The organism is Tsukamurella pseudospumae (assembly GCF_001575205.1).
GTDB lineage: Bacteria > Actinomycetota > Actinomycetes > Mycobacteriales > Mycobacteriaceae > Tsukamurella > Tsukamurella pseudospumae.
In genome coordinates this window covers 1-97,873 of sequence record NZ_LSRE01000016.1, presented here as the reverse complement: position 1 = coordinate 97,873, position 97,873 = coordinate 1, and the positions used below count along the sequence as shown (strand labels likewise).

At 70.3% G+C, this 97,873-nt stretch carries 87 protein-coding genes, 1 tRNA gene and 1 pseudogene; 48 read left to right on the top strand and 41 right to left on the bottom strand.

The window, feature by feature from the left end; translation table 11 throughout:
• The 8 genes from AXK61_RS13550 to AXK61_RS13515 all read left to right on the top strand — a co-directional run.
• On the top strand, positions 1 to 468 hold a 468-nt coding region (locus AXK61_RS13550; RefSeq protein WP_156485665.1), incomplete at its 5' end, for an IS30 family transposase.
• A gap of 25 nt (positions 469 to 493) precedes the next feature.
• The gene (locus AXK61_RS13545) at positions 494 to 2,704 is read left to right on the top strand and encodes a penicillin-binding transpeptidase domain-containing protein (RefSeq protein ID WP_156485664.1); all 2,211 of its coding nucleotides are present in this window, start codon (positions 494 to 496) and stop codon (positions 2,702 to 2,704) included.
• A gap of 41 nt (positions 2,705 to 2,745) precedes the next feature.
• Entirely contained in the window at positions 2,746 to 4,050 is a 1,305-nt protein-coding gene (locus AXK61_RS13540) for a protein kinase domain-containing protein (protein WP_068745786.1), read from the top strand.
• 20 nt (positions 4,051 to 4,070) lie between these two features.
• Positions 4,071 to 4,949: a protein phosphatase 2C domain-containing protein gene (locus AXK61_RS13535; protein ID WP_231855541.1), complete on the top strand. Its 879-nt coding sequence runs from the start codon at positions 4,071 to 4,073 to the stop codon at positions 4,947 to 4,949.
• Positions 4,946 to 7,450, top strand: a complete 2,505-nt coding sequence (locus AXK61_RS13530) for a serine/threonine-protein kinase (protein ID WP_068745782.1) — start codon at positions 4,946 to 4,948, stop codon at positions 7,448 to 7,450. The genes AXK61_RS13535 and AXK61_RS13530 overlap by 4 nt, the downstream gene beginning before the upstream one ends.
• An 89-nt stretch (positions 7,451 to 7,539) precedes the next feature.
• Complete coding sequence (locus AXK61_RS13525; protein ID WP_068745780.1) at positions 7,540 to 8,562, top strand: serine/threonine-protein kinase; 1,023 nt, start codon at positions 7,540 to 7,542, stop codon at positions 8,560 to 8,562.
• A 59-nt stretch (positions 8,563 to 8,621) separates the two neighbouring features.
• Complete coding sequence (locus tag AXK61_RS13520; RefSeq protein WP_068745777.1) at positions 8,622 to 10,052, top strand: acyl-CoA synthetase; 1,431 nt, start codon at positions 8,622 to 8,624, stop codon at positions 10,050 to 10,052.
• A 33-nt stretch (positions 10,053 to 10,085) separates the two neighbouring features.
• A complete protein-coding gene (locus AXK61_RS13515) occupies positions 10,086 to 10,598 on the top strand; it encodes a lipoprotein LpqH (protein WP_082789341.1) in 513 nt (170 codons plus the stop codon).
• 6 nt (positions 10,599 to 10,604) lie between these two features.
• On the opposite strand, the gene AXK61_RS24980 is transcribed toward AXK61_RS13515, so the two are convergent.
• On the bottom strand, positions 10,605 to 11,480 hold the full coding sequence (locus AXK61_RS24980) for a LysR substrate-binding domain-containing protein (RefSeq protein WP_068745773.1): 876 nt from the start codon (positions 11,478 to 11,480) through the stop codon (positions 10,605 to 10,607).
• Positions 11,481 to 11,588: 108 nt separating this feature from the next.
• Between AXK61_RS24980 and AXK61_RS13505 the strand changes: the two genes are divergently transcribed.
• The gene (locus AXK61_RS13505; RefSeq protein ID WP_082789345.1) at positions 11,589 to 13,037 is read left to right on the top strand and encodes a malate:quinone oxidoreductase; all 1,449 of its coding nucleotides are present in this window, start codon (positions 11,589 to 11,591) and stop codon (positions 13,035 to 13,037) included.
• Here AXK61_RS13505 and AXK61_RS13500 read toward each other — a convergent pair.
• The gene (locus AXK61_RS13500; protein ID WP_068745769.1) at positions 12,938 to 13,567 is read right to left on the bottom strand and encodes a pyridoxamine 5'-phosphate oxidase family protein; all 630 of its coding nucleotides are present in this window, start codon (positions 13,565 to 13,567) and stop codon (positions 12,938 to 12,940) included. The genes AXK61_RS13505 and AXK61_RS13500 overlap by 100 nt on opposite strands.
• Positions 13,568 to 13,644: 77 nt before the next feature.
• Here AXK61_RS13500 and AXK61_RS13495 point away from each other — a divergent pair, with 77 nt between their 5' ends.
• Positions 13,645 to 15,111, top strand: coding sequence for an aminotransferase-like domain-containing protein (locus AXK61_RS13495; RefSeq protein ID WP_068745767.1), 1,467 nt, complete (start codon positions 13,645 to 13,647; stop codon positions 15,109 to 15,111).
• A gap of 23 nt (positions 15,112 to 15,134) precedes the next feature.
• Here AXK61_RS13495 and AXK61_RS13490 read toward each other — a convergent pair whose 3' ends face one another.
• The gene (locus tag AXK61_RS13490; RefSeq protein ID WP_068745765.1) at positions 15,135 to 17,111 is read right to left on the bottom strand and encodes an HNH endonuclease signature motif containing protein; all 1,977 of its coding nucleotides are present in this window, start codon (positions 17,109 to 17,111) and stop codon (positions 15,135 to 15,137) included.
• Between the two features lie 204 nt (positions 17,112 to 17,315).
• Between AXK61_RS13490 and AXK61_RS13485 the strand changes: the two genes are divergently transcribed.
• A complete protein-coding gene (locus tag AXK61_RS13485) occupies positions 17,316 to 17,765 on the top strand; it encodes a lipoprotein LpqH (protein WP_068745763.1) in 450 nt (149 codons plus the stop codon).
• On the opposite strand, the gene AXK61_RS13480 is transcribed toward AXK61_RS13485, so the two are convergent.
• The 6 genes from AXK61_RS13480 to AXK61_RS13455 form a co-directional block, all read right to left on the bottom strand.
• Complete coding sequence (locus AXK61_RS13480) at positions 17,752 to 18,492, bottom strand: MBL fold metallo-hydrolase (protein ID WP_068745762.1); 741 nt, start codon at positions 18,490 to 18,492, stop codon at positions 17,752 to 17,754. The two genes, AXK61_RS13485 and AXK61_RS13480, sit on opposite strands and share 14 nt — an antisense overlap.
• Positions 18,492 to 20,711 carry a 1,4-alpha-glucan branching protein GlgB gene (glgB, locus tag AXK61_RS13475; protein ID WP_068745760.1) on the bottom strand — a complete coding sequence of 740 codons (2,220 nt, stop codon included), beginning with the start codon at positions 20,709 to 20,711 and terminating at the stop codon, positions 18,492 to 18,494. Before glgB ends, AXK61_RS13480 begins: the two co-directional genes overlap by 1 nt.
• Entirely contained in the window at positions 20,711 to 22,711 is a 2,001-nt protein-coding gene (locus tag AXK61_RS13470) for an alpha-1,4-glucan--maltose-1-phosphate maltosyltransferase (protein ID WP_068745758.1), read from the bottom strand. The genes glgB and AXK61_RS13470 overlap by 1 nt, the downstream gene beginning before the upstream one ends.
• 119 nt (positions 22,712 to 22,830) lie before the next feature.
• Positions 22,831 to 24,873: an ATP-dependent DNA helicase gene (locus AXK61_RS13465; protein ID WP_068745756.1), complete on the bottom strand. Its 2,043-nt coding sequence runs from the start codon at positions 24,871 to 24,873 to the stop codon at positions 22,831 to 22,833.
• Positions 24,874 to 24,882: 9 nt separating this feature from the next.
• Positions 24,883 to 25,287 carry a type II toxin-antitoxin system VapC family toxin gene (locus AXK61_RS13460; RefSeq protein ID WP_068745754.1) on the bottom strand — a complete coding sequence of 135 codons (405 nt, stop codon included), beginning with the start codon at positions 25,285 to 25,287 and terminating at the stop codon, positions 24,883 to 24,885.
• A complete protein-coding gene (locus tag AXK61_RS13455) occupies positions 25,284 to 25,517 on the bottom strand; it encodes a FitA-like ribbon-helix-helix domain-containing protein (protein ID WP_068745751.1) in 234 nt (77 codons plus the stop codon). Before AXK61_RS13455 ends, AXK61_RS13460 begins: the two co-directional genes overlap by 4 nt.
• Before the next feature lie 148 nt (positions 25,518 to 25,665).
• Here AXK61_RS13455 and AXK61_RS13450 point away from each other — a divergent pair, with 148 nt between their 5' ends.
• Positions 25,666 to 26,841, top strand: a complete 1,176-nt coding sequence (locus AXK61_RS13450; RefSeq protein WP_231855540.1) for an MFS transporter — start codon at positions 25,666 to 25,668, stop codon at positions 26,839 to 26,841.
• Between the two features lie 13 nt (positions 26,842 to 26,854).
• Here AXK61_RS13450 and AXK61_RS13445 read toward each other — a convergent pair whose 3' ends face one another.
• The 3 genes from AXK61_RS13445 to AXK61_RS13440 form a co-directional block, all read right to left on the bottom strand.
• On the bottom strand, positions 26,855 to 27,427 hold the full coding sequence (locus AXK61_RS13445; protein ID WP_068570874.1) for a TetR family transcriptional regulator: 573 nt from the start codon (positions 27,425 to 27,427) through the stop codon (positions 26,855 to 26,857).
• 15 nt (positions 27,428 to 27,442) lie between these two features.
• The gene (locus AXK61_RS24975) at positions 27,443 to 28,348 is read right to left on the bottom strand and encodes an esterase/lipase family protein (RefSeq protein WP_156485661.1); all 906 of its coding nucleotides are present in this window, start codon (positions 28,346 to 28,348) and stop codon (positions 27,443 to 27,445) included.
• A gap of 286 nt (positions 28,349 to 28,634) precedes the next feature.
• Positions 28,635 to 29,507, bottom strand: coding sequence for a LysR family transcriptional regulator (locus tag AXK61_RS13440; protein WP_068570876.1), 873 nt, complete (start codon positions 29,505 to 29,507; stop codon positions 28,635 to 28,637).
• Positions 29,508 to 29,577: 70 nt separating this feature from the next.
• On the opposite strand from AXK61_RS13440, the gene AXK61_RS13435 reads away from it, so the two are divergent.
• Positions 29,578 to 29,937 (top strand): nuclear transport factor 2 family protein, encoded by a 360-nt coding sequence (locus AXK61_RS13435; RefSeq protein ID WP_068570877.1) that lies wholly within the window; start codon positions 29,578 to 29,580, stop codon positions 29,935 to 29,937.
• Positions 29,938 to 29,955: 18 nt separating this feature from the next.
• Here the strand turns inward: AXK61_RS13435 and AXK61_RS13430 are convergent, their stop codons facing one another.
• Positions 29,956 to 30,564 carry a TetR/AcrR family transcriptional regulator gene (locus AXK61_RS13430; RefSeq protein ID WP_068570878.1) on the bottom strand — a complete coding sequence of 203 codons (609 nt, stop codon included), beginning with the start codon at positions 30,562 to 30,564 and terminating at the stop codon, positions 29,956 to 29,958.
• 73 nt (positions 30,565 to 30,637) lie between these two features.
• Here AXK61_RS13430 and AXK61_RS24385 point away from each other — a divergent pair.
• The 4 genes and pseudogenes from AXK61_RS24385 to AXK61_RS13415 form a co-directional block, all read left to right on the top strand.
• Positions 30,638 to 30,880 (top strand): annotated as a pseudogene (locus AXK61_RS24385) (alpha/beta hydrolase); the annotation flags it as partial.
• Between the two features lie 8 nt (positions 30,881 to 30,888).
• Complete coding sequence (locus AXK61_RS13425) at positions 30,889 to 31,470, top strand: SDR family NAD(P)-dependent oxidoreductase (RefSeq protein WP_082789338.1); 582 nt, start codon at positions 30,889 to 30,891, stop codon at positions 31,468 to 31,470.
• Positions 31,467 to 32,120 (top strand): TetR/AcrR family transcriptional regulator, encoded by a 654-nt coding sequence (locus AXK61_RS13420; RefSeq protein ID WP_068570880.1) that lies wholly within the window; start codon positions 31,467 to 31,469, stop codon positions 32,118 to 32,120. The genes AXK61_RS13425 and AXK61_RS13420 overlap by 4 nt, the downstream gene beginning before the upstream one ends.
• A gap of 67 nt (positions 32,121 to 32,187) precedes the next feature.
• Positions 32,188 to 33,366, top strand: a complete 1,179-nt coding sequence (locus tag AXK61_RS13415) for an oxygenase MpaB family protein (RefSeq protein ID WP_068570881.1) — start codon at positions 32,188 to 32,190, stop codon at positions 33,364 to 33,366.
• Positions 33,367 to 33,373: 7 nt separating this feature from the next.
• Here the strand turns inward: AXK61_RS13415 and AXK61_RS13410 are convergent, their stop codons facing one another.
• The 8 genes from AXK61_RS13410 to uraD all read right to left on the bottom strand — a co-directional run bounded on the left by AXK61_RS13410 (position 33,374) and on the right by uraD (position 41,527).
• Positions 33,374 to 34,492, bottom strand: coding sequence for a glycerate kinase (locus AXK61_RS13410; RefSeq protein ID WP_068570882.1), 1,119 nt, complete (start codon positions 34,490 to 34,492; stop codon positions 33,374 to 33,376).
• Between the two features lie 9 nt (positions 34,493 to 34,501).
• A complete protein-coding gene (gene gcl / locus AXK61_RS13405) occupies positions 34,502 to 36,310 on the bottom strand; it encodes a glyoxylate carboligase (protein ID WP_068570883.1) in 1,809 nt (602 codons plus the stop codon).
• Between the two features lie 42 nt (positions 36,311 to 36,352).
• Entirely contained in the window at positions 36,353 to 37,234 is an 882-nt protein-coding gene (locus tag AXK61_RS13400) for a 2-hydroxy-3-oxopropionate reductase (RefSeq protein ID WP_068745748.1), read from the bottom strand.
• 27 nt (positions 37,235 to 37,261) lie between these two features.
• A complete protein-coding gene (locus AXK61_RS13395; RefSeq protein ID WP_068745746.1) occupies positions 37,262 to 38,095 on the bottom strand; it encodes a hydroxypyruvate isomerase family protein in 834 nt (277 codons plus the stop codon).
• 258 nt (positions 38,096 to 38,353) lie between these two features.
• Positions 38,354 to 39,736 carry a nucleobase:cation symporter-2 family protein gene (locus AXK61_RS13390; protein WP_068745745.1) on the bottom strand — a complete coding sequence of 461 codons (1,383 nt, stop codon included), beginning with the start codon at positions 39,734 to 39,736 and terminating at the stop codon, positions 38,354 to 38,356.
• Between the two features lie 14 nt (positions 39,737 to 39,750).
• Entirely contained in the window at positions 39,751 to 40,656 is a 906-nt protein-coding gene (pucL, locus tag AXK61_RS13385; RefSeq protein WP_068570887.1) for a factor-independent urate hydroxylase, read from the bottom strand.
• A 5-nt stretch (positions 40,657 to 40,661) separates the two neighbouring features.
• Positions 40,662 to 41,009 (bottom strand): hydroxyisourate hydrolase, encoded by a 348-nt coding sequence (gene uraH / locus AXK61_RS13380; protein WP_068570888.1) that lies wholly within the window; start codon positions 41,007 to 41,009, stop codon positions 40,662 to 40,664.
• Entirely contained in the window at positions 41,006 to 41,527 is a 522-nt protein-coding gene (gene uraD / locus AXK61_RS13375; protein WP_068570889.1) for a 2-oxo-4-hydroxy-4-carboxy-5-ureidoimidazoline decarboxylase, read from the bottom strand. The genes uraH and uraD overlap by 4 nt, the downstream gene beginning before the upstream one ends.
• 114 nt (positions 41,528 to 41,641) lie before the next feature.
• Between uraD and AXK61_RS13370 the strand changes: the two genes are divergently transcribed.
• Complete coding sequence (locus AXK61_RS13370; RefSeq protein ID WP_068570932.1) at positions 41,642 to 41,881, top strand: thiamine-binding protein; 240 nt, start codon at positions 41,642 to 41,644, stop codon at positions 41,879 to 41,881.
• On the top strand, positions 41,878 to 42,249 hold the full coding sequence (locus AXK61_RS13365; protein ID WP_197466802.1) for a helix-turn-helix domain-containing protein: 372 nt from the start codon (positions 41,878 to 41,880) through the stop codon (positions 42,247 to 42,249). Before AXK61_RS13370 ends, AXK61_RS13365 begins: the two co-directional genes overlap by 4 nt.
• Here AXK61_RS13365 and AXK61_RS13360 read toward each other — a convergent pair.
• Positions 42,230 to 42,775: a TetR/AcrR family transcriptional regulator gene (locus AXK61_RS13360; protein WP_068570890.1), complete on the bottom strand. Its 546-nt coding sequence runs from the start codon at positions 42,773 to 42,775 to the stop codon at positions 42,230 to 42,232. The two genes, AXK61_RS13365 and AXK61_RS13360, sit on opposite strands and share 20 nt — an antisense overlap.
• A 71-nt stretch (positions 42,776 to 42,846) precedes the next feature.
• Between AXK61_RS13360 and AXK61_RS13355 the strand changes: the two genes are divergently transcribed.
• Genes AXK61_RS13355 through AXK61_RS13345 form a run of 3 tightly spaced genes read left to right on the top strand, consistent with a single transcriptional unit; the run spans position 42,847 to position 44,588 of the window.
• Positions 42,847 to 43,818: an alpha/beta fold hydrolase gene (locus AXK61_RS13355; protein ID WP_068570891.1), complete on the top strand. Its 972-nt coding sequence runs from the start codon at positions 42,847 to 42,849 to the stop codon at positions 43,816 to 43,818.
• 39 nt (positions 43,819 to 43,857) lie between these two features.
• A complete protein-coding gene (locus AXK61_RS13350) occupies positions 43,858 to 44,142 on the top strand; it encodes a type II toxin-antitoxin system Phd/YefM family antitoxin (RefSeq protein ID WP_068570892.1) in 285 nt (94 codons plus the stop codon).
• Positions 44,139 to 44,588, top strand: coding sequence for a type II toxin-antitoxin system VapC family toxin (locus AXK61_RS13345; protein ID WP_068745743.1), 450 nt, complete (start codon positions 44,139 to 44,141; stop codon positions 44,586 to 44,588). The genes AXK61_RS13350 and AXK61_RS13345 overlap by 4 nt, the downstream gene beginning before the upstream one ends.
• Positions 44,589 to 44,591: 3 nt before the next feature.
• Here the strand turns inward: AXK61_RS13345 and AXK61_RS13340 are convergent, their stop codons facing one another.
• Both AXK61_RS13340 and AXK61_RS13335 read right to left on the bottom strand, forming a co-directional pair.
• A complete protein-coding gene (locus AXK61_RS13340) occupies positions 44,592 to 45,140 on the bottom strand; it encodes an isochorismatase family protein (protein WP_068570894.1) in 549 nt (182 codons plus the stop codon).
• A complete protein-coding gene (locus AXK61_RS13335) occupies positions 45,137 to 46,471 on the bottom strand; it encodes a nicotinate phosphoribosyltransferase (protein ID WP_082777926.1) in 1,335 nt (444 codons plus the stop codon). Before AXK61_RS13335 ends, AXK61_RS13340 begins: the two co-directional genes overlap by 4 nt.
• An 18-nt stretch (positions 46,472 to 46,489) precedes the next feature.
• Between AXK61_RS13335 and clpS the strand changes: the two genes are divergently transcribed.
• From clpS to AXK61_RS13285, 10 genes are read left to right on the top strand one after another with little or no spacing between them, the layout of a single operon-like run.
• Positions 46,490 to 46,837: an ATP-dependent Clp protease adapter ClpS gene (gene clpS / locus AXK61_RS13330; protein ID WP_082777927.1), complete on the top strand. Its 348-nt coding sequence runs from the start codon at positions 46,490 to 46,492 to the stop codon at positions 46,835 to 46,837.
• Positions 46,838 to 47,446 (top strand): DUF2017 domain-containing protein, encoded by a 609-nt coding sequence (locus AXK61_RS13325; RefSeq protein ID WP_068570897.1) that lies wholly within the window; start codon positions 46,838 to 46,840, stop codon positions 47,444 to 47,446. It abuts the gene before it with no gap.
• A gap of 28 nt (positions 47,447 to 47,474) precedes the next feature.
• Complete coding sequence (locus AXK61_RS13320) at positions 47,475 to 47,897, top strand: M67 family metallopeptidase (protein ID WP_269451168.1); 423 nt, start codon at positions 47,475 to 47,477, stop codon at positions 47,895 to 47,897.
• Positions 47,897 to 48,175 (top strand): MoaD/ThiS family protein, encoded by a 279-nt coding sequence (locus AXK61_RS13315; protein WP_068570898.1) that lies wholly within the window; start codon positions 47,897 to 47,899, stop codon positions 48,173 to 48,175. The genes AXK61_RS13320 and AXK61_RS13315 overlap by 1 nt, the downstream gene beginning before the upstream one ends.
• Before the next feature lie 45 nt (positions 48,176 to 48,220).
• Positions 48,221 to 49,192, top strand: a complete 972-nt coding sequence (locus tag AXK61_RS13310; RefSeq protein ID WP_068745741.1) for a PLP-dependent cysteine synthase family protein — start codon at positions 48,221 to 48,223, stop codon at positions 49,190 to 49,192.
• A 33-nt stretch (positions 49,193 to 49,225) separates the two neighbouring features.
• The gene (locus AXK61_RS13305) at positions 49,226 to 49,882 is read left to right on the top strand and encodes a rhomboid family intramembrane serine protease (protein ID WP_068570900.1); all 657 of its coding nucleotides are present in this window, start codon (positions 49,226 to 49,228) and stop codon (positions 49,880 to 49,882) included.
• A 28-nt stretch (positions 49,883 to 49,910) separates the two neighbouring features.
• Positions 49,911 to 50,672 (top strand): cyclic nucleotide-degrading phosphodiesterase, encoded by a 762-nt coding sequence (locus tag AXK61_RS13300; RefSeq protein WP_068570934.1) that lies wholly within the window; start codon positions 49,911 to 49,913, stop codon positions 50,670 to 50,672.
• A gap of 36 nt (positions 50,673 to 50,708) precedes the next feature.
• Positions 50,709 to 51,491 (top strand): ribonuclease PH, encoded by a 783-nt coding sequence (gene rph / locus AXK61_RS13295; protein ID WP_068536789.1) that lies wholly within the window; start codon positions 50,709 to 50,711, stop codon positions 51,489 to 51,491.
• The gene (locus AXK61_RS13290) at positions 51,488 to 52,105 is read left to right on the top strand and encodes a non-canonical purine NTP pyrophosphatase (protein WP_068570901.1); all 618 of its coding nucleotides are present in this window, start codon (positions 51,488 to 51,490) and stop codon (positions 52,103 to 52,105) included. Before rph ends, AXK61_RS13290 begins: the two co-directional genes overlap by 4 nt.
• Positions 52,106 to 52,132: 27 nt before the next feature.
• Positions 52,133 to 53,389: an LCP family protein gene (locus AXK61_RS13285; RefSeq protein ID WP_068570902.1), complete on the top strand. Its 1,257-nt coding sequence runs from the start codon at positions 52,133 to 52,135 to the stop codon at positions 53,387 to 53,389.
• On the opposite strand, the gene AXK61_RS13280 is transcribed toward AXK61_RS13285, so the two are convergent.
• On the bottom strand, positions 53,278 to 54,522 hold the full coding sequence (locus tag AXK61_RS13280) for a GGDEF domain-containing protein (RefSeq protein ID WP_082789337.1): 1,245 nt from the start codon (positions 54,520 to 54,522) through the stop codon (positions 53,278 to 53,280). The genes AXK61_RS13285 and AXK61_RS13280 overlap by 112 nt on opposite strands.
• 115 nt (positions 54,523 to 54,637) lie before the next feature.
• Between AXK61_RS13280 and AXK61_RS13275 the strand changes: the two genes are divergently transcribed.
• Positions 54,638 to 54,916, top strand: coding sequence for a hypothetical protein (locus tag AXK61_RS13275; RefSeq protein WP_068570904.1), 279 nt, complete (start codon positions 54,638 to 54,640; stop codon positions 54,914 to 54,916).
• Between the two features lie 56 nt (positions 54,917 to 54,972).
• On the opposite strand, the gene AXK61_RS13270 is transcribed toward AXK61_RS13275, so the two are convergent.
• The 3 genes from AXK61_RS13270 to AXK61_RS13260 all read right to left on the bottom strand — a co-directional run bounded on the left by AXK61_RS13270 (position 54,973) and on the right by AXK61_RS13260 (position 56,722).
• Positions 54,973 to 55,329, bottom strand: a complete 357-nt coding sequence (locus AXK61_RS13270) for a hemophore-related protein (protein ID WP_068570905.1) — start codon at positions 55,327 to 55,329, stop codon at positions 54,973 to 54,975.
• A gap of 360 nt (positions 55,330 to 55,689) precedes the next feature.
• Entirely contained in the window at positions 55,690 to 55,899 is a 210-nt protein-coding gene (locus tag AXK61_RS13265) for a cold-shock protein (protein WP_068570906.1), read from the bottom strand.
• A 741-nt stretch (positions 55,900 to 56,640) separates the two neighbouring features.
• Positions 56,641 to 56,722, bottom strand: a tRNA-Leu gene (locus tag AXK61_RS13260).
• 85 nt (positions 56,723 to 56,807) lie between these two features.
• Between AXK61_RS13260 and AXK61_RS13255 the strand changes: the two genes are divergently transcribed.
• Positions 56,808 to 57,251 (top strand): hypothetical protein, encoded by a 444-nt coding sequence (locus AXK61_RS13255; protein ID WP_068745798.1) that lies wholly within the window; start codon positions 56,808 to 56,810, stop codon positions 57,249 to 57,251.
• Positions 57,248 to 57,625, top strand: coding sequence for a DUF3817 domain-containing protein (locus AXK61_RS13250; protein ID WP_068570908.1), 378 nt, complete (start codon positions 57,248 to 57,250; stop codon positions 57,623 to 57,625). The genes AXK61_RS13255 and AXK61_RS13250 overlap by 4 nt, the downstream gene beginning before the upstream one ends.
• A 69-nt stretch (positions 57,626 to 57,694) precedes the next feature.
• Here AXK61_RS13250 and AXK61_RS13245 read toward each other — a convergent pair whose 3' ends face one another.
• Positions 57,695 to 59,473 (bottom strand): AMP-dependent synthetase/ligase, encoded by a 1,779-nt coding sequence (locus AXK61_RS13245; protein ID WP_156485659.1) that lies wholly within the window; start codon positions 59,471 to 59,473, stop codon positions 57,695 to 57,697.
• Positions 59,474 to 59,580: 107 nt separating this feature from the next.
• Here AXK61_RS13245 and AXK61_RS13240 point away from each other — a divergent pair, with 107 nt between their 5' ends.
• Entirely contained in the window at positions 59,581 to 61,398 is a 1,818-nt protein-coding gene (locus AXK61_RS13240) for a DEAD/DEAH box helicase (protein WP_231855536.1), read from the top strand.
• A 108-nt stretch (positions 61,399 to 61,506) separates the two neighbouring features.
• Complete coding sequence (locus tag AXK61_RS13235; protein WP_068745736.1) at positions 61,507 to 65,724, top strand: AAA domain-containing protein; 4,218 nt, start codon at positions 61,507 to 61,509, stop codon at positions 65,722 to 65,724.
• Between the two features lie 7 nt (positions 65,725 to 65,731).
• Here AXK61_RS13235 and AXK61_RS13230 read toward each other — a convergent pair whose 3' ends face one another.
• From AXK61_RS13230 to AXK61_RS13215, 4 genes are read right to left on the bottom strand one after another with little or no spacing between them, the layout of a single operon-like run.
• Complete coding sequence (locus AXK61_RS13230; protein ID WP_068745729.1) at positions 65,732 to 66,388, bottom strand: hypothetical protein; 657 nt, start codon at positions 66,386 to 66,388, stop codon at positions 65,732 to 65,734.
• A 13-nt stretch (positions 66,389 to 66,401) separates the two neighbouring features.
• On the bottom strand, positions 66,402 to 67,226 hold the full coding sequence (locus AXK61_RS13225; protein ID WP_068745727.1) for a shikimate 5-dehydrogenase: 825 nt from the start codon (positions 67,224 to 67,226) through the stop codon (positions 66,402 to 66,404).
• 44 nt (positions 67,227 to 67,270) lie between these two features.
• Positions 67,271 to 67,813 carry a DUF3558 family protein gene (locus AXK61_RS13220; RefSeq protein ID WP_269451169.1) on the bottom strand — a complete coding sequence of 181 codons (543 nt, stop codon included), beginning with the start codon at positions 67,811 to 67,813 and terminating at the stop codon, positions 67,271 to 67,273.
• 45 nt (positions 67,814 to 67,858) lie between these two features.
• Positions 67,859 to 68,239, bottom strand: coding sequence for a hypothetical protein (locus tag AXK61_RS13215; protein WP_068745724.1), 381 nt, complete (start codon positions 68,237 to 68,239; stop codon positions 67,859 to 67,861).
• Positions 68,240 to 68,354: 115 nt separating this feature from the next.
• On the opposite strand from AXK61_RS13215, the gene AXK61_RS13210 reads away from it, so the two are divergent.
• Positions 68,355 to 69,689 carry a WXG100 family type VII secretion target gene (locus AXK61_RS13210; protein ID WP_156485658.1) on the top strand — a complete coding sequence of 445 codons (1,335 nt, stop codon included), beginning with the start codon at positions 68,355 to 68,357 and terminating at the stop codon, positions 69,687 to 69,689.
• Here AXK61_RS13210 and AXK61_RS13205 read toward each other — a convergent pair.
• Positions 69,664 to 70,482 carry an SIR2 family NAD-dependent protein deacylase gene (locus AXK61_RS13205; protein WP_082789333.1) on the bottom strand — a complete coding sequence of 273 codons (819 nt, stop codon included), beginning with the start codon at positions 70,480 to 70,482 and terminating at the stop codon, positions 69,664 to 69,666. The two genes, AXK61_RS13210 and AXK61_RS13205, sit on opposite strands and share 26 nt — an antisense overlap.
• 308 nt (positions 70,483 to 70,790) lie before the next feature.
• Between AXK61_RS13205 and AXK61_RS13200 the strand changes: the two genes are divergently transcribed.
• The 3 genes from AXK61_RS13200 to AXK61_RS13190 all read left to right on the top strand — a co-directional run bounded on the left by AXK61_RS13200 (position 70,791) and on the right by AXK61_RS13190 (position 86,022).
• Positions 70,791 to 80,090 carry a type I polyketide synthase gene (locus AXK61_RS13200; protein ID WP_068745720.1) on the top strand — a complete coding sequence of 3,100 codons (9,300 nt, stop codon included), beginning with the start codon at positions 70,791 to 70,793 and terminating at the stop codon, positions 80,088 to 80,090.
• Between the two features lie 18 nt (positions 80,091 to 80,108).
• Positions 80,109 to 80,492, top strand: a complete 384-nt coding sequence (gene acpS / locus AXK61_RS13195) for a holo-ACP synthase AcpS (protein ID WP_068570917.1) — start codon at positions 80,109 to 80,111, stop codon at positions 80,490 to 80,492.
• 67 nt (positions 80,493 to 80,559) lie between these two features.
• Positions 80,560 to 86,022 carry an ATP-binding protein gene (locus AXK61_RS13190; protein WP_068745717.1) on the top strand — a complete coding sequence of 1,821 codons (5,463 nt, stop codon included), beginning with the start codon at positions 80,560 to 80,562 and terminating at the stop codon, positions 86,020 to 86,022.
• Positions 86,023 to 86,659: 637 nt separating this feature from the next.
• Here AXK61_RS13190 and AXK61_RS13185 read toward each other — a convergent pair.
• Entirely contained in the window at positions 86,660 to 87,805 is a 1,146-nt protein-coding gene (locus AXK61_RS13185) for an acyl-CoA dehydrogenase family protein (RefSeq protein WP_068745715.1), read from the bottom strand.
• A gap of 13 nt (positions 87,806 to 87,818) precedes the next feature.
• Positions 87,819 to 88,292, bottom strand: coding sequence for a thioredoxin-dependent thiol peroxidase (gene bcp / locus AXK61_RS13180; RefSeq protein ID WP_068745713.1), 474 nt, complete (start codon positions 88,290 to 88,292; stop codon positions 87,819 to 87,821).
• Positions 88,293 to 88,311: 19 nt separating this feature from the next.
• Between bcp and AXK61_RS13175 the strand changes: the two genes are divergently transcribed.
• Positions 88,312 to 88,695 (top strand): hypothetical protein, encoded by a 384-nt coding sequence (locus tag AXK61_RS13175; protein ID WP_068570921.1) that lies wholly within the window; start codon positions 88,312 to 88,314, stop codon positions 88,693 to 88,695.
• A 16-nt stretch (positions 88,696 to 88,711) separates the two neighbouring features.
• On the opposite strand, the gene AXK61_RS13170 is transcribed toward AXK61_RS13175, so the two are convergent.
• The gene (locus AXK61_RS13170; protein ID WP_068570922.1) at positions 88,712 to 89,575 is read right to left on the bottom strand and encodes a LysR family transcriptional regulator; all 864 of its coding nucleotides are present in this window, start codon (positions 89,573 to 89,575) and stop codon (positions 88,712 to 88,714) included.
• Between the two features lie 124 nt (positions 89,576 to 89,699).
• Here AXK61_RS13170 and AXK61_RS13165 point away from each other — a divergent pair, with 124 nt between their 5' ends.
• The gene (locus AXK61_RS13165; RefSeq protein WP_068745792.1) at positions 89,700 to 91,016 is read left to right on the top strand and encodes an NAD(P)/FAD-dependent oxidoreductase; all 1,317 of its coding nucleotides are present in this window, start codon (positions 89,700 to 89,702) and stop codon (positions 91,014 to 91,016) included.
• On the opposite strand, the gene AXK61_RS13160 is transcribed toward AXK61_RS13165, so the two are convergent.
• On the bottom strand, positions 90,957 to 92,177 hold the full coding sequence (locus AXK61_RS13160) for a L,D-transpeptidase (protein ID WP_068745711.1): 1,221 nt from the start codon (positions 92,175 to 92,177) through the stop codon (positions 90,957 to 90,959). The two genes, AXK61_RS13165 and AXK61_RS13160, sit on opposite strands and share 60 nt — an antisense overlap.
• A gap of 97 nt (positions 92,178 to 92,274) precedes the next feature.
• Here AXK61_RS13160 and AXK61_RS13155 point away from each other — a divergent pair, with 97 nt between their 5' ends.
• Together AXK61_RS13155 and AXK61_RS13150 are read left to right on the top strand one after the other, a co-directional pair.
• Positions 92,275 to 92,511, top strand: a complete 237-nt coding sequence (locus tag AXK61_RS13155) for a hypothetical protein (protein WP_068745709.1) — start codon at positions 92,275 to 92,277, stop codon at positions 92,509 to 92,511.
• A gap of 350 nt (positions 92,512 to 92,861) precedes the next feature.
• Entirely contained in the window at positions 92,862 to 93,872 is a 1,011-nt protein-coding gene (locus tag AXK61_RS13150; RefSeq protein ID WP_197466801.1) for a GGDEF domain-containing protein, read from the top strand.
• A 134-nt stretch (positions 93,873 to 94,006) separates the two neighbouring features.
• Here the strand turns inward: AXK61_RS13150 and AXK61_RS13145 are convergent, their stop codons facing one another.
• Both AXK61_RS13145 and AXK61_RS24380 read right to left on the bottom strand, forming a co-directional pair.
• Positions 94,007 to 94,225 (bottom strand): hypothetical protein, encoded by a 219-nt coding sequence (locus AXK61_RS13145; protein ID WP_068745705.1) that lies wholly within the window; start codon positions 94,223 to 94,225, stop codon positions 94,007 to 94,009.
• Positions 94,226 to 94,227: 2 nt separating this feature from the next.
• Complete coding sequence (locus tag AXK61_RS24380) at positions 94,228 to 94,875, bottom strand: DUF4190 domain-containing protein (protein WP_231855535.1); 648 nt, start codon at positions 94,873 to 94,875, stop codon at positions 94,228 to 94,230.
• Positions 94,876 to 95,056: 181 nt separating this feature from the next.
• On the opposite strand from AXK61_RS24380, the gene AXK61_RS13135 reads away from it, so the two are divergent.
• On the top strand, positions 95,057 to 95,443 hold the full coding sequence (locus AXK61_RS13135; protein WP_068745703.1) for a hypothetical protein: 387 nt from the start codon (positions 95,057 to 95,059) through the stop codon (positions 95,441 to 95,443).
• A 311-nt stretch (positions 95,444 to 95,754) separates the two neighbouring features.
• On the opposite strand, the gene AXK61_RS13130 is transcribed toward AXK61_RS13135, so the two are convergent.
• Positions 95,755 to 96,996, bottom strand: coding sequence for a Fic family protein (locus AXK61_RS13130; RefSeq protein WP_068745701.1), 1,242 nt, complete (start codon positions 96,994 to 96,996; stop codon positions 95,755 to 95,757).
• A gap of 261 nt (positions 96,997 to 97,257) precedes the next feature.
• Between AXK61_RS13130 and AXK61_RS13125 the strand changes: the two genes are divergently transcribed.
• Both AXK61_RS13125 and AXK61_RS13120 read left to right on the top strand, forming a co-directional pair.
• On the top strand, positions 97,258 to 97,446 hold the full coding sequence (locus AXK61_RS13125) for a hypothetical protein (protein ID WP_068745700.1): 189 nt from the start codon (positions 97,258 to 97,260) through the stop codon (positions 97,444 to 97,446).
• 140 nt (positions 97,447 to 97,586) lie between these two features.
• A partial coding sequence (locus tag AXK61_RS13120; RefSeq protein ID WP_156485656.1) for a helix-turn-helix domain-containing protein occupies positions 97,587 to 97,873 on the top strand: 287 nt, incomplete at its 3' end.

The following is a 97,873-nucleotide window of genomic DNA, read 5'->3' as shown; positions in this document are numbered from 1 at the left end:
GAGGGTGATCTGATCGTGGGGAAGAACGGTAAGACTGCTGCGGCGACGCTGGTGGAGCGGACCAGCCGCTACACCTTGATCCTCGGGCTGCCCGGCGGGAAGCACGCGGACGGTGTCGCCGACGTGCTCATCGACCACCTGGCAGGTCTGCCCGCGTTCATGAAACAGGGCCTGACCTGGGATCAAGGCACCGAGATGGCCGAGCATGCGTCGGTGACCGTCGCCGCGGACCTGCCGATCTTCTTCGCCCACCCGCGGTCGCCGTGGGAGCGGCCGACGAACGAGAACACCAACGGGTTGATCCGTGAGTACCTGCCCAAGGGCACCGAGATCACCGATCATCAGCCCTACCTGGACTCCATCGCCCGCGAACTCAACGAACGCCCCCGAGCCTGCCTCGGCTTCCGCACACCCCGGGAGGTGTTCGAGAAACTACTACTGACCAGCGCTGTTGCTTCCACGAGTTGACATCGCCACCCTTTCCGTAGGCGGGTTGAGTATTCAGGCGGGGGAGTTCACCCGGACGGTGTTCATCGTCGCGATCGGAATCGTACTTTCGGCGATCGGCGCGGCCCGAACGGCGGGGACCGAATCCCCCTACGCCTCCCGCCGGTCGTGGATCCTCGGAATCTGTTCGCTCGGATATCTCGCGGTCCTCGCGATCGTCGATTCGGGACCGTTCCTGATCACGTCGGTGGGTCTGGTGATCGTCGCGGACGCGGCGTTCGGTGGGCGCGCGATCCTGGTCAAGGCCGGCCGCTGGTTGCGCCGTCCCATCGGCGCCGTCGCCACCCTCGTAAGCGCCGTGGTGATCGTCGTGGGCGCAAGCAGGATCGACGACCTCACCACCCGGATTCCGGGCCGGATCCTGAGTCTGTTCGCCCCCAACAAGCAGATGGCTGCGGGCTTCGAGGCGATGCAGCACGGTGGCTTGATCGGTTCCGGGATCGATACCTCGCCATTCGCGCGGGGCGTTCCGGTCGGCGAGTCCGATCTGCTTCCTATGGTCTTCGCGGCGGATGCCGGATCGGCGGTGATGGCCGCGGTGGGGGTACTCCTCGTGGGTGTCCTGGGGGTCGCGGCGATCCGGCCGCTCTTCCGGGACGGACCCTGGGGCGTCATCGGTGCCGCGGTCGGGGTCATGGTCCTGATCCAAGCGGCGTGGGCACTGCTGGCGAATGTCGGCATCGTGCCGCTCACCGGGCTCGGCGTGCCGTTGCTCGTGGTGATGTTTTCGGCGCTGACGTCGTCGGCCTTCGCGGTGGGAGTGTGTCTCGGTCTGGCGCCCGGACCGGACGCGGTCGTGCAGCCGCTTGTGGGCGGACGCGCGAGGCTCGCGCGGACCGTGACGGCTCTGCGACGGGCGACGCAGGTGGTCGTCGTCGCGGCGTCGTTGGTGCTCGCCCTGGTTGTTCCTCCGGTGGCCAACGCGACGCAGATCTACATGCCGCGCGGCCAGATCCGTACTCTCGACGGAGCCGTGATCGCCGGGACCGGAACCGACGGCCGCCGGACGTACCCGGGAGGCCGGCTGTATACGGAGATGGGTCTCGTCCACAGGGGAGGTGTGCAGTACGCGGTCGAGGACGCGGCCGCAGCCCAGCTCACGTGCGGCGGCGCACCGTCGGTCGCGGACCGGATACTGGTGGTCGTGCGGCCCTTGCCGTGCTCGAGGGCCGATGTCGTGACGTCGATCGACTCTCGGGTTCAGGGCGCTGCGGCGCGCGCGCTGGACGGCGTCGAGGGAGCCGCCACAGTCATTGATGCGCAGACGGGGAGGGTCCACGCGCTGTACGCCACCACCGACGTCGTGCCCGATGACTTCCGCGGTAAGCCGCTCGCCGCTCTGCCACCCCGGATGGCCGCTCGGCAGGATCAGGCTGCCTTGGGATCGGTGTTCAAGATCATCACGGCCGCCGCGGCACTGATCGACGGGGTCGACATGTCCGGCGCACCGCCGTTCGAGTTCATCGCGGACGGCGAGGTTCTGCGGAACTCGGGCGACTTCACGTGCCCGTCGACCCGGATCGTCGACATGCTCGCCTTCAGCTGCAACACGACGGCGGCCTTCGCCGGAGTGCGGGTTGGCCAGAGTCGCATGGACGAGGTCGCGCGGACGTACTTCGGTGCGGGAGAAACGATTCCCTCCGACATCGGCGAGTTCGCGGTGTCCGGCATCGATCCGGGGACCGGACGGGGTGCGCTCGATGCCGCGCAGCTCGGACGCACGGCCATCGGGCAGGAGGGCTCGCGCGGCAACGTCCTTGCGATGGCGGTCGCGACGGGCATCGTCATCCGTGCGGTGACCGGAGGGCCCGGAGGCGGTATGCCGGCACCGCGGATCATCGACGGCTACTGCCGGGGCGTGGGGGCGTTCGAAGCACGAACGTTCGGATCGACGGTCGGCACGAGGCCGCTTCCGTCGGGGGTCGCGGACACGATCCTGGCGGGAATGCGGCGGGCGGTCTCCGACGGGACCGCCCGGGGGCTCAAGGCCGACGGGCGCACGGTGGCCGCCAAGACCGGTACCGCCGAGAAGCCGAACGAGCAGAGCATCAACTCCTGGGTCACCATCGTCGTCGACCGCCGGTGGGTGATCACGACGATGGTGCACGCTGATCCGGCGTCCGCATCGGCGATCCGGGTGGCCAACGGGATTCTCGGTGCGTTGCCGAAGGAGTTCCCCCCGGCACGGTGCGGCTGATCGGACGTGAACGAAGCAAGTGGCATGAAGGAGAGGCGAACGTGGACGCGAAGGTAACGCTGAGCATCGACGAGGGACCCGCGCGAGGGCGGTACGAGTACGTCGAGCGCGACACCTGTTTTCTGGGCCGCAAATCGGGGCACGCCCTCGCGATTCCGGACACCGCCGAGACCCGGAACATCTCGCGGACGCACTGCATGTTCGACATCAGTCCGCCGCTGGCCTCGATCCGTGATTTCGGCAGTCTCAATGGAACCTTCGTCAACGGCGAGAAGATCGGATCGCGTGACAAGGGGCAGACTCCCGAGGAGGGGGCGAAGCTGGACCTTCCCGTGCGCGAGCTCCGCGACGGTGACGTCGTCCGGGTCGGGCCGGTCGAGCTGCGGGTCGTGGTCGAAGGGGATCGGGGGCGGCGCACGGTCGCGTCGGCGGACGCGCAGATCCGCGACGTGTTGGAAGAGATCGACGACGGCATTGTTGCGGGCCTGCCTCGCCGGTACGCCCCGATGAGACTGCTGGGGAAGGGAGGTCAGGGCGTCGTCCTGCTCGCGAGGGACACCGTCGAGGGCCGCGAGTGTGCTGTGAAAATGATGTTGCCCACGGTCGAGGTGGGCGAGCGCGAAGAGGCTTACTTTCTGCGGGAGGTATCGGCTCTGATGTCGCTCGACCATCCGAACATCGTCAAGGGTATCGATAGTGGGGTGCAGGACGGCCGGATCTTCCTGGTTTGTGAATTCTGCTCCGATGGAAGCCTCCATGATCTGGTGGCGAGGCGTGGACCGTTGAACCCGGACGTCGCGGTTCCACTCGCTCTAGACGTGCTGGACGCCCTGGAGTACGCGCACAACCGTCGGGTGTCGGTGCCCGCGATGGGGGTGGCGAAGGGCCTGGTCCATCGGGATGTGAAGCCCGCGAATATCCTTCTCGCGAACGTCGATGGTGCTCGCAGGGCGAAGTTGGCGGACTTCGGGCTGGCCAAGGCGTTCGACTTCGCCGGCTACAGCGGTTTGAGTTTCAGCAACGCGACCATTGGCACCTTCGTCTTCATGTCGAGGCTGCAGTTCGAGAACTTCAAGTACGCCAAGCCACGTGTCGACGTGTGGGCCACCGCGGCCACGTTGTATTGGGCGCTCACCGGTGGCGATTATGTGCGGGACTTCGAATCGTTGGAACCCCACGCGATCATGAAGGCGATTTTGAACACGGATCCTGTTCCGATCCGCGCCCGTGCCGCGGAGGTGCCGGCGCGGCTGGCCGAGGTGATTGACGAGGCGCTGATCGAGGGCTCGGACGGTCGGATAGCGACTGCCGCGGAATTCGGCGCGGCATTGCGAGCGGCCCTGTGACCGACGTCGTGTGGTTCGGCATGTCCGACACGGGTCTGGTGCGGAAGACCAACCAGGATCGATTCACCGGGAACTCGACGACGGGCGTCTTCGTGGTCGCCGATGGGGTCGCGGGTGCTCCTGCGGGGGAGGTCGCGGCGCAGCAGGTCGTGGACGTTCTGCCCGGGCGGCTTGAATCACTGGACGAGCCGATCGATGGCACTCGGGTGGCGTCGGCTCTGGCGCTGCTCTCGGGCGAAGTGTCGGCTGCCGGACAGGGCACCGACCGGCAGGGAATGGGGAGTACCGCGGTGGCGATGATCGTGACCGACCGTGACGCCGTCGTGGCGCACCTGGGAGATAGCCGGGCGTATCTGTACCGCGACGGCCACGTCAGCCAGATCACCCGGGACCACACGTACGCGGAGGACCTGATCGCTTCGGGAGACGTATCGCGCGAGCGTGCCGAGAGAGTGCATGGTCTCAAAGGAGTCTCACGCTTCGTGGGAATGTCCGGCGACGCGGTACCGGACGTCACGCGTGTTCAGTTCACCGCCGGCGATCGAATGCTGGTGTGCACCGATGGCTTGACGAACATGCTCGACCCCGTGCAGATCGACAGTGTGCTCGCGGCAGCGGGGACGGCCGAGGAGGCATGTCGCAAGTTGGTCGGCGAGGCACTCCGGGCAGGCGGCGGGGACAACGTCACAGTGCTGGTCGTCGACAGGATCGTTCCCGCGATCGCCGCCGTCGATCGACTGCGCGCGGGTGTGCGTTCTCCCGCTGTGATGCCGACGGCGCTGGCGGTCGCCTTCGTGGTTGCAGCTGCAGGAGGGGTGGCTCTGGGGCGGGCCGCTCGTCGTGCGTATCGTCGCGGCCACCACGCCGCGGGTCCGATCGACGGAAGGGGCGAGCGATGAACATCGGGGATGTCATCGACGGGCGGTACGAGCTGGTTGCCCGGTTGGGGAGCGGGGGCTACGGAGTCGTCTGGCGAGTACGCCACAAGTTCCTGCAGGCGGCGGACGGACGGCCGCAGGAATCCGCATTGAAGGTGATTCACGAGCATCTCGCGGACACGCCGGATGCCGTGGCGAGGTTCGCCCTCGAAGCGAACTCCATTCACAGGCTGAATGGCCATCCGAACCTGGTGGCAGTCAAAGACTTCGGTGAGGATCGGGCGGGACGCTTCTACCTGCTGATGGAGCTGCTCATTGGGGAGGGCCTTGATGCCAGGCTCGTGCGAGGGCCGATGTCGCCGGCGGATGCTCTCCGAGTCGTGTCCGAATCCGCGGCGGGCCTGGGGTGTGCCCACGACTCCGGAGTGGTTCATCGCGATGTCAAACCGGCCAACATCTTCGTGACCGAAGGCGGATCGACGAGGGTCCTGGACTTCGGCTTCGCGCGCGCGGTCGATGCCGCGACCTTCACCGGTAGGCCCGCCACGCCCGCCTACATGGCACCGGAACAGTTCAGCCCGGACTTCGGCACCATCGGCGTTGCGACGGACGTGTACGGACTCACCTGTGTGCTGTTCGAGGCGCTGGTCGGGCACCGGCCGTTCCCCTCCGCCGGCAACGACTGGGGTCAGTGCTTCGTAGCGCACACGACGGTGCCGCGGCCGCGCGCGAGCGCGAGCGACCCCCGACTGACGTGGATCGATTCGGTCATCGCGAGGGGGATGTCGATCGACAGCTCGGATCGTTATCCGTCCGTCGCTGCTCTCGCCGAGGCAGCTCAGACGGCCTGGCGTGATTCGCCGTCGATACAGGAGGCGGGTCGACGCCCGGGGAACGTCACTGATGCCGAGCTTCGCAAGCTCCGGAAGGACGCGGCCGCTGGCAGCCCCACTGCGATGAGCGTCCTCGGCCTCGTGCTGCAGGAAGAAGGGGATCACGAGCAGGCGGAGAGATGGTTCCGGCAGGCGATCGCCGCGGGGAGTGTTTCCGCGATGGACAATCTCGGCGATCTGTTGGACGAGCGTGGAGATGTCCGGGAGGCGGAGAAGTGGTACCGGGAGGCGGTGTCCGCGGGGGATATCGACGCGATGGTCAGTCTCGGGGACCTGCTCGACGCGCGCGGAGATCGAGAGGAGGCCGAGACTTGGTACCGGAAGGCTGCGGCCGGCGCGAACCAGTGGGCGATGCACAACCTGGGTGTGCTTCTGGCCGCGCGCGGCGACGTCGACGAGGCGGAGCAGTGGTTCCGGAAGGCCGCGGCGGCCGGGAACAGCTGGGCGATGACCCATCTGGGGCGGCTACTGGCGAGTCGCAACGACGCGGTCGACGCCGAGGAATGGTTACGGAAGGCGGCTGTCGCTGGGAATCGTTCGGCGATGCGTTGGCTCGGCGACCTTCTCGACGACCTCGGTCGGACGCATGCTGCGGAGCAGTGGTACCGGAACGCCGCCCGGGAGGGAAGCGTCGCGGCGATGGAGAGTCTTCTCGACGTGATCCTCCGCGGTGTCGACTCCGAGGAGGCCGCCGGAGAACGCTTGCGGCAGTTCGCTGCCGGAGGAGATGAATGGGGACACTTCTTCCTCGGCGCGATGTTGGACGAACAGGGCGAAGTCAGTGAGGCCGAGAATTGTTATCGCGCAGCGGTTGAGGCCGGAATCGACATGGCGATGAACGATCTCGGGGTGCTGCTGGAGGACCGCGGCGACCCGGATGAGGCGGAGATGTGGTTCCGGAAGGCGGCAGAATCCGGATTATCTGAGGCGATGGTCAATCTTGGCCTACTGCTGGCGGAGAAGGCGGCATCGGAGGAGGCTGAGACCTGGTTCCGTAAGGCGGCCGAGGCCGGGGATGACGAGGCGATGGTCATCCTGGGAGATCTCCTCGCCGAGCAGGATAAGACTGTCGAGGCGGAGAACTGGTATCGGAAAGGGGCGACTGCTGGAAACGGCCGGGCGGCGACGCTTCTGGGTGGTCGCCTGGAGGAGCGAGGCGAGACGAACGAGGCGGAAGTCTGGTACCGGATCGCCGCGGCCGCCGATGATGACGACGGCATGAACAACCTCGGAGACCTGCTTGCGGCATCGGGAAAGATGGAGGAGGCCGAGAACTGGTACAGGAAAGCCGCAGCTGCGGGCAACGACTGGGCGATGGACAGTCTGGGCTCGTTGCTGGTGGCCAGGGACGAGATCGCGGAGGCGGAGGAGTGGTACCGCAGATCGGCGGTAGCGGGTAACGCCTGGGCGCAGAAGAACCTCGCCGATCTGGCGGCACGACGACGGCAGAACGCGGCCAAGGATCTGAAGGCGTTGGGCATCCGCGGTGCGGACGCGAGTGGGATGGACGGCGGTGCCGATGGTGCCGAGAAGAAGTCCGTGCGGGCTGTGCGCCCGGTTCTGCTTCGAGGCGGGCGGAGTGGGGGTACGTCGGACGGTAATCGTTCACGTCTGCGCGATGAGAAGTAGATCTGAAGGTGCCCTTCTGGCGCACTTCGAAGCGTTTGTGGAATCAGCGGGTACGACCGCGGATTGCGAGCCCTTTTCGGGAGGTTCAGATGGAAGCAGGTGAGGTTCTCGACGGCCGGTACGAGTTGCTGTCGACGCTCGGCCGCGGCGGAATGGGAGTGGTGTGGTTGGCGCGCCACCAGTGGTTGACCAACCGGGAATATGCGGTGAAGGTGATCGCCGACCACATCGTCGGCGATCCCGACGCGGTGGCGCGTTTCACCAGGGAGGCCCGAGCGATGGCCGACCTCGGCGGTCATCCCAATGTCGCGGAAGTACTCGATTTCGGCGTGGACGGATCGGGTCGGTTCTACCTGGTGATGGAGCTGCTGGCGGGGCAGGACCTGAGCGCGCTGATCGGACGTGGTCCGCTAACGCCGGAGAACGCGCTGCGCATCGTGAGCGAGGCGGCCGCTGGCCTGGCGCACGCGCACGCCGCAGGCCTGGTCCACCGCGACGTGAAGCCGGCGAACCTCTTCGTCGCCGGTGACGGCGCGGTCCGGGTACTGGATTTCGGTCTGGCACGGGCCGTGGACGGCTCGGGCACCGTCACCCGCGGAGCGGGGACGTGGCAGTACATGGCGCCGGAGCAGTTCGATGATGATTTCGGGCAGGTGAGCCCGGCCACGGACGTGTACGGATTGACCGGCGTGCTACTGCAGGCCGTGACCGGCCGACCGCCGTTCCCTGGTGCGACCTCGATGCCGCAGCTGTATGTAGCTCATACCCGTAGGCCTCGTCCTCGTCCGGGCGAGCTGGACCCGAAGTTTGCCTGGCTCGACTCGGTGATCGCTCGTGGAATGGCGATCGACAGCTCGGAGCGCTTTCAGTCCACTGATGGTCTGGCTCGCGCGGCAATGCGGGCATGGCGAGGTGACGCAGAAATGGAGTCCGCACAGCGAGCGCGCCCGCCGGAATCTCCTCCGCTGGTTAAGCCTTCGCGTCTCAAAATCGACGAGGATTACTTAAACGATGTTGGTATAACCGACTTGTATATAACGGATCTATATAAGCCGAACGGAGCCGAGTCGGACAAGGCTCAAGGGCGTCGGAAATGGTGGCACCGAAAATGATTGAGCGAGTTATTGTATGGCTGTCTCATGTTCGAGCAGTGTGAGCATAGGCTGGGACCATGCTGCTACCGCACACCGTGACCCCCGTCCCGCCCGGCTCCGACGGTGAGCCGGCCGTCACCGTCGGGGGCAGGACGCTGACGCGGACCGAGCTGATCGGTGCCACCACCGCCGTCGCCGAGCGGCTGAACGGCCTCGGCGTGCGCGGCCCCGTCGCGGTGTGGGCCGAGCCGACCCTCGCCACCGTCATCGCCATCGTCGGCGGGCTGCGCGCCGGCGTCCCCGTGGTCCCCGTCCCCCCGGACTCGGGCACGGCTGAGATCGACCACGTGCTGCTCGATTCCGGCGCCCAGGCGTGGCTGGGCGCGACGCCCGCCGACCCGCACGGGCTGCCCGCGGTCCCCGTTCGCGAGCACGCCCGCGGCTGGCACGCACTGCCGGAGCCGCCGGCCCGCGCGACCGCGCTGATCATGTACACGTCGGGCACGACCGGCGCCCCGAAGGGCGTCCCGATCCGCCGCGAGGCGATCGCCGCGTGCATCGACGGTCTCGCCGATGCCTGGAACTGGACGGCGAACGACACGCTCGTGCACGGCCTTCCGCTGTTCCACGTGCACGGGCTCATCCTCGGCGTCCTCGGCCCGCTGCGGATCGGCAGCCCGCTCGTGCACACGGGCAGACCCACGCCGGAGGCTTACGCGTCGGCGGGCGGCACGATGTACTTCGGCGTGCCCACCGTGTGGTCGCGAATCGCCCGCGATCCGGAATCCGCTGCGGCACTGCGTGATGCGCGCCTGCTGATCTCCGGTAGCGCGCCGCTGCCCGCTCCTGTGTTCGAGCGGATCCGAGAGCTGGCGGGCCACGAGATCGTCGAGCGGTACGGGATGACGGAGACTCTCATCACCGTGAGCGCGCGTGCCGACGGCGAGCGCCGTCCCGGCTGGGTCGGCCTGCCGATCACGGGCGTCGAGTCGCGGATCATCGCCGAATCGGGCGACGAGGCACCGCACGACGGCGAGTCCATCGGCGCGCTGCAGATCCGCGGCCCGATGGTCGGCACCCAGTACCTCGGTCGCCCCGAGGCCACGGCCGAATCCTGGGTCGGCGACGGCTGGTTCGACACGGGCGATGTCGCGGTCATCGACGCGGGCGGCTTCCACCGCATCGTGGGCCGCGCGTCCACGGACCTCATCAAGACCGGCGGTTTCCGGGTCGGCGCGGGCGAGATCGAGGCCGCGCTGCTGGGGCACGCCGACGTCCGGGAGGCGGCCGTCGTCGGTCTTCCGGACGAGGACCTGGGGCAGCGCCTCGTCGCGTTCGTCGTCACCGACGGAGAGCCGCCCGCCGACCCCGGCGCCGCGGCGGAGCTGCTCATCGCGTTCGTGGGCGAGACGCTGAGCAAGCACAAGCGGCCCCGCGAGATCCGCTTCGTCGACGACCTCCCGCGCAACCCGATGGGCAAGGTGCAGAAGAAGCTGCTGCTCGGCTGATGGTCCGATTCCGCGGTGTGGTGGAATTGCGCTATGACGCGATCGAAGCTTCCCGCGCTGGTGTGCGGGGCAGGGCTGTTGGCGGCCTGCTCATCGACGACAGCGGGCACGGCGGTGCCCGAGGGTGCCGGTCCCGCGCAGGCCTCGTCGGGCATTCCGACGCCCGGTCGTCCTGCGAGCGGCGGTGCGCGGGAGGGGGTTGCGAGGGTGAAGCTCGACGGCGCCGTTCCGCCGGGTGCAGAGCGGATCGCGATGGACTGCAGGGTCGCTGCGGGGAGCGTGGTCGCCAGTCCGGCCGACCCGCTGAACGCGCCCGAGTACGCACCGATGGTCTCCCTCCGCACGGGCGGTGCACCCACTACCGAGACGGTGATGTTCAGTGTGCGCGTCGGAGTCCTGCTCGGGGACAAGCCGTTCACGACCGCAGTCGACGGCGGGTCCTACGTGATCTCCGGTACCGCGAGCGGGCTCGCCGGCTCCGTGGATCAGGGCGGTATCACCCAGGTGAAGAAGTCGTTCGAGGTGCGCTTGACCTGTCCCGCCTGATCGGCCTCAGAACGTCGGGATGAAGTCGTGGAGGCGCCGGACGGCCGGTGCCACCGTCGCGGTGGCGCGAGCCAGGGCGATCGCCCGGCGGTGCTCGCCCGCCAGCGGCACCTCCACCACGTCCGACGGTGCGCGGTCGTCGTGCGGGAGGAGCGCAACGCCCAGGCCGCGCGCCACGAGCTCGCGGATCGTCGCGAACTCGGTGACCTCGACGGCGATGTCGGGCGTGAAACCGGCGGCGGCGCACCACTGCTCGGTGGCGGACCGCAGGTGGTAGCTCGCGGGGTTGGCGATGAAGGTCTCGGCGTGCAGCCGCGCGAGGGGCATTCGCTGTGCGTGCGCCATGCGGTGGCCGCGGGGCAGTGCCACCAGGATCTCCTGTGACCCGATGATCGTGTGCGGCAGCCGGTCCGGCGGCGGGATCGTCACGGCCAGATCGAGTGACCCCGTCTCGAGATCGTGCACGAGCTCGGAGCCGTGAGCCTGCTTGAGGGTCACGGTGATCCCCGGATGCGCCCGTCGGAACGCGGCGAGCAGGTCGGGGACGAGGCCCGCGCCCATGGTCAGCGGGAATCCGAACCGGACGGTGCCGTGCTCGCCGTCGGTCTCGCCGACCACCGCGTCGATCGCGATCTCCAGTTCGCGCAGCGGATCCCGGACCCGTCGCGCGAGCTCCTGACCGGCCGAGGTGAGTCGTACCGTGCGCCCGGCGTGGATCAACAGAGGTGTGCCCAGGTCGGTCTCCAGCGCGTGGATCCGCCGGCTCATCGAGGACTGCGGGATCCCGAGTGCGGTCGCGGCGCGGGTCATGTGTCCGTCGTGTGCCGCGAGCTCGGCGAGCGCCTGGAGCTGCGGGGCGAACAGGCTCAGCCATCGATCCATGATCGGATCATACCGACGCAATACTTCATTGGACGGATGAGTGACGATCGATCGATGCTGGAGCGGTACCCGATCACTCGGTACCGCTCACCGTTCAAGGAGGATCCGATGGCCACCCACTCCACCCGGGGATTCGACGCCGATGTCGTGCTGATCGGCGGCGGCATCATGTCCGCGACGCTCGGCGCGATGCTCGTCGAGCGCAGGCCCGACCTGCGGATCGTGCTGCTCGAGCGCGCCGACGCCCTCGCCACCGAGAGCAGCGGCCCGTGGAACAACGCGGGCACCGGGCACACCGGCTTCTGCGAGCTCAACTACATGCCCGATCCCACCGACGGCGCGAAGCCGATCTCCATGGCCGAGCAGTTCGGCCGGACCCGTGCCTGGTGGGACGGGCTCGTCGCGGCGGGTCGGTTGGACGGGGACTTCCTGCACGCGACCCCGCACCTGGATATCGTGTTCGGCGAACGCGATATGACCTACCTGCGGCAGCGCCACGAGACCCTGCGCACCCACCCGGCGTTCGCCGCGATGGAGTACACGGAGAACCCGGAGACGATCCGGCAGTGGGCACCGCAGGTGATGGAGGGCCGCGGTCCGGAGTCCCAGTGGGGCCGGATGGCCGCCACGCGGCACCCCGGCGGCACCGACGTCGACTTCGGCGCCCTGACTCGCGGACTCACGGCGATCATCACCGATGCGGGCGGCGAGGTCCGGTTCGGGCACGAGGTGACGCGGCTGCGCCGCACCCTCGCGGGCTGGACGGTGCGCGGCCGCGTCCCCGACGGCCGGTTCGAGATCCGCGCCCGCCGGGTCTTCGTGGGTGCCGGCGGCAAGGCGCTGCGGCTCCTGCAGAGCGCGCGGGTCCCGGAGGTGCGCGGCTACGCGGTGCTGCCGGTCGGGGCCGCGTTCCTGCGCTGCTCGGAACCCGACGTCGCGCGCCGCCTCAACGGCAAGGTGTACGGGCAGGCCGCGATCGGCGCGCCGCCCATGTCCGTTCCGCACCTGGACCGCCGGTACGTCGACGGTGCCGACCACCTCATGTTCGGCCCGTACGCCACGTTCAGCACCAAGCTGCTCAAGCGGGGGAGCCTCGCCGACTTCTTCACCACGCTGCGGCCCGGCAACCTGCACGTGATCGCGGCGGCGATGGCCCAGAACCTCTCGCTGGTGCGGTATCTGATCACCGAGCTGGCCGCCGGGAAGCGGAAGAGGTTCGCCCAGCTCCAGCGGTACTACCCGGACGCCGACCCGGCGCAGTGGGAGCTCATCGCCGCCGGACAGCGCGCTCAGCTCGTCACCCCCGACCGCCGTCGCGTCGGCGTGCTCCAGCAGGGTACCGAGCTGGTGACCGCCGCCGACGGGACCATCGCCGGCCTTCTCGGCGCGTCCCCCGGCGCGAGTACCGCGGTTCCGATCATGCAGGACCTGCTCGCGCGCTGGGGATTCGGCGAGGATCAGGAGAACGCGGCCGCGAGCGGGCTGCTCGCGAACGCCGTCAGCACCGACGCCGGAACCTCCCCGTCGGCTCCGGGCGAGGGCTCGATCGCGGTGTAGCCGGTGCGGACCGGCAGCACCCCGGACCAGCCGCCCTCGCTCGCGGACGCGCCGCCGGTCCTGTGTTTGGCGATCCAGTTGTCCGCCGTGATCGGCAGCGTGAGGACCAGCGTCGCGGCGAGTTCCTTGCGGGTATTGGCCCGCAGCTCAGCACTCCGCCCGGGGAGCAGCCCGTCGACGAACCGGTCGAGAAGCTCCGCGGCGTCCGCGGATTCGGTCGCGAGATTCCCGCGGGCCACCGCGGACCGGTAGTTCATCGAGCGGTCGAACGCGGTGTCGGCCACGACGAGCCCGTCCACGTGGGTCACGGTCAGCGCGGCCGGAGCACCCGCCGCGACCCGGCGCAGCGCGCCCGCGCCCGTCGAGCCGTGCAGGACGATGCGGTCGTCCACGCGGACGTAGGCGATGGGGACCGACCAGGGCAGTCCGTCGACCACCGTCGACAGGACGGCGACCAGCCCGTCGTCGAGCACGTCGTCGAGCAGGGCGCGGTCGCCGCCGCGGTCCGGGTACCGGGTGAGTGTCTCCATGGGACGATCCTGGCATCGATACCGGCATGCTGTCGCTACCGGTTTCCGCCGAAACCGGTCGCCAGTATTCTGGGGCGATGCCTCGGCCTCCCGCACAGATCCCCGACCTGTGGCCGTCGCCGCTGCCGCCGCGTGACGACGGCCGAGGCGCTCCCCAGGCGATCGTCGACCTCGTACTCGACGGGCTCGACCGCGGGACGGTACACCCGGGCGATCGTCTGCCCTCCTCGCGCGCGCTGGCCGTGCGCCTGGAGGTTCCGCGGGGCACGGTCACCGTCGCCTACGACACCCTCGCTGCGTTGGGTGTGGCGCGCACGGTGCCGGGGAGCGGAACCACGATCGCGGACGGGTCGGACGGCCTTGCGCACGCCCTGCTGTCCCCGGGCCCGACGGTGCCCCCGCCTCCGCCGCCGGCGCGGCCGGTGATCAGCCTCGAGCCCGGTCTGCCGGACGTCGCGCTCATCGACGAGCGGCGGTGGCGCCGCTCGTGGCGACACGCCACCCGGCTGACCGCTCCCGCCGACCTCGACGCGCGGATCGCCGAGCTCCGCGTGGTGCTGGCGGCGCAGCTGCGCCGGAGCCGTGCGGTGGTGTGCGCACCGTCGGACATCCGCCTGTTCCCCGGGGTGAACCCGGCGCTCCGCACGATCGCCGACTGGTTCGGTGCGCCGATCGCGATGGAGGACCCCGGGTACCGGCGGGCGTTCGACGCCTTCCGCGCCACCGGCGATCGGGTCGTGTCCGTTCCCGTCGACGACGAGGGGCTCGTCGTCGACCGGCTCCCCGATCGACGGTGCCTGGTCTACGTCACGCCGGCGCACCAGTACCCGACGGGCGTGCGGATGTCGATGTCGCGCAGGCTCGCTCTGCTGCGATGGGCTCGTGCGACCGGCGGCCTCGTGCTGGAGGACGATTACGACGGCGAGTTCTCCTACGACGTGGCCCCACTGCCGGCGCTGCACCGCCTCGACCCGGAGTCGGTGGTCTACATCGGGACCGCCTCGAAGGCGCTCAGCCCGCTGCTGCGGATCGCCTGGGCCGTTCTCCCGAAGCGGTGTCACGACCTGCCCAACGCCGGGAACGGATCCGGTGCGGGCGTGGACGGCACCGCGGCGACGATGCTCGCGCATTTCATCTCCTCCGGCGGGTGGGACAACCACATCGCGCGGGCGAGCCGGACCTACGGTGCGCGCCGGGCCGCGGTGCGGCGCGCGCTCGCGCTGCACGTTCCGGACGCGCACGTGATCGGCGTCGAGGCGGGCCTGCACCTCACCGTCGACTTCCGGTCGCCCGCGGCACTCGCCGCCGTGCTCGACAACCTCGAGGACCACGGCTACCGGGCGAGCACCGTCTCCGCCCACGCCCTGCAGGGACCGGACCTCCGCGGTACGCGCCTCCGAGACACCGGCCTCCGAGACTCCGGCCACCGAGACTCCGGGCCCGGAGCAGCCGGCCCCCACGAGCGCTCCGGCCTTCTGCTGTCCTACGCCGTGATCCCGGAGACGCGCGCGGACGCCGTCATCCGGCTGCTCGCCCCGCGGTAGGAGCGGAGCGAGCGGCGGCACGGTCAGAAGGGCGGTGGTTCGTCGTCCGGCGGCGGGAGGGACGCGGGGGCCGAGCCGGCGAGGACGGCGCCGAGGCGCTGCTCGATCGCGCTCACCGGTTCCTGTGCGCGCAGGAGCTCCCCGATGTTCCGCTCTCGGATCCGTTCGCGCCGATCGTGTTCCTGCTGCAGCCGGGTGGGACCGCCGGGGCTCCGGGGCTTCGACGGTGCCGCCGGCGGACTCGTCCACGTGATGCGGGTCAGGTCGGGGAACAGGCCCAGGATCGTGCCCGACGGGTCGACGACGACCCGCCGACCGTTCGGTCCCGTCCACAGGATGCGGCCGTCGGGCAGGTGGGCGTCGACCCAGATCCCCGCCGTTTTCAGCTGATGGTGGGGCAGGCACAAGGGCTGTCCGTTGTCGGCGGTGCTGGCTCCGCCGCGCTCGGGGTCGGCGTGGTCGTATTCGCGCCTGTGGTCGATCTGGCAGCGCGACGCCGGCCGCGTGCACATCGGGAACACGCAGCGGGGGAACAGGATGTGGAAGTACCTCTTCAGATCCGCCGAGAACCGGTACCCCGTGCTGCCCTGCGCGATCACCAGCGCCCGAGGGCTCAGTGCTCGCGGGGAGTGAGTCGGTGTGGGGCGAGTGTGCGGCCGCCGGGCAGCGGCCGTGGCCGCTGCGTCACGGGTGCCTGCTGCACTGTCCGAGGCTGCTGCGTTACAAGTGTCTGCCGCACCGGCCGTGTCCGCTGCGCCCGCCCCGTTCGCCGGGGAGCCTGCGCGGCGGCAGCGCGCCGCGAGCAGGATCCCCACCGGACGACGGTGCACCAGATCGATGCCGGACCACCGGTACATCGAGCCCGGTTTCGGCGCAGTCGATTCGGCGGTGGTGGTCGCTGCTGGATCGGCGTCCGCCGCCGACTCGGCGGTGGGGGAGTCGTCGAGCTCCTGGCCGAAGGGGCGGATCACGGCGTCGTCGCGGCGGCTGACCTCGCGGGCGTGCTCGGCCGTGATCGGGCCGTGGCAGATCAGGTACGCGGCGTCGGTATCGGTAGGATCGGCGAGGGTCTTCCCGTTGACCACCACGTGGACGAGGGTGCGGTACCGGACGATGACGCGCGCACCGTCGGAATCCTCTTGGCCCTCACCGGCGTGCCGGATCGGGGCGAAGCGGCACACGGGGACGGCGCATCGGCACCCCAGCGTCGTGAAGCCGCGGAACAGCATGACGAACGCATCGGCCCGCCGCTGCGACGCCGTGCGCGGATCGCAGTCGCACGCGGTCTCCGCGACCTCGTCGACCCGGGACTCGAGCTCCCGGATCTCGTGTGCGGTGAGCAGTGCGTACGCCATCGCCATACCGTCGTCCGCGGGCCGCACGGTGAACGTGCGATCCTCCTCGGCCTGCTTGCGCCGCCGCTCCGCCGCCGCGGGGTCGATGTCGTGCACGATCCGGTCCGCGGCTTCCCGCAACGCCGGGATCGCGGTCAGCTGCTCCGCGCAGGCCGTGAGCACCGCGGCGAGGCGTTCGTCGAACTCGAGCGCCTGCGCCGTCGACAGTGCGCGGCACCGGCTCAGCGCCTCCTGCCCGCCGCGCGCGGAGATCACGTTCGCGTCGACGAGCGCGAACACCCGCGGCAGCCGTTCGACGAAACCGATCGCCTGGTCGATCGCCGTCTCCGCCGCGGTGGGGCCGAGAAGCAGGGCGACCATCACCTCCGCCTTGAGCGCCGAGTACGCCAGCGACAGCTCCTGCCGGCGTGCGTAGAAGTCCGCCCCCTGCTCGATGTCCGATGACAGGAACGCCGACTCGCGCTCGCCGTACCGGTCGCGGAACAGCGCGTACGTCGCCGTCATCGTTCGGCAGAAGGCGCGGTTCTCGACCCGACGCTGCTCGTCCAGCATCTCTCCGAGCTTCGCCGAGGGGACGACGGCAGTGACCAACCGCGGAGGCAGCAGTGCCTCCGGCAGGTTGACCAACGCCGTCGTGTGATCCACGTCTTAATCGTACACCCGTTCGAGACAAGTCGCAATGGTGAGATCGCATCCAATCGCGGCGGGGTGAGAGCGCGCGTGGTCGGCGATGCGGAGCGAGTTGCCTCTGCAAAACTCCGTCGGATCGCGACCGACGACGCCGAAGGTGTGCTTTCCTCCACACGGGCGTTCCGCCCGAATTCGGTTCCGTGCCTAAGGAGGCCCGCTATGAATCGCACCCTCGCCCTCAGCTCTGCGATCGTCTTCGCGTCGATCGGACTCGTCGCGTGCGGCGGCGGCTCCGACAAGGGGTCCGACTCGAACTCCGCGAGCACGGACGCCAAGACCACCGTCACGGTCGACGGGAAGGAACTGACCGGCGTCGACCTGAGCAAGGTGGGCTGCACCAAGCAGGGCGACCGGATCGCCATCGGCGCCGGCGGCACGTCCGGCGGCGTCGGCGCCACCCTCAAGGACGGAAACCCGCCCACCGTCGAGACTGTCGCCCTCACCGTCGACGGGAACGCCCTCGGCGTCGGTCCGGGTGTCGGAGAGGCCACCGTCAAGGTCGACGGTAAGCGCTACACGATCTCCGGCACGGCGCAGGGCGGCAGCTTGAGCAACCCGATGGCGGGGATCGTCAAGAAGCCCTTCGAGATCGTCGTCAGCTGCAGCTGACGCGCGCCTGCGCGACCGCCTCGGCGGGGCTCCCGTGCCACGGCTCGCCGTGGCCGGGAGCCAGTACGCCCGCGTCCAGTGCTGCGATCGCCTCGAGGGTTTCGACGGTGCGCGGGAGGTCGTGGCTGAAGAAGCCGGGAAGGAGCTGCGGCCCCGTCGAACCCGACAGCGGATGGCCTGTCACCAGGGCGTCGCCCGTGGCGACGACGCCGCCGGGCAGGAGGAACGCGGTGTGCCCGGAGGTGTGGCCGGCGCAGGGGATCGGCACCGGTGCACCGGGCAGGTCGAGCGGAGCGCCCGCCTCGGGCACGGAGAAGGGCTCGGCGTAGGGCATCTCGACGTGGCCGAGTACGCCGACGCGCGCGACATCGGCCATCCACCGCAACGTGCGCGGTCGCCAGGCGATGGGCAGCAGGTCGAGCGGCGCGGCCTGCTCGTGCGTCTCGCCGCGGGCGTGCGCGATCTCGTCGGGGTGTGCGAGAACCGGTGTCCCGTAGCGCTCGTGCAGTTTCGCGACGCCGCCCACGTGGTCGATGTGGGCGTGCGTCACGAGGATCGCGCGGACGTCCTCGGGGCGCCGGCCGATCGACGCCAGCTCGGCCTCGACGCGGTCCACGTCGCCCGCCCAGCCCGCGTCGATCAGCGTGACCTCGGCACCGTCGACGAGGGCGAGGAAGTTGACGTGCGTCCCGGACCCGAACCACACGCCCTGCGCGAGCTCGCGCATCACTCGACGGCTGCCGATTCCCCGTCGAACGTGAGCCACACCGCCGAGTTCGGGCCGAGCACGACCTCGACGGAGGCCTCCCGGCCGTGCCAGGAGCGGGACTCCGCGGTCACGCCGCCCATGTTGCCCGCGCCGGTGCCCTCGTACGCGGAGGAATCGGTGTTGAGGATCTCGCGCCACGAGCCGGCGAAGGGGACGCCCACGCGGTAGCGCTCGTGCGTCTGCCCGGAGAAGTTGTACAGGCACAGCACCACGGAACCGTCGCTGCCCCAGCGCAGGAAGCTCAGGACGTTGTTCTGCGAATCGTTCGCATCCACCCACTCGTAGCCCGACGGGGTGGTGTCCTGGCTCCACAGCGCGGGGTGGGAGCGGTACGCCGCGTTGAGATCCCGCGTGAGCGACTGGATCCCGGCGTGCAGCTCGCCCTCCCAGCCGTCGAGGCTGTCCCAGTCCAGCGAGCGCTCCTCGGACCATTCCCGGACCTGCCCGAACTCCTGGCCCATGAACAGCAACTGCTTGCCCGGGTGGCCCCACATGTACGCGAGCAGGGCGCGGACCCCGGACGCCTTGGTGTGGGCGTCGCCCGGCATGCGGGTCCACAGCGTGCCCTTGCCGTGCACCACCTCGTCGTGACTGATGGGGAGCACGAAGTTCTCGCTCCACGCGTACATCAGCGAGAAGGTGACCTCGTGGTGGTGGAAGTTGCGGTGCACCTGGTCGCGCCCCAGGTAGCCCAGGGTGTCGTGCATCCAGCCCATGTTCCACTTCATGGTGAAGCCGAGGCCGCCGAGGTTCGTCGGGCGGGTGACGCCGGGCCAGCTCGTGGACTCCTCGGCCACGGTGACCACGCCCGGGAACAGCTTGTGGACGGTGGCGTTCATCTCCTGCAGGAACTCCACCGCCTCGAGGTTCTCGCGGCCGCCGTACACGTTCGGCGTCCAGCCGCCCTCGGGGCGGGAGTAGTCGAGGTACAGCATCGACGCCACGGCGTCCACGCGCAGACCGTCGACGTGGAACTCGTCGAACCAGTAGAGGGCGTTGGCCACCAGGAAGTTCCGCACCTCGCGGCGACCGAAGTCGAAGACGTAGGTGCCCCAGTCCAGCTGCTCGCCGCGCTGCGGGTCGCCGTGCTCGTAGAGCGGCTTGCCGTCGAACCGGGCGAGCGCCCAGGCGTCCTTGGGGAAGTGGGCGGGTACCCAATCCATGATCACGCCGATGCCGCGGGCGTGCATCACGTCCACGAACTCGCGGAACTCGTCGGGCGTGCCGAACCGCGAGGTCGGCGCGAAGTACGAGGTGACCTGGTAGCCCCACGATCCGCCGAACGGGTGCTCGGCCACCGGCAGCAGCTCGATGTGCGTGAAGCCGGTCTCGGTCACGTAGTCGGCCAGCTCGTTCGCCAGGTCGAGGTAGCTCAGACCCTGCCGCCACGAGCCGAGGTGCACCTCGTACGTGCTCATCGGCCGGTCGGTGGGGATCTGCTTGGCGCGCTCGGCGATCCAGGCGCCGTCGCGCCACGTGTGATGGCTCTCCGTGACGATCGACGCCGTGGCCGGGGGCACCTCGGTGCGGCGCGCCATCGGGTCGGCCTTCTCGACGGGGCCGCCCTCGGTGAAGATCCGGAACTTGTAGGCGGCACCGTCGGCGACGCCCGGAACGAAGACCTCCCAGACGCCCGACGAGCCGAGTGTGCGCATCGGGAAGGACTCGCCGGACCAGTACTCGAAGTCACCGATCACCGTGACGCCGCGTGCATTCGGCGCCCACACGGCGAAGGAGGTGCCGCTGACCTCGCCGTCGGGCGTGGTGTAGCTGCGCACGTGCGCGCCGAGCACGTCCCACAGCCGCTCGTGCCGTCCCTCGGCGATCAGGTGTTGATCCAGCTCGCCGATGGTGGGCAGGAACCGGTAGCCGTCCGCGACGATCGCGCTGCCCGTGGGGTAGAGCACCTCGTACCGGTAGTCGGCCGGGTCGGAGATGGGGACCTCGGTGCCCCACAGCGAGCCCTGGATCCGGGCCATCGGGTAGTGCTCGCCGCCGATCACCGCCGCCACCGCGGTGGCCCCGGGCTTGAGCGCCCGCAGCACCGTGCCACGGGGCGTCGGGTGCGCGCCCAGGATCGCGTGGGGATCGTGGTAGGTGCCGGACAGCAGGCGTGCGGCGGTGTCGGGGTCGACGGCCGCCGCGGCCGAACTGGGGCCGACGGGGTTCTCGCTCATCATGCCTCCCGGTAGGACAGGTCGCGACGGTGCTGCGGGCTCAGTGGGGGCAGCACCAGGATGTGCGCGACATTGCGCCAGGGCTCCAGCCGTACGAAATTGGCCTGGCCCCAGTGGTAGACCTCGCCCGACACCTCGTCGCGCACGGGGAACCGCTCGTGCCAGTCCATCCCCAGCGCGGGCAGGTCCAGCCACACGTTGCCGGCCTCGGCGCCGAAGGGGTTGAGGTTCACCACCATCAGGACGAGGTCGCCGGTGTTCGGATCGTGCTTGCTGTAGGCGATCAGCGCGTCGTTGTCGACCGCGTGGAAGTGCAGGTTCCGCAGCTGCTGCAGCGCGGGGTGCCGGCGCCGGATGTCGTTGAGCCGGGTGATCCACGGTTCCAACGACTCCCCGCGGCTCTGCGCCGCCTTGTAGTCGCGCGGGCGGAGCTCGTACTTCTCCGAGTCGAGGTACTCCTCGCTGCCCTCGCGGACCGGGACGTGCTCGTAGAGCTCGTATCCCGAGTACATGCCCCAGCTGGGGGAGAGGGTGCCGGCGAGTGTCGCGCGGATGGCGAACATGCCGGGCCCGCCGTGCTGCAGGCTCTCGTGCAGGATGTCCGGCGTGTTCACCCAGAGGTTGGGGCGGCAGATGTCGGCGTTCGCGGCGTGCTCGCGCGCGAACTCCTCGAGCTCCCACTTCGCCGTGCGCCACGTGAAATAGGTGTAGCTCTGCGTGAAGCCCAGCTTGCCCAGGCCGTACATCCGTGCCGGGCGGGTGAACGCCTCGGCCAGGAACAGGACGTCCGGGTTGACCTTCTTCACCTCGGCGATGAGCCAGTGCCAGAAGTCCGGCGGCTTGGTGTGCGGGTTGTCCACCCGGAAGATCTCGATGCCGCGCTGCACCCAGAACAGGGTGACGCGCAACAGCTCCCGGTAGATGCCGGTGCGGTCCTCGTCGAAGTTGATCGGGTAGATGTCCTGGTACTTCTTCGGCGGGTTCTCGGCGTACGCGATCGTGCCGTCGGGCAGAACCGTGAACCACTCCGGATGCTCTCGCGCCCACGGGTGATCCGGTGCCGCCTGGAAGGCCAGATCGAGCGCCACCTCCATGCCGAGGTCGCGGGCGCGCTGCGTGAAGTAGTCGAAGTCCTCCAGCGTGCCGAGTTCGGGATGCACCGCGTCGTGCCCGCCGGCGGCCGAGCCGATCGCCCACGGCACGCCGACGTCGTGCTCCTCCGGCGTCAGGGTGTTGTTGCGTCCCTTGCGATTCACCTCGCCGATCGGATGGATCGGCGGGAGGTACACGATGTCGAAGCCCATCTCCGCCACGCGCGGCAGGTCCTCCGCAGCGGTGTGGAAGGTGCCGTGCACCGGCTTGCCCTCGTGGTCCCAGCCGCCCGTGGACCGCGGGAACAACTCGTACCAGGACCCGAACAGCGCGCGGGTGCGGTCCACCCACACGCGGTACGTCCGCGATTTGGTGATCAGGTCGCGCACCGGGTACTGCTGCAGGAGCCGGGTGATGTCGGGATGCAGTGCGGCGCCGGTCCGTTCGACCAGGCTGCGGTCGCCGTCGCGCAGGGCTGCGGCGGCGGCGCGGACGGAGGCCCGGTCACCGTCGGGCACGCCGCCCGCGGCGCGCTCCAGAAGGCGGGCACCGAGCTCGAGGTCGTTCGCGAGCTCCGCCGGGCCCTGGCCCGCGGCGAGCTTCTTCTGCACCGCGCTGCGCCAGGTGGTGGCCGGGTCGGACCATCCCTCGATGCGTAGCGACCAGTAGCCCGTGAGGTCCGGCCGGAACAGCGCGTGGAACACGTCGGGCTCGGCGGCCGGCGACATGCGGATGTAGGTGGAGGAACCGTCGGGCCCCGTCACGACGACGGACGCCGCCACGGCGTCGTGGCCCTCGCGCCACACGGTCGCGGACACCGGCACGACCTCGCCGACGACCGCCTTACTGGGGTATTGCCCGCACGACACCACGGGTTCGATGTCGTCGATGCCGATGCGCCCTGTCACCGGGCCAACGGTAGTCGACGCGGCCGGTTTACGGGCGAGTACTCCCGGCTCGTGCGGGCCCGGCGCCGCGCCGTCTGCGGGCGTTTCCGGTTGTGCCCGGACGGGTCCGGAAAACGTGGTCAGGACTGGGAGAGACGCTGGAGCGCCGCTACCGCGACGGCCCGGTCCGCGGTCTCCCAGAACGGCGGCAGCGAGGCGCGGAGGAAGCCGCCGTAGCGCGCCGTCGCGAGCCGGGAGTCCAGCACGGCGACGACGCCCTTGTCGTCCGTCGAGCGCAGCAGCCGGCCCACTCCCTGCGCCAGTAGGAGGGCGGCGTGGGTCGCCGCGACCGCCATGAAGCCGTTGCCGCCGCGCGACTCGACGGCGCGCTGCCGGGCCGTGAGCAGGGGGTCGTCGGGGCGGGGGAAGGGGATCCGGTCGATGAGCACCAGCGACAGTGACGGCCCGGGCACGTCGACGCCCTGCCACAGGCTCAGGGTGCCGAACAGCGAGGTCGACGGGTCGGCGGCGAAGTCGCGCACGAGCTGGCCGGTGTTGCCCTCGCCCTGGCACAGGATCGGCGTGTCGATCCGCTCGCGCAGCGCCTCGGCGGCGGCCTTGGCCGCGCGGGTGGAGCTGAACAGTCCCAGGGTCCGGCCGCCGGCGGCCTTGATCAGCGTCTCGATCTCGTCGAGGACGGCGGGGTTGGTGCCGTCGCGGCCGGGAGGCGGCAGCTTCGTGGCCACGTAGAGGATGCCCGACCGCGGGTAGTCGAAGGGCGAGCCCACGTCGAGGTGGCTCCATTCGATCTTCGCGTCGGGCTTCTTCCCCGTGGCCAGCGCGGGATCGCGGTCCGGTTCCGGGGCGTCCCCACCACCCGCGCGGGGGAGGCCCCACGATCCGGCGACCGTGTCGAAGGCGCCGCCGACGGCGAGGGTCGCCGACGTCAGCACCACGGTCGATTCGCCGAACAGGCGGGTGCGCAGCAGCCCGCCCACGGACAGCGGCGCCACGTACAGCGTCCGGCGGAAGCCGCCGCCGCGGACCGGGACGTCGGAGGTCCAGACCACGTCGCGGCGCTTCGCCTCGTCGGGCTCGTCGAACGCGGTGAGGACGCGGACGGCGGTGTCGTGCACATCGTCGAGGGCCGTGAGTGCGGCGCTGCGCGCGGCCGCGGCGTCCGAGTCGAGGTTGGCTCCGCGGGCGGGGCCGACGGCCGTCCGGACGGCCCACGCGGCGTCGCGGACGGATGCCAGAGCGGGCCCGGCACCGTCGGGCAGGCCGAGCCAGCGGCGCGTGCCGGACGCGTCCAACAGTTGGGTGAGCCCCTCGGAGGCGGCGACCAGGGCGTCGGCGATCTCCTCCTCGACGAGCTTGCCCGCACGACGCGCGGCGGCGGCGACCACGCTGCCCGTGAGCTCCGCGGTGGCGACGGAGGTGACCCGATCCACCAGCTCGTGCGCCTCGTCGACGACGACGGCGTCGTGGTCCGGCAGCACCTTGACCTCGGTCATCGCGTCGATGGCGAGGAGGGCGTGGTTGGTGACCACGACGTCGACCTGGCCCGTCTTCTTGCGCGCGGCCTCGGCGAAGCAGTCCTGGCCGTAGGTGCAGTTGGTGGCGCCCAGGCACTCCCGCGCGCCGACGCTGACCAGGCGCCAGGACTGGTCGCCGACGGCGGGGGTCAGCTCGTCGCGGTCGCCGGTCTCGGTGTCGCTGCTCCACTCCCGCAGGCGTTTCATCTCGCGCCCCAGGCGCGAGGCGGCGAACGGATCGAAGAGTTCCTCGCTGTCCGGCTCGGAGGCCACGGAGCTGTGCAACTTGTTGAGGCACAGGTAGTTCCCGCGTCCCTTGAGGATCGCGAACTCGGGCTCGCGGCCGAGGTCCTTCTTCAGTGCCTTGGCCAGGCGCGGCAGGTCGCGATCCACCAGCTGCTGCTGCAGGGCGATGGTCGCGGTGCTCACGACGACCGTCTTGCCGGAGGTGACGGCGTGCCGGATCGAGGGCACGAGGTAGGCCAGTGACTTGCCGGTGCCGGTGCCGGCCTGGACCGCGAGGTGCTCTCCGGTGTCGAGGGAGTGGGCGACGGCCGCGGCCATCCGCACCTGTCCGTCGCGCTTGCTGCCGCCGAGTGCGGTGACCGCGATGTCCAGCAGTTTCGGCACGATCGGCGGTTCGGTCACCCGGAGAGCTTACCGGCCCGTCGGGGTCACGATCTCGCACCGCGGCCCCGTGGCGCGGGCGAGTCGGTGGTCGAGGGTGGCCAGGCGGCAGTCGAACGCCTCGGCGACGGCGACGTAGGAGGCGTCGTAGGTCGTGACGTTCGCGCGTAACTCCCATGCGCGGTCGGCAACAGCTGCGAAGGATACGTAGGTCGTCACGGCCAGTCGGTGCAGCCGACCGAGGGCCTGTCTCGCGGTGACCTCATCGATCTCGCCTCGGGAGAGAGTCCTTCGGATGATGTTCGCCGCTTCGAAGGGCATGAGCTGAGGGGCCACGATGGGACCGTCCTCGAGCATCGACAGCGCCCAGTCGCCGTCGTCCCCGAGGTCGATGAATGCCGCGACGACCACGGACGAATCCAGGACCTGCGTCATCGACGGTCAGCGTCTCGATCAGCGAGAATCGACTCTGTCGTGACTGTGGAACGCATGTGGCGCTTGCTCGCACGGATCTCCGCGACCAATTCGTCCACGTCGGGCCGACTCGCGGTTTCGTCCGCCAGCCGCAGCATGTACTCCTGGAGGGACTGACCCCTGCGCGCCGCGCGTGCGGCCAGTTCGTTCCGGGTCTCCTCCGGGACGTTGCGGATGGTGATGGTGGTCATGCCGTGATTCTACTGCCGGTGCATGCAAAATGCATGCACGATTCCCGGCCTGATCGACGGGCTGATCGCGGTGGACGATGATGATCGCGTGGACGACAAGATCGAAGAGACCCGCCGGCGGGTGCAGCGCCGCACCCTGGCAGTAGTCATGGCCGGGCAGGTGCTCGGCGGGGCGGGACTGGCCGCGGGGATCACCGTCGGCGCGCTGCTCGCGCAGGAGATGCTCGGTTCGGAGGCCCTGACGGGCCTGCCCATCGCGATGTTCACCTTCGGTTCGGCGTTCACGGCGTACCTGGTGGGCCGGATCAGCCAGCGCGCCGGGCGGCGGGTCGGGCTCGCGGCGGGCTTCGCCGCCGGCGCGGTCGGCGCGTCCGGGGTCGTCCTCGCCGCGGCGATCGGCAGCGTCCCGCTGCTCTTCGCGTCGTTCCTGGTCTACGGCGCCGGCACGGCGACGAATCTGCAGGCCCGCTACGCCGGGACCGATCTCGCGTCCCCGGCCACGCGGGCGACCGCGGTCAGCCTGGCGCTCGTGTCGACCACCGTCGGCGCCGTCGCCGGGCCGAATCTGGTCACGCCGCTCGGGGAGCTCGCGCGCTCGCTGGGGCTTCCCGCGCTCGCGGGCCCGTTCCTGCTCGCCGCGGTCGCCTACGCGGCGGCGGGTGCGGTTCTGTTCCTCCTGTTGCGGCCGGATCCTCTGCTGCTGGCCCGCGAACTCGGCGCGGGCCACGAGCCCGTCGCCGGCGGGCAGCACACCGGGGTGCGGAGCGCGGCGTACCTCGGCGCGGCGGTGATGGTCGTGACCCAGATCGGGATGACTGCGGTGATGACGATGACCCCGGTGCACATGCAGGCCCATCATCACGGTCTGGGCGCCGTGGGCATGGTGATCGGCCTGCACATCGCGGGCATGTACCTGCCCTCGCCCATCACGGGCGTGCTCGTCGACCGGGTCGGGCGGATGCCGATGGTCGTCGCTTCGGGGGTCGTCCTGGCGGCGGCGGGGCTGCTCGCCGCGGTCGGGCCGGGGGACTCGCTGTGGGCGAACATCGTTGCCCTGGTCCTGCTCGGGGTCGGCTGGAACTTCGGGCTGGTGGCCGGAACCGCGCTGGTGGTCGACGGCACGGAGCTGGGCGACCGGGCGCGGGTGCAGGGCAAGGTGGACGTGCTCATCGCGCTCGCCGGCGCCGGTGGTGGTCTCGCATCCGGCGCGGTCGTCTCGGCGTGGACCTACCCGGCGCTCGGGCTGGGTGTGGCGGCGCTGACCGTCGTCGCGCTCGGCGCCGCCGTCGCACGCTGGCGTCCGGCGGCCCGTCCGGCGCTCTGACCGTGTGGTGGCCTCAGCGGGGTTGTACGAGGCGCCGGGCCGCCTCGACCGCGGCGGCCCGTCTGTCCGCAACCGATCGCTCGGTCTGATCGTGGAGACGCGGGTGCCTGTTCGGAACTGCCTGATCCCGCGCGATGCTGACGAGCATGCCGACGAGCTCTGGGGCGTGCCAGAAATCGTCGATCAATCCCAATGACTGGGCGCGGCGGATCTCCGCGACTTTAGCCCGGAGCATCGCTACGCGCGGGTCATCGGCCGGCAAGGGATCCGTCACTTCCAGTTCCGCCCAGAATTGAAGTCGAGCGTTCTCGGGGTGTTCCAAGAAATCGTCGAACAGCCTGCCGACGTATCCGGGAAGATCGTCGCCGGAGAGTGCGAGGTCGTAGGCTGTGCGACTGATCCATTGACTGGAAACCTCCGCGAACAACTGCTCCTTGCTGTCGAAATAGGCGTAGAGCCGGTCCTTGCTGGCCATCGCGTCCGCGGCGATTCGATTGATCCGCGCGCCCGCCAATCCGTACCGCGCGAACTCGTTTTTCGCGACGGCGAGAATTCTGTCCCGTGTTGCTTGGCCTGCCGCTCGCATGCGCCCCACGATACCTCAGGCTTCCGCGGCGATGCGGACCGGCGCGAGGATCAGCGGGTAGTGCGAGCGTATGCGCGGAGTGCAGGTTCTGCCGGAACCGAATGGCGAGGAATGGACCGGGTGAATTGCTGCAGGTAATTGTTCGCGATGATCCCGATGTTCTCCTGGATGGCCGGCAAGGTCTTCGTACATGCACTCGCGTTGATCGATGCCTTCTGCAGCGGCCGCCCCGGGTTGGACAGTGTCGCCCGTATCAGGCTCGCCGTGATCGGCAGCCCGACGGCGGTCGCGTGATCGGAGGGGAGCGAGAGCGGGCCGCCGCAGGGTCCCCTGCAGGCTGACGTTGGTCACGTTGGGCCCGGGCGGCAACGACTGGGATTCACCGTGGACGCTGGGCTCGACCACATTGCTGAAGTTCAGGTAGAGAACGGTGTAGTTGACCTCCGGATAGGTCATGCCGCCGCGGTTCAGGGTGGAGATGAAGTGCGAATCGGGTCGTTGCTGCCAGAGCGCCGGTGAGCAGAAGGTGTTGATGACTCCGCACCCCAGGAGATTGACGACGGCAGATCCGTGATTGTCGGGGTCGATCCCGATGAGGTTGTCGACCATGTGTCGGGTGTCCGGCCAGAATTTCAATGCCCATCTCGGCAACGGGCCACCGCCTTGGCTCCAGCCCACGATCTGGACCTTCTTGCCGCTCGACGAGTTCATTTTCCGTAGGGCGTGAACAACGTACTCGGCGCTGCGCTGGATGTCCGCATTCGCCTCGTCCGGCAGTGTCACGGAGCAGAAGGGAGTGCCTTCCTCGCGAAAGGCCTTCATTAAGTTCCAGCCGAAGGCCGACTCCGGGGTCGATGCGGTTCCGGGGATCAACAGAACGGGTTCCGGACCGTCCTTGCCGAGCGGCTTCGGGCAATTCATCGCTCGGTCCAGAGCTGCAGTGGGTTCGCTGAGTTCGGGTCCTGAAGGGGCGCCTACTGCGGTCGACGGCGTGAAGAGAGAAGCGAGCAGCACTGCGAGTGTCGCACTTCCCGCGATGCGTGGTCCCTGCCGAATTCTGTGCCGTGTCGGAATCATTGTTCTGTCCTTCCCGAACCAAGTGGTTCGGGAAGGAGGCTACAACGATATCGGCGCATCTGTCATGGGAACGTACGGGAACGCATGGGACGGCGCCGAGCGTTGTGGGCCCGGCCGGGGGGCTCGTCGATCAGGGGGCGAGGTGCTCGCGCAGGGTGCGGGTCATCGCGCCCGCCGCCGCCGACGGTGCCGCCCGCGTCGCGAGGGACAGGTTGGTCCTGGCGGACCGGGCGATCGGCACCGTCGACAAGCCCGGGCGTCCGCCCGCCATCGAGGCCGTGAGGACCGCGACGCCAGCGCCGCGCTCGGCGAGCGCGAGCAGCGCCTCGGGGGAGTGGGCCTGTACGGCGGGGTCGACGACGGTGCGCTCGGCGGCGCAGGTGAGGTCGAGCGCGGTGCGCACGCCCGTGCCGGGCGGTAGGCACAGGACGGTGCGAGTGGCGAGGTCGGCGCAGGTCACGGCGTCGCGGCCGACCCACTCGTGGTCGCCCGGGACGACGGCCGTCAGGGGTTCGCGGATCAGGCGGTGCGCAGTGAGGCCGTCGGGAAGGGGGTGGGCGTGGGCGACGAGGGCGACGTCGAGAGTGTTCGTGCTGAGGCCCGCGATGAGCTCGTCCGAGTTGCCCTCCGCGACCTCGACGGTCACCGTCGGATGGTCCGCGCGGAACGCGGCGAAGCCGGCGAGGTAGCCGGGGATCGTGCAGCCGATGACGGTGCCCAGGCGCACGTGACCGCGGACCACGCCCGTGAGTTCGTCGGCGACCGTCCCGATCGCTGCGACCGCTGCGAGTGCGGCGCGGGCGTAGGGGACGAGCGCCGTTCCCTCGGGTGTCAGCCCGACGGTGCGGGTACCCCGGTCGAGGAGGCGATGGCCGAGCTCGCGCTCGAGCTTCGCGACCTGCGCGGACACCCCGGACTGGGCGACGTGCAGCGCGTCGGCGGCCGCGGTGAAGGAGCCGCGGTCGGCGACGGCGACGAGGTAGCGGAGCTGGTGCAGTTCCATCACTGAAGATGATAGGTCGAATCAGATTCAGCTGTTGGACTTCTTCGCTCGGCGGTCGCAGAGTGGAGTCATGACCGAGAACAGCACACCCCGCCAGCTCGCCGAGACCTACTTCCGCTGCTGGGAGGCGAAGGATTTCGAGCCCCTGCGTCCCCTCCTCGCGCCCGACTGCCGCTTCGCCGGGGTTTTCGGTGTGGCGAACGGACCGGACGAGTTCCTGGCCGGCCTGAACGGCATGGCGCAGGCGACCGACTCGCTCGAGATCCGTGCCCGCCTCGCCGACGATCACGACGTCATCACGTGGTTCGACCTGGGGATGGGCGGAGCCCCGGCGACGGCGGTCGCGAACTGGACGCACGTCGAGAAAGGCCTGATCACCGCGGTGAACGTGACCTTCGACCCCCGCGAGATCCTGGCCGCGTCGGCCTGACCGGCGACCGCGGATCCGCTACCGAGCGCGGATGCCGTCGGTGAGGGTCGCGATGACGGTGCCCAAGAGGAGATCGAGTTCCTCCGGCCCCGCGCCGAGATCGCCCGGCCGCCACGCGAGGGCGAGCACGCCGTTCAGCGCCGCCGACAGGGCGGTGGCGGCGCGATCGGGGTCCAGGTCGGGCCGGGCGGTCCCGGCCGCGACGCCCTTGCGCAGCACTGCGGCGAGCTTCGCGTTCTGCTCCCGGGTGAGCTCAGCGATCCGGGCCACCGCGTCGGGGACGTCCGGCGGCTCCACCAGGATCCGGAACTCGTAGGGCCGCTCCCGCGCGAACCGGGCGTACTCCCTGGCGGCCAACAGGATCGTGGCCTCGGGGTCGCCATCGGTCCGGTAGGCCGCGTCCATGTACGCGCGGTTCTCCTCCATGGCCTGCTCGGCGACGGCGGTGAGCAGCGCGGATCTGCCGCCGACCCGGTTGTAGATCGTCTGCACCGCCACATCGGCCCGCTCGGCTACCGCCTCCAGGGTCATTGCGTCGGCGCCGTGGACGGCGACGATCTCCCGCGCGGCGTCGACCACCGCGCGCCGGTTCGCTGCGGCCTTGCGTTGCGCACGGGTGGGTTCCATGTCCAATACTGTAACCCAAGACATAATTGGAAGGTCTTCCAATTATGGAGGTTATTCCAGTATGGTTCGGAACATGACGCGCACAGACATCACCTTCCGATCCGGATCCGGCACCATCGCCGCCTGGCTGTACCGGCCCGCGGGGGCCGAGGGGGAGCGACGGCCGATCGTCGTCCTCGCCCACGGCCTCGGCGGCGTCAAGGAGGAGCGGCTCGACGCCTTCGCCGAGCGCTTCGCCGCCGCCGGCTACGCCTGCCTCGTCTTCGACTACCGGCATTTCGGGGCCAGCGGCGGCGAGCCCCGCCAGCTGCTCGACTCAGCTCGATGCTGCCCATGGAGTCGCTCGATCCGGAGGGCTTCGAGCGCGTCATCGACGCGAACCTGAACGGCGTGTGGCGCACCTTCCGCGCCGCGCTTCCGCGGGACTCGCGCGGTTACCTCCTCGCCGTCTCATCGATGGCGGCCTTCGTGCATTCCCCGCTCAACGGTCCGTACACCGCGAGCAAGGCCGGGGTGTGGGCGCTGTGCGATTCGACGCGACTCGAGGTGAGGCACCTCGGCGTCGATGTCGGTAGCGCGCACCCCACCTTCTTCAAGACCCCGATGATGGACGCGGTGCACGAGGATCCCGCCGGACGGAAGCTGTGGGGCGACAACGCCTCCGGTCTCTGGGCGATGATCCCGATCGACGACGTGGTGGAGGCGGTCGTCGACGGGATCGAGCGCCGGTCCGCCATGATCGTGGCCCCGAAGCGCAACGCGCTTGCGGCGCGCATCCTCGGGCTGATCCGGCCGCTCGTCGATCGCATCGGCTTCCCCGGCGACACCGTCCCCGAGGCCATCCGCCTGGCGTCCTCCCCGCAGCGGACGGAGAGGGAGACCGGGGTCGATACGCTGGCCCGATGACCGAGAGCGATGGGCGCCGCTACAGCGGCGTCGCGGCCGGTGCCCGGCGCGAGGAACGCCGGGTCCGGTTCCTCGACGCCGCGCTCACCGTGGTCGCCCGGGACGGGGTGGCAGCGGTGAGTGCGCGCTCGCTGTGCGCCGAGTCGGGCCTGCATGCGCGGTACTTCCGTGAGGCCTTCGACTCGCCGGACCAGGTGCTCACCGAGGCCTTCGACCTTCTGGCCGAGGCGGTCATGGCGCGGGTGGCCGGCGCGATCGGCGCGGTGCCCGACGGTCCGGATGTCCTCGAACGGAAAGTGCGTGCGGGCGTGCGCGGCTCGCTCGCCGCGGTGGACGACGACGACCGGCGCGCCGCGCTGCTCATGAGCGCGGACGTGCACCCCGGCCTGCGCGATCGGCGAGAGGCCCTGATCGACCTGCTCGCGGGTGCCATGGCCGCTCAGGCCGCGGAGATCCTCGACGACCCGCCCGACCCCGCCGACGCTCTGCTGTCCGCGCGCCTGATCGTCGTGGGCGGGATGCACCTGTCCATCGCGGCCGCAGCCGGGCGGATCGACGCGACCGTCGAGGTGATCGAGGAGGTCATGGTCGCCGACATCCTCAGCAACCGCGAGCTCGCGGAGGTGCTGCGGCGGCTTCGCGCGGAGTAGCGGGGCGGTATCGGTTCCGAGAATATTGTGGCTACATGCTGTAGCCAGATTGAGTTACGCTCGGGGCATGACTCTTGCAGCCCCGCGCACCGTCGACAGTCCCGAACGCTTCGACCGCGACCCCGAGTGGGCCGCGGGGACCGTCCGCGTCCTCCGGATCCTCCAGAAGGACCGCCGCCCGTTCACCGCCGAGGAGCTCGACTGGGCGCGAGAAGCGGTGAGCCGCGGCGACGAGCTCGGGAACCGGATGGGGCGGGCGGTGATCGACGACCGCGCGTTCTCGATGCGGGATCTCGACGCCGCACTGGCGTCCGGGACCACGCCGAATCCGGTGCTGCAGGAACTCCTCGACGCTGTCGGCTCCGCCGCGACGCCGTCCTGGGTGGACTTCGCCGCCTGCGAGCGCGGCGCCGCGGTCTGCCGGCGGTCCGGTTCGCTCGGCCTCGACGTGCTCGCAACGGCGTCGCTGATGACCGGCTACACGACCTCCGCGACCACGCGGCAACTCGTGGCCACCGGGCGCCTCGTCGACGGTGTCGACGCGCGCATCCACGAGACCACCCAGTGGTGGTCCGAGATCATCGGCGGCGACGTGCGGCCGCACGGGCGGGCCTGGCGGTCGGCGGTGAAGGTCCGGGTGATCCACGGGCTCGCGAACACGACGCTGCTGCGCCGCGAGGACTGGGACCTCGCCGAGTGGGGCGTACCGATCAACCAGTCGGACCAGCTCGGCACACTGGGGCTCTTCTCGACGACCTTCGTTCTGGGACTGCGTCTACTGGGCATGCCCGTCTCCGCGGACGAGGGGCGCGACGTGATGGCGCTGTGGCGCTACGTCGGCTGGCTGCTCGGCATCGACGAGCACGTCCTGCCCGCGACGGAGGGCGAGGGTCGGCGCCGGATGGTCCAGATCGGCCAGTACACGCCCGGACCGGACGCGGACTCCGCGGTCCTCGGCCGCGCGCTGTACGGCAACTGGGGGCGGCACGCGTACCCGGTCGGGTCGGCGCTCCGGAAGCGCTTCCACCAGCGCTACCTGGGCAGCATCGAGAGCGTGTTCGCGGGGCCGCAGGGCCTGCGCGACCTCGGCCTCCCCGCCGCGATGCCGTGGGCCCTGCCGGTTGCGTGGGCGACGAACCTGCCGGTCCACCTGGCCTCGCGCCTCTCCCCGTCGGCCCGCCGCTGGGCGACGGTCCGCGGCGAGCGGCGGATCGCTGCCTGGTTGCAGCGGAACCGTCCCGCCTGAGGGGAACTCAGGCGGGGCCGTCCTTGGCGATGGTGCGGCCGATCCGCCGGAGCAGATCGGCGGCGTCGGCCATCGATCGTGCAGGATCGGGCTCGAGCTCGGCGAGCGCCAGCGCCCGCTGGAAGCCCGCCCCGTGGATCTGGTCCGCGCTCAGGAGGTTCCGCCCGGACACGGCGATGACCGGGATTCCCGCGGCACGCGCCGCCGCGGCGACGCCCACGGGGGCCTTGCCGTGCAGCGTCTGCTCGTCCAGCGAGCCCTCGCCGGTCACGACGAGGTCGGCGCCGTCGAGCTTGGCGGCGAAGTCCGCCAGTTCGAGCACGATGTCGACGCCGGGGCGGGCGCGCGCGCCCAGCACCGCCATCGCGCCGAAGGCGGTGCCGCCCGCGGCACCCGCACCCGGGACGTCCCGGGCGTCGTGCCCGCCGGCAGCGGCGAGCAGGTCGGCGAAAACCCGCAGCGCGGCGTCGAGTAGTGCCACGTCGCCCGAGGTCGCGCCCTTCTGCGGGCCGTAGATCGCGGCCGCGCCGTCGGGGCCGAGCAGGGGGTTGTCGACATCACAGGCCAGGGTGAACCGGGCCTGCGCGGCCGCCGGGTGCAGGCCCGACAGATCCACCCGCGCAGCCCGGGCCAGCGCCGCGCCGCCGGGAGGGAGCGGCGCACCGTCGGCGTCCGTGATCGTGACCCCGAGCGCCTGGAGCATGCCGGCGCCCCCGTCGGTGGAGGCACTGCCCCCGAGGCCGATCACGATGGCCCGGGCCCCGTCGTCGAGGGCGTGTCGGATCACCGTGCCCAGGCCGAAGGTGGTGGCGCCGAGTGCGTCCGGCACACCGTCGGGCAACAGCTCGAGGCCGACCGCCGAGGCGAGCTCGACCACCGCGGTCCCACCGCCCCGGGCGTACGAGGTGGACACCCGGGCGCCCGTGGGGCCGGTGGTCTCCACTCGGACCCGCGTCCACCCCGCGGCCACCGCCGCGTCGACGGTGCCGTCGCCCCCGTCGGCGATCGGGGCGCGCAGCACCGTCCACTCCGGACGGACCTCGGCGATGCCCCGGGCGAGGGCGTCGACGACCCCGACGGCCGACAGCGAGCCCTTGAACTTGTCGGGCGCCAGCAGCACTCGCATGACGACTCCCTAATCCAGCAGGAGGAGCGCGGTCGGGGCGTCGGCGCCGGCGAGTGCCAGCTCCTCGAACTCGGCGACGTTGTCGAGCTCGGTGCCCATCGCGATGTTGGTGACCTTCTCCAGGATGATCTCCACGACCACCGGCACCTTGTGCTCGCGCGCCAGGGACTGCGCCTTGCCGAGGGTCTCGGCGATGAGCTCGGGGTCGGTCACGCGCAATGCCTTGCAGCCCAGTCCCTCGGCCACCTTGACGTGGTCCACGCCGTAGCCCTTGGGAACCTCCGCGATCGCGGCGTCGTGGGCCTCCGACACGTCGGCGTTGATGTTGTCGAAGCCGAGCTGGACGTGGAAGTCCATGTCGAAGGCGCGCTGCGCCTGGCGGATCAGGCCGAGGTAGGAGTTGTTCACCACGACGTGCACGTAGGGCAGGTTGAACTGCGCCCCGACCGCGAGTTCCTCGATCATGAACTGGAAGTCGTAGTCGCCCGAGAGGGCGACCACGTCGGTGCCGGGCTCCGCCTTCACCACGCCGAGCGCGGCGGGAATGGTCCAGCCGAGCGGGCCGGCCTGGCCGCAGTTGATCCAATGGCGCGGCTTGAAGACGTGCAGGAACTGGCCGCCGGCGATCTGCGAGAGGCCGATGGTGCTCACGTACCGGGTGTCGCGGCTGAAGACCTTGTTCATCTCCTCGTAGACCCGCTGCGGCTTGACCGGGATCTCGTCGAAGTGCGTGCGGCGCTGCATCGTCCGCTTGCGCTCGGCGCAGGACTCGACCCATGCCTCGCGGTTCGGCAGGGTGCCCGCCGAGCGCCGCTCGCGGGCGATCTCGACGAGCTGGTCGAGCGCGGCGCCGGCGTCGGAGACGATGCTGTAGTCGGGCGCGAAGACCCGGCCGATCTGCGTCGGATCGATGTCGACGTGCACGAAGGTGCGTCCCGCGCGGTAGACGTCCAGCCCGCCGGTGTGCCGGTTGGCCCAACGATTTCCGATGCCCAGCACGAAGTCCGAGGCCAGCATCGTCGCGTTGCCGTAGCGGTGCGCCGTCTGCAGCCCGACCATGCCGGCCGCGAGCCGGTGGTCGTCCGGGATCGTGCCCCAGCCCATCAGGGTGGGGATCACCGGAACGTCCAGCAGCTCGGCCAGTTCCACCAGCTTGTCGGAGGCGTCGGCGTTGATGACGCCGCCGCCGGAGACGATCAGCGGGCGCTCCGCGGCCTGGAGCATGTCCAGGGCCTTCTCGGCCTGCGCGCGGGTGGCCGCCGGCCGGTACACGGGCAGGGGCTCGTAGGTGTCCGGGTCGAAGTCGATCTCGGCGAGCTGCACGTCGATGGGCAGGTCGATGAGGACCGGGCCGGGTCGACCCGAACGCATGAGGTGGAAGGCCTGCGCGAACACGCCGGGGACCTGCGCGGGCTCCAGCACGGTCACGGCCATCTTGGTGACGGGCTTCGCGATCGACGCGATGTCGACCGCCTGGAAGTCCTCCTTGTGCAGGCGCGCGACCGGAGCCTGCCCCGTGATCGCGAGGATCGGGATGGAATCGGCCATCGCGGAGTACAACCCCGTGATCATGTCGGTGCCGGCGGGGCCCGACGTACCGATGCAGATGCCGATGTTGCCGGCCGTGGCGCGGGTGTAACCCTCGGCCATGTGCGAGGCGCCCTCGACGTGCCGGGCGAGCACGTGACCGATGCCGCCGTGCGCGCGCAGCGCCGCGTAGAAGGGGTTGATCGCCGCGCCGGGCACGCCGAACGCCTGCGTCGCGCCCTCGAGTTCCAGGATCTTCGCCGCAGCTTCAGCGGCACGCATACGAGCCATGTCAGTACTCCAGTGTGGTTGTGGTCAGGGAAGTTTCGGGTGTCAGCTGCTGCGGCCGGACAGGCGCTCGACGCCGCGCAGCAGCGCGGAGTGGTCGAGGCCGCCGTCGCCGTTGGCGCGGGCCGAGGCCATGAGCTGGGCGACGAGGCCGCCGAGCGGCGCGACGACGCCGGCCTCGCGCGCGGCGGAGGTCACGATGCCGAGGTCCTTGTGGTGCAGCTCGATCCGGAAGCCGGGCTCGAACTCGCGGTCGAGCATCTTCTGCGCCTTCTGGTTCAGCACCGCGGAACCCGCGAGGCCGCCGCCGAGGACCTGCACCGCGGCCGCGGTGTCGACGCCGTAGGCCTCGAGGAAGATGATCGCCTCGGCGAGGAGTTGGATGTTGCCCGCGACGATGAGCTGGTTGGCGGCCTTGACGGTCTGGCCGGAGCCCGTAGGGCCGACGTGCACGATGGTCTTGCCGACCACGTCGAGGACCGGCTTGGCGGCCTCGAAGTCCGCGGGAGCGCCGCCGACCATGATGGACAGCACCGCGTTCACCGCGCCGGCCTCGCCGCCCGAGACGGGGGCGTCGATGAGCCGGAAGCCGCGCTCGGACGCCTGCTCCGCGAGCCGGGTGGTCACGTCGGGGCGGATGCTCGAGAAGTCGATGATCAGTGCGCCGGAGGGGGCGTTGTCGAAGACCCCGCCCTCGCCCGCGAGGACCGCCTCGACGTCGGGGGAGTCCGGCACCATCACGGCGATGACCTCGGCGTCGGCGACCGCGTCGGCGATCGACTCCGCGGCGCGGCCGCCCGCGTCGACGAGCGGCTTGGCCCGCTCCGGCGTGCGGTTGAAGCCGGCCACGGTGTGCCCGGCGTTCTGCAGGTGCACGGCCATGGGACTGCCCATGATGCCGAGTCCGATGAAGGCGATGTTCGTCATGAGGAGTTCCTTTGCTGGAAGAGGAGTTCAGGAGGCGGCGACGACGGCGCTGCGCTCGGCGACGGGGAGCCAGGCGAAGGGGTCGCTCTGGCTCTGCTTGTACTCGAGGCCGATCGGGCCGCGGTAGCCGACGCGCTCGAGGTGGGCGAGGTGGCCGTCGAGGTCGAGGGTGCCGGTGCCGGGCTCGCCGCGGCCGGGATCGTCGGCGATCTGGACGTGCCCGATGCGGGCCGCGTAGGCGTCGATCGCGGCGCTCACGTCGTCGCCGTTGACCTGCAGGTGGTAGAGGTCGGCGAGCAGGCGCAGCGCGTCGACGCCCTGCTCGTCGCGGACGCGGTCCATGACCGCGATCGCGTCGGCGGCGGTGAGGAGCGGATACCGGGGCGCGCCGCTCACGGGCTCGATCAGGACGACGGCGCCGGCGCGCGCCGCGGCGCGGCCGGCCGCGGCGAGGTTCTCCGCCGCGACGGCGTCCTGCTCCTCGGGGGCGACACCGTCGATCCGGTTGCCGTACAGGGCGTTGAAGGCGGGGGTGCCCAGGCGCTCGCCGATCCCGACGGTCACCTCGATGTTGTCGCGGAACTCGGCGACGCGGGCCGGATCGGAGAGGATGCCGCGGTCGCCGTTGGGCATGTCGCCCGCGAAGAAGTTCAGGCCCGTCAGCTGCACGCCGGCGTCCTCGATCGCGGTCACGAAGGCGTCGATCTGGCGGTCGCCGGGGACGGCGGTGGCGAACGGCCACCAGAACTCGACGGCCTCGAAGCCCGCCTCGCGGACGGCGCGGGGGCGCTCGAAGACGGGCAGGTCGGCCAGCAGGATCGAGCAGTTGACCGTGTACTTGGCGGGGGCGTTGGCGCTCATTGGGGCTCCTTCTTCAGGCAGGACGTACGGCGGTGCAGGTTCTGGCGAGGTCGATTCGACCTGCTAGCTTTCGCCTGTCGGAAAGATCATTTCCGTACTATGGAATTGTTGCATGTGATGGGGGTCACGTCAACCCCGTTTCGCGGGGTTGGTCCGGGCCGGCCCGGAGACGACGAAGCCGGAGTGCGCGTTGGGGGGTGCACACTCCGGCTTCGGGGCGACGGTGTCGTCGGTCGGGCCGGGACGGGCCAGCTCGGCTCAGTGGCCGCTGCTGGGCTTCGGCGGATTGCTCCGCTCGTCGGGGACGGCCGCGAACACCGAGACGTCCGGTCTGTTGCCGGCCTTGATCTCGTTGAACAGGAAGTTGAGGACCACCGCGACCACTGCCGCCGCGCTGATGCCCGAGTGCATGATGGTGCCGACCGCGGTCGGGAACTGGTCCCAGAACTTCGGCGCCGCAACGGGGATCATGCCCATGCCGAGCGCGACCGCGACGATCACCATGTTGAGGTTGCCGTCGAAGTCGACGCGGGAGAGCGTCTTGATCCCGCTCGCGGCGACGGAGCCGAACAGCACGATGCCGGCGCCGCCCAGGACCGGGTACGGGATGGCTGCGATCACGCGCCCCACCACGGGAAGGAGGCCCAGGACGGCGAGGATGCCGCCGCCCATCGCCACCACGTAGCGGCTCTTGATGCCCGTCAGGGCGACGAGCCCGACGTTCTGTGCGAACGCGCTGCACGGGAAGGCGCTGAACGCCGGTGCCACGGTCGTCGAGAGCATGTCGGCGCGCAGGCCCGCCGCCACCCGCTTGGCATCGACGGGGGTGTTCACGATCTCGCCGATGGCGAGGATGTCGGCCGTGGTCTCCGTCATGATCACGAGGATCACGATGGTCATCGAGATGATGGCGCCGATCTGGAAGGTCGGCGTCCCGAAGTGCATCACGGGCGGCAGCGCGAACACGGGACCGGTGCCGACGCGGGAGAAGTCCACCTTGCCGAAGATCGCGGCGATGCCCGTTCCGACCACGATGCCGATGAGGATCGACAGTCGGGATATCGCGCCCTGGAAGAGCCGGCTGATCACCAGGATGATGAGCAGGGTGAGCCCCGCGAGGCCGATGTTGGCGGTCGATCCGAGATCCTTGGCACCCGCACCGCCCATCGACCACGTGAACGTGGTCGGGAGCAGCGACAGGCCGATGACCGTGATGATCGTGCCCGTGACGACCGGCGGGAAGTACCGGATCAGCTTCGCGAAGATCGTCGACAGTGCGAGACCGATGAGGCCCGCGACGATGATCGCGCCGAAGATCGGGCGCACGCCGCCGTCCTTGGCGATGGCCGTCATCGTCGAGACGCTCGCGAACGAGAGTCCCTGCACGATGGGCAGTCTCGCGCCGAACGGGCCCACGCCGATGGTCTGCAGGATTGTGGCCAGGCCGCTGACGAACAGGCCGGCGGTCACCAGCAGGCCCATATCGGTGGCGGACAGTCCGGCCGCTCCGCCCACGATCAGTGGGGGAGCGATCACGCCTCCGTACATCGTGAGGATGTGCTGGAGACCGTAGATGAAGGTGCGTCCGAGGGGGAGCTTCTCGTCCTCGGGCCGCTCGACGGTGGCGCTGGCGGTGGTCATCGTCTCAGTCCCTACTAGCAGAATCCGGGAACGCCGTGCCACGCCGAGCCCGCCTCGGGGGCGTCGTCGCGGACGACGCTCGCCTCGATGAGGCCGTACGGGCGGTCGGCGGCGATGAAGACCTCACCCGGGTTCTCCACGCCGAACGGCGAGAGGTCCACGAGGAAGTGGTGCTTGTTCGGCGCCGAGAACTTGATCTCCGCGACCTCGGGGTGCTGCTCGAGCACCGACTCACCCATGCCGTACAGGGTCTGCTGCAGGGCCTTGCTGTGGATCTCCGCGAAACGCTGCAGCAGGATCGCGCGGATCGAGGCGAACGAGGCGTCCCAGTCCACGTCGGTGTGCGCGTAGCGCCACTTGGCCACCAGCGAGGTCGCGAGGATCCGGTCGTCGGTCTCCTGCAGCGTCGTGTACTTGTCCTTGAGGAACCCGTGGAATTCGGAGCCGGTCGACTTGAGCAGCGTCAGGTCGTGAATGCCCGTGACCACGTTGGCCTTCCGGTCCGCCCCGCGGCCGTCGATGTTGACGATGGTCGAGCGGATGCCGCCGCCCGAACGGACGAAGGCGTGATCGTGGTCCTGGCCGTCGACCTGGATGCGGTCCCACGGGTACTCGTGCACCTCGATCCGGGCGCCGTCGGCCTTGGGCGTCGAGTCGATGAAGTGACCGCCGAGGGTGAGGGCGTAGTCCTCGATGGCGCCCACGCCCTTCTCCTTGGCGAAGGCGAAGGCGGTGTTCTTCTGAGTGTCGGTGGGCAGCACCGCGGCCTGGTCGCCGCTGCGGTGCGCGTCCGTGAAGTCGCCGCGGAGGGCGGACGAGACGTTCAGGTCGCGGATCGTGTGGCGGGCGGTGTCGCGGTAGACCCGCATCACGCGGTTCTCGGCCTTGCCGTACTGGTTGGGGCCCAGGTGGATTGCCATGATGGTCAGCTTCCTTTGTAGGTGGAGTAGTGGAACGGGCTGAGCAGGAGGGGGACGTGGTGATGGGGCACGGCGCCGTCCTGCGCGATGAGACTGAAGGTGATGGCGACCTCGGGGAAGAAGTTCTCCTGCCCGGTGGTCGCGGCGTAGCCGGCGACGTCGAAGGTGAGCCGGTAGACGCCGGGCGTCAGGTCGTCGGGGCCGAGGTCCTTGACGCGTCCGTCGTCGTCCGTGACGCCGTGCGCCACGGGGTCGACGGTGCCGCCCGGGCTGATCCGGTCCATCCGGACCGGTACGCCGGCCGCCGGGACACCGCGCGCGGTGTCGAGGACGTGAGTGGTGACGGTGCTCATGAACGCCTCTCTGTGAGTTCGTCTTCCAGATCCAGGACGCGGGCCAGGCGGCGCAGTGCGATGCCGCGCAGCTCACCCGCCGTGGCGACCGCCTCGGTGGCGTCGTCGTTCTCGAGCCGCTGCTGCAGCTTCGCCAGTACCGTCTGCGCATCGAGACCGGCGGCGTTCACCAGGAAGACGCGATCGAACCGCGCCTCGTACGCCTGGTTGCCGGCCAGGAGGGCCGCCCGGGTCTGCTCGTCGGTGGCGACGCTCGACTGCTCCTTGCGCGACCACGCGGCCTCGGTCGAGGCGCCCTGGGCGCGCTCGCCGATCCGGGGGTGGGCGGCGAGCGCGCGATCCACGTCGGCCGGGGTGAACGCGCCGGCGGCGGTGCCGGCGACGCGCAGGGCCTCCCCGGTGTCGGCGTAGGGCCGGCCGGCGAGCACCGTGTCCGCCCACGAGGGCACGTCGCAACACGCGAGGAGGGTGGCTCGGAGTTCGGCGCGATCCGCCGAGTTGAAGCCTTCGAGGTCCATCTGACCTGCCTTCTTTCGGTCTGCGGAAGAAGTTTTCCACTAATCGAAGAATGACATGTGAGCTGCGTCACGTCAACAGTTTGTTGAAAAATTGTTGCGGGCTACCATCGGGTGGTGCGTCTGACAGCGGAGTTCACCAGCGAACCCTTCCACGGGGAGGGCGAGGTCCCACCGCACGCGGAGCGCGCCGTGGAGGCTCTGCGCGAGGCCGGGCTGGAGCACGATTTCGGTCCGCTCGGCACGTCCGTCGACGGCGAGGCGAACGCGGTACTGGAGGCCCTTCGCGATGCTCTGACCAGGGCGTTCGCGAGTGGAGCGACGCGGGTCACCGTTCAAGTGGATCGCCTGCCGTGACCGAGTCGGTGCATCCGCTCGTCGCCGCGGTGCGGGAGCTCGTCGACCGGCTCGACGGCGAGATCGTCGGCGCGGAGGGGCTCCGGACCGGTGACGTCCCGCTCGTCTGGGAGGGAGAGACGGTCGCGGGGGTGCGGCTGCCGTCGGCGGACGTGCCCGTCGGGGATCTCGACGGTCTCCTTGCGAGCCTCGCGGATGAACTGGGGGCGCCCCTGAACCGGCTGGACCGCGGCGAGAAGCAGCGCGCCGTCCGGCTCCTCGAGGAGCGTGGCGCGTTCTCCTACCGCAAGTCGGCGGAGGTGGTCGCCGAAGCGCTGGGCGTTACTCGGTTCACCGTCTACAACTACCTCAACCGGATCCGCGGCTGACCTCGATCAGCCCACGGATCGCGGCGTCGGCCACCGCGGCCGGCACCAGCCCGATCAGGGTTCGGTACACGTACCCGTCCGCCGCGGCGAGGAGCAGACGCGCGCGATCGCGATCGCCGTCGAGTAGTGCGGTGGCGAGGTCCTCGGTGCCGCGGAGCGCCTCGCGGACGATCTCTCGCAGGCCCGGATCGGTGATGGCTTCGGCGAGGTAGGCGTACCAGACCTTCGCGCCGAGCCGCTGCGTATCGTCGCCCGGGATGGCGTGCGTGAGGAGGGTGAGCAACGCCTCGCACGGGTCGTCCGGAACGGGGTGGGCCCACGCGGCGAGGGCCAGGTACGAGGTCAGGGCGTGCCGGAGGATCGCGCTGCGGGTGGGGAAGTAGTGCTGGATGCGGCCCATGCTGATGTCGCCGCGCGTGGCGATGCGCCGCAGCGTCACCGCCGCGATGCCCTCCTCGGCGATGATCGTCCACACGACCGCGTCGATCTCCGCGCGCCGCTCCGCGTGGTCCACCTGTTTCGGCACCCGCCGATCGTAGCAATGCGGGTGCATCGCGACTCCGTTACAATGCGTATGCATTGCAAAGGAGGTGGTTCATGACTCGCCGTGTACGTCGGGCCGTCGCGGTCGTGCTGGCGGCGACGGCGGTCCTCGCGGGCGCCGGCGCGTACCTCGTGAAGGACCCGAGCCCCGTCGGGTACTGGCGGACCGCGGCGGCGCGCGAGACCTATCTGGAGGCGTACCGTCGGGCCTTCCTCGACCTGCCCGCGCCCACCGGGACCTGGGACGTGCGCACTGATTTCGGGGTCGTGCGGGCGTACCGGTTCGGGGCGCCGACGCCGGGGCGGGCACCCGTGGTGCTCGTGCCGGGGAGGTCGTCGGGCGTGCCGATGTGGGCGGACGTGCTCGCCCGCCTCCGCGATCGGGAGGTCTTCGCCATCGACGCGCTGGGCGACGCGGGGATGAGCGTGCAGGACCGGCCGTTCGGCGGTGCCGCGGATCAGGCGGCGTGGCTCGACGAGACGCTGGCGGGGCTCGGCCTGAGCCGCGTGCATCTCGTCGGGCACTCCTTCGGGGGATGGAGCGCCGCGAACCTCGCTGTCCGGTACCCGCAGCGGGTGGCGACCCTGACCCTGTGGGAGCCGATCCTCGTCTTAGCGGGGCTGCGGTGGCAGATGTACGTCGCGACCCTCCCGTCGGCCCTGCCCTTCCTGCCGGAGTCGTGGCGGCGCAAGGGGCTCGAGTCGATCGGCGGCGCCGAGGGCGGCGATGCGACCGGGAGCGCCATCGGCGCCATGATCGATGCCGGGGCCGCGGGGTACCGCGCCGCGCTGCCGACGCCCGAGCAGCCCGACGGTGCCGCCCTCGCCCGACTGACCATGCCCGTCTTCGTAGGACTCGGGGCGCGCAGCGCCGTCACCGACACCGCGGCCGCCGCGCGGGTCGCCCGGACACTCCCGAACGCGACGGTCCGGGTGTGGCCGGAGGGCACGCACTCCCTGCCCATGCAGTACGCGGACGAGTTGTTGGCCGAGCTGTCCGCGCTGGAGGCCCGTCGACCGAATTGACTTGTTGTACGCCTTCGTACAGCGACGTACAATGAGTGCGTGACCACCGTCAGTGCGAGCGAGGCGCGGCAGACCCTGCCCGCGCAGTTGGACCGTGTCGAGGCGGGGGAGCAGGTGCGGATCACGCGGCACGGACGGGTGGTCGCCGTGCTCGTCTCGCCCGATGCGCTGCGTTCGCCGCGTGCGGCGGCTGCGTGGGCGGCCGCGGACGCGATCGGTGCGCGCCTGGAAGCGGCCCGGCGGCGCCCCCTCAGGCCGGGAATCTCCGTCGAACGGGCGGATGAGCTCGTCCAGGAGATCCATGCGGACCGGCAGGCACGGTGAACCCACTCGTCGCCTTCGACGCAGACGTCCTCATCTACGCCGGACAGCTCGGCCACCCGTTGGGACGCCGGATCGTGCGGCTGTTTCCCGACGCGCCCGACGAGATCGCAGGAGTGGGGTCCCTGGTCCTCCTGTCGGAAGTCCTCGCGAAACCCATGCGCCTCGATCCCGCTTCCGCGGATTCGCAGCGACTCCTCGAACTGGTCGGTCGGCTCGACCTCTATCCCCTCGATGACTCGACGGCGCAGCTGGCACTCACGCTCGCGATCGCGTACAAGCTCAAAGCCGCGGACTCGATACACCTCGCGACGGCGATCGTCGCGGGGGCCGATCGGTTCCTGACCAACAACCGCAAGGGCTTCCCGAAGACGATCACCGAGATCGACATCGTCTACCCGGACGACATCCCCGATCCCGACGAATCCGACGGCGTTCCCGCGCAGTGATTCTCAGGTCACCGTGATGCCGGCGGCGGCGAACTCCGCCAGGGCCGCCTCCGTGGAGGACTCCGCGACGCCCGCGGTGTAGTCCGCGAGCACGCGCACCGTCAGGCCCGCGGACCGCGCGTCGAGGGCCGTGGCGCGCACGCAGTAGTCGGTGGCGATGCCGACCACGTCGACCGACGAGACGCCGTGCGCCGCCAGCCATTCGGCGAGGGCGGCGCCGTCGGCGTCGTGGGCCTCGAAGCCCGAGTACGCGGCCGAGTACGCGCCCTTGCTGAACACCGGGACCCGCAGCGGCAGCCGCAGATTCGGGTGGAACGCCGCGCCCTCGGTGCGCGCCCGGCAGTGCACGGGCCAGGAATCCACGAAGTCCGGGGTCGCGGAGAAGTGCGCGCCGGGATCGATGTGCCAGTCCCGGGTGGCGACGATCGTCGGGTACCGGTCCAGCAGGTCGTCGTGGATCGCGCGGGCCACCGCGGCGCCGCCGGCCACCGCCAGCGACCCGCCCTCGCAGAAGTCGTTCTGCACGTCCACGACGATCAGTGCGGTGCTCACCGCCGCTCCTCGAACCGCGTCGCGATGGCGGGCTCGCCGTTCGACAGGCCCAGCCCCTCCCAGGGGAGGCTCACGAGCGCCTCCCGCAGGTGCGTGCGGGCGTCCTCGAGGCCGGGCAGGCCGTCCACCTGGTCGCCGCCGCGGACCAGCGGGATCTGCAGCGGCGTCGCGGTCAAGTGCGCGGGCACCGTCGGTGTCGCGCCGGGCCGGAACAGCACCTCCTCGACGATCGTGCCGGTGCTGCGCGCGAGCCGGACCGCACGCTTCTCCCCGCCCTGGGTCTCCTTGTGCGAGCTGCGCTTCGCGACCGGCAGGCCGTCGACCTCCACGAGCTTGTAGACCATGCCCGCCGTCGGCGCGCCCGAGCCGGTGACCAGCGAGGTGCCGACGCCGTAGACGTCGATGGGCTCGGCGCGCAGCGCGCCGATGGCGTACTCGTCGAGGTCCCCCGACACCACGATCTTCGTCCGCGTCGCGCCCAGGCCGTCGAGCTGTGCCCGCACCTGGCGGGTGATGATGCCGAGATCGCCCGAGTCGATCCGCACGCCGCCGAGCTCGGGGCCCGCCGCGCGGACGGCGCGGTTGACACCCTCGGTGATGTCGTAGGTGTCCACCAGCAGCGTCGTGCCGGCGCCCTGCGCCGCGACCTGGGCCGCGAACGCGGCCTCCTCGTCCGGTCCGTCCGGGCCCGTGTGCAACAGGGTGAACGCGTGCGCCGCCGTGCCGCCCGACGGTACGCCGTAGGTCCGGGCGGCCTCCATGTTCGAGGTGGTGGTGAAACCGGCGAGGTACGCCGCGCGGGCCGATGCCACGGCGGCTCGTTCGTGCGTGCGCCGCGAACCCATCTCGATGAGCGGCCGGCCCGCGGCCGCGGACACCATGCGCGCCGCGGCGGAGGCGATCGCGCTGTCGTGGTTGAGGATCGACAGGATCAGCGTCTCGAGGATCACGCCCTCCGCGAAGCTCGCGCGCACCGTCAGGAGCGGGGAGCCCGGGAAGTACAGCTCGCCCTCGCGGTAGCCGTCGATCTCGCCGGTGAAGCGGTAGTCCCGAAGCCACGCCAGCGTGTCCGCGTCGAGGAAGCGCTCGACGACCGCGAGCTCGTCGGGCCCGAACCGGAACCGGCGCAGCTCGTCGAGGACGCGGGCGGTGCCCGCCACGACGCCGTACCGGCGTCCCGTCGGCAGGCGGCGCGCGAACACCTCGAAGACGCACGGACGGTGCGCGGTGCCGTCCTTGAGCGCGGCCGCCAGCATCGTCAGTTCGTACTGATCGGTGAGCAGGGCGGAGCTCCGCGAGGGGGAGCCGGCCCCGTTTTCATCTACCGTCACACTGGGTACCCTAGAACCATGACCGACAGCAGCGCAGCGGCCCCGGGAAGTGCCGGTGGTCCGGGCGGAGGTTCCACTGCTGCCCAGCCCGGTACGTCGGCGGTGCTCGAGCGCAAGACCGACGAGGCGATCGACAAGCCCTGGGTCACCGTCGTCTGGGACGATCCGGTGAACCTCATGTCGTACGTCACCTTCGTGCTGCGGAAGCTGTTCGGGTACAGCACCGACAAGGCCAAGGAACTGATGATGCAGGTGCACACGGAGGGGAAGGCCGTGGTCTCCACGGGCGACCGCGACAAGGTGGAGGGTGACGTCCGCAAGCTGCATGCGGCCGGTCTGTGGGCGACGATGCAGCGCGACAGCTGAGTGCGTAACTGGCAGGTCAAGCGAGGCGTGCGCGGCGATGCCCGCTTCGTCTCGAAGATGGATCCGGAGGAGGTCGGCCTCGTCCGGTCCCTGGTCGGCTCCCTGATCGAGCTGTTCGACGAGCGCGAGGACTCCGCCCCGCACGACGAGCTGGCCGAGCTCACCGGACTGCGGACGGGGCACTCCGAGCCGCCCCCGGAGACGGTGCTGCGGCGCCTGCTGCCCGACTTCTACCGGCCGGACGCGAACGCACCGGGCGCCGAAGGGGCCCCGTCGGGCGAGTTCGCCGAGGACCTCAACGCCGCGCTCCGCTCCCTCAACGAGCCCGAGGTGATCGACGCGAAGCGCGCCGCGGCGCAGACCGTGCTCGCCACCCTGCCCGAACGGGCCGGCACCGTCACTCTCACCGAGGACGAGGCGCAGGACTGGCTGACCTGCGTCAACGACCTGCGCCTCGCGCTGGGCACGCTGCTCGGCATCACCGCGGACCTGCCGGACGGGCCGTCGTCGGACGACCCGACGCGCGCCGGGCACGTGGACGTCTACCACTGGCTCTCGGCACTGCTCGACGTGCTGGTCTCGGTGATGCTCGACCGCGAGCCGGAATAGGCCGCGCCCGGGCGCGGTTGCAGGGTGCGTGACGGGCCTGCACATCCGGCGTGAGCTGGTGGAGACGATGATCGCCCACGCGCGCCGCGACCACCCGGACGAGGCGTGCGGCGTGATCGCCGGGCCCGAGGGCTCCGATCGGCCCGAGCGCCTCGTCGAGATGCTCAACGCCGAGCGTTCGCCCACCTTCTACCGGTTCGATTCGGGCGAGCAGTTGCGCGTCTGGCGCGGCATGGACGAGCGCGACGAGGAACCGGTCGTGATCTACCACTCGCACACCGCCACCGAGGCGTACCCCTCGCGCACCGACGCGCGGTTCGCGTCCGAGCCGAACGCCCACTACGTGCTGATCTCCACCCGGGACGAGCTGGGGCCCGATGCGGAGGTCCGCAGCTACCGCATCGTCGATGCCGTGATCACCGAAGAGCCCGTCCACATCGAGGAGGACTGATGTCCGTCACCGTCTCCATCCCGACCATCCTGCGCCCGCTCACGGGCGACGCGAAGCGCGTGCCCGCGTCCGGGGCCACGCTGGGGGCCGTCATCGACGATCTCGAGACCCGCCACACCGGGATCAAGGACCGCCTCATCGCCGACGGGGCGCTGCACCGGTTCGTCAACGTCTACGTCGATGACGAGGACGTGCGGTTCACCGGCGGGCTGGACACTCCCGTCGCCGACGGCGGCACCGTCACGGTGTTGCCCGCAGTAGCCGGGGGTTCCCGGTGAGCCCCGCGGCGCAGTCCCGTCGTGCCCTGCTTGCCCGCTGCGCCGGTGGCTAGGTTCGACTCCCTCCTCGATTCGCTCGGCGGGACGCCGCTGGTCGGGCTGCCGAGGCTCTCGCCCCGCTGGGAGGGGACCGACGGTGCGCCGCACGTCCGACTGTGGGCCAAGCTCGAGGACCGCAACCCGACGGGGTCGATCAAGGACCGCCCGGCGCTGCGGATGATCGACGAGGCCGAACGCGACGGCCGGCTGCGCCCCGGCGACACGATCCTCGAGCCCACCTCGGGCAACACCGGGATCAGCCTGGCGATGGCCGCGAAGCTCAAGGGCTACGGGCTGGTGTGCGTGATGCCCGAGAACACCTCCGCGGAGCGGCGGCAGCTGCTGACCATGTACGGCGCGCGGATCATCGACTCGCCCGCGGCCGGCGGTTCGAACCGGGCCGTGGCGGAGGCGAAGAAGCTCGCGGCCGAGCATCCCGACTGGGTGATGCTCTACCAGTACGGCAACCCCGCCAACGCCCGCGCGCACTACGCGGGAACCGGTCCCGAGCTGCTCGCCGACCTACCCGAGATCACTCACTTCGTGGCCGGCCTCGGCACCACCGGCACGCTCATGGGCACCGGCCGGTACCTGCGCGAACACGTGCCCGGCGTGCAGATCGTCGCGGCCGAGCCGCGATACGGCGAACTGGTCTACGGACTGCGCAATCTCGACGAGGGCTTCGTCCCGGAGCTGTACGACGAGTCGGTGCTCACCCGCCGGTTCTCGGTGGGCTCCTACGACGCCGTGCGCCGCATGCGGCAGCTGATCGACGAGGAGGGCGTCTTCGCCGGGGTCTCCACCGGCGGCGTGTTGCACGCCGCGCTGGGCGTCGCGAACAAGGCGCTAACGGCAGGGGAGCGGGCCGACGTGGCCTTCGTCGTCGCCGACGCCGGATGGAAGTATCTGTCGACCGGCGCGTACGACGGTACGTTGGAGGATGCGGAAGAGGCCCTCGAGGGCCAGCTCTGGGCCTGATCGGCCCGAGCCCGCTCGCGCGAGGAGGTCGCCATGACGGTTCCCAGCAACGACGGTGCGCCACGCTCCCTCTCGGCCCGGGTCGCCGGGAGCACGGCGGGGCGCTCGGCCGTCCTGATCGTCGTCTTCGTGGCGGCGCTGTGGCTGCTCGAGGGCATCGACACCGTACTCGGCAACTCCCTGGACCAGTGGGGGATCCACCCGCGCTCCGGGGAGGGCGTGATCCGGGGAGTCGTGATGGCGCCGCTGCTGCACGGCGGGTGGGAGCACTTGGCCGCCAACAGTGTCCCGGCCCTGATCCTCGGCTTCGTCGGCCTGGCCGCGGGCGCGGGCCGGTTCCTGATCGCCACCGTGATCATCTGGCTGGTGGCGGGTGCCGGAGTCTGGCTCACGGGCGGTACCGGCACCGTCGTGATCGGACTCTCCGGTGTTCTGTTCGGGTGGATGACATACCTGGCGCTGCGCGGACTGTTCACGCGCAGGGCGCTCGACATCGTCGTCGGCGTGGTGCTCATGGTTCTCTACGGCGGCATGCTGTGGGGTGTTCTCCCCGGTCAGCCGGGTGTTTCGTGGCAGGGGCACCTGTGGGGAGCGATCGGCGGCGTCATCGCCGCGGTGCTCGTCGGCCGCCGCGGCCGTACCCGCCCGGGAGCGGGGAATTCACGGCAGGTCGGCGCGATCGCCACGTGACGATCGCGGATCTGGCAGCATGAGCTTCATGCGTCTCACCATCCTCGGGTGTTCCGGCAGCGTCGGCGGTCCACGGGCGGCCTGCTCGGGCTACCTCCTGGAGGTGGACGGACACGAACCCGTGGTCATGGATTTCGGCCCCGGGGTCCTGGGCGAGTTGCAGCAGCGAGTGGACCCGAACACCGCCACGGTGATGCTCTCGCATCTGCACGCCGATCACTGCCTCGACCTGCCCTCCCTGCTGGTGTGGCGCCGCTACCATCCGACGCCCGCCGCCGGCCGCGCGCGTCTTATCGGGCCCGCCGACACCCCCGAGCGGATCGGCCGCGCCTCCGCCGAATCGGCGGCGATGCTCGACGACATCTCCGACACCTTCGACTTCTCCGCCTGGACCGAGGGGGAGGACCTCGCGATCGGTGGCTTCACCGTGCGGCCCTTCCGCATGTTCCACCCGCCGGAGTCGCACGGCCTGCGGATCACCGCGCCCAGCGGCAAGGTCCTGGCGTACACCGGTGACACCGGCGTGTGTGAGAACCTCGTCGAGGTGGCGCGCGGCGCCGACGTCCTGCTCGCCGAGGCCAGCTGGACCCACGACCCCGCGAACCGACCACTCGGGGTGCACCTTTCGGGCGTGGAGGCGGGGCAGGCCGCCGCGGACGCCGGCGTCGGTCGCCTGCTGCTCACCCACATCCCGCCGTGGACCTCGCGCGAGGCCGTGCTCGCGGAGGCCCGCTCCGTCTACGACGGCCCCGTCGACGCGGTGACGGGCGGCGACGTCTTCGAGCTCTGACGACCCCGGCGCCGTCGTAGGCGATAGGCTGGGCGCGTGAGCAGACGCGCAGACGGCAGGGCCGACGACGAACTCCGCCCCGTGACCATCACCCGGGGATTCACCCAGAACCCCGCAGGCTCGGTGCTGGTGGAGTTCGGCAACACGAAGGTGCTGTGCACCGCCAGCGTCGAGCTGGGGGTGCCGGGATGGCGCCGCGGCTCGGGGCAGGGGTGGCTGACCGCCGAGTACTCGATGCTCCCCGGTGCCACCCATGAGCGCAGCCGCCGCGAGTCCACCAAGGGCAAGGTGGGCGGGCGCACCCACGAGATCTCCCGGCTGATCGGCCGGTCGCTCCGCGCGTGCATCGACCTCGCGGCCCTGGGCGAGAACACGATCGCCATCGACTGCGACGTCCTGCAGGCCGACGGCGGCACCCGGACCGCGTCGATCACCGGCGCGTACGTCGCCCTGTGCGACGCCGTCACCTACCTCGGCGCGGCGGGCAAACTGACCGACCCGCAGCCGATCTCGTGCGCCATCGCCGCCGTCTCGGTGGGCGTCGTCGACGGGCGCGTCCGGCTGGACCTTCCGTACGAGGAGGATTCGCGCGCCGAGGTCGACATGAACGTCGTCGCCACCGACACCGGAACGCTGGTCGAGGTGCAGGGCACCGGCGAGGGCGCGACCTTCGCCCGCACCACGCTCGACTGGATGCTCGACTCCGCGATCGCGGGCACGGAGAAGCTGTTCGCCGTGCAGAAGGAGGCGCTCGCGGCGCCGTACCCCGGCGTGCTGCCGGAGTTCGAGGGCGAACAGAAGAAGAAGTTCGGTCAGTGACCGCCCGCTTGTTGCTCGCGTCCCGGAACGCCAAGAAGCTGCGCGAGTTGCGGCAGGTGGTGGCGGACGCGGGCATCGTCGGCCTCGAGGTCGTCGGCCTCGATGAGGTCGAGCCCTTCGAGGAGTTGCCGGAGGACGCACCGTCGTTCGAGGGCAACGCGCTGATCAAGGCCCGGCAGGGGTACGAGCGGACCGGCCTGCCCTGTCTCGCGGACGATTCGGGGATCTGCGTCGACGCGCTGAACGGCATGCCCGGCGTGCTGTCCGCCCGCTGGTCCGGGCGCCACGGCGACGACCCGGCGAACACCGCGCTGCTGCTCGCGCAGCTCTCCGATGTGCCCGCCGAGCGGCGGGGCGGGGAGTTCGTCTCCGCTTGCGCTCTCGTCTCCGATTCTGGGGAGTCGACGGTGCGCGGTGTCTGGCGGGGCACGATCCTGCGCGAGCCCAGGGGCGACGGTGGCTTCGGCTACGACCCGGTGTTCCTTCCGGAGGAATCGACGGTGACGGCGGCCGAAATGCCCCCGGAACAGAAGAATGCCGTGAGTCATCGTGCGCGAGCACTGAGTTCGCTGGTCGATCCTCTCCGAGAGCTGGCGGCGCGCGTCCCGGAGTAAGTCCGTGCGGCACGGTACCGTGGCGTCGTGAGCAGCAGACCGTCGTCGGGCCGCGGTGCCCGTGTGGCCATCGCGCTGCTGTCCGTGCTCGTGCTCGCCGTCACAGGCACCGTCTGGTGGAGCACGAACCTCGTGATCGGCGGCTTCAACGTCTCCCGCGCCCTGGCCGAGGCGAAGGTGGCGAAGTCCACCGGCGGTGCCAAGAACATCCTGCTGATGGGCCTCGACACCCGGAAGGACCAGAACGGCGACGATCTGCCGTCCGACATCCTCCAGCAGCTGCACGCCGGTACCAGTGACAACGGCGGCTACAACACGAACACTCTGATCCTCATGCACATCCCTGCGGACGGCAAGAAGGTCACGGCCTTCTCCATTCCGCGCGACGACTACGTCACCTTCGCCGGCGTCGAGTCGCGGAAGAAGGGCAAGATCAAGGAGGCCTACGGCACCCGCAAGGCGGAGGTCGAGGACGAACTGGTCGCGCAGGGCGTGAGCGATCGCAAGGAACTCGAGAGCAAGGCCAGGGAGTCCGCGCGCGCCGCGACAATCGCCACCGTCGGGAAGCTGGTCGGCGTGCCGATCGACCACTTCGCCGAGGTCAGCCTCGTCGGCTTCTACGACCTCGCGCAGACCCTCGGCGGTGTCGAGGTGTGCCTCAACAATCCGGTGCGCGACAGCTACTCCGGTGCGGCCTTCCCCGCGGGGCGGCAGAAGCTGAGCGCCGCGCAGTCGCTGGCGTTCGTCCGCCAGCGGCACGGGCTCGCCGACGGTGACCTCGACCGCACGCACCGGCAGCAGGCCTTCATCGCGGGTGTCATGGTCCAACTGCAGAAGCAGGGCGTGTTCGGTGACGTGCGCAAGCTGCAATCGCTGATCGCGGTGGCGCAGAAGGACGTCGTGGTCTCCGACGGATGGAACCTGCAGGAGTTCGCCCAGCAGGCGGGCCAGATCGCCGGCACGAACCTCACGTTCACGACGCTGCCCGTGCGCGGCTACGCCACCGTCAACGAGCAGGCGGTGAACATCATCGATCCCGCGGCCATCCGCGCGCAGGTGCAGAAGGCCTTCGGGCAGTCGGTGCCCGGCGGCGACGAGTCGGCCGACTCGGACGAGTCCTCGAGCTCGTCGGCGGCGTCGGACGGCACCACGCAGGCGCCGCACCCCGTCGGCTACACGCAGCCCGCTTCGCCGGCGACGACCGTCTCATCCACCCCGTCCGACGGTCCCACGCCCGACGCCGGAACCACCCTGCGGGGCGGCCAGATCCCCTGCGTGGACTGAGTGTCGGCGACGACGGTGTCGCCCGTGCGTTTGGCGGCGTACATGGCGCGGTCGGCGCGGCGCATGAGTGCTTCGATCCCGCCGGCGTGCGCGACCCGGGAGACACCGTCGACCGCCACACCGATGCTGGTGGAGACCCCCGCACCGGTCTCGTCGGACCAGAGCCGGATCGCACGCCGGATGTCCTCGGCGGCGACCCGGTAGTCCTCCGGCCGCAGTCCCACGAGCAGGGCTGCGAACTCGTCCCCGCCGAGCCTCCCGACGAGGTACTGCAGGCCCGCCAGACGTTGGTGCATGATGTCGGCGACGGCGATCAGTACGGCGTCGCCCTGCGCGTGCCCGAGGCGGTCGTTCACGGACTTGAAACCGTCGAGATCCAGCTGGAAGGCGCCGACGTGATCGTCGGGATTACGTGCCTGTTCGGACAGCCGCATCGATGACCGGCGGAGGAAGCCGCGCCGGTTGAGGGCGTCGCACAACGCGTCGGATTCGGAGACCGTGGCGTCCTGCGACAGGAAGGCGGTCCCGATCTGCACCGCCCAGGGCACACCGATGACCGTCGTCATGACGATGATGGCCTTGATCACTGCGAGCACCGCGCCGTGCGTGCCCCACAGCAGTGGGACGAAGTAGGCCAACGACGCGACCGCCAGCGTGGACTGCGCGACGAACACGCCGGGCGGCAGCATGAACGCCGCGAAGGTGGCCGTGAGCGCCAGGGTGGTGAGCCCGAAGGCGCCCGCCATCGGATCGGCGTCCGTGGTCGCGACGAGGACGATCATCACGTTCGACGTGAACACGAAGACGGTCGCCGTGCGGAGCGCGGGCGTGGGAGGGAGTTGCCATCGTAGGGCCCACCCGAACGCGACCACTGCACCGGCGACCTGCACGGTCACCGAGTAGGGGGTGCGCTCGGTCGCGCTCAGGAGCAGCGCGACCGCGGTGCCGCCGAGCACTGTGGCGCACACGCTCACCACGAGCAGGAAGCCGCGCCGGAGGCCGCGGGTGGTGAAGTACTCGATCCGTCGGTCGTAGTCCGGGCGGCCCTCCCACCACGTGACCGTGATGTTGCGGATCGACGCGCGAATCACGCGGAGGTGGCGCTTCGCCCACCGCTGGACGGAATTTCGCATCGATGGATTCTAGCGTTGCGATGGCGGGAACACGGAAGGAGCCCGCGCGCGGGCGGCGGCAGGGGCGGTAGGTTCGGATTCGTCCGTTCTCGTCGAAAGTGAAGAGGTGCCGCGCATGACAAGCTCCACAACCGGAATCCGATTCGCCGCGGCCGTGCTCGCCGTCGCGTTCGTCCTCGCCGGATGCACGAAGCAGGGCGGCGACACCACCTGTGAGAACTACCAGAAGATGTCCGATTCGGACCAGCGTGATCAGGTGACGAAGCTGTACAAGGACAAGCACGGCGACGAGCCCTCGGCCATCGTCGTCAGCGGCCTGCAGCAGCAGGCGATCCTGTACTGCAAGACCGCGGGGAAGCCGGACGCGAAGATCAAGGAGATCCCGATCTCCTGAGCGCCCCCACGGCGAAGGCGCCGGCTCGCGGGAGCCGACGCCTTCGTGGTGCGGGGTCAGTACTGCGAGCAGGTCTTGGCGACCGTCGCGATCGTGCTGTTGATCTTCGCCTGGTTCTGCTGGTAGTACGCGGCGAGCTGCGGGTTCTGACGTCCCAACTCGTGAATCCGTGCGTTCCGCTCCGCCGGCGGCAGGGCGAGGATCCGCTGCGCCTCGGCCCGTCCGCCCGGCAGTTGGTTCACCATCGTTTGCGCTTCGGGCGCGACCGCGACGGTTGCGCGTTCGACCTGGGCGACGGTGCAGTTCGTCCCGGGGACCGGGTCCGACGGTGCCGCCTGCGCCATTGCGGCAGGGGCCAGGACGAGCGCGCCGGCCGCGCCGGTGGTGGCGGCGATCTTCCAACGAGTGAGCATGGTGTTCTCCTTTCGTCGTCGCCCGGATGCATCGGTGGATGCCGATCCGGGCCACATCGCCGAACGTACCGCGATGAATCTGAGTTCGGGCCAAGAGAATTCACAGGTAACGCCGGTTCGCAGCGGGAGATCGTGCTGCGCGGGGTGTCTGTCCAGGGGAATCACGGCTGAGAAGGGGACCGAAGTAATCGGCCGAAAAACTTGCCGCAAAGCGGGGTGTGATCGATTCGCCAGGGTGTGTTCCTGGTGATGCGGCGGAGCCGGTTCACGACGATGAGGGAGTAGGCGAGCGCGGAAAGAAGCAAGGGGCCGAATGGTCTTAGACCACTCAGCCCCTCCGCTTGACCCGACCCGCGAGTCTCAGACGGTCTGCACCGCGACGGCCTGCGGGCCGCGATCGCCAGCCTCTTCCTCGAAGCTGACGCGGTCATTCTCGTTGAGGCTGCGGAAGCCGCCGTTGCCGAGGATGCCGGAGAAGTGGACGAAGAGGTCCTTGCTGCCGGAATCCGGGGTGATGAACCCGAAGCCCTTCTCGGCGTTGAACCACTTGACGGTGCCCTGCTTAGCCATGCGACTACTCTCCTGAGTATCAAAAGTGTTGCAAGACCGAGTGTTTCGATCTTGGGTATTGCGGAGGTACGCAGAAACAAGGCCACCGGAACTACTCACGGAGTCAAGAATGTGTCCGCCGCGGAAAATCTTCGCGAAACGAGCCACCAAGAAAATCAACCGACTTCACAGTAGCAGAAACATCGGTCAGCGGCTAGGCCTAGAGCGATCTGCAGTCGATCGTAGGGTCAGCTCATGCTCCACGCGAGGAGCGCGGCGACCGCGGCTCCGAGGATCCACGGCCACCTGCGTCGGCCCTTGGGCTCGACCTTCTTGTCTTCAGTCATGTTCTTTCCCAACGTAATCGGCTTCTAGTGCATCAGGTGGTGCTGCGGTGTTGCGCTTGTGGGGATGCGTGCAGGTGGCGGAGAGACCCGGTGCCCAAATCAGGATGGGGCGACATGGGTCCGGGCCTCGTGGCGCTCCCCGGGCCGATTCCAAGGTCGGCGCTCTGGGGGCGTTACCTGCGCACCACGGCGCTCTTTCAGAGTAGCCCTGCCGCGGGGTTCGTGCAGGTGTGCTGCACCGATGACAGATTCAGGTACGCCGGGTCCGTCGCACGCGGTTCACGACGGCGGGGGAGTATGCGAGGGCCTCGGGCCGGTCCAAGACCGGTTGACCAGCTGCACATGCCGCACCGGCGTCGCGTCCGACTGGGACGGATCGCGTCCTCTTTCGTCCCGCGCTGCTGCCACCACGCGGTGCGCCCGGGGAGACTTGAACTCCCACACCCTGAGGTACTGGAACCTAAATCCAGCGCGTCTGCCAATTCCGCCACGGGCGCGTGCGACAACGGACCGTACCCGCTGCGGCGCAGGTCACGATACCGGTTTTCGGACGCCGTCGCCGCGACGGGTACCGTCGAGGGCGTGAAACGTCGTCGCCATCGTCCCGCGCTGATCGCGTTCGTCGTGGTCGCCGCCCTGGCGTGTCTGGCGCTCGGCTGGTGGCAATGGGGACGGTTCGAGTCGACGGCAGGTTCCGCCCGCAACCTCGGCTATGCGATGCAGTGGCCGCTGTTCGCCGTCGCCTTCATCTGGGGTTACAAGCGGTTCGTGCAACTCGAGGACGAGGCCGAGCTGCAGGAGCAACTCGAAGCGGAGGAAGCCGGCGCACCTGCCGAGGTCCGGTCCGCACCGAAGTCCGCCGTGCCGGTCGCCACGAAACTCACCGCGATCCCGGAGGGATTCCTGCCGAGCCGGGCGATCGCACCGTCGGCCCCGGACACCGCACCCGACGACGCTGCGCACGACGAGTACAACCGTCTCCTCGCCGACCTGGCGACGAGCGAGAAGATCGAGGAGAAGAAGTGACCGAGGCACCCGTGACCTCCGCCGAGAAGCTGGCGGCGAAGCGCCGCGATCAGGTCGGTAGCGCGCTCAAGCGGTATCGGTTCATGGCGACCCTCACGGGCGTCGTCCTGCTGATCTTCTGCGCCGAGATGATCTACAAGTACCTGCTGGCGAAGGCGTTCGGGTGGGAGAGTCCGGCATGGCTCTTCTACTTCGGGGCCGTCCACGGTTGGTGTTACTTCATCTACCTGCTCGTCACCCTGGATCTGGGATCGAAGGTCCGGTGGCCTGCGAAGCGCTTCCTGCTCACGCTGCTCGCCGGCACGATCCCGTTCGCGTCGTTCTACTTCGAGAAGAAGAACTCCGACGAGATCCGGGCCACGTTCGACCTCTGACGCGCTGAGACGAGAAACGCTGCCCACTCCCGATGCCGATGGAGTGGGCGGCGTTCGCGTATCCGAAGGTCAGCCGTAGATCTCGGCGATGTCGGCGGCGCGCTGATCCATCACCACGTTCCGCTTGACCTTGAGCGTCGGCGTGAGCTCACCGCCGTCGATGCTGAAGTCGGTGGTGAGCACGCGCCACTTCTTGACCTGCTCGGCCTTGGAGACCAGCGAGTTCGCGGTGTTCACGGCGGAGGTGATCTCGGCCTGCAGGGTCTCGTTCGCCACGGCGTCCTCGATCGAGGTGTCCGCGGGCAGCCCGTGCGCGGAGAGCCAGCCCGGCAGGGCCTCGGCGTCGAGAGTGATCAGCGCGGCCACGAAGGGTTGCTTGTCGCCGAGGAGCATGGCCTGCGAGACCAGCGGGTGCTGGCGGAGCGCGTCCTCGGTCTGCGCGGGCGCGATGTTCTTGCCCGCGGCGGTCACCAGGATCTCCTTCTTGCGGCCGGTGATCGAGAGGTAGCCGTCGGCGTCGAGCGAGCCGAGGTCGCCCGTGTGGAACCAGCCGTCCTGCAGCGCGTCGGCCGTGGCCTCGGGCAGGCCCCAATAGCCGCCGAAGACGACGGGGCCGCGGAGCAGGATCTCGCCGTCGTCGGCGATCGCCACCTCCTGGCCGGGGATCGGACGCCCGACGGTGCCCACGCGCTGCTCGGAGGGGCTGTTGCAGGTGATCGCCGCGCTGGTCTCGGAGAGGCCGTAGCCCTCGTACACGGTGACGCCGGCGCCGCGGAAGAAGTGGCCGAGGCGCGCGCCCAGGGGAGCACCGCCCGAGACGGCACACGTGCAGTTGCCGCCGAGGGCCTCACGCAGCTTGGAGTAGACGAGCTTGTCGAAGAGCGCGTGCTTGAGCTTGAGCACCAGCCCGGGGCCGCCGGCTTCGAGGGCCTTGCTGTACTCGATCGAGGTCTCCACCGCGGCGTTGAAGATCTTGCCCTTGCCGCCCTCCTCGGCCTTGCTGCTCATCGTGTTGTAGACCTTCTCGAACACGCGCGGCACGCTGAGGATGTAGGACGGCTTGAGCTCGCCGAACAGGCCGGTGATGTTGGACAGGTCCGCGGTGTGCGCCACCCGGATGCCGTGCTGAACGGCGGCCACCGAGATCGCGCGGGCGAAGATGTGGGCGAGCGGCAGGAACATGACGGTGCTGTCGCCGGGCTTGGTCATCTCGCTCAGGCCCTGATGGATGCCGTCGTACTCGGAGAGCAGGTTGTCGTGCGTGAGCACCACGCCCTTCGGCTTGCCGGTGGTGCCGGACGTGTAGACCAGCGTGGCCTCGGCGGTGGACTCCACCGCGGTGGCGCGGGCGAGATAGGCCTCGTCGGCGACGGCGGCACCGTCGGCGGTGAGGGCGTCGACGAGCCCCTCCTCGATGACCCAGACCTGTACGCCCGCGGGCACGCCGGCGGCGATCCGGTCCGCGGTGGCGCGGGTGTCCGTGATCAGCGCGATCGAGCCCGAATCGGAGAGGATGTGCTCGACCTGGGCGGCCGAGTTCGACTCGTAAACCGCCACCGTCGAACCCCCGACGGACCAGTTGGCGTAATCGAGGAGGGCCCACTCGTACCGGGTGGGGCTCATGATCGCGATGCGGGTGCCGGTCTCGATGCCGCGGGCCATCAGGCCCTTGCCCACGGCGGTCAGCTGGTCGTTGAACTGCTGCGCGGTGACGGGCGACCAGCCGGAGCCGGAGGGGCGCAGGAACAGCTCGAACGACGGGGTCGACTCGACCAGCGCGCGGATCCTGGTGGTCAGGTTGTCCGATGCCGCGTGGGACCGGGTGGCGGCAGTGGTCTCGATGCGCAAGAGCTTCTCCTCGGAGACGATAGTGAACTTCAGACAACCTATCGGAGGGTGTCCGAATCTGCTGGTGTTTCGCGCGTGCGGGGTACACCGCATATGCTGGGGAAATAATGTCTGATGAATTCGGTGCCGAGCGCACCGCCCCCGCCTCCGTCGATGGTGATGCGCAGGCTTCCGATTCTGCCACCGAACCGGTGACCTTCCTCGACCTCGGCATCGACGAGCGCGTCCTGCGCGCACTCGCCGAGGTCGGGTACGAGAATCCGTCGCCCATCCAGGCCGCCACGATCCCTCCCCTGCTCTCGGGCAGCGATGTCGTGGGCCTCGCCCAGACCGGCACGGGTAAGACCGCGGCGTTCGCCGTCCCGGTGCTGTCCAAGATCGACGGTGCCAACCGCAAGCCGCAGGCCCTGGTGCTGGCGCCCACGCGCGAGCTGGCGCTGCAGGTGTCCGAGGCCTTCGGCAAGTACGCCGTGCACATGCCAGACATCACCGTGCTGCCGATCTACGGCGGGCAGAGCTACGGCGTGCAGCTCTCGGGCCTGCGCCGCGGCGCGCAGATCATCGTCGGCACCCCGGGCCGCGTGATCGATCACCTCGCCAAGGGCACGCTCGACTTGTCGAACCTCGAGTTCCTGGTGCTCGACGAGGCCGACGAGATGCTCACGATGGGCTTCCAGGAGGACGTCGAGCGGATCCTCGCCGACACCCCGGAGTTCAAGCAGGTCGCGCTGTTCTCGGCCACCATGCCGCCCGCGATCCGCAAGATCTCGAAGAAGTACCTGCACGACCCGGTCGAGGTCACCGTCAAGGCGAAGACCGCGACGGCGTCGAACATCACGCAGCGCTACCTGCAGGTCGCGCACCAGCGCAAGCTCGACGCGCTCACCCGCCTCCTCGAGGTGGAGGAGTTCGACGGGATGATCATCTTCGTCCGGACGAAGTCGGCCACCGAGGAGCTCGCCGAGAAGCTGCGCGCCCGCGGGCACGCGGCCGCCGCCATCAACGGCGACATCGTGCAGGCGCAGCGCGAGCGCACGATCGACCAGCTCAAGGACGGCAAGATCGACATCCTCGTGGCGACCGACGTCGCGGCCCGCGGCCTCGACGTGGAGCGCATCAGCCACGTCGTCAACTACGACATCCCGCACGACACGGAGTCGTACGTGCACCGCATCGGCCGCACCGGCCGCGCGGGCCGCAAGGGCGACGCGCTGCTGTTCGTCACGCCCCGCGAGCGGCACCTGCTGCGCGCGATCGAGAAGGCCACCCGGCAGCCGCTCACCGAGATGGGCCTGCCGTCCGTCGAGGACGTCAACGCGCACCGCGTCGAGAAGTTCGGCGATTCGATCACCGAGAACCTCACCAACGACCACCTGCAGATGTTCCGCCGCCTCATCGAGGACTACGTGGGCGCCAACGACGTGCCGCTGGTCGACGTCGCAGCGGCGCTCGCGCTGCAGTCGCGCGACGGTGCCTCGTTCCTGCTCAAGCCCGATCCGCCGGAGCGCGAGCGCAACGCCCGGGACCGCAAGGACTTCGGGGACCGCAAGGACTTCGGCGACCGGGGCGACCGCCGCGGCCGGGATCGCGATCGCGACCGGGAGCCGTCGACCCACCGCAAGACGGGGCGGCCGATGATGCCGTACCGGATCGCCGTCGGGAAGCGCCAGCACGCCACCCCGTCGCAGATCGTGGGCGCGATCGCCAACGAGGGCGGCCTCCGGCGCAGTGATTTCGGACATATCAGCATCCGGCCGGACCACAGCATCGTCGAGCTGCCGGACGATCTGGATCGCGACGTCTTCGACGCCCTGGAGCGAACCCGCATTTCGGGGCAGTTGATCAACCTCGAACCCGACCCCGGCGTACCGTCGGGCCGCCCGGCCGGGGGCAAGCAGCGCTTCCGCGCGGGCCGGAAGAGGTAATGACCGCTCGGCGTACGCGCCGACGTGTATTAACCTTTAGTCAAGGTATAGCCCGGCCGGGCCGTACCGAGTGTCGGCTGCCGCCGACCCGAGGGACTCGAGGAGCGCATGACCGCCGCCGGTGATCAGGGCGACGGCCCGGACGGGCGTCGCGATCGCGTCGTCCGCCTGTTGCAGTACTTGGACGAGCTGATCCGGTCCCGCTCGGTGGTCGCGCGCGACCTCGACGATCACCTCGCCGTGCTGCCGCTCACCGGCGAGGGCGCGCTGACCGAAACGTGGGACGCCGACGCCAAGCCCGGCGCGACCATCTTCACCGTGCCGCGGGACGACGCCCCCGATTCGCCGCACGCGCGCCTGCTGCGCGTCTTCGACGAACTGGGCGATCACCCGGAGTCGGTCGAGCTGGTCCTGGCCTCCGGGCTGCTCACCGCCCGCGACGGCGACACCGCGATCCGCGCCCACCTGCTCACCCAGCCCGTGCTGCTCGAGCGCGACCGGCGCGGCAAGAAGCTGACGGTCGTGCTGCCGCGCGACTCCGTGCCGCGCGTCGAGGACTCGCTGCTGCTCGCGGGCCTGCCCTCGTTCGACCTGTCCGGCTCCGCCGAACTGCAGACCTCGCTCCGCGAGACCGCCCGCACCGTGCTCGACCCGGCGTGCGAGGAGTTCACCGCGACCTGGCTCGGCGCCGCGTCGCGCGACGGGGGAGCGAGCATCGAGTTCGCGCCCGCGCTGGTACTGCGCACCCGGGGATCCGCGCCGCTCCTGGGCTTCTACGACGCGATGAAGGCCGACGTCTCCGATCCAGAGCGACCCGTGCCGATCGGACTCGCGCAGCTCGTCGAGGGCGTGAGCTCCGAGGAGCGGATCCGGCAGCTCGCCGTCGACGGTGCGATGAGTCCGCTGGACCTGCTCGACGAGGCGTACTACGTCCTGCCCTCGAACGTCGAGCAGCGGGACATCCTGGCGCACATGGGCGCCGACTCCGGCGTCGTCGTCGAGGGGCCGCCCGGCACGGGCAAGACCCACACCATCGCGAACCTGCTGGCCGCACTGCTGGCGAAGGGGCAGCGGGTGCTCGTCGTGTCCGAGAAGGCGCAGGCGCTCGCCGTGCTGGAGGACAAGCTGCCGCCGGAGGTGCGCCAGTTGGTCGTGTCGGTCACCGATGTCACGAAGGACGGTTCGGCGTCGCTCGCTGCGTCCGTCACCGAGATCGCGACCCGCAAGTCCACGTACTCCGACGCCCTCGCCGACGCCGAGCTGCGCGACCTGCGCGCCAAGCGCGACCGCGCCATCGCCCGCCGCGAGGACCTGGTGCGCGAGGTCTGGTCGCTGCGCACCGCCGAGACCGAGGACTCCGACTGGCTGACCTCCGCGTACTCCGGCAAGCCGGCCGAGATCGTCGCGCAGGTCCGACGGGACGCCGAGAAGTACTCCTGGCTGCCCGGCCCCGTCGACGGTGCCGTGCCCCCGCTCGACACCCGGGAGTTCGACCGGCTGGTCGCGCTCCTGCGCCGCAACGACGAGTTGTTCTCCCGCCGGCTGACCCACAACCTGCCGGACCTCTCGGAGATCCCCGACGCCGACGACCTCGAGGAGCTGACCGGCCGCCTCGCGGACTCGCCCCTCGCCGACGGCGGGGACAGCGCGCTCGCCCACGTGCTCGGCGGCGTCGACGCCGACCGGCTCACCGTGATCCGGGCGCGCGCCGACCTGATCAGCGAGCTCGTCGACCGGGTGCGGCGCTACCCGCCGTCCGCGCAGTTGCTCGCCGAGGACATGCTCATCGGCGACCGCGCGCACCTCGCGTCGCGGCTGACCGGGCTCGAGGAGCAGATCGCCACGGCGCGCAACGCCGACGGCGAACTCGACGGCGCCACCGTCGAACTCAGCGACACTCCGGACGCCAACGACCGCGCCGCGATCGAGGACTACTCCCGACACCTCGCGGCCGGCAATCTCGCGCGCAAGCGGTTCCGCCGGCCCGAACAGAAGGCCTTCGAGGAGACCGGGCTCGGCATCGTCGTCGACGGTGCGGAGGGTGCGGACGGCAAGCACCTGCGGTCCGCCGCGATGCACCTGCGGGTCGAGGACGTCATCGGGCGGGTCGGTGACGTGCTCCGCGCCCTCGGGCTCGAGGCGCCCGCCACCGATCCGTCCGGCCGCACCGCCACCCGGGGCCGCAGCGAGCGGCTGAGCCAGGCCGCGGATCAACTGCTGCGCGCCCGCACGGTGGTGCGCCTGGTCTCCGAGCGCGACCGGCTCGTCGAGGCGATGCAGGCGATCTCGGAGCACGCCCCCCGCCCGAAGGACCTCACCGAGACGGAGCAGACCGCGAAGCAGGTGGTGGCGATCTCCGCCGCTGCGGGCGCTCGTGACGCGCACAGCCGGCTCGACGCCGTGCGGGTGCGGGTGCAGGAGATCGTGGAACGCGGACCGTCGCCGGAGGGCGACGCGATGGTGGCGGCGTTGCGCCAGTACAAGTTCGGGCCGATCCGGGACGCGCGCCGGGCGTGGGACGCCGCCCGGACCGACCGCGACGACCGTGGCGGCCTCGACCTGCTGGCACTGCGCCTGCGGACCAAAGCGCCCGCACTGTTCGACCTGGTGGCCCGCACCGCCGATGACCCCGTGTGGGACGCGCGCGTACCCGAGCTGGCCGCGGCCTGGTCGTGGCGCCGCGCCGTCTCGTGGGCCGCCTCCCGAGTGCACCCCGGCGACGACGCCCAGCTCGAGGCCGATCTGCAGGCCGCGGAACAGGACGTCGCGCACTACACGACCCGGATCGCGACGGCGAGCGCGTGGCGGCAGTGCCTGCGGCGCATGACCTTCGACGAGATCCAGGCGTTGCACGCCTACCGTGACCACGTGTCGTCGATCGGGCGCGGATCGGGTCGGCACGCCGAGCGCTTCCGGGTCGCGGCGCGCGAGGCGATGCGCCAGGCGCAGTCCGCGGTACCGGCGTGGATCATGCCGATCTCGCAGGTCGTGGCGTCGATCTCACCGGAGCGCAACGCCTTCGACGTCGTGATCGTCGACGAGGCCAGCCAGGCCGACATCACCAGTTCCTTCCTGCTGTGGCTCGCCCCGCGCGTGATCGTGGTCGGCGACGAGAACCAGTGCGCGCCCTCGTCGTTCACCGGCGTCAGCCTCGACGAGGTCTTCGACCGGCTCGACGCCCAGCTTCCCGACATCCCGCCCTATCTGCGCGACTCGCTGACCCCGCGGTCCAGCCTGTTCACCCTGCTGCGCACCCGGTTCGGGCACACGGTGCGGCTGCGCGAGCACTTCCGCTGCATGCCCGAGATCATCGACTTCTCCTCGCGCCAGTTCTACAGCGACGCACCGCTGATCCCGGTGCGGCACTACGGCGCCGACCGTCCCGTTCCACTGCGCGTCACGCACGTCCCGAAGGCGAAGGTCGTGGGCGAGGGGGCCCGGATCAGCAACCCCACGGAGGCCCAGGCCATCGTCGATCAGCTGGTCCGGTGCTTCGCCGATCCGCTGTACGCGGGCCGCACCTTCGGCGTCATCGTGCTGCAGGGGCAGGGCCAGGTCGACGAGCTGTACCGCCGCCTGCGCGAGGCGGTCGACCCCGACGAGTGGGACGCCCGGCGCCTGCGCGTGGGCACGCCGCCCGACTTCCAGGGCGACGAGCGCGACGTGATGATGCTGTCGATGGTCGTCGCTCCGGACTACCGGTTCCGGTCGCTGACGGGACGGGACTTCCAGCGCCGCTTCAACGTCGCCGCGTCGCGTGCCCGCGACCAGATGTGGCTGTTCACGTCCGTCGAGGAGTCCGACCTCAAGGGTGCCGATCTGCGGGCGTCGCTGCTGCGGTACGTCACGCGCGCTGATGTCGAAGTGGCGCAACCGATGCCTGCCGACGTGCCGGTCGACCGGCGCGTCGAGCCCTTCGACAACCTCTTCGAGCAGCAGGTGTTCGTGCGGCTGCGGGACATGGGGTACCACGTCAACCCGAAGGTCGTGGTGAACAATCGCGCCATCGACCTCGTCGTGACCGGCGAACAGGGCAAGCTCGCGGTCGAGTGCGACAGCGCCGATTTCGCCTCGACGCCCGAGCAGGCCCGGTCCGACATCGAGCGGGAGCGGGAGCTGCGACGGTGCGGATGGGAGTTCGTCCGCATCCGCGAGTCCGTGTTCGCCACCGACGCCGACGCGGCGATGGCCGTCGTGCTCAAGTCCCTCGACCGACGGGGCGTGCACCCGTTGACCCTGCAGCGGGCGCTCACCGTGGGCGAGCGCGCGTCCGACGGTTCCGTGGAGCTGTGGGAGCCCGTGGGGCTCGACATCGACACGGAGTAGGCGACTCCTAGCCGAGGTGGGTCGCGAGGGTCTGGACGGCGGGCTTGAGGACCTTCTCGCGCCAGTCGTCGTTCGAGGTGCGCTCGGCGATGGTGTTGACCTCGAAGTAGAAGCGGCCGGACTGGCACAGCGCCTCGATGACGCTCTCTGTCCGCACGTCGCAGCGCTGCGGGCCCCAGGCCGACCCCACGTCGAGGTGCTTGCCGTGCGTGGAGAGCTGCTCGTCGTAGTACTGCGCGATGTTGGCGGGCGTCGAGATCGCGGGGACACTGACCTCGAGGAAGGTCAGTCCCTTCAGGTCGTGCTCGTTGGGGAGCGTGAAGCTGTATGCGCAGGTGCCCTTCGGGAGCACGCCCCCGGACGATCCGCCCGACACCGACAGATCGGGGTTGACGGTGCCCAGACGTCCGAGGAGGGTGATCTTCTTCGGCTTGCGCGTGATGTCGGTCGCCTGCGGCAGGATCGCGGTGATCTCCTGATCGGTGAGCAGCGTGCACGTGTCGGGCCACTGGGAGAACGGGACCTCGCCGGCAGGGACCGAGATCGGTGCGCCGGTGGTGATCGGGGAGCCGAACGTGATGTCCGGCGTGCTGCTGCAGCTCACGACGGTCGTGGCCGCGGCCAGCGATGCGGCGACCACGGCGATCGAGTACGTGCGATTCATGTGTCGGAAGATACTAGGAGCGCGAGTACTCGGAGGCGCGGCGCACCAGGTCCGGGTCGGGACGCACGCCGGTGTAGAGCACGAACTGCTCGGCCGCCTGCAGGGCGATCATCTCGGCGCCGGTGATCACCGTTGCACCGGCCGCCCGTCCGGCGCGCACCAGCGGCGTCTCGGGCGGCATCGCGACCACGTCGAAGACGGTGTCGGCCGCCGCGATCAGCGCCGCCGGGAACGACAGATCGTCGGCGGCCGGACCGCCCGCCATCCCGACGGGCGTCGCATTGACCAGGACCCGGGCACCGTCGGGCGCGCTGGTCGCGTGCCGGAAGCCGTACTGCCCCGCCAGCGCGGTGCCCGCCTCGGCGTTACGGGCGACGACCGTCACGTCGGAGCAGCCGTGATCGCGCAGCGCCGCGACGACGGCCTTGGCCATCCCGCCCGAGCCGGCGACCGCGGCGGGCAGCGCCGGGTTCACCGCGTTCGACGAGAGCAGCGAGGCGACCGCTGCGTAGTCCGTGTTGTAGGCGTGCAGCACACCGTCGACGTTGACGATCGTGTTCACCGAGTCGATCGCGGTCGCCGACGGCTCCATGACGTCCACCAGCTCGATCACCGACTCTTTGAAGGGCATCGAGATCGCGCAGCCGCGGATGCCCAGCGACCGCACCCCGCCGATCGCCGCCGGCAGATCGGTGGTGGTGAAGGCTTTGTAGAGGTAGTTCAGGCCCAGCTCTCGGTACAGGAAGTTGTGGAACCGGGTACCGATGTTGCTCGGCCGGCCGGACAGTGACATGCACAGGACGGTGTCGCGGTCGGGCATGGCGATCGTGTCGTTCATCCCGCTCACCCTAATCCGCCTGCAGCCCCGCCGTGGTCGGCTCGCTACGGGGCCTTGGTGATCGCGAGAGACGCGAACGCCACCGCACGCTCGCATTCGACGGTGCGTCCTGGGGAGGGGTTGGTGGATGAAGCCCTGGTCGCGACAATTGACAGTTCCGCGCGGAACGCCGCGATGCAGTAGTTGTTCTCAGCAGCTACGGCGAGAGAGCGGCCGTGTGCAGTGCGATCCGCCTGCCACGGCAGAGTTCTCATGTACCGCTTGTACCGGTCGAGGGGCATCTCGACGCCGACGATCTGCGAGTATTGAGTGCCGCCACGTGCGGCGCTGTAGTCGCTGCCGCGCCAGTGACAGCCTCGATAGTTGGCAGAGTCCACCTTGGCTGCATCCTCCACAGTTGTGGGGTCGATCTCGAGGCCGCGGAGCTCGGCGTCGGAGTAGGCGCTACAGGGTTCGAAGGTGGTGCCGTCGGTGCGGTCGTTGGTGCGCTCCGCGATTGTCGGGTTGAACGGTAGGGGCCCGGCGACAGCGCCGGGCTTGCCAGAGGTGACTGGCTGACCTGGGACGGTCATGGTGCATCCGCCCACCACAAGCGCTCCAGTAACGGTGAGTGCCAAGATTCTCAGACTCACTCAGCGGCCAATCATACGGTTGATCTGGTCCTCGCTGGCGCCTTCGGTGCGCAGGATCCACCGACCGATCTCGCGGTACGTGGCTGCCAAGGAGCGTGCCTCGGTGGCCTGGGTGAGAAAGGTGTTGTACAGCGAGCGGTCGTGTTCGACTGCGCCAAGCCGGATGTTGTAGGTCGCTGCCTCGCCCTCCACCGTCGGACCGAGGTAGTTCAGTGATCCGATGTCTGATAACCCCTCAGCAGCGCGGGCAAGCCGATCCGCGTGGCGTTCCAATGCACGGGCGAGCTCCTCCTGCGGATTCCCGTCGGACACCATGTTCGGACGACCGGCGATCCCCTCGCGCGCGGCCTCGATGATCTGCGTCAGCTCACCGTCCGCCATGGCACCCTCCTCTCGTTGAGGCGCCTCCGACGAGCGCTCCTATCAATTGGACGCACCAGCGCGGTGATCGGTTCCGTCCGGGATTCGACCGGCACGGGAACCGGACGGTCAGCTGGTGCGTCCAATGAACATGGAGGGTTTTCGCGACATCGGCAGCACCCCGTTCGAGGAGATGGCGGCGTCGGAGATCCGGACGATCGCCAGGAAGCTGTCGGGCGGCGGCATCGCGGCGGACGCCCGGGCCATCGGCCAGGCCGGGGGCACCCACGCACAGAGTGTCGCTGAGCTGGAACGAGACGTGGCCGCGCTCGTGCCGCGGTGGAAGGGCGAGGCGGCGGACGCGGGCTTCCAGCAGGTCGGCCGGTTCGCCGCGGCGTCGTATCTCGTCGACAAGGAGATCGCCGGGACGGCGCGGCAGCTGACGGGACTGTCGAGTGCCGCGACGGCGACCACCGCGAGATTCAGTGACCTCGCGGATCCGGGGAGCGCCGCGAGGGCCGGGGGCGCGACCAAGAGCGGCGTGGGTGCAGCGGTCGCCGCCGAGCTGCGGGCGACGTACACGACCCCGGTCCAGGCGGACGCGGCCTCGATGCCGCTCGGCGCGGAGGTCACCCGGATCGGTTTCGGACGGGACGCCGAGCGCAGAGGCGATCGGTCGCCGTCGGTCGAGGCTCCGCCGGCGGGCGCCGACACCCCGTCGGTCGGCTCGGGCGCAGGTGGGGGCACAGGCGAGGGCGACGGGACGACGGGCGGGGGTGGCGCACCGTCGGGCACGGGGAACGAGAGCACCGGCACCGGGGCCGGCCCGGTCGGGACGGACACCGCGGACACGGGGAGCGCCGCCGAAGGGACGGGGCAGGGCGGCGACACTGGAGCCGGCACGGGTGCGGGCGGCACCGGCGGCGCGGGGTCGGGTGCCGGCGCCGGGACGGGCACGCCGACGGCGGCCGACCCCGTCGGAACTGGGACGGACCCGCTCGCCGCCGACCCCGCCGCGACGGACCCCGCCGAGGAGCGCGGGTCCGGGCTGCTCACCCCGGCCGCGACGGTGCCCTTCACGCCCGCGTCGCGGACCGCCGTCGGGGGAGTGGGCACGCGCACGCCGGACCTCACCCGGTCCGCGTCGCCGTTGGGACTGCGGCAGGACGCGTCCGCCCTCCGCTCGGCCACGACGACGACGGCGGCGGGCACGGGCGCCCCGATCACGGGCGCGCGACCCGCCTCGGGGCCGTACGGAATGCCACCGGCGGGCGGCGGAGGACAGCGTGGTCAGGGCGACGGCCGGCACCGCGTGCCCGCTTACCTGATCGACCGTCGCAACGGCGAGGAGTTGGTCGGGGACATGCCGCTGGTCGGGCCGGGAGTCATCGGGCAGTGGCGGTCCGACGGTGCGCCGGAACCGGCCCGGCCGCCCGCTCCCCCGGTCAGGACGGAGCGGGCTCCGCGTTGACGGCGGCGACCAGCGCGGGCAGCGTCGTGGCCGCGGAGCCCCGCCACGCGTGGGTGGCCCGGTCGCTCAGGGGTGTCGCGGCGGGGTTGATCTCGATCACCGGAATCCCGGTCTCCAGGGCCAGCTCGGGCAGCCGCGCGGCCGGGTGGACGAGGCCGGACGTCCCGACCACCAGCACCACGTCGGCGGTGAGCACCGAGGCCTCCGCCCGGGCCCAGGCGTCCATCGGGAGGGACTCGCCGAACCAGACGATCCCCGGCCGCACCGGGGAGAGGCAGTGCATGCACGTGGGCGGCGTGGTGCGCAGCTCGGGTGCGACGTCGGCACCGTCGGGCAGGAAGGCGTCCGCGCCGAGATAGGGGGTGCCGCAGTGCTCGCAGCGCGGGGCGAAGAGGCTGCCGTGCAGGTGCGAGACCGTCCGCGAGCCTGCGCGTTCGTGCAGGTCGTCGACGTTCTGCGTGGCGATGGAGACGGCCCGGCTCGCGGCGAGCTCGGCGAGCGCGATGTGACCGTCGTTCGGATCCGCCCGGCGCGCCACGTGCGCGCGCCACTGGTACCAGCCCCAGACCAGCGCGCTGTCGCGCGACCAGCCGTCGACCGAGGCGATCTCCTCCGGGTCGTACCGCTCCCAGAGCCCCGTCTGCGCCTCGCGGAAGGTGGAGATGCCCGACTCGCGGCTCATGCCCGCCCCGGTGAGCACCGCGACGGTCTCGGCGGAGCGCACGAGCTCGGCGACGGCGGGCGGCACCGGCACTGCGGCGGGACGGTCGGAGGGGCGCATGCCGGGCTGCATCGGCTCAGCGTACCCAGCGGCGCGTCGGCTCCTGTGATGGTAACGATTCGATAACAACTGCTACTCGCGGGAAACATCGGTGATCGCCGTCACGTGCCGGAAGACCTGCATGGATTCACGCGTGTATCAGCCCTCGGATACACCCGTGAATCGATATCTCCAAGCTACTCGCCGGTATACCCACTGGTTACAAATCCGCACGTCAGAGGTATCGCGAAACCTGTGGTCTCATGGAATACGGGTTTTCCGCGGGCCTGCCGCGGACGTGCCGTCATAGCGGCGCGCAGTGAATTGATCCGAGGAGATTCATGACTGTCGACGATTTCGTCACCGCGAACACGCGTGCGGCCAAGGGCCCGCGGAGCAACGACGCACTGGTCGACAGGTTGGCAGCGGGGGAGCAGTACGCCCTGACCTTCGGTGGACAGGGCGGCCCGTGGCTGCCCGGCCTCGTCTCGCTCCTGGAGCAGACGGGCCTCGCCGACGATCCCGAGTACCGCGACCTTTTCGACGGCTTCGTCGCGCGTGCGGACAGCGCGCTCGAGCCGGTCCGCGCGGAGCTGCTGCGCGCCCAGGCCCTGACCTTCGACCCGATGCGTTGGCGCGACGCGTCGATCGCCGCCTCCGAGGCCGAGACCCCCGACGAGGAGGGCGAGGAGACCGCCCCGGCCGCGCCCGGCGCGCGCCGCGTGCTCGCGCCCCAGGTCGACGGTGCCGTCTTCTCCGTTCCCGGTGTTCTGTTCAGCCAGCTCGTGGCCCTCTACGGCCTCGAGGCCCAGGGGCTCGACCCGTGGGACGTGCCGCCCGTCGCCGTCATCGGCCACTCGCAGGGCCAGCTCGCCGTCTCGGCATTCGCCTCGCGCGGCAACGAGGGCGACCTGCTCGCCATCGCACGGCTGATCGGTGCCGCGGGCCGCGTGGTCGCGCGACGCCGGGGCCTCGTCGCCCTCGGCGGCGCCACCCCGATGATGTCCGTGGCCGGCGTCCGCCAGGACAAGCTCGAGGCCCTGCTCGCCGACTTCACCGCCACCGTCGCCTTCGACGCCTGCGGCCCCGTGCTCGCGGTGCGCAACAACCGCAACTCCTTCGTGCTCACCGGCACCCCCAAGCTGCTCGCCGGCTTCCGCGAGTTCTGCGAGTCCGTCGCCGAGACCGAGGAGGCGGACCGCAAGGAGAAGCTCACCGGCGGCGCGGCCTTCGCGCCGAAGTTCGAGGACGTCGCCGTCGACATCGGCTTCCACCACCCTGCGCTCGCCGAGGGCGTCGCGCTCGTCACCGAGTGGGCGCAGCGCTGCGGCCTCGACGCCGAGGTCGCCGGCCGCCTTGCCGCCGCCGTGCTCGTCGAGCAGGTCGACTGGGTCGCCGATGTCGAGGGTGCGATCGCGAAGGGCGCGCGCTGGCTGATCGACCTCGGTCCCGAGGACATCGCCACCAAGCTCTCGGCCGCCCCCGCGCGCGGCCGCGGCGTGGGCCTCGTCCCCGCCACCACGCTGCGCGGCGCCCGCAACCTGTTCTCGCCCGGCGGCGTGCCCGAGCTCCCGCTCGCGTGGTCGGAGTTCTCGCCCCGCGTGGTCTCGCTGCCCGACGGCCGCACCGTGCTGTCCACCCGGTTCACCGAGCTCACCGGCCGCAGCCCGATCCTGCTCGCGGGCATGACCCCGACCACCGTCGATCCCGGCATCGTCGCCGCGGCCGCCAACGCCGGCCACTGGGCCGAGCTCGCCGGCGGCGGCCAGGTCACCGAGCCGATCTTCGCCGACAACGTCGAGAAGCTGACCGCGCTCCTCGAGCCGGGTCGCGCCGCCCAGTTCAACTCGCTGTTCCTCGACCCCTACCTGTGGAAGCTGCAGCTCGGCGGCAAGCGGATCGTGCAGAAGGCCCGCGCGGCCGGCGCCCCCCTCGACGGCGTGATCATCACCGCCGGCATCCCCGAGCTGGAGGAGGCCACGGCCCTCGTCGAGGAGCTCACCGACGCAGGCATGCGCCACGTCGCCTTCAAGCCGGGCACCGTCGAGCAGATCCGCCAGGTGGCGCGCATCGCCGCCGAGGTCCCGCAGTACCCCGTCATCGTGCACGTCGAGGGCGGCAAGGCCGGCGGCCACCACTCCTGGGAGGACCTGGACGAGCTGCTGCTCGCCACCTACGCCGAGCTGCGCGACCGCAACAACGTCGTGCTCGCCGTCGGCGGCGGCATCGGCACGCCCGAGCTGGCGGCCGAGTACCTCTCCGGCGAGTGGTCGCGCAAGTACGGCGCCCCCGCCATGCCGGTCGACGGCATCCTGGTCGGCACCGCCGCGATGGCCACGCTCGAGGCCACCACCTCCGACGACGTGAAGCGCCTGCTCGCCGAGATCCCCGGCACCCCCGCGTGGATCGGCGCCGGCCACGCCGGCGGCGGCATGGCCTCGGGCCGCAGCCAGCTCGGTGCGGACATCCACGAGATCGACAACACCGCGTCCGCGTGCGGTCGCCTGCTCGACGAGGTCGCGGGCGACGGTGACGCCGTCGCCGAGCGTCGCGACGAGATCATCGCCGCGATGGCCGGCACCGCCAAGCCCTTCTTCGGCGACGCCGACGCCATGACCTACGCGCAGTGGCTCGAGCGCTACCTCGAGCTGTCCGTGGGCACCCGCGAGCAGGTCGCGGCCGCCGTCGACTCGACGCTGTTCGGCGATTACGGCTGGCTCGACATCACGCACCAGGACCGGTTCCTGTCGATGCTGCACCGCGCTGAGGCCCGCCTCGCCGACGAGGACCGCGGCCCCATCGAGACCGCCTTCGCCGATGTCGCCGCCACGGACGACGCCTACGCCGCGCTCGAGCAGCTGCTCCAGCGCTACCCGGAGGCATCGTCGACTCGCCTGCACCCGGCCGACGTGCCCTTCTTCGTCTCGCTCTGCCGCACCCCGGGCAAGCCGGTCAACTTCGTGCCCGTCGTCGACAAGGACGTCCGCCGCTGGTGGCGCTCCGATTCGCTGTGGCAGGCGCACTCGCCGCGGTACTCCGCCGACGAGGTGTGCATCATCCCCGGCCCCGAGGCCGTCGCCGGAATCACCCGTGTCGACGAGCCCGTGGGCGACCTGCTGAACCGGTTCGAGGCCGAGCTGGTGCGCCGCCGCATCGGCGAGGGCGCCGTCGCGCAGGCCGTCGCCGGCCGTCGCGTGGTGCCGGGCGTCGAGTCCGTGCCGCTGGCGCGGGCCCTCGCCGCCACCAACGTGCTCTGGGCCGGTCGTCTCGTGCACAGCCCTATCGCGCGGCTCGGCGCCGGCAGCACCTGGACCACCTCGGCCGACGGTGACGCCGCCTCGGCCGTGCAGTCGACGACCGGTGCGCGCATCGTCGTGACCGGGCCGAACGCCGTCGTGCTCCAGGTCCCGGTCTCGGGCACCGAGCTCGTCATCCCGATCCAGGTGCCGGACAGCTGCGCCGACGGCGGCGTGCCCGTCATCGAGCTCGGCGAGGCCAGCGAGGCCATGTCGAAGCTGGTCGCCCTGGCTGCCGCAGGCGATCTGCCCGCCGTGTCCGACGGTGCCGCCGTCGTCGACTTCGAGTTCCGCGCCGAGGACGCCGCCGACCATGCGGCGATCACCGCGGACAGCCTCCCGGTCGGTCTCTCGGCGCTCTACGGCGACGAGCAGCTGGCCGTGCCGGACGCCTTCGTCGGCCTGTGCTGGCCCGCGTCCTTCGCCGTGGTCGGCGCCGCCACCACGGCCGAGGGCCGCCCCGTCGTCGAGGGCATGCTCGACCTGGTGCACCTCGATCACGCGATCGAGCTCGCCGGTAACCCGGCCCCCGGTGCCTACCGCGCCACGGCGCGTCTCGAGGACGTGACCGCCACCGACATCGGCACCGTGGTCACCGTCGGCATCGACGTCCGGACGCCGGGCGCGGACGTCCCCGCGGTGGTCATGACCGAGCGGTTCGCGATCCGCGGCCGCACCGGCTCCGCCGAGCTGGCCGACCCGCAACCCGCGGGCGGAGCGCGCGGCGAGACCGCCACGGAGACGCCGCGCAAGCGCGTCCGCCAGGCGGTCGTGAACGCCCCGCAGGACATGAGCGGCTTCGCGGCCGTGTCCGGCGACCACAACCCGATCCACACCTCGCAGGTCGCGGCGAGCCTCGCCGGCCTGCCCGGCCCGATCGTGCACGGCATGTGGCTGTCGGCCGCCGCGCAGCAGGTGGCGTCCGCCTCCAACGGCGATGTCATGCACCGCAAGATCCGCGGCTGGACCACCCGCTTCCTGGGCATGGTCCTGCCGGGCGACGAGGTGCAGTTCACCGTCGAGCGCGTCGGCATCGACCGCGGCGGCGAGCTCCTCGAGGTCACCGCCCGCGTCGGCGACGACCTGGTGATGGCCGCCTCGGCCGTCGCGTTCCCCGCGGTCACCGCGTACGTCTTCCCCGGGCAGGGCATCCAGGGCAAGGGCATGGGCCTCGCCCAGCGCTCGCGCAGCAAGGCCGCCCGCGAGGTCTGGGACGCCGCTGACGCGCACACCCGCGAGCACCTCGGCTTCTCCATCCTCGCCGTGGTCCGCGACAACCCGCTGTCGATCCGCGCCAACGGCACCGTCTACAGCCACCCCGATGGTGTGCTGTACCTGACCGAGTTCACCCAGGTCGCGATGGCGACCGTGGCGTGCGCGCAGCTGGCCGAGCTCACCGAGATCGGTGCCCGCGTGGACGATCCGATCATCGCGGGTCACTCCGTCGGCGAGTACAACGCGCTGGCCTCGGCCGGCGTCCTGCCGCTCGGCACCATCCTCGAGACGGTCTTCCACCGCGGCCGCATCATGCAGCAGCTGGTGCCCCGCGACGAGCAGGGCCGCAGCCCGTACTCGATGGCCGCGCTGCGTCCCGAGCTGTTCGACGTCGACGACGCCGAGCTCACCGATTGGGTCGAGGGCAACCTCGAGGGTGCGGATGAGTTCGCCGAGATCGTGAATTTGAACCTGCGCGGCGCGCAGTACGTCGTGGTCGGCAACGCCGCCGGCCTGGCCGCCCTGGAGCGCGCCATCGCCGAGCGCACCGGCAGCCCGAAGGCCTTCCAGCAGGTGCCGGGCATCGACATCCCGTTCCACTCGTCGGTGCTGCGCGCCGGCGTGCCGGAGTTCGCCGAGCGCCTGCAGGAGCTGGTGCCCGCCGAGTTCGACTACACCAAGCTGGTCGGCAAGTACCTGCCGAACCTCGTGGCCCGCCCGTTCGAGCTGACCGCCGACTTCGCGCTGTCGATCCTCGACGTGGTGCCCAGCGAGCCGGTCCGCGCGCTCGTCGCCGACTGGGACGCGGCCGCGAAGAATCCGATGGCGACCGCGCGCACGCTGCTCATCGAGCTGCTGGCCTGGCAGTTCGCCAGCCCCGTCCGCTGGATCGAGACGCAGGACCAGCTGCTCATCGACACCGACCACGGCGGCCTGGGCGTCGAGCGGTTCGTCGAGGTGGGCCTCGCGTCCGCCCCGACGCTCGCGAACCTCGCCAGCCGCACCCTGGCCCTGGCCTCGTACCAGCGCGCCGCCGCGACCGTGCTCAACGCCGAGCGCGACGCCGCGAAGGTCTTCGCGACCGACGAGGACGTCGCCGAGGACGAGGGCGCCGACGAGGCACCCGCGGAGGCCACGGCACCGTCGGCCCCCGCGGCAGCACCGACGGCCGCGCCGGTGGCGAGCGCACCGTCGGGCGGCCCCCGCCCGGCCGACCTCGGCTTCGACGCCGCGGACGCGACGCGCGCCATGATCGCGATCTGGACCAAGATGCGTCCGGACCAGCTGGAGAAGACCGACACCATCGAGACGCTGTGCGACGGCGTCAGCTCGCGCCGCAACCAGCTCCTGCTCGACCTGGGCAGCGAGCTCAACCTGGGCGCCATCGACGGTGCCGCGGAGGCCGACCTGCCGACGCTGGCCGGCACCGTCACCAAGCTGGCGCGCACCTACAAGCCGCTCGGCCCGGTGCTCTCCGAGACCGTCGGCAACCAGCTGCGCAAGCTGCTGGGCTCGACCGGTAAGCGCCCGAACTACATCACCGAGTACGTGACCGGCACCTGGGAGCTGGGCCCCGGCTGGGCGCAGCACACCGTGCTCGCGCTGGCCACCGGCACCCGGGAGGGCGCGTCCGTCCGCGGCGGCGACCTCGCGACGCTGCTCGACGGTCCGGTGTCCAACGCGGCCGCGCTCGACGCGCTGCTCGACCGCGCGGTCGCCGAGGTCGGCGCCGCGCAGGGCGTGCCCGTGGGCAAGCCCTCCGCCGGCGGCGGGGGCGGTGGCGCCACCGTCGACGCGGCGGCGCTCGCCGAGTTCACCTCCGCGATCACCGGCCCCGACGGTGCCCTGGCGGCGTCGGCCCGCGTGCTCCTGAGCAAGCTGGGTCTCGAGGACGAGCAGGGCGGCCTGCCCTCGCTCGACGACGAGTCGGAGCGGCTCGCCGCGCTGATCGCCACCGAGCTCGGCGACGACTGGAGCAATGCCGTCGCGCCGGCGTTCGACGCGAACAAGGCCGTCCTGCTGGACGACCGCTGGGCCAGCGCCCGCGAGGACCTGCTCCGCGTGTGGAACATGGACCCGTCGACCTTCCCGACCTACAGCAAGCACATCCTGGAGACCGCCAAGGGCGCCGGCAAGGCGCTCCTGGACCAGGCGCGCTGGTGGGAGCAGAAGGCCATCGAGGTCGGCCGCACGGAGCACGCCGCGGCCTACAAGTTCCTCGCGGAGCTCGCCGAGTCGACGCCGGAGCCCGGCATCTACGACGGCGAGGTCGCCGTGGTCACCGGCGCGTCCGCCGGGTCGATCGCCGCGGCGGTCGCCGGACGTCTGCTCGCGGGCGGCGCCACCGTCATCGCGACCACGAGCCGCCTCGACGACAAGCGCCTGACCTTCTTCAAGGAGCTCTACCGCACGAGCGCCCGCACCGACGCCGCCCTGTGGGTGGTCCCGGCCAACATGTCGAGCTACGCCGACGTCGACGCCCTCGTCGAGTGGATCGGCGAGCGGCAGGCCGAGACGGTCGGCCCGTACACGGTGGTCCACAAGGAGGCGCTGAACCCGACGCTGCTGTTCCCGTTCGCGGCGCCCCGCGTGTCCGGCGACATGTCCGACGCCGGCCCCCGCGCCGAGCTCGAGATGAAGATCCTGCTGTGGTCGGTGGAGCGGCTGATCGCCGGGCTCGCCGCGATCGGCAAGGACGTCGACCTGGCGTCGCGGCTGCACGTGGTGCTGCCGGGCTCGCCGAACCGCGGCATGTTCGGCGGCGACGGTGCCTACGGCGAGGCGAAGGCCTCCCTGGACGCGCTCGTCACCCGCTGGAACGCGGAGAAGTCCTGGTCGGAGCGCGTCACGCTGGCCCACGCCATCATCGGTTGGGTCCGCGGCACGGGCCTGATGGGCGGCAACGACCCGCTCGTCGAGGCCGTCGAGGCCGCCGGCGTGCGCACCTGGTCCACCTTCGAGATGGCCGACAAGCTGCTGGCCAACGCCAGCCCCGAGGCGCGGGAGCGGGCCGCGACGGCCCCGCTGTTCGACGACCTGACGGGCGGCCTGGGCGGCGTCAACCTCGACATGAAGGCGCTCGCCGAGCAGGCCATGGAGGCCCGTCTGGCCGAGGCCGCGGAGTCCGAGGACGACGGTGCCATCGCCGCTCTGCCCGGTGCCCCGGTCGCGACGCTGGGCGATCCGAACTGGGGCGCGATCGACGCGCGTCCCGAGGACATGGTCGTCATCGTCGGCGCCGGCGAGGTCGGCCCGTACGGCAGCTCGCGCACCCGGTTCGAGATGGAGGTCGACGAGCGGCTCTCGGCGGCCGGCGTCGCGGAGCTGGCGTGGGTGACCGGCATGATCACCTGGGAGAACGACCCGGAGCCGGGTTGGTACGACGCCGAGTCGGGCGATCTGGTGCCCGAGGCCGAGCTGGCCGACAAGTACCACGACGCGGTCGTGGAGCGCTGCGGCATCCGCGAGTTCAGCGACGACGGCGACATCATCGACAAGACCGCGCCGCTGCTGGTGTCGGTGTTCCTGCCGGACGACATGTCCTTCGTCGTGGCGAACGAGGCCGAGGCTCGCGCGTTCGTCGACGCCGATCCGGAGAACACCCGCGCGGTGCCGATGGAGTCGGGGGAGTGGAACGTGACCCGCAAGGCGGGCACCGAGATCCGCGTGCCGCGCCGCACCAAGCTGCTGCGCAGCGTCGGCGGCCAGATCCCGGACGGTTTCGATCCCCAGCACTGGGGGATCTCCGCCGAGATGACGGAGTCCGTCGACCGGCTCGCGATCTGGAACCTGGTGGCCACCGTCGACGCCTTCATCTCCGCTGGCTTCGAGCCGGCCGAGCTGATGGAGTACGTGCACCCCTCGCACGTCGCCAACACGCAGGGCACGGGCATGGGCGGCATGAGCTCGATGCGCGACCTGTTCATCAACACCCTGCTCGGCGAGCCGAACCAGAACGACATCCTGCAGGAGGCTCTGCCGAACGTCGTCGCCGCGCACGTGGTGCAGAGCTACGTCGGCAGCTACGGCGCGATGATCCACCCGGTGGCGGCGTGCGCCACGGCGGCGGTCTCCGTCGAGGAGGGCGTCGACAAGATCAAGGTCGGCAAGGCCCTGTTCGCGGTGACCGGCGGCTTCGACGACCTGTCGATCGAGGGCATCACGGGCTTCGGCATGATGCAGGCCACCGCGGACAGCGAGAAGATGCTGGCCAAGGGCATCAGCCCGCGCCGCTTCTCCCGCGCGAACGACCGCCGTCGCGGCGGCTTCGTCGAGTCCAACGGCGGCGGCACGGTGCTGCTGGCCCGCGGCGACATCGCGGCGAAGATGGGCCTGCCCGTCCTCGGCGTGGTGGCGTGGGCGCAGAGCTTCGGCGACGGCGTGCACACCTCCATCCCGGCCCCCGGCATGGGCGCGCTGTCCGTGGCCGCCGGCGGCCCGGAGGCGCCGATCGCCCGCAGCCTGCGGCAGTTGGGCGTGTCCGCGGACGACGTCTCGATCATCAGCAAGCACGACACGTCGACCAACGCGAACGACCCGAACGAGGCGAACCTGCACGAGCGGATCGCCGACTCGATCGGCCGCAGCGAGGGCGCACCTCTGTTCGTGGTCTCGCAGAAGTCGCTGACGGGCCATGCGAAGGGCGGCGCCGCGGCGTTCCAGCTGATCGGCATGTGCCAGATGCTCACCGAGCAGGTGCTCCCGCCGAACCGCAGCCTGGACTGCGTCGACGACGAGATGCAGAAGTACCCGCACCTCGTCTGGCTGCGCGAGACGCACCGGTTCGACGACACCTTCCGCCCGAAGGCGGGCCTGCTCACCTCGCTCGGCTTCGGCCACGTGTCGGGGCTCATCGCGGTCGTGCACCGCGACGCGTTCCTGGCCTCGCTGGACGAGCAGGCGCGGGCGGAGTACCTGGCGACGGCGCGCGAGCGCGAGGTCGCGGGTCGGCGCGCGGTGCTGTCGGCGATGTGCGGCCGGTCCGACCTGTACCGCAAGCCCCCGGCGGGCCGGCGGTTCGGCGCGGACGCCTCCTCGGAGGTCACGGACCGGAACGAGGCGGCGCTGCTGCTGGACGACAGTGAGCGTCTGGGCCCGGACGGCACGTACTGCGCCGACGGGTGTCGGTAGCGCAGTAGGCTTTCCGCCATGGCCGTGGTGGGGATCGGGATCGACGTGGTGCACGTGCCCGGGTTCGCGGAGCAACTCGCGCAACCCGGGACCACGATGCTCTCGTCGTTCAGCCCCTCGGAACGACGGGACGCCGCGGGTGACGTGCGTTCTCTGGCCGCCCGGTGGGCGGCCAAAGAAGCCGTGTTCAAGGCGTTCTCGTCGGGCTTCTACGCGCAGCGTCCCGCCGAGAAGGAGGTCGGGGCGCGAGAGGTGGAGGTCGTCTCGGACGCCTGGGGGCGTCCCGCGGTGCGGGTGCACGGGCGGATCGCCGCCGACCTCGGGGAGGGCGCGACGATCCACGTGTCACTCACCCACGACGGTGACACCGCGGCGGCGTTCGCGGTGATCGAGAGAACTTAAGAGCGGGACGGTCCCACCGAAGGCGGGGCCGCGTCACGCACCAGTTGAGCCGAAAGGGAACAAGCGAGTGTTCAGCCGAATCGCCATCGTGAACCGAGGTGAGGCCGCGATGCGCCTCATCCACGCGGTCCGCGACCTGGCCGCCGAGACCGGGCAGCAGATCGAGACCGTCGCCCTCTACACCGACGTCGACCGCACCGCGACCTTCGTCCGCGAGGCCGACATCGCGTACGACCTGGGGCCCGCAGCGGCACGCCCGTACCTGAACTACGAGCTGCTCGGCAAGGCCCTGCAGGAGACCGGCGCCGACGCGGCGTGGGTCGGCTGGGGCTTCGTCGCCGAGGATCCCGTCTTCGCGGAGAAGTGCGCCGAGGTCGGCGTGACCTTCGTCGGGCCCAGCCCCGACGCGATGCGCCAGCTGGGCGACAAGATCGGCGCGAAGCTCATCGCGGAGGAGGTCGGCGTCCCCGTCGCGCCGTGGAGCCGAGGCCCCGTCGAGACGCTCGAGGACGCCAAGGCCAAGGCCAAGGACATCGGCTACCCGCTCATGCTCAAGGCCACCGCCGGCGGCGGCGGTCGCGGCATCCGCATGGTCGCGTCCGACGCGGACCTCGAGGACGCCTACCTGCGCACCCGCGACGAGGCGGAGCGCGCTTTCGGCAGCGGCATCGTGTTCCTGGAGCGCCTGGTCACCGGCGCTCGGCACGTCGAGGTCCAGGTGATCTCCGACGGCGAGACAGCGTGGGCGCTCGGCGTGCGCGACTGTTCGGTGCAGCGCCGCAACCAGAAGGTCATCGAGGAGTCCGCCTCGCCGGTGCTCGGCCCCGAGCAGGTGCAGCGGCTCAAGGAGTCCGCCGAGCGGCTCGCGATCAAGGTCGGCTACCGCGGCGCCGCCACCGTCGAGTTCCTGTACCACCCGGGCGACGATCTGCTCGCCTTCCTCGAGGTGAACACCCGTCTGCAGGTGGAGCACCCGATCACCGAGGTCACCAACGACTTCGACCTGGTCCGCGCGCAGCTGCACGTCGCCTCGGGCGGCAAGCTCGACGGTGCGCGTCCGGTCGAGCGGGGGCACGCCATCGAGGCGCGCCTGAACGCAGAGGACCCGGACCGCGACTTCGCGCCCGCCCCCGGCCGCATCGCGCTGCTCGACCTGCCCGCCGGCCCCGGCATCCGCATCGACACCGGCGTCTCGCAGGGCGACACGATCCCCGCCGACTTCGACTCGATGATCGCCAAGGTCATCGCCTACGGCAGCGACCGCGACCAGGCCCTGGGCCGGCTGCGCCGCGCGATGAACGAGACCCGCGTCATCATCGAGGGCGGCGCCACCAACAAGAGCTTCGTGCTGGACCTGCTGGGCCAGCCCGAGGTGATCGACGGCAGCGCCGACACCGGCTGGATCGACCGGGTGCGGGGCGAGGGCCGCCTGGTGGCGGACCGGCACACGTCCGTCGCGCTGGCCTCGGCCGCGATCGACGCCTACGAGGACGAGGAGCGCACCGAGCTCACCCGCCTCCTGACCACCGCGTCGGGCGGCCGCCCGCAGGTGCAGCACGAGAGCGGCAACCCCCTCGACTTCAAGCTGCGCGGCGCGAGCTATCGCGTCCGGGTCGCCCGGATCGGCGCGCACACCTTCCGCCTCGTCATCGACACCGGCGCGGAGACCCGCACCGCCGACGTCGATCTCGAGCGGTTCGACTCGCACACCGGGCAGGCCGTCGTGAACGGCGTCCGGTACCGGCTCACCACCGGCACGCACGGCCCGGTCCACGTGGTCGACGTGGACGGGGTCACCCACCGCGTCAGCCGCGACGAGGGCGGCGTGGTCCGCTCGCCCGCGCCGGCGCTCGTGGTGGCCGTACCGCTGGCCGTGGGCGACGAGGTCGAGGCCGGTGCCCCGCTCCTCGTGCTCGAGTCCATGAAGATGGAGACGGTGCTCCGCGCGCCGTTCTCGGCGCGGCTCAAGGAGTGCTCGGTCACCGTCGGCAGCCAGGTCGAGGCAGGCGCACCGCTGCTGCGTCTCGAGCCCCTCGGCGACGGTGACGAGGAGGACGCCGGTTCCGCGGCGGGCCCGATCGACCTGCCGGAGGAGCCCGCGAAGGTCGGCGCCGTCGAGCGCGCGGCCGAGGGACGCGAGGCGCTGCGCAGCCAGCTGCTGGGCTACGACGTCGACCCCGCCGACGAGAGTCGCCTGCTCGACGCGTACCTCGTCGACCGCGTGGCGGCGGAGCTCGAGGGCGCGGCTCCGGCGCCGGAGGAGCTGGCGCTGGCCGGCGTCTTCGCAGACCTGGCCGAGCTGGGCCTGCGCCGCTCGGTGGGCGGCGACGACGAGGTGCACAGCCCGCGCGAGCACTTCCACACGTACCTGCGCAGCCTCGACGCGGACCGCGCCGGCCTGCCCGACTCGTACCGCGCGAAGCTCGCCGCCGCGCTCGCCCACTACGGCGTCACCGAGCTCGACCGCACCCCCGAGCTCGAATCCGCGGTCTTCCGGATCTTCCTGGCGCAGCAGCGCCCGAAGGTCGGCGTCCGCGTGATCACCGCGTTGCTGCGCAAGTGGCTGCGCGAGCCGGCACCGTCGGCCGAGCAGAGCGCCGACGCGCGCGCCGTGCTCGAGCGACTCATGGACGCGACGCAGTCGCGCTACCCGGTCATCGCCGACCTGGCCCGCGGCGTGGTGTTCGCGTGGTTCGGCCAGCCGCTGCTGCTGGGCAACCGCGAGGGCGTCTACTCGGCGGTGCGTGCGCACCTGACGCATCTCGACCAGAACCCCACGGCCGCTGATCGTTCCGACCGGATCGCGGAGATGGTGCGCAGCACCGAGCCGCTGGTCCTGCTGCTGGGCGAGCGCCTGGCGGGGGATCACCCCACGGGCAACAGCGTGATGCTCGAGGTCCTGACCCGCCGCTACTACGGCAACAAGGGCCTGACCGAGGTCCGCACGCAGGAGGCCGCCGGTACGGAGTGGGTCGTCGCCGCGCGCGACGGTGCCCTGCTCGCGTCCGCCGCCGTGTCCTACGAGGGGCTGGGCGACGCGGTCGCCGGCCTGGCGACGGTGGCCGACGGCGCGGCGTCCGTGGACGCGGACATCTACCTGAGCTGGGAGCAGCAGCCCGACGACCAGGACGAGATGGTGGCCGCGTTCGACAGCGTGCTGTCGGCGCATCCGTTGCCGGCGCAGGTGCGTCGCGTGACGATCACCGTCGCGGGCAGTGGCGGCGCGGTCATGCACCACCACTTCACCTTCCGGGCGGGCACCAACGGTGTCACCGAGGACCGCCTGATCCGCGGCCTGCACCCGTACATCGCGCAGCGCATGCAGCTCGAGCGGCTGCGCCGCTTCGACCTGACGCGCCTCACCTCGTCGGACGACGAGGAGGTGTACCTGTACCGGGCCGTCGCCAAGGAGAACCCGGCCGACGACCGCCTGGTCGCGTTCGCCCAGGTCCGCGACCTGGCCGCGGTGCGCGACGACAAGGGTCGCCTGCTGGCCCTGCCGACGGCCGAGATCGCGCTCGCCACGTGCGTGGACTCGATCCGCCGGGCCCAGGCCGGGCGGCCCAGTGCCAAGCGGCTGCCCACCAACCGGATCGTCATGTACATCTGGCCGCCGGTGGGTCTCAGCGACACCGAGCTCGAGGCGCTGGCCGGGCACATCGAGTCGACGTCGGTGGGCGCGGGCCTGGAGGAGGTGCTGCTCATCGGGCGTCGGCGGGACGAGTCGACGGGTGACCTGGTCAAGACCGAGGTGCGGGTGTCGTTCAGCCCGACCGGCCGTGCGGATCTGCACATCGGCGCCCCGGCCGAGGATGTCGCCGACGTCGTGGAGCCGATCGACGGCTACCGGCAGAAGGTTCTCCGCGCCGCGAGCCGCAACACCGCGTACCCGTACGAGCTCACCTCCGTGCTGGGCGATTTCGTCGAGTACGAGTTGGCCGAGGGCGACATCGCCGACGTGCTGGTCCCGACCGACCGGCCGAAGGGCCGCAACACGGCGGGCATCGTCGTGGGCGTGATCTCGACGGTCACCGATCTGCATCCCGAGGGCGTCAAGCGCGTTCTGCTGCTGGGCGATCCGACGAAGTCGCTGGGCGCGCTCGCCGAGGCGGAGTGCCGCCGGATCAGCGCGGCGATCGACCTCGCGCACCGCATGGAGCTGCCCGTCGAGTGGTACGCCCTGTCGGCCGGTGCGCGCATCTCCATGGACTCGGGCACCGAGAACATGGACTGGGTGGCCGCGGCGCTCAAGAAGATCGTCGAGTTCACGCAGCAGGGCGGCGAGATCAACATCGTCTCCGCCGGCATCAACGTGGGCGCGCAGCCGTACTGGAACGCCGAGGCCACGATGCTCATGCACACCAAGGGCGTGCTGATCATGACGCCGGAGTCGGCGATGGTGCTGACCGGCAAGCAGTCGCTGGACTTCTCCGGCGGCGTCTCGGCCGAGGACAACTTCGGCATCGGCGGCTACGACCGGATCATGGGCCCGAACGGCCAGGCGCAGTACTGGGCGGCGGATCTGACGGGCGCGCACAAGATCCTGATGGAGCATTACGCGCACACCTACATCGCCCCCGGTGAGCAGGCCCCGCGCCGCGCGTCCACCACGGACCCGGCCGAGCGCGACATCACCGTGTTCCCGCACGTGCTGGCGGACAGCGATTTCACGACCGTCGGCGACATCTTCTCCGCGGAGAAGAACCCGGATCGCAAGAAGCCCTTCGACATCCGCACCGTGATGCGGGCGCTGTCGGACCAGGACCATGAGGTGCTCGAGCGGTGGGCCGGCATGGCCGACGCCGAGACGGCCGTCGTGCAGGACGTGCACATCGGCGGCATCCCGGTCTGCCTGCTGGGCATCGAGTCGAAGTCCGTACCGCGCCTGGGCTTCCCGGCCACGGACGGCCCGGACACCTACACGGCCGGCACGCTGTTCCCGCAGTCGTCGAAGAAGGCGGCCCGCGCGATCAACGGCGCCAGCGACAACCGCCCGTTGGTGGTGCTCGCGAACCTGTCGGGCTTCGACGGCTCGCCCGAGTCGCTGCGCAAGCTGCAGCTGGAGTACGGCGCGGAGATCGGCCGGGCGATCGTCAACTTCTCCGGCCCGATCGTGTTCTGCGTGATCTCGCGTTACCACGGCGGCGCGTTCGTGGTGTTCTCGAAGCAGTTGAACCCGAACATGACCGTGCTGGCGATCGAGGGCTCGTTCGCCTCGGTGCTCGGCGGCGCCCCCGCCGCGGCGGTGGTGTTCTCCGGTGAGGTCAACGCCCGCACCGGTGGCGATGCCCGGGTCACGGAGCTCGAGGCGCAGGTCGCCGAGGCCTCCGGCACCGAGCGCGCCGCGCTGCTGGCCGAGCTCGACGAGGTGCGGGGCTCCGTCCGCGCCGAGAAGCTGGGCGAGGTCGCCTCCGAGTTCGACGGCGTGCACAGCATCCGTCGCGCCGTCGAGGTCGGCTCGGTCGACGAGATCATCGCCGCCGCCGACCTGCGTCCGAAGATCATCTCGGTGATCGAGGCCGCGCAGTAGGTTCTTCTGCGCACGAAGGGCACCGTCGGGATTCCCGACGGTGCCCTTCGCGTCTCGTGCCGCCGCGGACCGCGTGTCTGCCGGGCGCCGTCCTGCGCACCCGGTCTGCGCGCCGCCGTCGCGCCGCACCTGGCGCGCCGGCGTCGGCGCTGCCGCGGTGGGTTCCCGCGGGGGTTTCCTCTTCGATCGAGGGTTGCAACCCGATGTTCGGTGAAGACTCCCCGCGGGAATCGGTCGCCCCGACGAACGGAGCCGCGGCCCGCCGCACCGGGTACCCACCGCCGCATCCCGATTCGTGGCGAGAGGCCGCTCGAGATGTACAGCGCGCCTCGAGCAAGTGGCCCTACTTGGTAGGGACATGCAGAACTGTCACCGATGTCCTGAGACGTGACAGCGCGCACGTCGCGCTCTCGGATCTTGACCGGTTCGGACACGCTGTCCGAATCGGACCGAATCCGAGTGTCGAGCGAACGGCCGTCCCTACCTGCCCGCCGACGCTTCCGCGCTCGCGCCGCCTCGCATCCCTGCCCGCCTCGCCCTGGCCCACCGGCCCGGCCACCAGCCCCGGCCCGGCACCGTCGGAAACGACGGACGGCCGGGCCGCGCTGAGCGCGACCCGGCCGTCCCCGTCGAAGACCTACAGCGCGAGGTCGCGCCCGATGATCTCCTTCATGATCTCGGAGGAGCCGGCCCAGATACGGGTGACGCGGGCGTCCATCCACGCGCGGGCGGCGCGGTACTCGCGCATGTAGCCGTAGCCGCCGTGCAGCTGGACGCAGGAGTCCAGCACCTTGTTCTGGATCTCGGCGGAGACGTACTTGACCTTCGCGGCGTCCACGGCGGTCAGGCGGCCCTCGGCGTGCGCCACGACGGCCTGGTCCACGTAGGCCTGGACCATCTCGATCTGGGTCACCAGGTCGGCCAGCAGGAACTTGTTGTGCTGGAACGAGCCGATGGACTGGCCGAAGGCCTTGCGCTCGCGCGCGTACTCGAGCGTCTCGGCGAGGATCTGCTTGGCGTGCGCCACGTTGCCCACCGCGGAGCCGATGCGCTCCTGCGGCAGCTTCTCCATCATGTGCACGAAGCCGCGGTCCACCTCGCCGATGAGGGCGCTGGCGGGCACCCGCAGGTCGGAGTAGAACAGCTCGGCGGTGTCGGCCTCGGGCTGGCCCACCTTGTCGAGCTTGCGGCCGCGCTCGAAGCCGGGCAGCGAGCAGTCCACGGCGAACAGCGAGATGCCGCGCGCCTTCGCGTCGGGGTTCGTCTTGGCGGCGATCACCGCGACGTCACAGGTGTAGCCGTTGGTGATGAAGGTCTTGGAGCCGTTGAGGATCCAGTCGTCGCCGCTGCGCACGGCGGTCGACTTGATGGCCGCGAGATCGGAGCCGGCGGAGGGCTCGGTCATGCCGATGGCGGCCACCGCCTCGCCCGAGGCGATCGCGGGCAGCCACTGCTGCTTCGCCTCGTCGGTGCCCAGCCGCACGATGTACGGCGTGGTGATGTCGAAGTCGATGCCCACCGAGCTGGCGAAGGCCATCGACACCGCCGCGAGCTCCTCCTGCGCCACCGCGTTGAAGCGGTAATCGCCGGCCTCACCGCCGCCGTAGGACTCGGGGATCTCGAGGCCCAGAACGCCCTGCTCTCCGAGGCCGCGCCACACGTCCCGGGCGATCAGCTTGTCGTCGATGTACTGCTCGGCGTGCGGCAGCACCTGCTTCTGCAGGTAGTCGCGGACGGCGGAGCCGAATTGCAGGTGGTCGTCGGTGTAGACGGTGCGTTCCAAGGCTGGAGTCCTCTCAGAGTTTCAGGTCGCGGCGCAACTTGGCGACGTGGCCGGTGGCACGCACGTTGTACTGCGCCACCTCGATGTTCCCCTCCGCGTCGATGACGAACGTCGACCTGATCACGCCCGTCACGGTCTTGCCGTACATCATCTTCTCACCGAAGGCCCCGTACTCGGTAAGCACCTGCTTATCCGGGTCCGAGAGGAGCGGGAAGGTGAGGCCGTCGCGCTCGACGAACTTCTTCAGCTTCTCCGGCTTGTCGGGCGAGATGCCCAGCACCGCGAGACCGGCGTCGCCGAAATCGGCCAGGTTGTCGCGGAAGTCGCAGGCCTGCTTGGTGCAGCCCGGCGTCATCGCTGCGGGGTAGAAGTAGAGCACCGCGCGCCGGCCGCGGTAGTCCGCGAGGGAGACGGGGTTGCCGTCCTGGTCGGGCAGGGTGAACGACGGTGCCGGATCACCCGGCTGCAGGCGCGCGGAAGTAGTCATGCCGGTTACCGTATCGGTCATGGCGACACAGGACGAGGGCTCGGGGTACTCCGGCGGTTCCGGGGGCCGCGGGCGGACGCGGATCCGGAACCTGGCGAGCGCCGCGCTCAACGCGGACATGACGATCGACCAGGCCACGACCATGCTCGACGGCATGGCCACGACCATGGAGGACATGAGCGCCACCATGGCCACCTTCGACGAGACGGTGGCCCGGGTGAACACCAGCCTCGACGAGTTCGAGAAGCTCACTGAGCGCTTCTCCGCGACGCTCGAGCGGATCGACGCGTCGATGGAGCGGATCGAGGCGTTGCTGTCGGTGCCCGGCGCCGCGGTCACGGCGGCCGAGCGGGTGCTCGCGATGCCGTCCGAGCTGTCGCGGCGACTGCGCGGCAGGTCCTGACGGCGCACCGTCGGGCCTAGCGGCGGTACCCGTTCGACAGACCCACCAACAGCTCCGCGACCAGCGGGTTCGGTGTCGCGTCGGTGCGCAGCACCGCGGAGACGGGCAGCGTGAACCCGGGAGCAGGCCGGCTCGCGATGCCGGGCTGGCGCGGGTCCTCGTAGAGGAGCGTCCAGCCCTCGGGGTGATTGACCAGCTCGAAGGCCACGGGGTGCGCGTCGCGGATCTCCGGCCCGAGCAGCACCTCGAGCCCCTCGGCCGCGAACACCTTCGCGACCAGGCGGTGCAGGAGCACCTGCCGGTCCGCGGGCGGGAGCAGCAGGGGGTACTGCGCCAGTTCCCGGGGCGACGGTGCGCGGCCGAGTGCGGCCAGGGGGTGCCGCGTGGAGAAGGCGACGACGGGGTTGTCCACCCACAGCGGCTCGAGGTACAGGCCCGGCTCGTCCAGTCGCCCGCGGATCAGCGCGAGGTCCGCCTCGCCGGACTTGACCGCCGCGATGCGCTGCGCGAAGGGCTTGAGGAGGAAGTCGATCTCCGCGCCGGGGTGCCGCTCGCGGACGGCCGCGGTCGCGGCGAGTGCGGAGTGGGCGAAGGACATGTTCGCGGCGAGCCGGATCCGGTCCGGGCGGGGGCGCACCGCGTCGACGGCCTCGTCGCGCAGCCGGAGCAGCTCGCGGGCGCGCGGGAGCAGCGCGTCGCCGGCGGCGGTGAGGGTGACCCGGCGCCCGGCGCGTTCGAACAGCTCCGCGCCGAGCTCCTTCTCCAGCGTCGCGATCTGATGGCTCACGGCCGACTGAGAGACGAAGCACTGCTTGGCCGCGCGGGAGAAGCCGCCGTGGTCGGCGACGGCGACGAGGTACTCGAGCTGGCGGAACTCCATACCGCCATTCTATGAACAGAAGAGATCGACAGCATCGTCAGGTAGGCGATCTACCAGGTTGAAGCGCAGGAACTCATGCACCAACCTGGTAGTAGACAACGACGTCTTGAAGGAGGAGAAGATCATGCGCAACACCCACGTCGTGGTGATCGGCTCGGGATTCGGTGGCCTCGCCGCCGCGAAGCAGCTCGCGAAGTCGGATATCGAGACCACGCTGATCTCGGCGAACGGCACGCACCTCTTCCAGCCCCTGCTCTACCAGGTGGCCACCGGCGTCACCGCGGGCGAGCGCATCGCGCCGCCCATCGCGGACGTGCTCCGCGGTCGGCGCACCGTCGACGCGATCACCGGATACGTCACCGAGGTCGACGCCGAGCGCAAGGTGGTCACCTACGCCACCGCGGACGGCATCGAGCAGATCGGCTACACCTACCTCATCGTCGCCGCGGGCGCCGCGCAGGCGTACTTCGGCCACGACGAGTGGGCCGATCGCACGTTCGCCCTCAAGACCCTCGAGGACGCCGAGAACCTGCGCGAGCGCATGCAGACGGCGTTCGCCGCCCCCGCCGAGAGCCCGGCGCGCACCTTCGTGGTGGTCGGCGCCGGCGCCACGGGCGTCGAGGTCGCGGGCCAGGTCGCCGAGCTCGCCCGGCGCTTCCACAGCGACGCGCAGGTCCGCATCCACCTCGTCGAGGGCGCCGACGACGTGCTGCCCTTCTACGGCGGCACCCTCTCGGGCTACACCCGGGCCGCGCTCGAGAAGGCCGGCGTGCAGGTGCACACCGGCACCTTCGTCACCGCGATCGAGGGCGACACCGTCACCGTCAAGGACGGGACCGGAGTCGAGCGCGAGATCGAGGCCGGCACCGTCGTCTGGTCGGCCGGCGTCAAGGCCACCCCGCTCGCCGGGGTGATCGCCGAGGCCACGGGTTGCGAGACCGACCGCAACGGCCGACTGCTGATCAACCGCGACCTTACGGTCGGTGGCCGCGCGGACGTCTTCGCCCTCGGCGACATGACCAGCCTGAACGGCCTGCCCGGGCAGAGCCCCGTCGCGATGCAGCAGGGCCGGCACGCCGCGGACGTGATCCGCGGGAAGAAGGGGCCCGGCACGCACTTCCGCTACCTGGACAAGGGCAGCATGGCGATGATCGACACCCCGCACGCCGTGCTCCAGCCGCCGATGGGCCTGCCGGGCATGACCGGCGTCCTGGCGTGGGCCGGCTGGCTGGCGGTGCACCTCTACTACCTGGCGGGCATGGGCAACCGCGCCGCGGTTGTCGTCGATTGGCTGCGCGCCTTCGTCGGCACGGCCCGTCCGGGCTTCGACGGTGCGCCGACGGTCACCGTCGAACCCGTTCCCGCGGACGCGGCCGAGGCACTACCCGGTCTTCGCGTTGCCGGCGCGCCAGACCTCCCACGGGACGTTCCAGTCGCCTAGTCCGTCGTTGCCCTCGAGGGTCGACGCGATGGTGTCGGTGACCTTGACGATGTCGCCCCGGCGCGTGTTCTGGAGGAACCAGAGCGCGTTGTCGGGGCTGACGTTGAGGCAGCCGTGGCTGGCGTTGCTCACGCCCTGCTGGCTGATCGACCACGGGGCGCTGTGCACGTAGATGCCGCTGTAGGACATCTGGGTCGCGTAGTCCACGAGGGTGCGGTATCCGTTGGCGGAGTTGACCGGAACGCCGTACGTGGACGAGTCCATGATCATCTGATCGCGGTGGTCGCCGATCATGTAGATCCCGTTGGGGGTGGCGTTGTTGGGCTCGCCCATCGAGGTGGGCATGGTCTTGACGAGCTTGCCGTTGCGGCTGATCCGGACGATCTTGTCCTTGTCGGAGACGGTCGCGATCACCTCGTCGCCGATGGTGAACTTCGTCGACGCGTCCTTCTGGCCGAAGGTGCCGTTGCCGAGGTCCACGCCGTAGATCTTCACGTCCACGCTGACCTTGGTGCCGGGCTTGAAGTAGTTCTGCGGCCGCCAGCGCACCTCGGACGGGCTGATCCAGTAGAAGGCGCCGTCGACCGGCGGCTCGGTGTTCACGGTGATGGCGCGCTGCGCGGCGACCCGGTCCTTGATCGCCTCGTCGAACTTCACGCCGACGGTCTGCCCGACGCCCACCACCGGCTCGCCGACGGTGCTGAAGTACGCCTGGGTCTGGTTGTTCGGCGACTGGGTGCTGAAGGTCTCGTTGGCCACGTTCACGCCGCCGACGCCGTTGGCCTCCGCGCGCAGCTTGTACTGCTTGTTGTAGCCGAGCACCTCGGAGTTGCTCCAGGAGCGGCCGTCGTCGCTGAGCTTGCCGGCCACCTCCTTGCCGTCCGGGTTGGTCATGACGACCTTGGTGAGGGTGCCGCCGCTGGCCGTGACCTTGACCGGAAGGCCGGGCTGCACGTCGACCGCGCCGTTCTTGACGCTCGAGGTGATCTGCGGGCGCAGCAGGTCGAAGAAAGGCGTCGAGTCGGTGATCTTCTGGCTCGCGTCCGGCAGTGGCATCGCGTCGTTCGCCGAGGTCGTGCAGCTCGCGACCAGGGCGGCGGTGACGGCCGTTGCGGCCACCACCGTCAGGGCACGACGGGACACGACGGGGCGGATGCGCATGCTTCTTCACTCCAGGAGGATGTCGACGGGGTCGGCACGACCGATTACTCCTGATTCTACCGGTGTCCGCGATCGGCGAGCCGGTACGGTTCCGGGTGTGAGCGACGACGGTGACCGGCGGGAGCCCGGCGAGCGGCCGGCGGGGCCGTGGAGCGACAAGGGCTACAACAAGCTGGCCCTGGGAATCGCCCTCGGCGTGGTCCTGGGCGCGGTGATCGGGGCCGCGATGGACAACATCGGTCTCGGCATCCCGATCGGTCTGGCTCTGGGCATCGCCCTCGCCGGGGCGTTCGGCCACCGGTCCGGCCGGGACGACGGTGACGAGACGGACTGAGCTGTCCGGCCGGCGGTAGATGGGGCCGGCGGGGGAGTCGTGGGTGAGGAGCCTGGGGAGAACGCTGCGGGCGACAGGTGAGGTGGTTGCTCCCCAGGCTCGATCGAAGAATAACTTACCGTGACTAATAATTGAAGGTTCAGGTCGCGGGTGCGCGAAACCCGATACCGAGCGCGAATCGACGCGTGGTGAGGCCGGCGTGCACGACAATGCTTGCTATGGCAGAACCGACGGGCGGGCGCGCCGGCCTGTGGTCCGCGATCGTGCGCTCGTGGCACGCGGGACCGGATTACCGAGCGCGAATCGATTACCTGGCGTCGCGGAGGTTGTTGCGCGGATTCCGGTTCGCGGTGGCGCTTCCCGCGCTCTCGCTCGGTGCGGCGGCCGGCGCGCTCGCCCTTGCGGATCACACGGGAGGCGCGCCGGCTGCGTCGATCCGCGTGCTGGGCGTGGTGGTCGGGCTGTACTGGTGCATCCGATGGCTCGTCGGTCCGCCGCCGTCCATGCCGGTCGCGTCCGTGTTCGTTCTCACCTGTGGCCTGACGATCGTTCTCGTCAGCGCGACGCACCCCAATGCGGCGGCGGGCGCCATCAGCGCCATGGCGATGATTCTCACGGCGACGTTCGCCGCATGTCTCCTATCGCTGACGGTGTGCCTCGCGCACACTGTGATCGCCGCGATGGCGATCGTCTTCTTCGCTCCCCGCCTGTCCGCCGAGATGGGGATGCTGGCAGCGATCACGAGCATCGGCGTGTTCGCGGTGGTCACCATCGCGCTTCCCGTGGTCATCTACTTCGGCCTGACCCTGATGTCGCAGGATGCTGTGGACGCTGATACCGACGATCTGTGCGGCACCCTCAATCGACGGGGGTTCTACCGGGTGGCGGCCGCTCGCCTCGGTCGGCATCAGCGGAGGGGTGACGCGACCGCCGTCGTGGGCCTCCTGATGATCGATCACGACGGCTTCAAGTCGATCAACGACCTCTTCGGCCACATCGCCGGTGACGCTGCGCTCCTCGCGACCGCGGAGATAGTCCGCTTCGAAACCGAAGGCATGGAGGCGTACACGGCTCGGCTGGGCGGCGACGAGTTCGCGGTGCTGACGTTCTGTGCACGGCAGGAGAACGTGTCCGATCTCGCTGAACGCATTCGCCACCGGGCGGAGGTGTCGGCAGCCACCTCGGGGGCTGCCCGCGGATGCACCGTCAGTATCGGCGTCTCCCTTGAGTCGGTCGCTTCGGCGGCCTTGGCACCGCTCGTGCGGAGTGCGGACGCGGCGATGTATCGCGCGAAGTTCACCGGGAATGCTGTAGTGGTGTCCGGTGCGTCGGAATCAGAAGCCGCATCGATAGATCGGTGATGTGGCTGCAAGCCGGACTCAGTGACTGATCCCAGGCTCGTAGCGATTCACCATCTCCTCCAACCAATCCCATGCCGACGTGAATCGAAACACTTGGGCCGAGATCTGCACCAGCCTCTGGCCGGGCCCGTGACCTACGTCAGCGGCCCCGGTCCGGACGGCGAGCCGTCATGCGGCGGCTGCCCGGGGCCCGGCCCGTAGGGGCCGTGCCCGTACGGCGGCACCTGGGGCGGGTACTGCTTCGGCTTGCTCGCGGCCTTCACGATCAGCACCACGCCGACAACGACCGCCGCGACGACCAGAAGCGCCACGACACCGAGAACTGCGAGGAGCAGCAGCGGTGACGCACCCACGGCTACACCGCCCCGTTCGCGGCCGCGATCACGAAGATGATCATCGCCACGACCGCCACCAGGCTCAGATATCCGAGCACGAGACCGGCGATCGCCATGCCGCGGCCCTGCTCACCGGTGCGCTTGATCTGGCTCAGTGCGATGTGCCCGAACGGGATCGCGAGGACTCCGCCGGCCACGCCGAGGACCAGGGCGACGATCGCCATCGAGTTCGTTCGCTGCGAGGCAATTCCACCGTGCACGGGCGCATAGACTGGCTGGCCGTCTGGGGTGTGGCCCACGATGACGGGCTGCCCGATCCGGGGCGTGTCGCCCTCAATGATTGGCTTCGGAACCGCGGGGAATCGACCGGCTGCAAGGCACCCGAGGCCAGCCACGACGAGGACGGTTACCGGGAAGGTTATGGCCGGTTGGATACCGAAGTCGTTCAACAGGTCTACCGGCCACGGGGATGACATGTTGAAGTGCGTCGCGACGAACAGCGGCACCAGCAGCGCGACCACGACGGCGACTGGAATCAGGACCAGGTACGCCTTGGGTAGCCGCCGACTGACGATGATGAATCCGGCGACGATCATGCAGGAGCCGATCACTGCGGCGCCGACGAACCCTGACGCGTTTGGCATCACAGCGGTGGCCAGGGTGATCACTACGCCGAGTACAAGGGCAACCACGCCGAGGCCAACCGGGAGTGGTCGAGATGCTTGACGGGGTGATTCGCTCGCGGTCTGGTTCACCGTCCGATGCTCCCAGCGTCCCGCCGACTGGCGCTGTCCTCTGATCGGATGAATTTGGTGCGGATCGGACCTCGGTGCGTGACAGCATCTGCGCATGACGATCACCTACCGGGGCCGTGACGCCCTCGTCGACGTCGACCCCGAAGCTGGCACCGCGACGGTGACGCCGACACGCACGGGCACCTCGTGGACAGTCGGGCTCCGCGAGATCGAGGCGGTGGGTGTCCGGTGCTCCACGTTGCTGAAGCGGGGGCGGGGGGACACTGAGGTTGCTGGTGCGCGGGCAGGCGTGGAAGTAGCTCACGACTCGTCTCCGAACTCGGTGACCCAGTTGCACGCGGTGCCGCGCGGGGAGGACGAGGATTCGATCGCGATCGCCGCCGCCCCCGGAGGAGTTGGCATCCCGACGGTCACGCTCGACGGAAAAGACCGGCCGATGAAAGTTGGGAAGCTGAGCATGTGGGGCGGCGGACTGGACTAAGCGGTGAAGTCGCACGCAGCTTCTCGCTGCGTCTCGGGAGGTCCCTTCTGCCTTCAGCCCCGGATCGGACGACGTTGTTCTCCGAGCTACGCGTTCGTGCAGGACTTCGTGATCCTTGCGAGCACACCACGGCGGTCCGTAAGCAACTCCAAGAGGTAGACGTACGGAACCAGAGCCAGGTCTGCCGGCAGTCGCCCGTTGTGCGTCGCCAGAGCCGGCATGTCGTCGGCGCAGAACCCATGAGTGGCCTTCCGTCGCGCATTCATGGCCGCGACTGACAGAAAACGCTCTGACCATGAACTATACGGTTGTCACTCGTCGAACAGCGTCGGCTCGTCCTCGGGGGCCGCGTCGGCGAGCGCGTCATCTGCGCTGACCGTGTGCGGCGCTTCCCAGGTGGGCGGGATAAAGGCTTCAATCACGCTTCGGCGCGCGCGGTACCGCCGCTTATTCCGATCGACCAGGCGCATCTTCTCCAGGTCGTTGAGGTCCCGAGTCGGCGTGCGTTCGCCGCACAGGGCGTACTGGCCGGCGAGCGCCGGGGTCAGTTGCGTGGCCTCTTTCGAAGTCATCCAGGCTCCGCTCGGCATAGCGAGAACGAGGTCCCGCTGCCGGGTTCGAGTGGTAGTCGATGGCTGCGCCTTGAAGGTCTCATAGACGTGGCTCTCCCAGTGGATCTGAATATTCTCGGCCTTGACGGTCTCGATCTGGGCGCGTACCTCGTCCAGGAACCCCGCCAGCGCGTAGTCGACGAACGTCCTGACGTCCGACTGGGCGCTGTCGAGCGCCCGGTAATAGCCGTCCCGGGTCTTGTTGTAGAAGTCCGACAGGAGGTTCGTCGCAACGATCGGAACGACGCCGGACTCGGACAGGATCTGGACCTCGATGAGTCGAGCGAGCCTGCCGTTCCCGTTGCCGAAAGGGTGGATCCAGGCAATGTAGAGGTGCGCGAGTATGGCGGAGATGATCGCGATGACGAACTTCTCCTCGTCGGCGGAACCTGGGCCTGCGGATGCGCGGAGCTCATTGAGCCACCGGACGAACTGGTCGAGAAGTTCGGGCACCTCGTGGTGGTCGGGGGCTCGGTAGCGTCCGGCGGCCACGTTGTGGTTGCGGACCTTGCCGGGCACGACCTCAGGACTGTCGGGGATGCCTTCAAGGATCTGCCGGTTCAGCGCTTCGAGTCGCTCACGGGTGATCCGAAGCGTCTTCCCGGCGCGAAGCGCTTGGTCTATGTCACGGATCGCCGCGAGCACATTCTGAACCTCTCGTTCGAGGTATTCTCGGGACTTTCCGACTTCGGCGCTGCCGCGATCAACGATGGCCTGGACCTCGGCCTCGCTGAGGGTATTGCCTTCGATCGCCGTCGTGGCCAGCACGCCTCGAGCGAGGAAGATCGACGCCATCTCCTCGGCTCGCTCGGGCTTGAGTGGCACGCCAGCGAGGTGCTGACACTTGCTCATGGCTTCGCCGAGTTTGAGCCACGTTCTGGATGACAGCGCGCCCACATCGAACTTGAAGGAGATATATGGGTGCTGCTCGGGCCGTGTCATGATCCAAACATACAGCAGAAGACGGTGCCTCTCAGCTGCTATTTTTCGCTACCTAGTGCTATTTTCGTCCGTTTTTCCATCCGCTTTGGGGTCCGTCTGACGAAGCGGATGAGGTCCGCGCTTACTCCTCCCGTCGTCGAGCCCGGCGCGGTCTGCGCCTTACGGCCCGGGGCGGCGGCGAGGGGCGCCACGCCTGCCTAAGAGGTCCCAGCCAGCTTGTTCGTGGTCCTCAAGGGGACCAGGTGATCGAAGGACCTTGACATGGATGTGGTGGCGCGGATCCTCGACCGACACGGAGACGGAGCTGACGAGTTCCTGCACACCGATCCCGCCGACCCTGATGTGCTCTGGACGCGGATCTTTGTGGCCGCGCCGTGGGTGATTCACTTCGATCGGCCGTCGGTCGGCAGCGTGTGGAACTTGATCTTCGACCTGATGCACGAGTGCTGACTGCGCTCGTTGATTCTCCCCAGTTCTGCTAACTGAATCTCCCCACTTGTGTGCACCCGCCAAGTAATGGGCGGGGCCTCCCCGTGATGCTGGTGGTCTCTGACCACGCACCAGCCCTTCGAGGGAGGCCCCGCTCGTTCATGCTCACACAAGGAGAGACCGTGGAAGCACATGCTCTGCGCAAGCAGGGGTGGACGATCTCAGCGATCGCCCGTCATCTGGGACGGGACCGTAAGACCGTCCGCAACTATCTCAACGGGGTCACCGAGCCGGGTGTCCGCCACCGGGACGAGGACCCGTTCGAGCCGTTCGCCGAGTACGTCACCAGCCGCTTGCTCGAGGACCCGCATCTGTGGGCGCAGACCCTGTTCGACGAACTCGTCGAGATGCGGTTCAAGCAGTCGTATTCGTCGCTGACCCGGCAGAT

Bases quoted from the DNA above. Each gene is read 5' to 3' on its own strand.
- AXK61_RS13535 (WP_231855541.1), top strand. From the start codon at position 4,071: ATGTCCGACACGGGTCTGGTGCGGAAGACCAACCAGGATCGATTCACC.
- AXK61_RS13530 (WP_068745782.1), top strand. From the start codon at position 4,946: ATGAACATCGGGGATGTCATCGACGGGCGGTACGAGCTGGTTGCCCGG.
- AXK61_RS13525 (WP_068745780.1), top strand. From the start codon at position 7,540: ATGGAAGCAGGTGAGGTTCTCGACGGCCGGTACGAGTTGCTGTCGACG.
- AXK61_RS13520 (WP_068745777.1), top strand. From the start codon at position 8,622: ATGCTGCTACCGCACACCGTGACCCCCGTCCCGCCCGGCTCCGACGGT.
- AXK61_RS13515 (WP_082789341.1), top strand. From the start codon at position 10,086: ATGACGCGATCGAAGCTTCCCGCGCTGGTGTGCGGGGCAGGGCTGTTG.
- AXK61_RS24980 (WP_068745773.1), bottom strand. From the start codon at position 11,480: ATGGATCGATGGCTGAGCCTGTTCGCCCCGCAGCTCCAGGCGCTCGCC.
- AXK61_RS13505 (WP_082789345.1), top strand. From the start codon at position 11,589: ATGGCCACCCACTCCACCCGGGGATTCGACGCCGATGTCGTGCTGATC.
- AXK61_RS13500 (WP_068745769.1), bottom strand. From the start codon at position 13,567: ATGGAGACACTCACCCGGTACCCGGACCGCGGCGGCGACCGCGCCCTG.
- AXK61_RS13495 (WP_068745767.1), top strand. From the start codon at position 13,645: ATGCCTCGGCCTCCCGCACAGATCCCCGACCTGTGGCCGTCGCCGCTG.
- AXK61_RS13485 (WP_068745763.1), top strand. From the start codon at position 17,316: ATGAATCGCACCCTCGCCCTCAGCTCTGCGATCGTCTTCGCGTCGATC.
- AXK61_RS13480 (WP_068745762.1), bottom strand. From the start codon at position 18,492: ATGCGCGAGCTCGCGCAGGGCGTGTGGTTCGGGTCCGGGACGCACGTC.
- glgB (WP_068745760.1), bottom strand. From the start codon at position 20,711: ATGAGCGAGAACCCCGTCGGCCCCAGTTCGGCCGCGGCGGCCGTCGAC.
- AXK61_RS13460 (WP_068745754.1), bottom strand. From the start codon at position 25,287: ATGACGCAGGTCCTGGATTCGTCCGTGGTCGTCGCGGCATTCATCGAC.
- AXK61_RS13455 (WP_068745751.1), bottom strand. From the start codon at position 25,517: ATGACCACCATCACCATCCGCAACGTCCCGGAGGAGACCCGGAACGAA.
- AXK61_RS13450 (WP_231855540.1), top strand. From the start codon at position 25,666: ATGGCCGGGCAGGTGCTCGGCGGGGCGGGACTGGCCGCGGGGATCACC.
- AXK61_RS13445 (WP_068570874.1), bottom strand. From the start codon at position 27,427: ATGCGAGCGGCAGGCCAAGCAACACGGGACAGAATTCTCGCCGTCGCG.
- AXK61_RS24975 (WP_156485661.1), bottom strand. From the start codon at position 28,348: ATGAATTGCCCGAAGCCGCTCGGCAAGGACGGTCCGGAACCCGTTCTG.
- AXK61_RS13440 (WP_068570876.1), bottom strand. From the start codon at position 29,507: ATGGAACTGCACCAGCTCCGCTACCTCGTCGCCGTCGCCGACCGCGGC.
- AXK61_RS13435 (WP_068570877.1), top strand. From the start codon at position 29,578: ATGACCGAGAACAGCACACCCCGCCAGCTCGCCGAGACCTACTTCCGC.
- AXK61_RS13430 (WP_068570878.1), bottom strand. From the start codon at position 30,564: ATGGAACCCACCCGTGCGCAACGCAAGGCCGCAGCGAACCGGCGCGCG.
- AXK61_RS13425 (WP_082789338.1), top strand. From the start codon at position 30,889: ATGCTGCCCATGGAGTCGCTCGATCCGGAGGGCTTCGAGCGCGTCATC.
- AXK61_RS13420 (WP_068570880.1), top strand. From the start codon at position 31,467: ATGACCGAGAGCGATGGGCGCCGCTACAGCGGCGTCGCGGCCGGTGCC.
- AXK61_RS13415 (WP_068570881.1), top strand. From the start codon at position 32,188: ATGACTCTTGCAGCCCCGCGCACCGTCGACAGTCCCGAACGCTTCGAC.
- AXK61_RS13410 (WP_068570882.1), bottom strand. From the start codon at position 34,492: ATGCGAGTGCTGCTGGCGCCCGACAAGTTCAAGGGCTCGCTGTCGGCC.
- gcl (WP_068570883.1), bottom strand. From the start codon at position 36,310: ATGGCTCGTATGCGTGCCGCTGAAGCTGCGGCGAAGATCCTGGAACTC.
- AXK61_RS13400 (WP_068745748.1), bottom strand. From the start codon at position 37,234: ATGACGAACATCGCCTTCATCGGACTCGGCATCATGGGCAGTCCCATG.
- AXK61_RS13395 (WP_068745746.1), bottom strand. From the start codon at position 38,095: ATGAGCGCCAACGCCCCCGCCAAGTACACGGTCAACTGCTCGATCCTG.
- AXK61_RS13390 (WP_068745745.1), bottom strand. From the start codon at position 39,736: ATGACCACCGCCAGCGCCACCGTCGAGCGGCCCGAGGACGAGAAGCTC.
- pucL (WP_068570887.1), bottom strand. From the start codon at position 40,656: ATGGCAATCCACCTGGGCCCCAACCAGTACGGCAAGGCCGAGAACCGC.
- uraH (WP_068570888.1), bottom strand. From the start codon at position 41,009: ATGAGCACCGTCACCACTCACGTCCTCGACACCGCGCGCGGTGTCCCG.
- uraD (WP_068570889.1), bottom strand. From the start codon at position 41,527: ATGGACCTCGAAGGCTTCAACTCGGCGGATCGCGCCGAACTCCGAGCC.
- AXK61_RS13355 (WP_068570891.1), top strand. From the start codon at position 42,847: ATGACTCGCCGTGTACGTCGGGCCGTCGCGGTCGTGCTGGCGGCGACG.
- clpS (WP_082777927.1), top strand. From the start codon at position 46,490: ATGACCGACAGCAGCGCAGCGGCCCCGGGAAGTGCCGGTGGTCCGGGC.
- AXK61_RS13315 (WP_068570898.1), top strand. From the start codon at position 47,897: ATGTCCGTCACCGTCTCCATCCCGACCATCCTGCGCCCGCTCACGGGC.
- AXK61_RS13305 (WP_068570900.1), top strand. From the start codon at position 49,226: ATGACGGTTCCCAGCAACGACGGTGCGCCACGCTCCCTCTCGGCCCGG.
- AXK61_RS13300 (WP_068570934.1), top strand. From the start codon at position 49,911: ATGCGTCTCACCATCCTCGGGTGTTCCGGCAGCGTCGGCGGTCCACGG.
- AXK61_RS13280 (WP_082789337.1), bottom strand. From the start codon at position 54,522: ATGCGAAATTCCGTCCAGCGGTGGGCGAAGCGCCACCTCCGCGTGATT.
- AXK61_RS13275 (WP_068570904.1), top strand. From the start codon at position 54,638: ATGACAAGCTCCACAACCGGAATCCGATTCGCCGCGGCCGTGCTCGCC.
- AXK61_RS13270 (WP_068570905.1), bottom strand. From the start codon at position 55,329: ATGCTCACTCGTTGGAAGATCGCCGCCACCACCGGCGCGGCCGGCGCG.
- AXK61_RS13265 (WP_068570906.1), bottom strand. From the start codon at position 55,899: ATGGCTAAGCAGGGCACCGTCAAGTGGTTCAACGCCGAGAAGGGCTTC.
- AXK61_RS13240 (WP_231855536.1), top strand. From the start codon at position 59,581: ATGTCTGATGAATTCGGTGCCGAGCGCACCGCCCCCGCCTCCGTCGAT.
- AXK61_RS13235 (WP_068745736.1), top strand. From the start codon at position 61,507: ATGACCGCCGCCGGTGATCAGGGCGACGGCCCGGACGGGCGTCGCGAT.
- AXK61_RS13230 (WP_068745729.1), bottom strand. From the start codon at position 66,388: ATGAATCGCACGTACTCGATCGCCGTGGTCGCCGCATCGCTGGCCGCG.
- AXK61_RS13225 (WP_068745727.1), bottom strand. From the start codon at position 67,226: ATGAACGACACGATCGCCATGCCCGACCGCGACACCGTCCTGTGCATG.
- AXK61_RS13215 (WP_068745724.1), bottom strand. From the start codon at position 68,239: ATGGCGGACGGTGAGCTGACGCAGATCATCGAGGCCGCGCGCGAGGGG.
- AXK61_RS13205 (WP_082789333.1), bottom strand. From the start codon at position 70,482: ATGCAGCCCGGCATGCGCCCCTCCGACCGTCCCGCCGCAGTGCCGGTG.
- AXK61_RS13200 (WP_068745720.1), top strand. From the start codon at position 70,791: ATGACTGTCGACGATTTCGTCACCGCGAACACGCGTGCGGCCAAGGGC.
- acpS (WP_068570917.1), top strand. From the start codon at position 80,109: ATGGCCGTGGTGGGGATCGGGATCGACGTGGTGCACGTGCCCGGGTTC.
- bcp (WP_068745713.1), bottom strand. From the start codon at position 88,292: ATGACTACTTCCGCGCGCCTGCAGCCGGGTGATCCGGCACCGTCGTTC.
- AXK61_RS13175 (WP_068570921.1), top strand. From the start codon at position 88,312: ATGGCGACACAGGACGAGGGCTCGGGGTACTCCGGCGGTTCCGGGGGC.
- AXK61_RS13170 (WP_068570922.1), bottom strand. From the start codon at position 89,575: ATGGAGTTCCGCCAGCTCGAGTACCTCGTCGCCGTCGCCGACCACGGC.
- AXK61_RS13165 (WP_068745792.1), top strand. From the start codon at position 89,700: ATGCGCAACACCCACGTCGTGGTGATCGGCTCGGGATTCGGTGGCCTC.
- AXK61_RS13160 (WP_068745711.1), bottom strand. From the start codon at position 92,177: ATGCGCATCCGCCCCGTCGTGTCCCGTCGTGCCCTGACGGTGGTGGCC.
- AXK61_RS13135 (WP_068745703.1), top strand. From the start codon at position 95,057: ATGACGATCACCTACCGGGGCCGTGACGCCCTCGTCGACGTCGACCCC.
- AXK61_RS13130 (WP_068745701.1), bottom strand. From the start codon at position 96,996: ATGACACGGCCCGAGCAGCACCCATATATCTCCTTCAAGTTCGATGTG.
- AXK61_RS13125 (WP_068745700.1), top strand. From the start codon at position 97,258: ATGGATGTGGTGGCGCGGATCCTCGACCGACACGGAGACGGAGCTGAC.